Genomic DNA, 83812 nt, shown 5'->3' with positions numbered 1-83812 from the left:
ATATTAAAGTCGTTACCGAGAAAACGGTAGCGACTTTTTTTATATTCTTAGAAAAACAGCCATCATATATAGACTTACTTAGAAACGACATTTCCCAGGAAATAACGACACTTTTCATCAATAATATCAAGCAAAATTGAATTTTGATATCAAATTATGTTGTAAAATAAATTAACATTTGATTATATTATTAATATGTTTAATTTCTTAAAGAATAATCGATCGGATCAATAAAAAGTCTACTTATAAAACAAAAAATCCCCCATAAAAAAGGGGATCCTTAACTAGATATTTCACTCATTAAAGCATGGGTGTTGCCTTCAGTATCTTTGAAAAATACCATCCAAGTTTCGGTATCTCCCATTTTAGCAACCATATGTGGCTCGTCTAAGAATGTTGCTCCTGCATCTTTTATTCGAACTACTTCTGTTTGTATATTATCTACTTTAAAATACAATACAGAACTTGGATGATTAAATTCTTCAGATTCTGGTCTACTCAATAATAATCTAGTATCTTCACACTGGAAAAACGCCAATCCGTTCGTTTCAAATAGTAAAGGCAATCGCAATACATCTCGATAAAACTCGACAGCACGTTCCACGTTTTCTACATTAACTGCAATTTGTCCAATCTTCATTTACAAAACCTCACCTCTCTAATACAAATTCTCTATAAACTAGAAAAATCCTTTATACTAATTATATTAATACAGAGTTTCGCAAAAAATATCAAAATAACAATAAATAGAACTATTAAGATAAGTATAGAGGAGGTGCATGGGCCAGTGAATATCATTCAAGAGACAGTAAACTGGTTAGAAACAAAGATAGACGAGTCCATAAAAAATGAAGAAATTGTTCAATTTACAGGATATTCATTTTATCATTTTCACCGTATGTTTCAAGAGCATGTTGGCATGTCACTTCATGAATATGTAAGACAAAGAAGGATAACGAGTGCAGCCACCAAACTTATTTACAGTGATACTCGAATATTGGACATTGCATTTAGTTATCAGTTTGAATCACAGGAAGCTTTTACAAGAGCATTTCGCAAGGTGTATGGATTACCGCCAGGAAAGTATCGAAGGCTAATGCGAACCTTATTACAAGAAGAAAATCAGCAGGAGGTAGAGAAGATGGAAGGTTGGTTTTTAAGTGGTACGAATAGTGAGCGTTATGAAATGAAAAGAGATTTGGAAAATGTTCTGAAAGGAAATGCATCTGGACAATTACGATCTAGAGGACAAGTTATGCAAGATGAGTTCGGTACAGTTATGCAGCAGTTCAATGCGAAAGAATGGCTTAGAAAGCGCGTGAAGTTGTCCTGTTTTATTCAAACGAAAGATGTGGAGAATTCAGCAGGATTGTGGATGAGAGTAGATGGAAAAGATGGGGATACTCTGCAATTTGATAATATGCAAAATCGTCCTATTAAAGGTACGACTGGTTGGAATCATTATTGTGTCGTATTAGACGTTCCAGTAAATGCAAGTGCTATTTATTTCGGTGTTATGCTTCAAGGTGCTGGAGAAGTATGGATGGATGAATTTACTTTGGTCGAAGTAGATGAAAAAACACCTTTAACGAATTTGATGATGCCTGAAAATATGCCTAATAAGCCAGTTAACTTGAACTTTGAGCTGGAGTTTGAAATGTAAATGAGTAGTAAAACAATAAGCATTGTTGGAGTATCTGTTACTGTAATGATTTTTGTGCTTATAATAGCATTGAAATTTTTCTTAGGAAATAGGATTTACCTTTGGATAAAAGATGTTTTAAACATGCTAAATGTGTAAGAACCCAAGACAGCTATATATTAATACAGAAAGCGCATTCTTAGGAATGTGGCTTTCTGTATTAATAGGATAGACTTTTTTGTGAAATTCATATATACTACATTACAACACTAATGTACTGATTATCATAGAAAGGAGGACAGCTAATTGGATTTGAATACAGATAGCACGAAACCCATCTATATGCAAATAGCGGAATGGATTGAAAATGAAATAATTGCCGACCGATTTCTTAGCGATGAAAAAGTATACTCGCAATATCAATTAGCAGAGCTCTTTAACATTAACCCCGCTACAGCAGCAAAGGGTTTAACGATACTTGTAGAAGAACAAATTTTATATAAGAAAAGAGGATTAGGCATGTTCGTAGCGCCAGAAGCGAAAAACATGATTCTTGAAAAGAGACGCAACGAAACTTTAACACGAATGGCAAGAGAGCTTGTTCATGAAGCAAGACGGCTTTCTGTGACTGAAGAGGAACTAATTCAGCTAATAAAGAAATGTGAGGAGGAACAAAAGTGACAATTATTGATTGCCAAAATCTAAAAAAGCGTTATAAGCGATTGAATGCACTTGAAGATATTACATTTCAGTTAGAAGAGAAAAAAATTACCGGTTTAATCGGACGTAATGGTGCTGGGAAGACCACATTGTTAAAAATCTTAGCAGGTTTTATTAGAAAAAGTTCTGGGGATATTCAAGTGTTTTCGAATAACCCATTTAATAATTTGCGTGTATCAGCCAACAGCATTTTAGTAGATGATCAAATGAGCTTTCCGGATTCATTAACATTGGCAGATATATTAGAGGTGGCACCGGATTTTTATAAAAGATGGGATACGGAGCTTGCGAATAATTTATTTAAATATTTTAGATTGAATCCAAAACAACTGCATTCCAGATTATCTAAAGGTAATAGGGCAACTTTTAATATGATTTTTGGGCTGGCAACACGTTGTGAGTTGACAATGTTTGATGAACCTACGAATGGGATGGATGAAGCGGTTCGATCAGATTTCTACCGAGCGTTACTGAAAGATTATATAGCGCATCCTCGCTCGATTCTAATTTCTAGCCATCATTTAGCTGAAATGGAGCATTTGTTGGAGGATATTTTACTTATTCATAAAGGGAAAGTTATTTTTCATCAATCACTAGAAGAAATAAAAGACTATGCAGTTGCGCTTCAAGGACCAACTGATGTAGTAGAAAAGATGACTGTCGGGAAGGAAATTCTTCATACGAAACAAATGGATAGTCAGCGGAAGTATGTAGTGATTAGAACGGAAGACGTGCCTGCAATAGAGGGAGTAAAGATTCATCCAGTGACTGCTAGTGATGTTTGTATGTATGTGACGAGTGATCGGAAGGGGGGAATCGATGATGTTTTTAAGTAATAGCACTTTAGGAGAAGTGGTTTGGACGCAAGTGAAGTTTAAGGTGAATGCGTATTTGGGTACGCTCGTATCGCTTATTGTAGTGCAGATACTTGGACTTATACTCTCAATGAATGGAACAAGTTCTATGAGTACGAATTTTAACAATACAGACTTTCAAATTGTGTGGATTACAGCAGATACTGTTATAATATTTGTTTCGATTTGGGCCTTATTTTTGGGAAATGTTATTACAACAAAAGGATATCGAAATACCAATTTTTCGTTTGTCACAAATGGTATCAGCAATAATTTATCCAATATTATTGTGCTTATTATAATGAGTGTATTTGCAGGTGTAACAACTTTTTTATCTCATTATATTTTACGCCTCGTGGTACCTCTTTTTAACGATGTAGGTTATGTGAAAAGTGGAAGTATTATAGATGATCCGCTTAGTTCGATTGCAAGTATGGGATTAATGGTAGGTCTAATACTAATGATTTCTGCAGGAGGATATTTATGGGGAACACTCGTTTATATTCATAGGGCGTATATGTTTTTGTTAATTGTTTTAATTATTACATTACCTACTACAAAGACAGGTCAAATGATTCTTCAATTCATATTCGCTGATAATGGCTCTTTATTCGTTTTGAATGTCAAGTTTGTTTGTGTAGCCATTATTTTCTTTGTACTAGCGATGCTCAGCTCTTATCGATTGGAGGTCAGACGATGAGTAACTTTGGTATTTTATCCATTTTGCCTATACTCGGTATACTTTTCATTATATGGCGGCTACTTCGGCTGGCAAAGAGCACATCGAATCGTATCAATTGGGCGCAGCGATCGAATAAGTGGATACTTTGTATTTATATAGTTGTTCTCTTATTGGCAGTTGTTGTGTATGAAGCCACTCAAACAAATGGGGAGGAAGCGTTGACTTCAAAAGAATATACAACCTTTATAAACAAAAATAATGTATTTCAGCAAGCTTTTGAAAACAATGAGGAAAGTAAACTTGATTCCAAATTTTTGATAGAAGAATGGACACAAGAATTAGAAGGAGATTCATTGGAAGTAATTTTAAACGGCTCTGATGTACTCATGAACATCGAATGGACGGATTCAAAAGAACAATTGGTGGAAGCTAAAATGTATAGGACATATTCATACATGGGTGGTATAAACATGGGAAAGGAAATTCCATTACCAACTCTTGAAGTAAAAGACAATCAAATAATATTGACAGCCATTCCTCAAAAAGAAAGAACATATTATCGTTTTACAAATGAACTAACGTTCTTTTCAACTGTTAATAATTTGGATGCCAGGGAGCAAAGACGTGTTATAGGTCACACATATATTTACTTAAAAGTCCCAAAACATATCAATGTGATAGATAAAGATGGATTACAATTTTATTGAATAAAAGTGCCTTCTGAAGCGAGGCACTTTTATTTTAACTTCACATCGAATAAAAACTTTAAACGGCGTAATAGCAATTTAGATGGGAGAAATGGGAACAAAAAATCACGAGTACTGGCAAGTGAGCGGGAACGAAACTGAGCTGCTGCGCCGATTTGCCGAGATAGATTAATCACTTTTGCAGTACGTGCTACCCGCTTTTCTTCGTAGAAGGCAAGTGCTTTCTCAATGTCAGTGAACTGCTGAAATGCGTTTCCGAGCACAATCGCATCCTCTATTGCTTGGCCTGCGCCTTGTCCCATATTTGGAGTGGTGGCATGAGCAGCGTCCCCGAGTAATACAATACGACCAAAGATAAAGTGGCGCAAAGGTTTGATGTCGTATATGTCATGGTGAAGAATATGTTCAGGTTGTGTTTCTCTGATTAGTTCGGGTACTACTTTTGGAAAACTATTAAATAGGTTGGCGATTTCATTTCTTTCGATATGTTGATAAAACAAATCTTTCTCTCGCGCATTAATACATGCAAACCAATAGACTCGTTCATCATTCATCGGAGCCATACCGAATCGACCGTTCGTTGACCAAATTTCAGTAGAGGTAAACTGATCTACTTTTCCTTTGTTTTCTGTGATCCCACGCCAGCATGTATAGCCGGAATAACGCGTCTCGGAATTTGGAACAAGTTTTTTACGAATAGGCGAGTTAATGCCATCTGCTGCGATAATTAAGTCTGCAGTTAATTCTGTTCCATCTTCAAAATAAGTACTTACTTGGTCTCCATAATCCGTCACATTCACGCATTTTTTATTGTAATGAACCGTATTTGGTTCGAGTGCTTCTAGAAATGTACGATGTAAGTCGGCTCGATGAATGGTAATATTCTCTTGGCCAAATCTTTCTTTAAATAAAGAAAAGTCGATGGAGTTTAGTTTCCGACCTTTGGCATTTAGAAAAACTTGCGTGTGTAAAACGTTTCCGTTTGTAAAAACTTTTTCACCGACACCAATATTCATAAGAGCCTGCATAGCATTCGATCCAATTCCTATACCTGCGCCAACGGGTTGAAATTTCGATGCTGCTTCGTATACATTTACGGAAAACCCTTGTTTTTGTAAAGTTACGGCAGCACAAAGCCCTCCGATTCCACCACCGATAATTGCAATTTTCATACCCCTCAGCTCCTTTTGTATCATTAGTTTATCAGATTATAAAGAAAACTTGTGTTATGCTAATATAAAACCAATAATTGGGGGAATTATGGTGATAAAACTTGTAGCATATGATGAAAACTTTCGAACTGCATTAGAAGATTATCCGCTAACAGAAGAACAATTAGGATTTACTGGTCATCCACTTGAACTATTAGAACGCTGCACTAACATCTCTACATACACGCCTATAATTATATTGGAAGAGGAACAAGTTGCAGGATTTTTTGTGCTAGATACGGGGGATGATAAATTCCATTACACCGATCAGCAAGATAGCATTTTACTAAGAGGATACTCGATTCATCCCGAATATCAAGGCCGAGGGATTGCTAAGTCATCAATGGCTCTCCTTTCACCCTATATAAAAGACCATTTTCCTCAAATAAAGCAAATCGTACTAGGTGTTAATGAAGCGAATAAAGCAGCACAGTCCCTATATATTAAAGCTGGGTTTATAGATGAAGGGAAACGATTTACCGGAAGATCGGGTATACAGATTGCTATGTGCCTGAAGCTAGATAAACTAATAATCCGACAAGCACGTCCTGGAGATGAACAAGGTATTGTGGATGTGTGCGTGGCGGCTCAGTGGAATACATATAAAGAGTTATACACCACAGAATACATAGAAAGAATTATTAAGAAATACTATACAGTAGCACGAATTCAAGATGAAATCATAGCTACAAGTCTAGAGTGGAATGGATATTACGTTGCTTTGCTGAACGATCAAATTGTAGGAACAATAGGCGGAGGAGTAGACGAAGAAGGTATAGCGGAGATATATGTACTTTATTTAGATCCTACAAAACGTGGACAAGGTATTGGTACAAAGTTACTTCATTATTTTACTTGTATTCAGCGTATACAATACAAAGCACAAGAACAATGGGTGTCTATAGCAAAAGGAAATAATCTCGCTATACCATTTTATGAAGCAAGAGGGTTCATTTTTCAACTGGAAAAACAGGCTTATGAAAGCAATGCTGAAGACAATGTTAGCTCATTGCGTTACAAACGAAAGATTGCCCCCTGTTAGAGGGGGGTATTCTTTCAATCTGTACAATACGTCGTCTTCCTTGCTAGGTTTCCCGCGACCATCTGTGTTATTCGTAATAAAATATAGTGACTCCCCATCAGAATAGACATCTCGAACTCTTTCAAATCCGTTAATAGTGCGTTCCACTTTTCCTGTAGATACATTCATTACTTTTATTGCTTCACCGCGTAGAGTTGCAACATACAGTTTTCCTTTATGAAATGTGATGCCAGAGGGAGCCCAGGTTTCATTATCCCCGGAAGTTATGATAGACATTTCTAGTCCTTCTTTTTTTCTGTTCCTTGTATGATCGGGTAACCATAGTTACTTCCATGTTCGATACGATTAATTTCGTCATTAGCAGATTGACCATGCTCTGCTTCAAAAAGGATTCTATCATCGTTCCATGCAAGTCCTTGTGAATTTCGATGTCCACTGGAGAAATTTTCGAAGGAACCATCTTCGTTCATTCGCAAAATTTTTCCGTTAAGAGAATTAGCATCTTGAGCATGATCAGGATTTCCCGCATCACCGATCGTTACATAATGCAGAACATCAGGCCCTATTTCTAGACTGCCGCTATGGTGGATATTGCCTGTAGATATCGCGTCTTGATGGATAGTCGTTTCATACCAGGCATCGTTTTCCCTTTTAATCGTTACCACTCTTTGAACGCTTCTTCATTTTGATCATATGTGTAATAAGCATATGCTTCGTGTGAATCCTTAAAATTATACTTCAAGACGAAACCTAATAGGCCAGCTTCTGATCCATGAGACAAGTCATCAGAGAGCTCGACGTGTTCATGTTCTACTTTTCCATAATGATAAGTATTTCAAATAGCAAACTATAATTACTATCGAATTTACTTATTACGCTTAGAGGAGTATGCTGAAGTTACACATAGTACGAAAAGAAAGAAGGCTTTTTGATGGAATTATTCCTCTTTTTTATTGTCGGGGTTGCTGGGAATGTTGTTGGTACATTAGTGGGGGGCGGAGGACTTATCAGCTTACCAACAATGTTACTCATGGGTTTGCCTGTGCATTCGGCAATTGGAGCAAACAAAGTCTCCAATACAGTTAGTTCTTTAACTAGTTTCCTTGTTATTTTTAAACGGAAAGAAGTTTCCGGGAAAGAAGCATTGGCGGTTATCACATTTTGCTTAGGTGGTGGTGTCTTAGGTGGGCTGATTGCCTCTTTGTTAAGTGGGCAAGTGCTGACAATAATTGCAATATTATTACTTAGCTTTGCATTCGTTACATCTTTTATGAGTAGCGGAAACTTTGATGGGACTGAATCATTGCATATCAATAAAAAAATTGGTCCGGCATTAATTGGAATTGGTATGTATGACGGGATGTTTGGACCGGGGAGCAGCACGCTTGCAATGTATATGTATGCTAGTCAAAAAATAGCGTATATCCGAGCGGTAGGCTTATCCAGAATTGGTGTTTTTGCAAGTTGCTTTGGAGCGTCCATTACGTATATATCAACTGGTAAAATCATTTGGCCGCTGACCATTGCATTAATGGCCGGAGCAATTGTGGGGGCACAGTTAGGGGTACGTTTAGCACGGAAATTAAAATCTCAGCATATTAAGCCGCTACTGAGAGTAGTAACAGTTCTATTGATCGTGCAAATAATGGTTGACTACCTGAAATAATGAGGAGGAGAATATTTGATGAAGCTTCGGTGTGCAATATTAGATGATTATCAAAATATAGCAGTAGAGTTAGCTGACTGGTCCAGTGTTTCAGATAAGATAGACGTGCATTCATTCAGCAATCATTTTGAAGGTGAAGAACATTTGGTGAAGGCTATTAGTGATTTTGAAATTGTCGTCATTATGCGTGAAAGAACGCCTTTTACTGCATCCTTGTTTGAAAAACTGCCAAATCTCAAATTACTTATCACATCTGGTATGAGAAATGCAGCAATAGATCTTGCCGCTGCAACAAAACACGGTGTAACGGTATGTGGTACCGCGAGCATGTCAGAACCACCAACTGAGCTAACTTGGGCTCTGCTATTGAATCTTGCACGACAAATTACAACAGAAAATAAAGCATTACGAAATAATGGACCTTGGCAAAGCACTGTTGGAGCAGATCTATATGGTAAACGTCTTGGTCTACTAGGACTAGGAAAAATAGGGAGCCGTATGGCAGTAATAGCCCAGGCATTTGGTATGGACGTTATTGCATGGAGTCAAAACTTAACGAAAGAACAAACAGAGAAACACGGGGTATTATTAGCCACATCTAAAGAGGAATTGCTAGAAACAAGTGATTTTGTTTCTATTCATCTTGTACTAAGTGATCGAACAAAAGGACTTGTAGATGCAAAGGAACTGCAGCTTATGAAAAATTCCGCTTATCTTATCAATACATCTCGTGCAGCTATTGTCGATCAAGAGGCATTAATAAAAGCACTAAGAGAGAACTGGATAGCAGGGGCAGGAATAGATGTTTTTGAAATTGAACCACTTCCACAAAGTCATCCATTCCGTAATCTACCAAACGTACTGGCTACACCACATCTGGGCTATGTTAGTAAGCGAAATTACAGTACGTATTACCGCGAAGCAGTGGAGGATATTCAAGCATTTCTAAATGAATCCGTGCTGCGACAATTAAACTAATCATGACAAGAGCTTCTAACTAAATGTTGGGTGCTTAATTTATGAGCATAGACGAAACAATGGAGATTAAAAATATAAAAATTGGTCAACGATCCCCCAAAAATAGAGCCCCTAATCAAATAGGGGCTCTATGTTTATTATTTTAACTCAGTTAACATCGAACCAAGCTCTTTCACGCTTGCAGTTTCATCGGCAACCGTAGTTTTCAGTAGCTCTTTTTGTCTTTCTAGAGCACCATTTAACTTCTCAAGCTCTGCAGTTACATCAGCATTAGCTTGTTCGCTTTTTTCTTGTAGAGAATTGATTGTGTCAAATAAATCTTCGTGACCAACAATTCTACCGTTACCCCACATTAGTTTTTCTTTTGGAGCTTCTAGTACGTAGTCTGTAAAGTAATCGAATACTTCCTTATCGAAATCATATGCGTACCAGTTGTTATCGATTGCCCATAGATATTCATCTAGAGCAGAAGAGATATCGCCTTCGTTTAATGCATCAATGGACAATGTTAAATTATCCAAATTATTTTGTGCATGTTTGTGAGGGAAAATCGGTTCATCTTCCCATGTTAAGCGGACAAATTGATCCTCGGCATATTTAAATGCAGCAAGCAATCCACTATTTAGATCACGACTTTCTTCATACAGTTTCTTCGCTGTATCAGAATCTCCTTTTGTTAGAGCAGCTAAATAGTCTTCATTCACTTTTGCAACGCGTGCATTTACCTCTTCTGCTGTTGCAATTACGCGATCGATTTCGGTTACAAGCTCCTCTGAAGATACTTCCGCTTTTTCAAAGACTTCAGCATTTACATCATCTTTCAAAGCCTTCAAGCGAGTTGTAAAATCAAGTGGAACGACTGCCGTTTCATCATAGTGCATGGCAAGTAATCCATATAAATTCAAGTGGAATTTTAATGCATCTTCATTGTACGTATCTTCATTATCAAATTGCGAGTGATAGTGAGAACGCATGAAATCACTATCTTGGAAGTCATTACGAAGTGCAGGAACACCAGCAATTGCAAATGAGAAGTCATCCGACCATGTACGAAGTGGAGATACAACAGAAATTCCGTCTTTATAAACGCCTTCTACAGTTGGCACTTTCTCAGCAAACTGAGTTAAATAGTTATTTAACTCATAAACAGAACGAATCTCATCCTGTGTCGTATGTTCATAAGCAGGAAGTTCAAAGTTCATATTAGCGAAAGCTTTTCCGACCCATTCCGGATGCACATTGAAAATCTGATTGTATGCACCAGTGGACCAGTCATAGCGGGTATCGGAAACTCCCCACTCTTCTGCTGCCAGCGCATTGAAAATAATTGTTTTCTCCGGTTTATAGCCACTATCGATTAATCCTTTGGCAACTCCCATCATTAATCCTATAGCTGCATGGTCATCTTGAAAACCTGTAAAATAAGAATCATAATGAGCAGATAAAATGATATAAGAATCTGGGTCTTTACCGATGATTTTTCCATAATAGTTATATGTTTTTCCGTCAAACTCTACAGTAGATTTTGCGTCAAACTTAACAGTCATTGTGCTATCTTCCGTTGCTTTCAGTGCTTCTTTTAAACTATTCGCATCTGTTTGTGACATGGAGAATGCTGGTGCATCTGCTGGACCAATTATATCCTGTGCATTCAAAGCATCTGGATCCACTTCCGAATATCCAGCTTCTTGTACAGCAATTACTGCAGCTGCACCTTTTAAGTGTGCTTGATAAGCAGGGTAGTTGATCCACCATTCTTCACGTTGATTGATATCAACTAAAACGAGCTTACCTTCAACATCGACACCTTCTAGATCTGCTTCTGTCCCTTTACCAGCATAAATTATTTCGAATTCCTTTTCGCCATCCGTATCGAAATTCGTTTGATATCCTCCTAATACTGCAAGATATTCTTTTCCTTCCGCATCAGTAAAAGTTAAATCGGCTTTTTCAAAGGTCCAAGTATCTAAAGTAAATTCATCCTTTGTTACTTCAGTAAGCCCAATCTTTTTCATTTCTTCCCCAATTTTTTCCCCAGTTTTCAGTTCTGCCTCAGATCCAGCAGTACGATAACCTAGTTTTTCATTGGTTTTAAATTCTTCCAAACTTTTAGTAAAATTATAAGCATAGTCTACATCTACAGCAGAAAGATAATTGCTATTTGCATCTTCTCGAGTAGTTATTTTACCCTCTTGAACTGTCTCTTCTTTTTCTTTTGATGTTTCATTTTTTGGTGTACACGCTACTAATAACATTGCGACTAACATCGACAAAGTTACATAGCTAATAAGCTTTTTCATTTATCACATTCCTTTACGTTTTTTTATAACTAGATAATTAAACGATATTTATACAATATTAGCAATAGTTATATGGAAAATATATTGCACACTGTAATTTATAGTACCCGTATGAAAAAACATTAAACGGTCGGAATTTGACAATTACTTATAAGTATAAAGTGATCTTTATACAACACTTATCCGCGTGTTGTGAATGTTCAGAATAAATGGTAAAATATAAAGGGAACACTTATTTATTAGAAAAATAAAAGGAAATCCTTCAAGGAAGGAGAACAAATTTATGTATGAATATGAAACAAGAATTAAAGATAATTTTAATGCCCTATCTAATAGCTTAAAGAAAGTTGCAGAACTACTAAAAGAACATCCTTTTGTTTTTGCATCCAATTCGGCAGAAAAAATTGGAAAGATAATAGGAGTAAGTGAAACAAGTGTAATTCGTCTTGCATACTCACTTGGTTACAAAAGTTTTTTGGAATTACAAAAAGAGGTGAGGGCTTCTGTATTTGAAATGAAATCAACCATATTAGATTATGATTCAAATGCGGAGCCTTTACGGCAAGAATCTTCAGTATTTGAGCAAGTAATGCTTAGAGATCAAGTAAATATTAGAAGGACAACTCAATCCTTAAATGAATCAAATTTTAACGAAGCAGTAAATAAAATTTCTAATGCAAATCAAGTGGTAGTTGTTGGAAATGGGGCTTCTTTTGGACTAGCTCATTGGTTTTGTTTTACCTTGAATACAATAAGGGGAAATAGCAAATTAATTAATTTAAATATGGATGACTACTTCTCCCTACAACAATTAGATGAGGAATGTGTACTTATCGCTTTTTCGTTTAGTCGATACATGGTACAAACTTTACATGTTGCAGAAGAGTTAAAAAGAAAAAAAGTTTTTGTTATAGGAATTACAGATTCTGAAATCTCTCCAATTGCAGAGCATGCAAATTTATTGTTTTCAACAAAGCTTACATATATGTCTACGCTAGATTCTGCACCAGTCGTTACTTCTTTATTAAATGCTCTACTGGCAGGGATTATCTTAAAAGATGCAGACAAGTATAAAAAACAAAAGGCGACTTATGAAAAAACATATAGTAAACTATTTTTCAATTAAATAGAGGAGTGAATATATATTGGTTAGCATATTGGAAGTAGAGAGAGAGATTAAGGAAATTTTTTCTTATTTACATGAACATCCTGAAACGAGTTGGAATGAAGTACATACTACAATGTACATTAAAGAATTACTTGAAAAAGAAGGATGTAGAGTGACGTGTTTTAATGACTGCACTGGCTTGATAGCGGAAATTGGAACTGGTCATCCTGTAGTTGCTATTCGGGCTGATATGGATGCACTTTGGCAAGAAGTGGATGGTGTTTTTAGAGCCAATCATTCTTGTGGTCATGATGCACATATGACAATGGTTATTGGAGCAATTCGTCTACTTTTGACTACTAAATTTGAAGGTACAGTACGTTTTATATTTCAACCTGCTGAAGAAAAAGGAAATGGCGCTTTAAAAATGGTTGAAAAAGGTGCTGTTGATAATGTGAATTATCTTTTTGGTATACACTTAAGACCAATTCAAGAGTTACCAACAGGAAAAGCCTCTCCAACAATAGTCCATGGAGCAGGATGTTTTATGCATGTAGTTATTAATGGAGATGATAGTCATGGTGCTAGACCCCATCTAACATCGAATTCGATTGATGTTATAACTTCTATCAATCATCTTATTAAATTTATCAATGTAGATCCACAAGTACCTTCATCTGTAAAAATTACTTCAGTGCAGGCTGGCGGGGGTAATAAAAATATTATACCTGGGAATGGTAGTTTTAGTTTAGATATGCGTGCGCAAGACAATGAAACAATGGCTCTTTTGAAAGAAAAAGTGCTTAAAGTATTTCAAGATGTCCAACACCTATACAATACGGAGATTGAATATTATATTGAATCGGAGTTGCCTGCTGCTATTGTTAATGAAGAAGCGCAAGAAATAATGGGATTAGCTATTAGCCAAGTATTAGGAGAGGAAAAATGCGCACAACCACTTGTCACTTCAGGAGGAGATGATTTTCATTTCTATACGATTAAGAAGCCTGAGCTGAAAGCCACTATGGTTGGACTAGGATGCGATTTAAAGCCTGGCCTTCATCATCCTAAAATGACATTTGACCACGAAATGCTCTTGACAGGTTCAGAAATTTTAAAGGAAGCTGCACTTATTGCATTAAGTAAATAATGAATCATCCCTGAAGAATATACTAAAAACTTAATAAAGTAATTATCTTACACCCAAAAAACTACCTAAAACAATTTAGGTAGTTTTTTGTAATTTAGTTTGAAAGAAGTATAGTATCAATCGTATACTCGTTTGTTTCGATGGTGAACTTATCTAATGTCTCTAGGTCGATTTCATAACCTATTCCAGGAGTAACAGGGACTTGAATATGTCCTGTTTCGTTCATCGTAATTTCGGGTTTAATAATATCTTTTACCCAATAACGTGCGGAAGGAGCAGTATCTCCCGGGATAGTGAAATTTGGAAGGGAAGTAATAGCTAGATTATGCGCTCTTCCTATTCCAGATTCTAACATACCTCCACACCACACTGGTATATTATTTTGAAGACAAAGGTTATGAATTTTAATGGACTCTGAAATGCCACCTACACGACCAATTTTAATGTTAATAATTTTACAGCTACCGAGTTCAATTGCTTTTCGTGCATCTTCTACAGAATGAATACTTTCATCCAAACAAATAGGAGTTTGGATAGCATTTTGTAAAACTGCATGATCTATAATATCGTCGTGTGCTAATGGCTGTTCAATCATGATTAAATTCAAACTATCCATTTCTTTAAATAATTCTAGATCATTTAATGTGTAAGCCGAGTTTGCATCAGCCATTACAGGGATATCACCAAATTTTTCACGTACACTTCGCAAGTATTCTATGTCTTTTCCAGGCATAATCTTAATTTTAATTTTGTTAAAACCTTGTTCTAATGACTCTTCTACTTTATTTAGAAGTTCTTCTTTTGTTTCTTGAATTCCGATACTTACTCCAACCGTGATTTCTGATTTTTTACCGCCAATAACTTCTGCAAGTGGCTTGTTTAGTGTTTTTGCGTAAAGATCCCAAAGTGCTCCCTCAATTGCCGATTTAGCCATATTATTTCTACGGATACGACTGAATAATTTATTTGCATCATCGGGATGTTGAACATCTTTTCCAAGGATAAGTGGTAATAGAAATTCTTGTATAATAGAAAAAGCAGTGGAAACTGTTTCTTCGCTGTAATAAGGATTGGAGCTAACTACACATTCACCGTATCCAACATGGTTTCCGCTGTGTATTTCAGTGATCAGAAATAACCGTTCTTGCTGTGTTCCGAAACTAGTTTGGAAAGGGAATTTTAAATCCATTTTCATTTTTCGAATAACTACTTTTTCAATTAGCATTTAATTACCTCCACATTTTTAATAAAGGTGGCAAGCCACTTTGTGTTCATGAACTATTGTTTTTAATGCTGGTTCTTCTTGTTTACAAACATCCATCGCAAAAGGGCATCTAGTGTGGAATACACAACCACTAGGTGGGTTCACTGGAGAAGGTATCTCACCAATTAATTTGATCTTTTCTCTTTTTACAAATGGATTTGGAACAGGGATTGCAGATAGTAAAGCTTTGGTATAAGGATGTAATGGATTAGAATATAATTCATCGGTTGGGGACTCTTCTACCAATTTTCCAAGATACATAACTCCGATTCGGTCAGATATATGTCGGACAACCCCAAGGTCATGGGAAATAAACAAATAAGTTAGATTAAACTCTTGTTGAACATCTTCCAACAAATTTAGTACTTGAGATTGGATAGACACATCAAGTGCGGATACCGGTTCATCGCATATGATGATGCTTGGATTTATGATTAATGCTCTTGCTAGTCCTATACGTTGTCGTTGTCCTCCTGAAAATTCATGAGGAAAACGGTAATAATGTTCTCTTTGAAAACCAACTTTATTTAAGATATTCATCACTTGTTCTGTTCGTTCTTTTTTGTTTCCTATTTTATGGATTTTTAATGTTTCTTCTAATATAGTTCCAATACGTTTTCGGGGGTTTAATGATGAATAAGGATCTTGGAAAACCATTTGTAATTCTCGACGAATATTTCTCAAATCGTTTCCTTTTAACTTGTTGATATTTTGTCCATCATAAATTACTTCCCCTTCAGTAGGTTCTAAGAGTCTCAGAATTGTACGTCCAGTTGTACTTTTTCCACAGCCAGACTCGCCAACTAGGCCGTAAGTTTCTCCTTTAATAAGACTAAAAGAGACATCATTTACTGCTTTAACTTGGGAAACTGTATTATTTAGAGATCCAGTAATAGGAAAATATTTTTTGAGATTTTTCACTTCTAAAATAACATCATTCGATGCTTCTGTTTTAGGAGTTGACTGTTTGAGACTCATTTCTACTACCATTCATCCCACCCCTTTTTTCTTGAATATCTTTGAAATGCCAACAACGTACTTTTAGGTCATTTTCATAAGACTCTAATTGAGGCATTTTGTCTCTACATATCTCTGTAGCAAATTCACAACGAGGTGCAAAACGACAACCTTTTGGGATTTGCGTTAACGTTGGAACTTTTCCTTCTATGACATATAGTTTTTCGTCCCGAGGTCCTTCAATCTGCGGGATAGATTTTAAAAGTCCTTGGGTGTAAGGATGAAGGGGAGAGGAAAAAATAGACTCCACAGAGGCTTCTTCAATAACTTGACCCAAATACATAACTACCACTTTTGTACAAACTTCAGCAACAACACCTAAATCATGTGTAATCATAATGGTACCCATATTAAATTCATCTTTTAGCTCATTAATTAAATCTAATATTTGAGACTGTGTTGTCACGTCTAGTGCAGTTGTCGGTTCGTCCGCGATTAACAACTTTGGCTTACATGAAAGAGCCATTGCAATCATGACACGTTGCCTCATCCCACCGGAAAGTTCATGCGGGTATTCATTCACTCTTTTTTCAGGTAGTGGAATACCTGTTAACTTAAGCATTTCAACAGCTTTTGATTCAGCTTCTTTCTTCGTTAAGTTTTGGTGAAGTAGTAATGCTTCAACTATTTGATTTCCTACTGTGTAGACCGGATTTAAGGAACTCATGGGATCTTGGAAAATCATAGATATATCATTACCGCGAACTTTTTGTAATTCGCTATAACTTAACTTAAGTATGTCTTTTTCTTCAAAAAGAATATTCCCTTCGTAATTTGTATGCTTTTCATTTAAGAGTCGAAGGATGGACTCTGCAGTTACACTTTTCCCGCACCCGGATTCTCCTACAACTCCCACAGTTTCCCCTCGCTTCACGGAAAAAGAAACATCGTCAACGGCTGTGACAGTCCCATTTTCCGTCTCAAAATGGACTTTTAAATTTTTTACTTCTAAAAGTAATTCGGTCATTGTATCACCACGCATTTTTTATTTTTTTGCCTTATTATTATGTGGGTCTAATAAATCTCTAAGTCCATCACCAAATAGATTGAGTCCAAAAACGGTAAGCATAATTGCGATACCAGGGAAAAGAGTCATCCACCAAGCATTAAATATTACGGTTTTTCCGTCATATAATAAGTTCCCCCAGCTTGGATCAGGTGCTGGAATCCCTGCTCCTAAGAAACTTAATGCAGCTTCAATGATAATTGAATCTGCAAAAATAAAAGTTGCTTGGACGATAAGGGGAGATAAAACGTTTGGTGCAATGTTTAACCAAATAATACGAGAGGAACTCGCTCCTTGTGCTCTTAAAGCCTCCACATAAGTTTGTTCCTTTACTACTAATGCAGCAGAACGAACTGTTCTAGCTACAGAAGGAGTGAAAACAATGGTAAGTGCAATTATTACATTTTCCACTCTAGGTCCCAGTGAAGCCATAATTGCAATTGCCAATAAAATTGCTGGAAAAGCCATTAGGCCGTCTGAAATTCGCATCAATACTCCATCCAATTTTTTGAAATATGCAGAGTAAAGACCAATAATCATTCCGAAGATAGAGGTAATAATAGCAACTGCAAAGCCAATCATTAAGGAAACTCTTGCCCCATGTACTACTCTGCTAAATAGATCTCTACCATAATTGTCTGTTCCAAAGAAATGCTCTCCACCTGGTGCGTTAAGTCTTTTCATTGCATCTAATTCATATGGCGTAAAAGAAGTAAAGAAAGGAGCAATAATCGCTAGTAATATAATGACAATCATTATGATTGAGCCAGATAGTGCCAGTTTATTAGAAAGAAATCGTTTCACTAAAAGATTTCTATGCTTTCTTTTCATGTCACTTTTCAATACATTAAGTTGTTCTTCAGTCATTATGTTTTGCACTTTATATCAACCCCTTTCTATTTTCTACCTAATCGAACACGTGGATCAATCACGCCGTATAATAAATCGATAACTAAGTTTATTAGTACATAACTCACAGCTATTAACAAAACAGAACCTTGTATGACAGCAAAGTCACGTCGTTCCACGGAGTTTATAATTAGTTGTCCAATACCTGGAATGTTGAAAACTGTTTCAACAACAGCAGCACCGGCAACAAGTGTTCCAAATGTTTGACCAATAATTGTAAGAATAGGAATAAAAGCATTTCTTAACGTATGTTTAATCACAATAATAGTTTCTTTTACTCCTTTAGAACGTGCTGTTTTAATATAGTTTGCATTTAATACATCTAGCATAGAAGAACGTGTCATTCTTGCGATCAGTGCAGCTTGCATGGAGCCAAGTGCAATTGCAGGAAGAATTAGGTATTTTATATGATTGAGTAGCCCAGCATCAATTGACTTATAACCAGCAACTGGAAGCCATTTAAGCTCAACACCAACCAATAAAATTAAGAATAAACCTAGTAAAAAACTTGGAACTGAAATACCTAGTAAAGAGATTCCCATAAAAGTTTGATCTAATATTGACCCTCGAAACTTTGCAGCAAGAACCCCGAGTGGTATAGCTACAACGATTGCAAGTACTTGAGCCATGATGGCTAGGGAAAGGGTAGGTCCTAGATGTTCAAAAAAAGCTTGTGAAACTGGCTGTTTCATAAAAATGGAAGTGCCGAAATCTCCTTGAAGTACATTGCCAAACCAAGAAACAAATTGTTCGATTGGTGGTTTGTTTAAGCCGAGCTCTTCTCTAAGCTCGGCAACTTCCGCAGGGGATGCTTCGGGTCCTAAAATTACAGCAGCAGGATCACCTGGTGTTATATGCATTAATAGAAACACAACCACAGCTACCACTAGTAAAACTGGGATTAAAGATAATAGACGTTTTAAAATATAGCCTTTCAAGTGATCATCTCCCCGATGATTTATTTCTCGATTTACTTTTTATCAACATTCCATAAGATAATTCCTTGTAAGAAATCCATTCCTTCCACGTTAGAACGTAGAGTTGTAATCGTTGTTTTGTTACCGAATTTAATCATTGGTAAATACTCGTAGAATTCTTCTTGTAAAGCATCAAAATGTTGTTTTGCTTCCTCTTGAGTAGTTGCGGTATTAATTTTGTTTAACAAATCGTCCATTATAGGATCGTTAGTCCAACCTGGCCATTCATTAGAAGAGGCTAGGAATACATATTTGGTAGGAATTGGCTCTGTAGGGAAACCAGTTACGAAAATATCGTAAGCAGTTTCATCTGCACGTTTTTGTAATACAGTAGCCCAGTCATAAATATCTAGCTTTACTTTCATTCCAATACTTTCTAGTTGTTGTTGTACTACTACTGCCGCGTTATAGTGATCCTCGTAATCCCGAGTTGAAAGTATTACAATTTCTTCCCCGTTATATCCAGCTTCTTTTAGTAACTCTTTTGCTTTCTCTGGGTTATTTTGATTGTATTGATCTTTACCAGCCTCGCTATACCATTCTGTTTGCTCTTTAATCATTAATCCATGTTCTAATTCATAGAAGTCGGGGCTTGTAAAAGCCGCTGTTAATATTGCTTCTTCATTTAATGCTGCATTTACAGCTTGTCTTGCAATAACATTTTCGAATAAACCAGCTTTCTTGTTAAATACAACTCCATTAAATCCATTATGATCTATGGAATTTTTGACATCACTATTGGATGCAAGTTGTTCTGCATTATCAAAAGAAATTGCGTTTGCGATATCATATTCACCAGATTGAATACCCGCTAACCTTGTAGATGCATCTGTTACGAATTGGAAGTAAATGTCATCAATGAAAGCTTCTTTTTTGCCTGCTAAACCACTTGCTGGTCCATCGATTGATTGGTAATCATCAAATTTTGCTAAATGTACATATTGATCAGCTTTCCATTCAACAAGTTTATAAGGACCAGTACCAATAAATTCAGTTAATCCTTCTGCAGTTGCAGTCTCAATAGTAGATTTAGGAGCAATAACAGCTGCTTGTCCAGGATCGGCAAGCATGTGCAATACCGTAAATTGCGGTTCTTTCATTTCTAGTGTTACTGTCTCTTCATCTACTTTAGAAAAAGTAGCATCAGCAAAAGATGCTTTACCTAGTGAAGTTGTTTCAGCCCAACGCGTCATAGAAGCTACAACATCGTCTGCCGTCATAACATCTCCATTGTGAAATTTAATATCTTTTCGTAATTTAAAGGTAATTATTTTTCCATCTTCACTTTGCTCATATGATTCTGCAAGTAGTGGTGTAACTTCGAAGTTCTCGTTTAAAGTTAATAATGATTCATAAACATTTCTCGTTACATCACGTGTAGCTACTGCTGTTGTAATTAGTGGATCCAAAGTTGGAGGCTGAGCGTTGTAAGCTACCTGTAATTCTTTCTTTTCGTCCGAATTACTGCCTCCAGATTCATCATCTGAAGAACATGCCGCTAAAATTAATACAAATGCAATTAATAAGACAAAAAAACTAAGTTTGTTCCTTTTCATAAATTTGGCCCCCATTTTTCAATAATAAAAAAGTATAAACTTCATAAAAAATATTTTTGAAGGAAATACTTTAATTTAATATAATTTAACACCGAATTCTAATAATTTCAATAGATTAGAAAATTAAATTTTATTTGATAGTTTTACTAAGAAATATAGAAATAAGGGATTTGCTGGCAGTAAACAAGCAGGTTGCAATAAAGTGAAAGGGATATTCGCATAATTTGTAGAATATAAAATAGGGGGGAGATGCATTTTTGAAAAAGTCACTTGTGGAACTAATTTTATATGCGATATTTGTTCTAGTAGGAATATGTTTTTTAACCTTAGTTATTTTATTTATGGTATTGATAAGCGGTAAGGTTTATTTTATTGCGCTAATAATTGCGATTGCGATTATTTTATATGTGTTTTACGTGCTTCTTCTTTTTCATTTTTTCAAAACAAAGAAACGGAAAGTTGTATTCGGAAGTATTGCGGGAGTAGCTATTATAGTAAGTAGCGTTTCTCCTATTCAACATATTTATACAAATTCCATTCCTTCAGTGGATGCAGAAGTGAATGTGTATGATTATAAGCCTTTTTCAGAATCCAGCAAGATTGCAACTTTAGATGATGACTCTACGTTAAAGTTGACAGGAGACGCCTAAATTGGACGGTGCAACTGCTCTTTACCCACTTTACTCTGCATTTGTTCAAGCGACCTATCCTAAAAAAGAGTATGATCCCTATGAAAAGGAAGTTATGGTCAATACGACACCAGATGCATATAACAATTTAATCTTCGGAAGAGTGGATATGATTTTTGCCGCAGCTCCTTCTAAATCACAAGTGGAAAAGGCAAAGGAACACGGAAAAGAACTTAAAATGATACCAATTGGTCGTGAAGCATTTGTCTTTTTTGTTCACCAGAAAAATCCTGTTTCAGGTCTAACAATGGAGCAAATAAAAAATATATATGCAGGAAAAGTAACGAATTGGGAAGAAGTGGGTGGAGCAATGGAGGATATTCGAGCATTCCAACGTCCAGCGGATAGTGGGAGCCAGTCAGCCTTGGAGCACTTAATGGGAGACATTCCAATTATGGAGGCGCCAACAGAGGATATTGCAACAGGAATGGGTGGTATTATTAATGAGGTTTCTCAATATAAAAACTACAAAAATGCCATTGGATACACATTCCGTTTTTATTCTACTGAAATGGTACAAAATAAGAAAATTAAACTGTTAGAAATAGACGGTGTCGCTCCTACGAAGGAAACTATACGATCGGGAGAATATCCCATTGCTTCGGAGTTTTACATTGTAACAGCAGGTACAGATAACCCAAATGTAGAGAAACTCATTGCATGGATCTTATCTCCAGAAGGACAGGAACTAATTGAAAAAACAGGATATGTATCGTTAGACTAATAGAAAGAAGAGCTCTTAATAGGGCTCTTCTTTTCCGATTAGAGCATCTCTAGCTCTTCATTCAATTTCTTCATTTGTCTTTTAAAATAAAGATAGAAGGACGTCCAAAAAATTACATAGAAGCCGAGGAATGAAGCAATGGCAATGGAAAAACTAGCCATATTAAATGGAACCCATCCAATACCAAAAGCTAAAAGGAAATACAATAGGATAACCGTGACAAAATGTAATGCCGTTTGCTGATAAAGCCGTAAATTAGGATTTTCAAAATAGAGGGAGCTGACCGTGAAAAACCCACCGCAAAAGATAGAGCCAAGCGAGTCTTTAGAAACAAAGTTCCATCTAGCATAATACGATCATTCGAAATTACATATAAATTTGTAAATACAACTGCAAGAAATGCACCGAAGAAAATACCAATCATGCTTCGAAATAAAAAGGTTTTCATTCGCTTTTCCTCCTATTCATTTTTAAAGCTTCCTTTATCGCATTCACATATGTCCGAGAAACGTATTCCTTCATTCCCGATTTAAAATACACACATAATGTGCCATTAAACGATGCTTCAAATCGGCTTAACTCATGTAGATTTGCAATAACCGATTTGGAGAGCCGGATAAACTTATTAGATGGAAGTATTCCTTCCAATTCATATAACTTCTCTTTTAGTTTGTAAGAACCAGAAGAGGTTACCGCGATAACCGCCTCTTTTTCGGTATGAAAGTAGTGAATATCAGTCGGTTTTAAAATATGCTGCATTTCTCCATCTTTTCCTACGAGGAATTCTGTTTCGCGCGCCTTTATAAAATCAAGAATGTCCTGCACGGAATCATCTAATTCTGGTGTTTCAATCATCACTTTTGTTTCTTTAAAATCACTATCTATATTCAATGATACTTTCAACTTTTTACACCCCTCTCGACTTAAGTGTAAACGTTTAGAAGTGAGCGGGCTATCCTATTTTACGTTTATTTTGAATACGAAGAATGACGAGTGCAACTGCAACTAGTGCAACAATGTAGCCAATTGAAAGAAACATATTTTGATCAAAAGTTAGTTGTCCATTCCAAACGGCAATAAATAAATTATTCATATGATACATTGGATTGAAATCTGCAATTACTTGGATGAATTTTGGCATCATGCTAATTGGCATTGCGAAACCACCAGTGAAGATTACAGCTTGAAAAACAACAATAGAGAATACTAATGCACTATTCATATGCTGAAAAAAGGAGTAAATGGCAGATGCAATAATCAATAATACAGCATTTAGAAAGATGAAAAATCCATAGGAAGTTAAAAAGCTTAGTAGCCCAAACTCCAAGTCAAACATGAACAACCCGATGATTAAAATGAATCCATATCCTAAACTCGTAATAATAGTGGAGCGGATAATACTTGAAAGTAATAGTGTATTTTTAGAAACAGGAGAAAGAGAGATTCGTTTCTCCACACCTGTTGTACGGTGGACGACTTGATCGAAACCGAAAGCAAAAAATACAACAGTAAACGTAATGAGTAAAATAAAGGATGGTGTATATGTTTGAGCGTAGCTTAAGTTACCTGCATACGATTGCTCTCCATATAATTGCCCCATGAAAATATACGTTGCAGGTGGCACGAAAATCGTAAAAACTAAGTAAAATAATTCTCTGGAAAACATTAATAAATCATATTTTAACTGTGTCGCTAACATTATTTTTCCCCCTTAAATAGATACTCTCTTCAGATAAAACTCATGGATGGATTTGTAGCCGGTTGCCAAAATACTTTCCGTTGTATCGAATACTTCATTCACACCATTATTGATGAGCATTACTTTGTCGCAATATAGCTCAATCTCATCCATATTATGAGTGGTTAATATGACCGTTCCACCCGTCCGTTTATTGTAATCTGTAATATAGGACCAAAGCATATTCCGCATATGGGGATCTAGTCCAGTTGTCGGTTCATCTAAAATGAGCAGTTTTGGTGCAGATAAAAAAGCAATAGCTAAGCTCACAATTTGTTTCCAACCACCTGAAAGCTTATCAAAATACTTCTTCCGGTGAGGTTCCAGCTTGAAATCGACGATAATTTTTTTAATGTCTAGATCCGATTTGTAATATGCTTTGAACAGTTTTAGTAATTCTTCTACTTTCAATGTTTTATAAAATTGAGTCGGTTGCAGGACAACAGAAATCTGCTTCCGCACTTGTTCAAGTCGATTCATAGGTAGTGATGCAATATTCTCATCTAACACAATAACTGTTCCTGCATCGTATTGTTTAATCGTCATTAATATTTCCAAAAACGTCGATTTCCCGGCTCCATTTTTTCCAATGACTCCTATGATTTCTCCAGACTGAGCATGAAAGTTTACACCTTGTAACACATGGTTCGTTCCGTATGATTTTGTTAGATTGTTCACTTCAATTATCTTCACTTGCTATCCCTCCGCTATATTTCTTTGTAATGCCAGTGTATGGTGAATTCTTTACTGTGTAACCCGTTTTTCGGTGACTGGGGGAAATAGGAGAGTGACTTGCATAAAAGAAAGGGTCACTTACAAAGGGGAAATATATGGCGTAGGGTAACCAGGTTGGCGGTAAGAGTAACCAATCTAATTAATGATGTAGCAGAAAATTGCAAACAGTGGGATAATATTTTAGTAAAATGTATTTTGATGAGGAAGAGGTAATATGTATGGTTTATTTAAGTATGGTGTTTTTTCAAGTAGTTGCCCCGATTCTAATCATGCTAGGAATTGGAGCGTCACTGCAGCTAAAGTTTCAATTTAATCTAAAGGCGTTATCGAATTTAATCACTTATTGTTTAATGCCAGCAGCTGTTTTTATTAATATATATGAAACGAAAGTGAATGCGGGGGTATTGGGACATATAATTCTATACTTATTGATTTTTAGTGTTAGTTTAATGCTGTTAGGAGCAATTGTTAGTAAACTCTTAAAGCTTAATAGAAACCAAGCGGCTATTTATAAAAATAGTGTCGTGCTCATCAACTCCGGAAACTACGGTATTCCTGTAAGTCAGATGTTGTTTGCGGCGAATCCTCTTGGAACGTCTATTCAGATTATTATTGTCATTTTCCAAAATGTAATTACGTATACATATGGTCTTTATAATTTAATCTCTTCTACAAAGTCTGGCTTAGATATTTTACGCAGCTTGCTTCGTTTGCCAATTGTGCATGCGCTTATAGTTGGTGCGCTGATGAATATATTCAATATTGGCATTCCAATATTTTTGCGTATTCCACTTGATTACTTAGCGAATGCGTTTATTTCGATTGCGTTGATTACTTTAGGAGCGCAATTAGCACAGTTAGATATTAAAACGATTTTAAATAAAGTGATATTAACAAGTACAATAGGTAGGTTAGTTATAGGTCCTGTTCTAGCTTTCGGATTAATTCTATTAATGGGATTTGATGGGGTCGTAGCACAGTCATTATTTATCGCAAGTGCTTTTCCAACATCTCGAAATAGCTCGACACTTGCATTAGAGTATGATGTAGAAGCAAATTTAGCCGCACAAATTGTATTATTTTCGACAGTCGTTAGTTGTATTACGGTAACAATCGTTATTTATCTTTCGAATATTTTGTGGGGATAGTGAGTGGATAGGATGGAAAAGAGGTCATTACAAGCAAGAATTTTTGGATTTGGAGCAGTCTTTGTATCTGTTGTAGCAATTATGACAGGTATTTCTTTTTATTTTATCATTTCGCATGCGATTGAAGGGCAAGTTGGAGAACGTGCGCTTAGCATCGCTGTTACTACAGCAGAACGACCAGATATTATAGCAGGCTTCGAGTCAGACAATCCAACAGATGTGTTACAACCCATCGCAATGACCATTCAGGCAAGTACAGGGGCAGAATATGTCGTTATTGGGGATAAAGACGGTATCCGCTATGCGCATCCAGTAGTCGAAAGAATCGGAAAAAAAATGGTCGGGGATGACAATGAACAAGCCCTATTATACGGGAAATCCTATATTTCGGAAGCTACTGGTACACTTGGCACAGCCCTTAGAGGAAAAGCTCCTGTAATGGATGAGAATGGTGATATTATCGGAATTATATCGGTTGGATTTTTAAAAGAGGATATGACAACGTTATTCATTCGCTATGTAGATAATATTGCCTATATCGTTGTAATTGCAATATTACTAGGAATTCTAGGTTCTAGTATATTAGCAAGGAATATTAAGAAAGAGTTGTTTGATCTGGAGCCAGTAGAAATTGCGAATCTGTTCACAGAGCGTAATGCATTGATAGAATCCGTTCGTGAAGGGATTGTAATGGTAGATGCAAAAGGCATGATTACAATGGCCAATTCAGCTGCACTTGAAATATTATCATTACCGTCTCATACCAAATTAGTCGGGCGAAATATTTGGGAGGTTATACCAAATACGTATCTTCCGCAAGTATTAGAATCTGGTGAAGAGCATTTAGATCGATCGATGGAGTTAAGAGGAAAAAAGGCAATCGTTAATCGTATACCCATTCGTGACGGCGAGAAAATTATCGGAGCTGTATCAAGTTTTCGCTCCCAATCTGATATTGATCGTTTAGCAGAAGAACTATCACAAGTGAAGCAATATACAGAGGCTTTACGTGCTCAAACCCACGAATACAATAATTTTTTATATACCATTTCTGGTCTTATTCAACTGAACTCTTATGATGAAGCTATTAACTTAATCCATGTGGAAACAGCAGAGCATCAATCCCTTATTCAATTTATGACGAAGCGTTTACAGGACCCGTTTCTTGGTGGGATTGTCATTGGGTTTCTTAATCGCGCAAAGGAATTAAAAGTGCGGTTTATATTGGATGAAGATAGTTATTTAGAAAAGCTACCGAAGCATCTGCAGAAGCATCTCTTTGTTTCTATAATTGGTAACTTAGTGACGAATGCCTTTGAAGCAGTAGAGAAATTACCAGAAGAGCTACGCAATGTCCGCATATTGATCGTGGACAATGGAGAGGAAATCATAATAGAAGTGGAAGACTCCGGGGCAGGGGTACCTGCGGAAGTGCTAGATATAGTTTGGAAAGAGAAAGTATCTACGAAAAGTGATACGAATCGGGGATTTGGTTTGGTAAAAGTAAAGGAAAACGTGAATGATTTAGGTGGTTCTATCGCGCTTGAAAAGGGAGATTTGGGCGGAGCATTGTTTATCGTTTCTATTCCAAAAGGGGGTTATTTACATGACAAAGCAAATAGAGATTTTAATCGTGGAGGATGATAAACGAATTTCGGATATTCATCGACGATTTATCGAAAAGTTGGAAGAATTTAAAGTTATCGGCTCAGCGTATACAGGAGAAGAAGCAAAGGATTGGATTATTTCATATATGCCAGATTTAATCTTACTGGACGTTTATCTGCCAGATACACTTGGAACGGATTTATTGACAATTATCCAAGAACATAGTCCAGACACGGATATCATTTTTATCACTGCAGCAGCAGAGTCGGAAATAGTAAAAAAAGCGTTCCGAGGCGGTGTGGCGGATTATATTTTAAAGCCATTAACATTCGAGAAGTTTAAAGAAAGTTTACTATCCTATAAAACGAAAAGAGACATTCTTACAGGCAGCGGGAGGGTACAGGAGGAATTGATCAAGTCACTTTGGAATAACACTTCTTCCATTCCTCATTCGGAAGATACTCCGCCAAAAGGAATTGATCCCATTACAAAAGAAAAAGTGGTCAATCATATTAAGAAAGTAAATGACGGCATTACAGCAGAAGCACTTGGGTTAGAGGTTGGAGTAAGTCGTTCAACTGCAAGACGTTACTTAGAGTATCTTGCATCTGAAAAGCTTGTCTATGCTGAGCTTATTTACGGGACAGTTGGTAGACCAGAACGAAGATACTTCATTCATTCGTCGTGAACAATATGAACAAAATGATTTCAATTTTCATTATCCAACTTATCATCAGAAACATTGTATTAGTCAAATGTTCTGATAAATTAATAACAAGCGAATGAAAACGCTGTCATTACTTTGGGGATGAGGGGGATTTTATGAAAACTTGGAAGAAGGTCACGTCAATCGCTTTTACAGCTGTTTTAGCAGTGGGGTTAGCGGCTTGTTCGTCAAGTGAAAAAGGAAGCGAAAGTAAAGTTGAAGGAGCTAGTACATCGGATTATCCGAAAAATAATATTACGATTGTAGCTCCATCAGGTGCTGGAGGCGGATGGGATTTAACTGCTCGATCAATCGCTAAAACGATGAATGATACAAAGTTAATCGAAAAACCAATCGTCGTTGAAAATAAACCAGGGGGCGGCGGAGCGGTTTACATGGCAGAGTTTGCAACGAAAGAAGCGAAAAATGACTATGTACTCATGGTAAAGTCTCCACCAATTCTTATTAACAATGATAAAGCAGAAGGGAACAGCCCTTACGGTTACAAAGATACAACACCACTTGCGCAACTAACTCGTGACTACGGAGCGATTGTTGTGAAAAGTGACTCATCTTTCGAAACATTGCAAGATGTGCTAGATGCGATTAAAGCTGAGCCAACAGCAGTAACACTTGCAGGTGGTTCTGCACCTGGTTCAATGGATCATCTTGTAGGAATCTTGCCTGCATTTGAAGCGGGAATTGATCCGAAAGCAGTGAAGTATGTGTCATATGATGGTGGTGGAGAAGCGGTTGCTGCATTATTAGGCGGTAATGCAGACGTTATCGCAACAGATGCATCTACGATCGCAACATATGCAAAATCTGGAGATGTACGCGTATTGGCAGTTAGCTCTTCTGAACGTTTAGAAGGAGAACTAGCAGATGTACCTACTTATAAAGAATCAGGTATCGATGCAGAGTTTACTATCTGGAGAGGTATTTTTGGACCGAAAGAAATGTCTGAAGGTGCAAAAAACTATTGGTCTGACAAACTAGCAGAAATGGTTGAAACAGACGAGTGGAAAGCAGAGTTAGAAAAGAATGGCTGGGCAAGCGAATACCGTAACTCAGCAGACTTTACTACTTATTTAGAAGAACAAGATAAAGTGATTGTAGAACTTTTAACAGCACTTGGTATGCAAAAATAATAGTATATAGGCGGCTGCAAAGTCGCCTTTTTAAGTTAGGAGCGATTAAAAATATGAATAAAAAATTCGATCGGTTTGCCGGTGTTGCCTTTTTGTTAGTCGGGATTTTGTTTCTTGTAGAGAGTCAAAAAATTTCTGACAGTGCATACGGCTCATCCGTCGGTCCAAAAATATTTCCGATGTGGCTTGGTATTATATTAATTGCTTTAAGTGCTCGTCTTTTATATGAAACATTTAAATACAAATCGGAAGAATGGAAGAAAGAGCGACTGCAATATAAAAAGTTCCTGATCATTTTTGTAAGTGCAGTGCTTTATGCCTTTTTCTTAGAGAAGATTGGATATGTCGTATCTACTTTTCTATTTTTACTAATTGCTTTTCAAACGGTGGAGCGTGGAAAAATGGTTTATTCCATTCTAATTTCAGCTGCTTTTTCATTTGGTGTCTATTATATGTTTTCGGAGCTTCTCGGCGGTTCATTGCCAGGATTTCCGTTGTTGTAGAGAGGAAGGAGTTAAGCTATGGATACATTACAATTTTTAGCAGACGGTTTTAGTGTCGCTTTTCAGTGGCAAAATTTATTGTTTGCTTTGGTCGGCGTTATCATTGGGACGGCAGTAGGAGTGTTACCGGGTATAGGTCCGATGAGCGGTGTTGCTCTCCTAATTCCTGTAACAGCAACGATTACTTCAGGTATGCCAACTAGTGCAGCTGCGGCGAGTTCAATTATTTTATTAGCAGGGGTTTATTATGGAGCGATGTACGGAGGATCAACTACTTCTATTTTATTGAACACACCAGGGGAATCCTCTTCCGTTGTGACGACATTAGATGGTTATCAAATGGCACAACAAGGTCGTGCAGGAGCGGCTTTGGCAATTTCGGCAATTGGATCATTTTGTGCTGGGATTGTAGCACTGATCGGCCTTGTTCTTTTAGCAGAACCGTTATCGAACGTTGCCGTAAAGTTTGGACCAGCGGAATACTTTTCTCTAATGTTATTAGGATTAGCAGCAGTTAGTGGGCTTGCAGGAAAGTCGATGACTAAAGCGTTGATCATGACTGTTTTAGGGCTAATGCTTGGAACAATTGGAATCGATGCTGTTTCTGGTATTGCTCGATTTACATACGATCAGCCTATTTTGTATTCCGGACTTGAATTTTTAACAGTTGCTGTAGGGTTATTTGCACTTGGAGAAGTATTTAAAACGATTTTAGAGAAAGATGAAGAGACGGGTGCAATTGCCAAAATTCATCGTATAATGCCAACTAAACAAGACCTGAAAGACAGTGCAATACCAATTACGCGTGGCTCTCTTCTTGGATTCTTTATCGGAGTTTTACCAGGAGCAGGTGCGACACTTGCCTCTTTCTTCTCGTATATGACAGAGAAAAAATTTAGTAAAAACCCAGAAACGTTTGGTAAAGGAAATATTGCAGGTGTAGCTGGTCCCGAGTCAGCAAATAATGCAGCTTCTGGTGGGGCAATGATTCCACTTTTAACTTTAGGAATTCCTGGATCAGGTACAACTGCAATATTAATGGGTGCACTAATCATGTACAATATTCAACCAGGTCCATTACTGTTTGACGAGCACCCAGAAGTTGCATGGGGACTAATCGCAAGTATGTTCATCGGAAACTTAATGTTACTTGTGTTGAATATGCCATTAGTTCGCGTCTTTGCAAAAATTATTGAAACACCTAAAAAGTATTTACTACCGATGATAGTCGCAATTTCCTTCTTTGGTGTGTACGCAGTCCAATACACAACATTTGATTTGTTTTTACTTTTAGGCTGCGGTGTTTTAGGTTATTTATTGTCTAAGAATGATTACCCAGTGGCTCCTTTAGTTCTTGCCCTTGTATTAGGACCGATGATCGAAAATAATATGCGACGCGCTTTAACCATTTCAAATGGAGACTTCAGCATTTTCTTTACGAAACCATTATCATTGGTGTTCATCGTAGCGGCAGCAGCGTGGTTGTTAGTTCCTTTACTGCTCAAGCTTAGAGGACGAAAAGTTATTATAAATGAAGAAGGTTAATAGAAATGCAGACTCCATTTGAGAGTCTGCATTTTTTGTTAAACCTATGAAATAGTGTAACGTACCGCTTCTTTTCTCAAACACTAATTTTCATGATACGATTGGAGTATATAAAGTTTTGTAAGGGGGTAGATTCTGTGTTCATAGATAAGCTGAAAAATAGGTTAAATGAAAATCAACCTCTGTTTATCGGAGAGGAGACGGCATTACGTTCAGCTGTTATGATACCACTTATTCAAGTAGATAATGAATGGCATGTTCTTTTTGAAGTACGTTCACTAACGATGAGAAAACAACCAGGGGATATAAGTTTTCCGGGTGGTCGAATTGATGCAACAGATGCATCGCCAATGGAAGCAGCCATACGAGAAACCCATGAAGAACTAGGAATACATCCAGCATCCATCAACGTATTGGGACAAATGAGTGCATATGTTTCATCTCCCTCTTTCGTTGTGTATCCGTTTGTAGCGACGGTTGACCAGCATCCAATACATTCCTTTAATAAGCAAGAGGTCGAAGAGGTATTCACGATACCGGTCGACTGGTTGTTGAACTATCAACCTTATATGCATACAGTATCCGTTCAACCGATGCCCTTGACCGATTTTCCCTTTGAAAAGATTATGAATGGCGATAAATATCAATGGAGACCACGTGCGATCGAGGAATGGTTCTATGATTTTGGAAAATATACAATATGGGGTTTGACCGCGAGAATATTAAAGCATTTTGTAGAGACGATCAAATAAGTAATGTTGGAATTTTTATCAAAGTATCCGAATAGGCTGATATAACGAAGAGTGTACAAGAATTCAATTATTGCTGCTCTTACGATAAGGAGGCTAGTTGATGACAGTGTCGGAAGGAAAGTATGTGGAAGTAGACCCTGGTGTAGAATTATATGTCCAAGATGTAGGAAGGGGGGAACCAATTGTTTTTATCCCTGGCTTTACGTTTACAACGGAAGTATTTACTCATCAAGTGGAGCATTTCTCGAAAACAAATCGAGTCATTGTTATCGATCCAAGAAGTCATGGGCGCTCATCGATTACGTTACAGGGAAATGATTATGTAACGCATGGTACCGATTTGGCAAAGGTACTCGATATATTACAACTAAAGAACGTAACACTGGCAGGCTGGTCATTCGGTTGCTTAACTATTTGGGAGTATTTAAAACAACACGGCTATGACAATGTAAAGTCTCTTATTTTCATTGATATGTCACCAAAGGCATTGTCGACAAACGGTGTAGAAGATTGGGTGGAAGGTCCTCTAGATGACATTGGAGCAATTTATAACACGTACTTACGCGATCCGGCTGGTCAACGAGAATTTATCAAGGCATATACAACAAGTGTCATGGTGCAGCGTGATGTAACGGAGGAGGAGTTAAATTGGCTAGTGGAGCAATCTTTAAAAACTCCTCATTATATTGCTGCGAATTTATTTGCATCTGGTATGTTCTCTGATTATCGGGAACAAGCGAGAATAGCTAGTGAAACAGTACCGACATTAACGATTGTGGCGGACCATTGGGCAGATAAAGCAATTGCATTTACACAAAAGATCTCTCCAAAGTCCAGCATAGAAGTACTTGGCGGACACCTAATGTTCTGGGAGCATAGCAAGGAATTTAACAAGTTAGTAGATCAGTTCTTAGAAGGCTGACTTTTGACGGAAATAATTAAAGAAATGCAGACTCTCTATTAGATGAGGGGCTGTATTTTTATGCTTTAGGAAATTATTAAAAACTAGAAAAATAAGTGGTACCTCTTAAAGCTCTATATAAGAATGCTGCGTAGTAAGTCCGAAATAGACAGAAGCATGAGTTCTTTTGTTCTGGAAGTATTATGTATAACCGCTCATTGTGTTGACTTAAGGGTAAAAGAAACACAAAATAAGGTTAAAGACTGAACAAGGAGGCAATATGATGAAGAAGCTATTATTAACAGGATTTGAACCGTTTTTATCTTTTACCGTAAATCCTACCATGCGTATAGTGGAGGAACTAAATGGACTGGAAATTGGAGACTATCAAGTGTTAAGTCGAGTGCTGCCAGTCGATTTTGCGTTATCTGGAGCAAAAATTTTAGCACATATCGAAGATGTTAAGCCGGATGCGGTCATTTCATTAGGATTAGCAGGGGGCAGATATAAGATCACTCCAGAACGAATCGCCATTAATGTGAAAGATGGAGCAGCCGACAATGAGGGGCATATCCCGGTCGATGAAACTATTAATATAGAAGGAGAGCCCGGTTACTTTTCCACATTACCTATTCGTCAAATGGTTAATAAACTATTAGAAGAAGGGTTTCCTGCAGAAATATCCAACACGGCGGGAACTTATCTATGCAACAACGTTATGTATGAAGCATTGCAATATGCAAAAACAGTGAATCCCAATATGAAAGCAGGATTTATCCATATTCCAGCATCTCATGAATTAGCGATCCAACATGGGAAAATTCCTAGTTGGTCACATGCAGATTTGAAGAAGAGTGTAGAGATTTGTATTGGGGAATTAGTGTAAGCTTTAAAAGAAAATTAAGAATAGGTATTCTATTTAATGAGACAGGCATACCTGTTTTCTGACTTTATAAATGGCCAAGGGGGTAGGAAAGATGTACCGTAAAGAATTATTTGTATTCCAAGAAGGAAGGCCCATTCGAGCAATTGTAAGAAACTATAAAAAAGAAGATTTTAAAGACTTGATCGCCATTCAGCAAGAATGTTTTCCACCACCCTTTCCGTCTGAATTGTGGTGGAGTGAGGAGCAGCTTGCAAACCATGTAAAGCTTTATCCGGAAGGTGCTTTATGCGTGGAAATAAATGGTGAGCTTGTTGGTTCTATCACTGGATTATTGGTTCCTTTTGATTCAGAAAACCCAATACATACTTGGGATGAAGTAACAGATCATGGGTACATCAGAAATCACGATCCTAAAGAGAAAACATTGTATATTGTTGATATTTCAGTCAAACCTGCATTTCGCAAGCTCGACTTAGGCAAGCTATTGATGCAAGCTGTATATGAGCGGGTAGTTCATGATGATTTGGATCGCGTACTCGGAGGAGGAAGGATGCCAGGGTATCACCATTATGCGAGGGAACTAACACCTGAACAGTATGTGGAAAATGTTCTATATGGTAATTTGAAAGACCCAGTAATTTCGTTTTTGCTCAGATGTGGGCGCACTCCAGTTTGTGTTGTTCCAAATTATTTGGAGGATGAGGAGTCACATAATAATGCTTTGTTGATGGAATGGAAAAATCCTTTCAAATAAATGAATACAAGTTTTTCATGAAAGGTATAAGGGGATTGAAACTCTTTACTACATTGAACAGTAAAGTAATTATCACTTGTTCGCCAGATAGATAGTAAAAAGGAGATGATTTAGTATACTTTTATTTAAAGCAATCATGTTAATTTTAGTTGTTGTTGCCGTCATGACTGTCATGGAAATGGTTTTACGAAAAGTTTTTAATATAGGTAAAAGAGAAAAGAATCGACCGAGATATGTGAATAATATGCATAAATGGGGCGAGATTGCTCTAATAGTTTTATTCGTAATAAGCTATATTATGGTAATAAATTTAGACCTTGAATGGAGTTATTTATGGATTGCGTTCTTTTTTGCAATCCTTCAATTATTTCGTGCTTTTATGGAATGGAAATATCCAATTCAACGTGGCGAATATATCATCCATCTTTTTGGAGCGGTTGTTCTTGTTATTTTTATTCTCCTTGTATCATACACTGATTGGCTGAATCGTTTCCTAGGGTTTTAATAGATTCATTGTTTAACGCTTATTGTTTCATTCATAGGTTATATTTCTTTCGCCGTTGTTTTTATTTGATACTCTTTCGGTGAGACTCCGTATTTCTTCTTGAACTGTTGCAAAAAAGCAGACATGCTTTGATACCCGACCTGAAGTGCCACATTGGTTACACTTTGCGATGGATTACGTAGCAATTGTGCTGCTTGTTCCATGCGAATAGTTGCGACACGTTCCATTGGGGTTAATTGGAAGGCTCTTTGGTACATTCGGTTTAACTGTGACTCACTGACATTCGTGACTTCTGTTAACTGCTTCATACGAATCGGTTGGTGATAATTTTGTAATATATAGCTTTCTGCATTTCGAATTGGATCGGGTAACAAATAGTGATCCAGTACATACGTGATTTTGGACAGCATATGTTCGTTTGGAAAGATGTAAGCCATAATTTCTAGTAAGGCAAGATGAACAAAATAAGGTTGATTTTTGGAAAGGTGAACAAGGATCTTTTGGAGTAGGCTATTGATCTCCACGGTCCACGGTTCCTGTAAAATACACACTCGATTCGGATTTTCGAGTAGCGACGGCGAAAATTGATGATGCTGCTGTAAAAGGTGAACAAATTGCTCTGTTATAGAGATGGATAGGGGAAAAAGAAGCGTACTGCTCATCTTTCCAATCTCAAAACGGACATTTACACCTTGCGGATAAAATACATATTCTCCGACTTTGAGTGGGCGAGATTCGTCTTCACCGATTTGATAAGTCAAACTTCCTTCTAGGACAAAAAGGATTTCGGGTTCTGATGACTTGAACTCAGAGCTTGTTTTGTTTTGGTAATGAGAAAATGAAATGCTATCAAGCATTACATGATTCTCTTTTTTTAACACTTCAAGTATATGTTTCAATTTGCCACCCCACTTTAACTTTATTCAGCAGGGCTTGTGGTCCCCTACTAAATTGTATACATCCTTTGCGTTCAGCTCACCACTAATAGAAGTGGGGGAATTCTGCTGAATCAAGTTAAAATAAATATAACGGAAAACGCCCCTCTATATCAATAGAGAGGCGTATATCAAAAGATAAATTATAAAGGATATAGTTCGATTTCGTCTTTTGTTTCCAAATCTGCAATCATCGTGTGCCATGCTTCCGGTTTATGTGACAGAATCGCATAATATGATTTCAAAAAATCTGCGATAAAGCGTGCATCTAATGTGTGTATATCTTGATATGGTAAGAAGCAGAAATCTAAATCTGTTACGGCATCGCCTTCATTTGTCCAAGAAGGATGTACATAGGAGAAATTCAAGCGTTTGAAGCCGAGATGAGCCAATACTTCACGACGTACAAATGGGTTCATGGCCTTAATCCCACCAAACGCATGATCTCCGATTCGGTAAGGGTCATAAATCTCGGCAAACACTCCAATCAACTCGACATTATGCTCTTTAGAAAGCTGCAACAAATCCTCATGTCGTTTCTTTGCAAGGAACGGTCCGACACCAATGCCTTCCTTTCCAATCATTGTAAAGTCCGTCATGGATAATTTCTTGTCTGCATAGAAGCGATATTCCGTCGCACCTACAACTTTACCATCTTCCACTGCCACAAACATACGAATAGTAGGGTCCAGTAAAGGTCCTCTCCATAATTCATATTCCAGTACTTCTTCAGCAGGAAATACTTCTTGCATCAACCTTTGCATTTTCGGAAACAATGGATCTTCTATATTTTTTATTTGAACGTATTCCATTACACTCACTCCCCTTGATTATTTATCTAAAGTCTTTTGCAAGACCATTTCCTTTGTCATGGATGTTTCAACTGTCATTGTGCCAAGGTCAGGATATAAATCGAATCGACGGTCTCTCCAAGTTGTGACAGAGCCGTGTTCACGCACCTCATACAATAGGGACAAGTCAAGATCGGCTGAAATAACCATATCGTTATTAATTTCCCCTTTTACCAAAATACCATCTTGCGGGAAAGGTACATCATTTGGTGTGATTATAGCTGCCTGCCCAAAGTTTCCGCGCATAAAGTCTACTGTTGGAAGCGATCCAACAGTTCCAGTTGTCACTACATATACTTGGTTTTCAATAGTGCGTGCGTGGCTTGTGTAACGAACACGGTTAAAGCCGTGGCGGTCGTCGGTACAAGAAGGCGAGAAAATCACGTCAGCGCCCATACCGCGAACCATTCGAACTACTTCCGGGAATTCAATATCGTAACATGTTAAGAGTGCTATTTTTCCTTTTGGTGTTTCGAAAATTCGGAGAGACTCACCTGGCGAGATTCCCCATTCAGAGACCTCAGTCGGCGTTAAATGAAGCTTTGCTTGTTCACCAATATGACCATCGGGTGAAAATAAGTGTGCAACATTGTATAATCGCTCCTCTTTGCGAATGACGTGAGTCCCGCCAATAATATAAACCCCATGCTCCACAGCTAGGGATGAAAAAAGTCGATAATAGCTTTCCGTGTAATTCGGCAGGTTTTGGATTGGTTGACCTTGACCATTATCCGAAATGGAAAGTAATTGTGTCGTTATAAATTCTGGAAACAAAATAAAATCTGTATTGAATTCAGCAGCTGTTTTCACATAATGTGTCACCTGTGCCTCGAATTCCTCAAAACTATTAATTGTATGAAGATGATATTGTACAGCAGATACACGTAATTTCATCTGTATCCCCCCTTGAAAATAGTATCTATTTTTAAAATAATAGATGAATCATATCATACAAAATGAAATAATCCATACGAAAATCATTCAAAAAATGATGTGATTCTTGCAACTTCAGATTACATACGATTTCTAGTGATCTGCCAGTGACTGTTACCATCCATGTACATGTTCTCGTGCCACTGTTGTGGAGTTTTTTGGCGGGGAAGAGGGGCAGAGAAATTCCCTGCTCCTTTTTATGGCTACTACATTAGACCGGAGGATTTCAATACATTCTTTTTATACATTTCTTTGACGGCTTCAGGCATTTCTTTCGTAGATTTCCATTCCGCCTGTTCGTTTTCAAAAGTCATTTCGAAGTCCTCGGGGAATTGCATTTCATATAGATCGTCTATACTCTTCACTCTTAGGGCCGCCATTAGAGCGAAGAGCTGAACTTTATTTATACTAATCCCTTTGCCATTAACAAGCTCTGAGATTGTTCCGACTCGCATGCCAGTCATTTGCGCCAAATCTTTTTGCGTGATTCCTCTTTCTTTTAATAGATCATCTATCTTAATAGTAAAGTAAGCCTCACCTAGTAATCCCGCCGTATCCATTACTATATTGTTCATCAGACTATGTCCAGACTGTAACAACTCTTGAACTTTCATTTTTTTCATGATAACGATCTCCTTTGAATTTTTTCCGCAAATGTAATACATAGTAAAAGTATGGACTACAATGTGCCAATTAACTCAAAAAGCATCAAAAAGGTAAGGAATCACAGTAAAATATTCGAAACAGGCTAGAAGATGGCGTATGATAAAAGAAAAGAGAAATAAGAAGTGAATGTAGGTACGCATGTTCAATAAAACATGGGTGCCAATTTTCATCATGAATGAAAATTTTATGTGGAGGAATATAAATGTATGATCCAACCATTTTTGAAAATTTAAAAGTAGCATTTGAAAATCATGTATATGATTTAGATAATATCGAGCACCAGATACATATTACGAATCGGTCAGATCGGATGGATTTTTCAGTTCTTGCTAGGGAATTTGCCATTCAATTTACACTCGTCTCCAAACAAGAAGTTACTGCGGAAATTGTATTAAAGGCTTCCTTAGAGGATTTAGCAGGGGAGATACTAGAAACGCCTGGAAAGCAACTAGGCTGTTCCTTAGTATTACGATTTTATAAGCAAGTGCAACATGTAGAGATACAATGTAGTAAAATCGAACAAGCATTAAACGAGATTTGGGAAGATGAAATTGAGTTAACACAAACACTCAGCTACGTATATAAAGAGGAAGCTTCTGATTATCTAAACAAGATAGAAATAGAGTTTCTCCACAAAATAAATGAAGAGAATATGGGAGAAATTGAGAACTTTCTTGATCATGTGTTAGATACGTTGGAAGCATTGCATCGTATTTAGTGGGGAAGCAAGAATCGGAAAAAAACTACTCGTTATGAGAGAACTTGCCATCTTTCAAGCAGATTATGTTATGGTAAATTATCTACAAAAACTATTTTAGAAGGTGAACACCATGCTTGAAGTAAGCGATAGTAAATTAGCACAGTATGTCGTGCATTATATGGGCGATCAGTTAGTGCTCGGGCAAGAGGCATTCCCGCAGCCAGAGGTTATGCTAGAAGCGGCTTTTACGCAGCTTTCGTTCCATAAACTCGACCTAGACCAACAATACGCATTTTTTCATGAAACGAATATTGGTTTAAATGAAGTATATACATATGTGAAGAGTATTTTTGATAATCCAACTAGTTTCCTAGAACAATCACAGTATATTGCGAAACACTTACACAGCGTATCGCAGCATCCAAATATCAAAAATGGTGAATTATTCACCGGCTTCTTTGAAAATTGCTTGTTTCAAGATGAAGTTAGACAAGTGATTGCTATTGTAAAAATAGAAGAAAAAGAAATGTTTCTTGATGTGAAAAGTGACCAAAACAATGTAATTGTGAATGGAATCGACGGCATTAATGTAAAGAAAGCAAATAATATGTGCGTCATTATCGATATGGGCCAAGACGAAGAACCGGCCGTATTTTTGAAGACCAAAAGAAAAGAAGATGTCGTCTACTGGCAGGAGCGCTTCTTAAAGCTTAAAGTAGCGGATGAAAGCTACCATAAAACGAATCTAGCATTAACTGAATGTAAAAAGTATATTTTAAAAGAAGAGACATTTACAAATACCGATAAACTAGGATTTTTGAACAAAACGCTGGAATATTTTCGAAATGAAGAAGAATTTCAAGTGGAAGACTATATTGAAACAGTATTCGAACAAGCAAATGAAGTTCAAAAAGACGTCTTGATCAATACAGTAAAGCCATACGAAACAGAAATTTCGGAGAGCGCCATTGTAAAGGCAGAGAAAAATTATAAACGAAAAATAAAACTAGATGACAATATCGAAATTCAAGTAAACGTACGTGATATAGAAAAAGTAAATGAACTGATCGAAGTCGGTTATGACGAAGTGACGAACCGTAAGTTTTATAAAATTTATTTCGAGGAAGAAGTGTAATAATACGAAGAAATTCTGCTTAAGTAATAGCGGAAAATTGATAATAATGATATAGCTAGCTTTTATTGAGCTAATCATAAGTTGCCCTGGTTCAGATGGATGTGGAATTGGGGCAACTCAAGAGTTTTCCTTATAATTTCACATCCGGTATCTCTCGTTATTAACTTCATCGATTACAAGAGTTTAACAGTACCTCGTTGAATGCCAATTGCCTCTCCAATAGTTAACTGCACCCTCACTCAAAAAACTCTAATAATTCTAATTAAATATTCGTTTTACTAATCTACATATAGATGTTAATATAAGTTCTCTTAAATACCTATTAGATTAAGATTTATAATTCTTGAATGAACGGCGGTAAGAAATGTATATTGATTATAGATATAAGCGAATTATTTTTGCTTTTTTAATGGCGTTTAGTATGTCCTGTTTTATTACATTTATATTAATCTCCATCAGTAATGGGTACAATAGTTTGTTTTTATCTACGTGGTTAAAAACTTGGATTCAAGCTTTTATTTGTGCTCTTTTTGGTGCTTACTATTTTCCCGTATTAATTCAAAAAATAATGCAAAAAATTAATTTTGTAAAAAGCGAGTAACTCTATTTTTTATTCCCAAACGCTTCTGCAGACTGTTTAATAAGAAAAGGACAAGACAAGTGAATTGCTTCGCTGTCTTGTCCTTTTTGTTATCTTTTCACTTCATAACGTAGCTCAGCAAATTGATTAAAACGACGGACACTCTTTAAGGTAAGCTCTGTTTCAAAATCGATTTCTTTGAACAAAGGAATTCCTTTTCCAATTATTACTGGAGATACGGTTATAATCAGCTCATCTACTAATTCTTCTTTCATAAACGAGTGAATGAGGTCTCCGCCGCCCATTACCCAAATATTTTTACCTTCTTTGTTTTTCAATTGATTTGTAAATCCGACTACATCCCCATTAAAGAATTGGACGTTTTCATTATCCTGACTTTCTGTTCTAGAGAAAACATAGCATTCCTTACCCTCATAGGGAAAGCTTTCTAATTCCTGTTCTAAAAGCCAGTCGTACGTGCGTCTACCCATAATTACCGTATCTACTGTGTCGTAGAAGTCTGAATATCCATTATCGCCCTCTCCTTCAACCTTAAACAACCACTCCAAAGAATCATCCTTTGTCGCGATATATCCATCTAAGCTTGTCGCAATGAACATTACGGCTTTTCTTTGATTCGTCATATGTACCTCCTATTGTTTAGTATCCAAAGGTTTCAGCATCAAACTGATCGTACATAAGATAAGAGAATATCTTTTAATACACGTTGCTGAATATGTGGTTCTATATCTTCCTCTAAAAATGAAATAGGTGCTTTCAACACCACATTACTTACGAAAGTACCGAACGTATTGATAATTGTTATGAGCGTTTCTTTAGTAACTATATCCGTTCGAATGGATCCATCTGTTTTCCCATCTTCCATAATCGGGTTAAGGCTATTACTTATTTGTTTCTGAATCTCGATATAGTCATCAATGTCTGGTAATGGCTCTTTTGTAAAAGAAGCATAGCTTTCAAAAGCTTCCCGAAATTTGGAGGAATTACCTTGAGGAGAGTGTTGATCTTCCTCAAGCAAGAAACTTAACACATCTTCTAATCGTTCATACGCCGTTTTAGGCGAAGCTGCAATCTGTTCAAATGCCGGAAGTATTCTTTCCAGGTTTTGAATTGCAACTGCAACAATAAGTTTATCTTTTTTAGGAAAGTAGCGAAAAACGGTGGCGATTCCGACTTTTGCCTCATTGGCTACATCTTGCATTTGGACGCTATCTAATCCATGTTGTAGAAATAAGCGCTCAGCTACGGAAACAATATGTTGATAACGCGTGGATTTATTTTGTTCGCGAACACTTAGTGGCATAGAATAACCTCCTTTATTTTTATTATACATCGTTTAAGTTTGCATCTGCTCATTTTCAGGAGTAAAATAAATGATAGTTAGACTATCAAAATTTAACCACGAGGTGAAGGAAATGAGATTAGCAGGCAAAGTAGCTGTAATTACAGGAGCAGGAAGTGGAATGGGAGAAGCCGAAGCCCTATTATTTGCAAGAGAAGGTGCCAAGGTTGTAGTAACAGACATCAACTTTGAAGCAACAGAAGCAGTAGTCGCACAAATAAAAGAAAATGGTGGAGAAGCAATTGCCATCAAACATAATGTTGCGTCAAAAGAAGATTGGGAAAACGTTTATAACAAAACAATTGAAGCTTTCGGTAAACTCGACATCTTAGTAAACAATGCAGGAATATCATTGGCTAAGGGATTCTTGGAGCAAACAGAAGAGGACTGGGCACGAACATATGCCATCAACATCAATGGGACGATGTTCGGAATGCAGCTAGCAATCCCACTTATGGAGAAAAATGAAGGTGGTTCGATCGTAAATATTGCTTCAATCTCTGCCTTAACTGGGATGGCCGGAGCAGGAGCTTACACAGCTTCAAAAGGTGCTGTGCGTTCCATTACAAAAGCAGCAGCTGTTGACTACGGTAAGAAGAACATCCGTGTGAACGCAGTATACCCTGGCTATATTGTCACACCAATGAGCGCACCACATATGGAAAGTCCGCAATACAAAGACTACTTCTTGTCTCAAATTGCTCTACCGAACCTCGGGAAAGCAGAAGAAGTGGCAACAGCAGTATTGTTCTTAGCATCAGACGAAGCAAGCCATATTACAGGTATTGAGTTGCCAGTTGATGGTGGGGTTACGGCGAAATAATAGGGAAGAGCTTGTGGAAGCAGAAGTTAATAGATTCATAATTAGGAGCTTGTGGAAGTGATCATGTCACTTTTGCAGGCTCTTACAATTTATGTATATTTCTGAGCCAGTGTTATATTGATACTTTTCTCGAACGTTAACTAAAAATTATACTGTTAGTATTGCTGAGGAGGAAAAGTCTTATAGACGTAATAAGACGTAACTTATTCATCCTTAACCTCTATCAAATAAATCCCTTCCTCAAATCCACCACGTTTTTCTTTCTTAGCAATGCGGATTCTCTCTAAATCTTCATAGGTAGCCTCATGAATAGGAAGGGCAGCATGAATTAGCTCCAAAATGTCGGCTAGTTCCTCTAGTGCATCTTGGTTATTCGTCGTTTCTTGGAATTCCTGTACTTCTTCATAAAGCTTTCTCTTTATTTCCGTTAAGTGTTCGGAAGGATCGAGTGTGCGGGTAGTGAATTTGCTACCTGATTTTTCGATGACTTGTGGTATTAGATCGCGTACTAGTTTATTGTAAACTGGCATTGGACATCCTCCTTTTTCTATTATTATAGAGAAAATTAGGATTATTTGAAAGGAGAGCTCTGCCCACGCTATTCGTTATATTTAATACAGAAAATATTGCGTATCTTGTATAATGTAGGTACTAATCCAAAGGGGTGTTTTCATGCAAATCCAACGTGGGCAAAAGGTTAAATTGGACAATATAACGCAACTTGAATGTTTTGTACGATGGTCGACACCGAAAAAGCAAATGGAGCTCGATATTTCTTCTTTCTTATTGCAGGCAGGCAATCGCTGTGAGAAAGATGAACACTTTATCTTTTATGGTCAACCAAATAGTCCAGATAAATCAGTTAGTTATGCAAAACAAACGCCTTTAGATGGTTCGATTTTTGTTCAATTGAATGTAGTGCCAGAAGCAATTGAAAAAATAGCTATTTCCTTATCTATTCATGAAGGGGACGCACAAAATTTACGTTTTCAGGAAGTAGACAAATTAGAGCTTCTTATAAGAGACGCTGCAGGGGCTACTCTATACACTTATGCTTTTGGTGATGATTTACAACAAGAGACGGCAATCGTTGTTGGGGAGCTGTATAGACATCAAGGACAGTGGAAGTTTAGTGTAATCGGTAGTGGATTTAACGGGGGATTGGAGGCATTATGCTTAAACTATGGTTTAGAGATAGAACAAGGGGCAAGCGATATAAAAAGTGATCCTACTCCTCCTGTAAAAGCATCGGCCGAAGAAAAGCCAAAGCCAAACCTTCAGAAAATGAATATAAATCTGAAGAAAAAAGAATCCGTGTCGATCGCTAAGTCCAATAAAATTGTGGCGACTTTAGAGTGGGCGAATCCTAAAAAAGATTTAGACTTGTATTGCTTTTACGTATTGAAGAATGGGGAGAGTGGGAAAGTTTACTATCGTTCATTGGGTCATGCTAATCGGGCACCATTTATTACGCTAGATGGGGATAGTCGAGTGGCAGGGAAAGAAACCATTGTGATACATGATCCTTCCAAGTTAAAATATGTATTGTTTGCGTCTTATAGTGCAGTTAGTAATGGTTTTGGCAGTTTTAAGAGTATGAAGGCGCAGGCTGTTGTGGACAATCAAATGGGTCAACGGATAACTAGTCCATTATATGAGAAAAATCATTTTGCCTACTGGGTGGCGATTGCACATATTGATTTTACAGATGCTAATAATATTAGCGTCAGTCACGTAGAGAGGTATTCAAAATCTGGTTCCGAACGTTCGCCGGAGCTATATGCAGATGGCTTATTTGAGATGGATCGAGGAGTAATTGAGTTCAAATAATATTTTAATAACCTAATAGAATGATAAAAGCTGGTAGAATGTATGCTCCTTGAGCACTTGTTCTATCAGCTTTTTTAACTGGTTTAGGTAAAAAACAGCTTTGTTTTATTTATAAATGCATGGATGGCCGGTGAAACATAGCGGTTTTTTAAATAAGTCAAATAGACAGTTCTATCTAGGGAAGGTGAATCGATGCACTTTTTTACAAGTGTATGATCTGGTAGAGCCTGTAGATAGTTTTCTGGAATTAGCGAGATACCGATCCCTTCTCGGACTAAGCTTAATGCTGTTTCAAAACGCTCAATCTCATATTTTATCGTAGGAATTACGCCTTCCATTTCAAAGGCACTCAACACATCTTCTCTTGTTTGAAACCCCTCACTGCTTATAATAAAAGGCTCTCCTATAAGGTCTTTAAATGTAATGGTTGTTTTATTCGTTAACGGATTGCTCTGATGAAGTACTAATACTAGTTTTTCATTATATAAGGGAATTGTTTCGATATCATCTTCTTGTATAAATTGGTTAGTGATGATGGCATGTGTCTTGTAATTTCGTAACGAATTTTTTACATCATTTCCACTTAGTACTTCGGTTAGTTTGATGCGCATATTCGGAAAATCATCATTGTATTGAAGAATTACTTTGGGAATCCAATGCTTTACCGATTCAATCATGCCGAGCTGTATCTCTCCGCTTCCTATGTTCTTAACATCCTCCATCTCTTTTTTAACGCTCTCCATCTCCAATAAAAGACGAGATGCCTTTTTATATAAAATAGTTCCAGCTTCCGTTAACTCAATATTCCTCGTATTCCGGTCAAGAATTTGAAAACCTAATTCACTCTCTAAGCTTTTTACCGCATTACTTAGTGACGGCTGCGAAATATGCAGTTTTTCCGCCGCTTTAGAAAAGCTCCTATGATCCACTATTGAGACAAAATAGTTAAGTTGTTTTAAATCCATCTAGAACACCTCCATTATTTATAGTTACAAGCTATATATTTATAGTAATTATATATTAGAATTTATAAATAAGTTAATTTATAATTGATAAAAATGTAAATTCTTCAGTTTAAGAAAGGATGGATAGACTTGCTAAAAAAAGTGAAGAAGGATATTTGGTCGGGACGTACGGATCATCTGGAAGATAGAACAAGTTTCCGGTATCACCAAGTTATTGAGCTTGAAAAAATGGAAGCGCTTCAATCTATGGTGGAGACTTGTATAATTATAGGTTTTGAAAGTGAAGAAGGAGTTCGTAGAAACAAAGGACAGCTAGGAGCGGCAAAAGCACCTGATGCATTACGATCCGAATTGGCAAAGCTACCATGGAGGTTAGCTGCCGATAAACATTTAGCGGATATAGGGACAATTGAGTGTGTTGGAAATGACCTAGAAAAAGCTCAACAACAGTTAGGGGAAGCTGTAAATAGTGTGCTGAGTAAAAAAATGATTCCAATTATTCTTGGGGGCGGACATGAAACCGCTTACGGACATTATCTAGGGGTTCGAGAAAATATTGGGAAAGAAGCGAAGCTAGGAATTATCAATATTGACGCACACTTCGATTTACGACCATATGATGAACAGACTTCTTCGGGTACGATGTTCAGACAGATACTGGAACAGGATGAGAACAGTAGTTATTTCGTGCTTGGTATTCAGCGCTACGGAAATACGCAAGAATTATTCAACAGAGCAGATGAACTAAACGTCCAATATATCTTAGAAGAGAATATGCACGATGGTCAGATGGACCAGGTGAAAACAGAGATAGAGAAGTTTATCCAAGCGCATGATTGGATCATGCTTACATTATGTACGGATGTGCTAAATGCTGCATTTGCACCTGGTGTAAGTGCTCCATCACCATTTGGCTTGGATCCCTCCATTGTTCGTGCCATTATCAAAACGGTAACTTCCCATGAAAAAGTGTTGTCTTTTGATATTTCGGAAGTAAATCCAATTTTGGATGAAAATAATCGAACCGTAAAGCTTGGAGCATATTTGACAAATGAAGCAATTACATCATTTTTAGGAGGAAGAAAGTATGACACTAGCACTTGATCAAACAACCACAATCTTTCTTTCCATCGCATTATTGGTTTTAGGTACATACCTAGTGAAGAAGGTTGGATTCTTAAATAAGTTCTGTATTCCCGCTCCAGTAGTAGGAGGATTATTATTTGCATTGCTCGCTACAATAGCCAAATCTCTTGATTTGTTTGAAATTACATTAGATACATCGTTACAGGGATTGTTCATGCTTACCTTTTTTACTACAGTTGGCCTGGGCGCAAGTTTTAAGCTTGTAAAATTGGGTGGTAAGCTACTCGTTATTTACTGGCTGGCTTGTGGATTTTTAGCGCTTGCACAAAACACGATCGGTGTGTCTATGGCATATTTATTTGATCTTCATCCTTTAATAGGGATGATGGCTGGAGCTGTTTCCATGGAAGGTGGGCACGGTGCAGCAACTGCCTTCGGACAAACAGTTGAAGATTTGGGTATCAATTCGGCACTGTCTATTGGTGTAGCAGCTGCTACGTTTGGGCTTGTTGCAGGGGGACTTGTTGGAGGACCGGTTGTTAAATATTTAATAACAAAGTATGATTTGAAATCAACGGAAACAGAAGAAGTTACAGAGTTCGAGCTGGAAGAGGAAGGGAAAGCAATTACAACGAATAGCTTTTTCACTCAACTACTCCTCATAACTTTCTGTATGGCTCTTGGTACTTACTTAGGAGGTTTGTTCTCCTCTGCAACAGGATTTGTTCTTCCTGGGTACGTTGGAGCTATGTTCGTAGCGGTTATCGTGAGAAATATTGTAGATAAATTTAACCCTAAAACAGTAGATATGAAAAGTATTGGCTTAGTAAGTGATATTTCTTTAGGTATCTTCTTATCCATGGCATTAATGAGCATTAAGCTTTGGGAAATAGCGGATTTGGCGCTTCCATTAATCGCAATTGTTGTGGTCCAAGTTATTTTTATCGTTCTTTTTGGCATCTTTGTACTGTTCCGTCTATTAGGAAAAAATTACGATGCTGCTGTAATGGTAGCTGGTTTCACGGGCCATGGCTTAGGTGCAACGCCTAATGCAATGGCAAATATGGCTGCTGTAACAGAAAGATTCGGACCATCGAAAAAAGCATATCTAGTAGTACCAATTGTTGGTGCATTCCTTATCGATGTGTTTGCAATGCCTATTATTATTACGACAATTAACTTATTCCAATAAATGATACAAAATCCCTTGTTTCGATTGTTGGACAAGGGATTTATTGTCGTCTTTTTTTAAAAAGTTCCGTGTAAGCATTGCACTCAGAACAAGTAGTAGTTAGGCAAATAAATCATCTTTCGAATAGTCATTAGTATAGTTAATAGACCTTATCTCAAACTCGAATGTTCCCTTATTCTTAACTTGCAAATTGTGCAGGTTGAATAAAATGGTGGACAAATATAAAAAGCTGTTGTATACTTAGGACAATAATTAAATTGCTTACAGAAACAATGAATTCACATATTACAAAAAGTAATCGTGTTTGTTCGGTACTTTTTGTAATATGTGAATTTTTTTATTCAATTCAATATTTGGAGGTCATCTAAATGACACAAGGTACAGTAAAATGGTTTAACGCAGAAAAAGGTTTTGGATTTATCGAAGTTGAAGGCGGAAACGACGTATTCGCTCACTTCTCAGCTATCCAAGGCGAAGGTTTCAAATCACTTGACGAAGGTCAAAAAGTGGAATTTGATATCGAAGACGGTCAACGTGGACCACAAGCAGTTAACATCGTAAAACTTTAATTCTTAGGAATTAAATCAAAGAAGAGACACTCTTAATGGGTGTCTCTTTTTTATATTAAATATGGATGGACAAAGTTTCACCTATGTAAGCAAAGTGATACCATAAGGATAAATAGATCTATCAGATTGGAAGGATTCCATATGAGCAATACACATATATTTTCTAAGCGGGAAGAGATTGCGAATGCAATTATTCATGGAATTGGAGCACTATTAAGTATTGCGGCTCTTGTCATTTTAATTGTATCTTCTGTTACACGAGGGACGGCATGGCATGTGGTCAGTTTTACGTTATTTGGAGCGACGATGGTTCTGTTATATGCTTCATCCACACTCGTGCATGGATTTCCGGCGGGGCGAGCGAAAGATTTCTTTGAGATCATGGATCATTCTGCTATTTACTTTTTTATAGCAGGGACCTATACTCCTTTTTTATTTATTGCGGTGAAAGGGACACTTGGCTGGACTTTGTTTGGGATTGTATGGGGGCTTGCGATTGCAGGTACGGTGTTTAAAGCCTTTTTTGTGAAGCGCTTTTTGCATACATCGACGTTATTGTATGTGGTCATGGGCTGGCTGATGGTATTTGCATGGAAACCACTTTTAGCAAACGTCTCGACTGAAGGGCTTATTTATCTCGCTATAGGTGGTGTACTTTACACAGTAGGGGCCGTTTTTTATGTGTGGCGCGGATTTACTTATCATCACGCAGTATGGCATGTTTTTGTACTAGCAGCATCCATATTGCATTTCTTTGCAGTGATGACTTTATTGGCGTAAACTAGTAATACAATGAGTGTGTGGAAGGAGATTTTATTAATATGATAAAAACAACTGTATTTGAACAATTAAAACGTGCGATGAAAGAGAAGGATGTATTAGCAAAAGGAGTATTAACACTTTTAAAATCAGCACTGGATAGCGCCGAAAAAGAAAAAGGTTCGAGCCTTTCACCGGAAGAAGAAATTGCTATTGTGAATCGCGAAGTGAAACAAACGAACCAAGCTTTAGAAGGAGCTCAAAATGCAAATCGAGAAGACTTAATAGAAAAAGAGGAAGCCAAACTAGTACTACTAAAAAGCTTCTTACCAAAACAATTAAGTGAAGAAGAAGTTGCGGCGTTATTAACTGAGGCTGGAATTGTAAAAGGTATGAATATGGGAGACGCGATGAAAATTGCAAAACCATTACTTACTGGAAAAGCAGATGGGTCAACTATGTCTAAAGTGGTGAAAAGTTTAATCTAACTAGAAGAGTATCGAAGTGAAGGCACTGAAAACTAGCATTTTAGAATTGGTAATGATTATTCAAACAGGCAACTTCTTGTTCATTTTTGAACAGGAAAGTTGCCTATTTTTTGATCACTTTTTACAAAACAAGATGAGTATTTGCTTTAGATTAATCGCAAACATCCCGGGTCATCTTAAGTTTCTGTCCTTGTGTAAAATAGAAACATTCATGTTTGTTTGCTACAAGGGGCAATGGAATGTTATTTTCCTATCTCCATTTCATACATTTTCGTTATAGCCTCATAGCGCTCCACATCAAAATCCTTTTGTCCGCGCACAAATTTTTCTTTTAGATTAAAATAACAAATTTCGAAATACTCCTCGTTATGATGATGAACGAATGGATGTGTCACCTTCTCAAAAGGTCCGTTAGCGAAATAACGCTCCATTTTGTCTAGGGTACGAATATTAATATCGCGTGCACACATTTCATGCAGAACAAGTTGTGTATAGGCAAGTAAATCATCTTTCGGATAGTCATAAATATAGTTAATGAGAATATGACGGTCTTCCTTTACGAAAATACTATTCAACTCACGCCACTGCGCCAATAGCTGTGATTTCGGCAAAATGCTGAGTAAACTTTGGTGCCATAAACGCAAAAATAATCATCTCCTGTTCAGACTATTCTTCCAGTCTTGATTTAAGTTATGGATCAACTTAATCTTCCTATTACAATAAAATTATATCAAAAATGGAGTGTTACTTTAATAGTATCTCAAAAAGGATTTATCAAACTTACTTAGAATCGCTTTTCTTATACATAATGAACATCTCACTTCTACGCTTCTATAATAAGCACTAACACCAAACGATAATTTTATAAGGGGTGGTTTGAGCAGGGATACTTCTGGTGGTAGGTCCATAGCTAACTATTAAATTCCGATTCGCAGGATTTTTTGTAAAAGCTTGCCCATTTATTAATAATATTTGTGTGGACGGTGAAATATTTAATCTTAATTGTCCATCACTACTTTCCAGCTGGTTATTAAAATAGCCTACTTTTACATTTTGATAGGCACTATCTTTTACCATAACTAGTGCCCGATATTGTGGTGGGAAAATAAAAGGAACAGGTGCATCTGCATCATAATATCCAGTTACCCAATCGCCAACTGCTACCATGGCATGGTCTACAAAATAAGTAGTTGGGGCCACCACGAAATTTACTAAATCTCCGTTTCCGTTAGCTACAGACATTAATGTATAGCAACCTTCTCCTTCTCCATTTTGTTCAATCGTAAAATCACTAATCATGGTGACAATCCCATGAAAAGGTTGAAAATTTACCATTTAACTATCTTCCTTTCCATTTCATTAGATAGATCAGCAACTGTATCCATTTCAATTAATTTATGTGAAAGGATCTATTATGGTGTATCTTTATGCATAAGGTCCTAAGATTTAGACGTTGCAAACGCTCTTTTATTTTGCGGCAAGCTTTGCGCAGGAGCAACACGATGTTGCGTACTTAGTCTGGGATCATTTCATCGGGCGCGTGCCAGCAGTTGATCTCCCACTTATCTTTTCGCTTTTCTTCAATCTTGAAGTGGGAGTCTTACTGCCCGTTAATGCGGGATAAATAAAACCCTATGTTGCATACTATCGTTGAATAGTGTGTAGCATAGGGATTTTTTGTGGCAGATTGTTGGAAGATTCTAGCCAACTTCTGTAGTATTAAATAGAGAAAACATATTGGCCTTCTCAGGATTGGCTAAAAAGGAGTTAAAATAATGAAGCAAAAATACGAAAAGATCTTCGAAAAATTTACTTTCCCATCAGGAGTAGAAGTAAAAAATCGAATAATGATTGCTCCGATGACGAACTATTCCTCCGAAGAAAGTGGGGAAGTTTCAGAAAGGGAACTAGCCTATTATAAAGAGCGATCTGGTGGGGTCGGAACATTCATCACTGCCTGTGCGTATGTAAGTAAAGACGGTAAAGGGTTTCCGGGACAATTTAGTATAGATGATGATCAATTCCTTCCAGGATTGAAAAAATTAGCACAGACTATTCAGTCCAACGGCACAAAAGCGATTATACAGATATATCATGGAGGCAGACAGTCGCCACCACAATTACTGCCAGACCGGCAACCTGTTTCAGCGAGTGCTATTGCTGCGGAAAATAAAGGAGCAATCACACCGAGAGAAATGACAGTGGATGAAATAAATCATACAATCGAAGCTTTTGGTGAGGCAACAAGAAGAGCTATTGAAGCGGGTTTTGATGGAGTTGAAATCCATGGGGCAAATACTTATTTATTGCAGCAATTCTTCTCACCACATTCCAATAGAAGAGAAGATGAGTGGGGAGGATCTCTTGAGAAAAGGATGAATTTTCCTTTAGCTATTGTAAATTCTGTACAAAAAGCAGTTAAGGAACACGCAAGTGCACCATTTGTCGTTGGTTACCGAATATCTCCAGAAGAAGGCAGCAACCCAGGGATTCAATTGGATGACACCCTTCAATTTATAGATAAGCTGGCAGATCAAGGACTAGACTATTTACATGTGTCTGTTAATCATTTCTGGAATGGCTCCTTCCGAGAAAAAGATAAAATCCAGTCAAGAATTATTAAGATACATGAAAAAATAGGAGACCGTGTTCCTGTAGTTGGAGTAGGTTCTTTGCATACACCGGATGAAGTGGTAGAAGCACTTGAAACTGGTGTCCCATTCATTGCGTTAGGTCGAGAGTTACTAATGGAGCCGAAGTGGATCGAGAAAGTCCAGGCAGGTGAGGAAGATCAAATACGTACAACGCTTTCTAGAAAAGCTCAAGAAGAATTAGTCATTCCAGATCCATTGTGGGACAGACTGATGAATGTAAAAGGCTGGTTGCCGGTAGAAGATTAAAAAACGCAAGGGATTCGTAATTTAGCGCTATCTAATTTATCATGGTAAAATCGAGGCAACGGATTATCAGGATGATTTGAAGAAAGAGGCTAAAATCTATGGAGTGTAGAGTGATTGGTATGTGGGGAGGATTTCCTAAAAAGAATGGTCCTTGTTCAGGATACTTAATTCAGCATGAGGACTTTTCATTGTTAATTGACTGTGGAAGCGGTGTTTTAACGGAATTACAAAATTATGCTGATTTAAATAATATTAATCATGTCATACTAACCCATTATCATTATGATCATTTCAGTGATATTGGAGCCTATTTATTTTCTAGATTGGTGAATACACATTTAGGTCGAGCAGATGAAGAATTATGTGTTTATGGGCCCAAGGACGAAGGCATGAAAAAGCAGGTAGAGGATGTTGCATATTCTAGATTTACTTCATTCAACGAGAAGAGTAGATTTGAAATCGGGCCATTCATCTGTACATTTATGAAAAACATTCACCCAGTAGAAACGTATAGTATAAAAATTGAATGTGACAGTAAAAGTATTATCTTTACATCTGATACTAGCTTTACGCCTGACTTAATTTCATTTGCAGCTAATAGCGATCTTCTTATCACAGAATGTAGCTTGTATGGAGGTATGGACGGAACAGCATCCGGTCATATGACGTCCGAGCATGCAGGAATACTGGCATATCAATCAAATGCAAAAAAGGTGTTATTAACCCATCTTCCACACTATGGCGATTTAAACGATTTAGTAGTTAGTGCAAAAAAACAAGGCAACGAAAATATTGTTTTGGCAGAGTCAGGGATGTTAATACAATTATAAAAGCTGATAGAATGAATGCTCTTTGGGGCATTTATTTTATCAGCTTTTTTACGAATTAAAGGGGCCTAACTAGCTGTTCATAACTTTCAGATCGGTCATACTTAATTCTTTAATATAGCTAGATAATTCATCTCGAAGATCCTTTTGCTGAAGTGCAAATGCGGTAAGATTATATTGAGCGCTCATATGGTTTCTAATCGTATAAGAATAAGTAACTATTTATATGAACTCTTGGATTGATAACTTTTTTCTTAATTTATGGAAAGTATATCCTTCGTCAGAATTTCTTTGATAGCCTGACAAGAGTTTTAAATAAATATGTTAGAAACGAATATTTTGGGGAAAAGAAATAGTGAATAGAACATTAGGAAGGTGAATGTGATGAAAAAAGAGTCGAATCATGAAAACGAATCCTCCAATCCAAAAGATCAAACAGTGGAACAAGGAAAGCCTAATGAGTTAAGTGACCAACAGAAAGAAGAACTCCAGGTGAAAGAAGGACAAAATAACCTTCACGTAGATGAACGTGGTGGGAATTAAGTTTACAAAGTTAATAGGATGAAATCCGTGACTCCGAGTAGGGTTACGGATTTTTTAAGAAGATAGGAAATATACATTTTTACTCATTATTGATCTAGCTTCAGCGCTTTACCTCTCGGTATCAAATGTAAAAAAGCTGCTTCTGCGTAAGCTCGTCGCAAACAAAATCGCTTGTGGTAGCTAAGGAGCTGCCTCCTTTGCTTGTAGGATGAAAGTCACGCAGTTGCTGCGACACCATGTCACAATCTTAGAATGTATTCCTCTAACATAGAAGCTCGCGCCAGTCTAAAAGAGTGCTCATGGACAGCTTCCATTAACCTTTACATAATATGGAGAAAAGAATGGATACTATATTTGTAAGCAAAAAGGAGTGATACGTATGGCGATATGTCCTTTATGTAATTCATTAAAAAAACTAGAAGTTTCTTGTCCAAATTGTGATAACCAGTTAGATGACTCGGGGAAGGTATCTGATTTTTTAGATCCATATGGACATTATAACGATGAAGAGACGGTGAAAATGGGGTATGGTTATCCAAATACAGCAAAAGATCAGATTTGTCCTCATTTAATGGTTTGTAATAATTGTGGATATGATGAAGTGAAGTTCATACAGGAAGAATAGATTATTGAAAGGCAACACCTGCTTGAATGGAAGTTGCCTTTTCCACTACTTTTTATTGGGACGTTCTTCTCTTTTATCTAGATTCCCGAACTCAGTATATAGGATGATTCCCTTGCTTAAGGCCTTATCAAAAAATCAAATACTCCTATTTTTATTGTAACGTGTCCTTTTGACTGGTATAATTTTTTTACTATTAACAACGAAGGGCCTATCTTTAATATGTATTTTATTACTAATTAACTAAAGGTGAGGTGATGTAATGGAAATTTACTATAATGAAAGTTCAACTTTAAATTCAAAGTTTAATAAAAATGATTTTGTTCGTTTTATTGAAAACTTTCCTGAACCGATATGTATATTGACTTTGAGAGAGAGACAATATCCAGATCGTTTTATATATGCTAACGAGGCTGCTGTTAAATTGACGGGTATGGAAATGCAAGATATCTGTTCATATAGTTGGGAAGATATGTTTGAGTTTCCTAGTGATTCAGCCTTGGAAGCTTTAGATGATGAGGATCAATCCGAGGTGCATAAGGCGGATACCACCACGCCATTAAAAAGAAATCTAGAAGGCAAAGCATTAAAAGTGGATGGACACGCAATTGAACTTGAAGATGGAGCACGCTATTTAATATTAACTATTATCGATGTAACTGAACATCAGGATACTCGAAATAAGCTAAAAAAATCAAAGAAAGAGTTTGAATCATTATTCTATTATAATCCTAATTTAGTTTTTACGATTAGTCCCGAGGGAAATATCACTAACTTCAATGAAGCGGGATTAAAGATCCTAAAATATTCGTTAGAGGAAAGTGTGGGAATGAGCTTTCGGGAATTGATTGTTCCTGAAGATCTCCCGCTTACAAGGGATTATTTTTTCGAAGTTCTAAAAGGAAAGACAGCAGAGTTTCAAATTTCGATTTTCGACAGTGAAGGTACAGTTTTACAGATCGATGTTACGGCAGTCCCTACAATATTAGATGGTGAAGTGGTGGAGGTTATAGTAATTGCTCGTGATATTACTGAACAGATTCGTATAGAGTCCCTTTTGAAGGAAAGTGAGCAAAGATATAGGGCATTATTTGATCACAACATCGATCCTGTTATCACCTTTGATTTGGAAGGGAAGTTTCTGGTCGTAAACAAGGCTACAGAGAAAATTCTTGGTGTTCCTGCTGAAGAATTGATTGGAAAACCTTTTCTTCCCTTTATAGAAAAACATAAACAACAAGAAACAATAGCTAACTTTCAAAAGGTTAAGAGTGGCCTTCCACATCAGTATGAGACTTCCTTGCATAACCCAAATGGTGAACAGGTTTTGCTACATATTACAGTCATCCCTTTATTCACCGAAAGAAAACTTACTGCAGTTCATTGTATAGGGAAAGACATTACGGACATTAAGCGTAATGAAGAAAAAGCAAATTATATGGCATATCATGATATGTTGACTGGAATAGGGAATCAGCGCTTGTTCCGAGAGGACCTGCGAAGAATAATAGGAAGTCAAACCTCAGAAAAGCTCACCTCAGCTGTTATACTAATAGACCTTGATCGCTTTAAGTTTATCAATGATTATCTTGGACATGAAATGGGTGATGCCCTATTACGACAGGTTTCGGAGCGTTTAGTAAAAATAATGGGGACAGATGGTACGGTTTACAGATATGCTGGAGATGAATTTACTATTATCATGCAACACATTGATGAAAATAAAGTCCATCAAAAAGCTCAAGCATTAGTTTCAGAAATAGGAGCACCTTTCGATATAGACGGTTTTGAAGCAATTTTAACTGCAAGTATGGGAATAAGTTTGTTCCCAAAACATGCAACAGATATAAAAGGCCTAATGAGGGCTTCTGACCATGCAATGTATTACGCCAAGCGACAGGGGCGCAACAATTATCAAATTTACAATACCCAAATAGAAGGACTCTCAAAGACAGATCTTCGCATGGAGACCCTACTTCATAAAGCAATTGATAAAAAGGAATTTGTTCTCTACTACCAGCCTCAATACGATGCAATTACACATGAAATTTCAGGGCTTGAAGCATTATTGCGTTGGAATAGCAAAGATTTAGGGATGGTTTCACCTATCGACTTTATCCCACTTGCAGAGGAAACTGGTATGATTGTACCGATTGGTGAATGGGTCATTCGAGAAGCTTGCAACCAAAACAAAGAATGGCAAAGACAAGGCTTGCCGCCAGTACCTGTATCGGTAAACCTTTCTTTACGGCAGTTTTATCAAACGGATCTAGTAGAAAAGATAGAGTTAATTTTAAAAGAAACAAAACTTCATCCCAAGTATTTGGAACTAGAAATTACGGAAACGATTGCGTTGCAACCCGATATCGCTATTCGGGTGTTAAATGAGCTCAAATCAATCGGTGTATTGATAGCAATGGATGACTTTGGCACAGGATATAGTTCCTTGAACTATATTCGGCGTTTTCCGATCGATCATCTCAAAATTGATAAAGCCTTTGTACAAGGAATACAACAGGATGAGGAAGACCGTAGTATTATTGCAACGATTATCGCACTTGGACATAACTTAAGTATGACAGTTATAGCTGAGGGAGTAGAAACAGAAGAGCAAGCAGATTTATTAAAAAAATATAATTGTGACATGTTCCAAGGATATTTGTTTAGTCGACCACTTTCTGCGGAAGAGATTCCAGTTATGTTTAAATAGGTTTAACCCGTTAATACATCGTCACAGTGGCCAGCAATGGCAGTGAACAAAATTATAATCATATATTTTCGAATCGAGAAGAAAATGTGAATGCAATTATTTTACCCTAAAAGCCGTTTAAGAAAGTAATAGTAAAAGAAGTGGGAAAATTAGATTGAATTTTCACCACTTCTTTTTATATCCATTTATACACTTTTTAAAAGTAAATAAATAAAATAAGGTGCTCCTAAAATGGAAACGACAATCCCTACAGGTAATTCCATTGGGGCAAAAATTATGCGACCTAATGTATCTGCTAACAGTAATAACAACGCACCAAGTAAAGCAGTTAATGGTAATACCTTCGCATGTCTGGCACCAACTAAGCGTCTAGCGATATGAGGGGCGATCAATCCTAAAAAAGTGATGCCGCCTCCTACTGATACACAGGCACCAGCCAATGCCACAGAAATAAATAAAAGAAACCGTCTCTCTCTTTCAATATTTGCACCAACTGCTATAGCAATAGAATCTCCTAATTTCAATACGTCTAACACGCGAGATTTATAAATAGCTATTGGTATAAGTACGACGAGCCATAATAGTAAAGTCCACACAAAAGTCCAGTTCGTACCCCAAATAGTTCCGGAAAGCCAGATGATCGCTTTCATAAAATTGATAGGCTCCATCTTCATTTGGAATATGATTAGACCAGCTCCAAATGCCGCATTAATACCAATACCAACAAGCAGTAACCGTGTTGGTGTTACTCGTCCATTTTTCCAAGACAAAGTATAAATAAGAAAAGCGGCTAAAAATGCACCACATAATGCGGCAATAGGCATTATGAATATAGACAACCAACCAGTAAAAAATGCTGTTCCTTGAAAGAAAAACATATACAGGACAATGGCAAATCCTGCACCAGCATTAATACCCAATATTCCCGGATCCGCTAAAGGATTTTGTGAAATACCTTGTAAAATGGCTCCTGATATAGCAATTCCCATTCCTACTAATAAAGCCATGAAAATTCTTGGTAAACGAAAATCAAATATTGTTAGTTCATTTGAAGGCGTTCCATTTCCTAATAATGTTGAGACAACCTCACTTAAAGGGATCTTAATATAACCTGCATTTATACTTATAAGAATAGAGAATATAATTAAGATGAATAGCGTAATAAGGAGTGTTTTATATTTTTTCTCATTTGTTGATAAAAAGTTCTGCATTATAATCCTCTCCCTTCTTTACGTGCTAGGTAGAGGAAGAATGGGACCCCGATGATCGCAGTTATAGCCCCAACTGGTGTTTCAAAAGGAGCATTGATCATCCGACCAATCATATCCGCTACGATCAGCAATAGGCCTCCTAAAACTGCAGAACAAGGAATAATCCATCTATAATCGACGCCCACAATGAACCTCGTAATATGAGGTATTACCAACCCAACAAACCCGATCATGCCCGCTATAGACACGGCGGCACCTGTTAATAGTAAAACAACAACCGTTCCTAAAAAACGAATAACTCCGGTACGTTGACCAAGGCCTTTTGCAATTTCCTCCCCTAAACTTAGAACGGAAATAGATCGAGAAAGAACTAAAGCCAATATAATCCCAGCAATGATAAAGGGTAATGCAAACTTAATATGCTGGGGCTGAACACTTGATACCCCGCCTGCATACCAATAACTTATATCTTTTGACACATTAAATTTAATCCCAATTGCAGTGGACAATGAACTAAGCAGTGATGTAATAGCAGAACCCGCTAGCGCCAGTTTTACTGTCGTCATTCCACCTTTAGCCATTGCAGTAATCCCGAATACTAAAGCAGCCCCTAAACCTGCACCGACAAATGAAAACATCATTAATCCCAAATAAGTAACACTCGGTACAACTGCCAAAGCAATCGCGATTAAGAAAGAAGACCCCGCTGTTACTCCCATGATAGAAGGGGAGGCAAGTGGGTTTCTTGTCATTCCTTGCATAATAGCACCTGAAATAGCGAGCGCTGCACCTACAAAAATTGCAGCAATTGCACGAGGTATTCTTAATTCCCGAATAATGATATGAGATGAATTTTCTTTATCAAAATGAAAAAGTGCATCCCAAATAATGTGAGCACTTTGATTCGTAGCGCCAAGATTGATCGACAAGAAAACAATTAGTATCAATAAAGCAATACCAATAATAATGATGGTCATGCTTATATAAGGATGTTTATTGTTCTGAAAGGGTTCCTTCTCTACCTTTGTATTCATATGTACGTTAATCTCCAGTTTTATAAATAGTAGTTGACAAATTATATTTTATGTATTCTAATTGAAACCGAGAATCATTATCAACGAAAATAGTATAGCATACTTTTAGGAGGATTTATATGTTCAGTATATTAAATAAAAAGAAATCATTACAATTAGTGGGAGTAGGAATGTTAGCGCTAACACTTGCTGCTTGTGGGGAAGAAAAAGCAAGTGAAAAACCGACTTCAACAGAGCAAAATGAACAACAGTCAACTGACACAGGGGAAGCAGAAGTATCTACTCGTACAGTAACAGATGCAATGGGTAACGAAGTAGTTATACCAGCTCATCCTGAACGTGTACTTGCTACATATTTGGAAGATAACCTAGTTGCACTTGGTATTAAACCAGTGGCACAGTGGAGTGTAAAAGATGGAGCTAACATACAAGAATATTTACAAGGGGAATTAAATGGTATTCCTACAATTCCACATGATTTACCATTCGAAGCTGTTCAAGAAGTAGCACCAGATTTGATCATTATGGATTCTGCAAGCATGGTGGAAGGTGGAAAATACGAGCAATATAGTAAAATCGCACCGACCTATGTAATCGGGACAGAAGTGAATAATGATTGGCGAGACGAATTACTACGTGTTGGAGAAGTGTTTGATAAAAAAGAGGAAGCACAAAAAGCGCTCGATAACTACGATGCAAAAGCTGCAGAAGCAAAAGAAACGATTGAAAAGGAGGTTGGTAATCCTTCCGTAGCTGCCATTTGGTTAGTAGGTGGCAAGTTCTTTATCGTAAGTGAAACACTTTCTAGTGGAGCGGTAATGTATGGTGATTTAGGGCTAAAAGTACCTGATGTAGTGAAGGAAATATCAGCAAGTGCTACTGGAAACTGGAGCGAGATTTCTTTAGAGAAACTGGTAGAGTTGGATGCAGAATATTTATTCCTCATCGATAGTGATAAGGAAAGTGGTTCGGCAGCTTTGAGCGAGGCTTTATGGAATAGTGTCCCTGCTGTAAAAGCTGGCAATGTATATGAGTTTTCACGAGATGAAAGTTGGTTATACACTGGTGAAATCGCAAATAGTCAAATGATCGATAACATTTTAAAAAGCCTAGTGAAATAAGAAAAAAAGCTTGTCCTAAAAATTGGTATTCGCCGATTTTTAAGACAAGCTTTATTTGTTTTAATAACCAACCCAGCCAATTGAGGCGATAAAGTATAAAATGATGGAACCAAGCACTATCCAAAGTGCAAATAGAGGTATCATAAACTTTATCCAAGAACCAAAGTTTGCTTTAGCTAATGCAATCGCACCCATCGTAGCACCTAATGTTGGAATGATTAGATTTCCTAAACCACCGCCAAATTGGATAGCTGTGACCAGTACTTGGTCCGTCATACCTAACATACCTGCAACAGGTTGTAAAATCGGCATCATAACACCGCTCATACCGGATCCAGATGGAACGAGGAAGTTAAAGATTGTCGCCACAATGAAAATAATAATAGCTGTCATACCACTTGAAAAGTCATTCAATGAACCTGTCAAACCATTCACGATTGTACCAAGTATATTTCCCTTCTCAAGAATGATACTTACTGTTCGAGCAAGTACAATAACAATTGCGACAATCGTTATATCCTGCACTCCTTTCGAGAATGCGAGAATCATATCTTCTGTCTTCTTTCTTTTTAAGAGAAAGCAAGTGACAAATGCTATACCAAATACAGTAATAACAGCGCCATTCCCGTACTTTGCTGGCCATCCGAGAACAGTATTTCCATATGCTAGAATAATGGGTGCTATAATAATTATAGCCACTACTAGAAAGTCTTTCCATTCAACTTTCCCATTTTTCTCTATAGAAACATTTTGATCCTCATCTAATTCTGTCAGCCATTTTGTATCAGACATCGCGCTCTTTAGTGGATTATTTTTTACGCGGTTTGTATAAAATACCACATACACCGCAGTGACAATGACGAAAAATATGAACATAATTGTTCTTTCTAGATAACCTGAGTAAAGCGGAATGCCGGCAAACAATTGAGCAATCTGTGCTTCCCCAGATGGAGCAATAGAAAAAGCTAGAAATAACGGCAAAAAGGTTACTGCTAATGCTGAGATAGGATCTAATCGTAATTTACGAGTTAAAATGACTCCTAGTGTAACAAAGACAATCATCATATCCCCGCCGATGAAGAACCCGATAAAGGACATTAATAAGAACAAACCTAAAACCAAAATATTGGAACCGGCTTTTTCAAACTTGTTAATGAGCATGGAAATAACGTTATTAACCGAATCCAACATGAAAATCCCGCCTAAAAAACCACCGATAAATAAAAGTAATATAGCGACAGGGCTTGCTGCAATACCACCTTCTAAAATGAGTGTAATTGCTAAAATTGGATTGACAGGTGTTTGTTCTACGGCATGATAGGATCCTGCGATTAGTTTCTTATCTTCGGTGTATTCAAACCCTCCAGCAGGTATAATATACGTCAATAAACAAGCGAACATCATAATTAACAGCATCATTACTAATACATTTGGCAATTTAAACTGCAATTTCCTTAAGTAACTTTTCTTCGCTTTTTCTTCTCGTATTTCCACAGCGTTCATCCAAATCACCCTTTCAAGTTTTTACACTCATCTTTTTAATTAAAATCCGAATTGCGCTAGCAATTCATGTACGTCTTTTTCTGCAACTGTATAAGTAATAGTTCCTTTATAATCAAGGAAATCTAGCGCATATTGTACAGTCGATGTGACGCCAACTGTTAAAGCAGATTCATCGATATCAAAATGCTCATTGTGATGTTCGGCACCCATTCCTTGTTCTTCGTTTTGCACACCTAGAAAAGCAAAAACTCCAGGGAAATACTTTAAGTAAAAACTAAATGATTCCGATGCCATCCAGGCGGGTATAGTCGCTAATGCCTCTTTGCCGAGCGTTTGTTCTATTGCCGCAGTTGCAATTCCAGCGCATGTTGCTTCATTCATAACAACTAGATCAGAGACGACTGGCTCCATTTTGTATTCAAAAGTGCAGCTATGCATGTCACTAACATGTGTTAATAAATCCTTAAAAACATCAATAGCTTGCTCTCCTTGCTCTGTATTCAAATAACGAAATGATCCTGCAAACTCTAGTGTATCTGGAATGATATTGAGTGCAGATCCTGCCTGAACAATTCCAAGGGAATACGTAATCGTTTCAAACGGACTTAATCGACTATGACGCATATTGCGTAATGCCTGGTAAAAATCAACAAAACAATCCACTGGTGACACAGCTAAATCGGGGCGTGAACCGTGGCCGGCTTTACCTTTCAGTACAACTCTAAATCCTGAGGCAGCTGCCATACGTGGGCCAGCATCAACGGAAATTTTTCCTGCTTGTAAATCTGATTTCAAGTGAATTCCCCAAATACCATCTGCACCAATTTGATGGAGCCTGTTTAATAGATTTTTAATACCGCCACCCATTTCTTCACCTTGTTCGAAGGCAAGAATAATCGCCCCCGCGATTTGTTCTCTCTTCGACGACAGTATTTTTGCGGCACCAAGTAACATCGCGGTATGTGCATCATGTCCACATGTATGTGCAGCATTTGGTATGGTAGATGTAATCGCTTTCTTTTGTTTTAAGTTAAAGAGACTTTCTTTCATTGGCAAAGCATCTAAATCAGCACGCAAAATAAGTGTCCTACCTGGCTGTGCTCCGTGTATAAAACCAATGATGCCACCATCTGGTACTATTTCATAAGGAATCCCCATATTGGATAGTTCCTCTGTTACAACATTCATTGTCCGCACCTCTTGTAAGCCAATCTCAGGGTGTCTATGCAAATCACGTCGGATATCTATCACATATTGTTCGATGGATGCAACCGTCTCACTCAATTTCATCATAAGCCCTCCCTTATTTAAAGTTTAGTAATTGTGTTGGTACTTCTTATTTCATTTCAACACCTCCAAAGCAAACAGCACCCCTGTTATTTAAAAATAGTTTACCACCTAAACTATAGATGCACAATATTATTTTTAGATAATTCTGACTTTATTTATTGAAATATTATAACGAAAAGGTGCTTTAGATTATTAAGCTTGTAAACAAAAATATTGGAAAATTTTTTTAAAACTAAAGTATGGGTAGGAAATACTTTATTTTTTATTGATTATTATAGATTCTGTTTATCAAATGTAAGATTTTTATATAATATAGTTAAATAAATTTCGAAGGATGATGAAATCATGGATATAATCGATGCGAAAATTCTAGAAGTGTTAAAGCAAAACGGAAGATCCACAGCTTCTGACATTAGCAAAAAAGTGAACCTCTCCATTCCTGCTGTATCGGAGCGAATCAGAAAATTAGAAGAAGCAAACGTAATTGAACAATATACAGTGAAAATAAACCGTGAAAAAATGGGCTATAAATTGTTAGCGATTATTTTTGTGAATATCGATCATACAGCGAATATCCGACAATTCAGAGAAGCGATTGTTCAGTTTTCCGAAGTGATGGAATGCCATCATATGGCGGGAGAATATGATTATATGTTAAAGGTGCTAGTAGAAGATACAGCCCAATTAGAATTTTTCCTAAGTGAAAAACTAAAATCGATTCGAGGAGTTCAAACTTCGAACACTTTAATAGTGCTATCTACATTAACTGAGAAATTAAATAGGTAGGAGAATAGCAGATGATTTGGAAAGGTTTTCGATTTGGAATGTTTTTGCAAGTTGCTGTTGGACCAATCTGTTTGTTTATTTTTCAAACTTCAGCCACTTCTGGATTTGTTGCAGCAGAAACAGGTGTATTGGGGGTAGCTATAATTGATGGTTTCTATATACTTGCAGCAATTTTCGGAATAGGAAAGATGCTAAATAAATACCCGAATGTGAAAGAGGTCATTCGTTATTTTGGAGCAGCAGTCCTTGTTCTGTTCGGTTTAAGTAATATTTTAGGAGTTTTTGGGTTTTCGATTATCCCAAGTTTAAATTTTCACGCTGAACAAAGTGTAGAAGTAATATTTGTTCAAACACTTGTTTTAACACTTTCCAATCCACTAACGATTCTATTTTGGGCAGGTGTTTTGTCTACGAAACTAGTAGAAGAAGATTTTAAGCGAAAGGATACGTATTCCTTTGGTCTTGGTGCGGTGTTAGCCACTTTCTTTTTTCTAACGATCATTTCTATTTTAGGGACTTTTCTATTAATTTTTTTAGAGCCAGTTGTTCTGAAAGGATTAAATGTGATCGTAGGGATTGTGTTGGTAGCGTTTGGAATACGAACAACAGTCAAATAGAAATCCAGGCAGAAACAATTTAGTTTGCCTGGATTTTATTTTGAGTAATTGCTTAAAGCCTACACATATCTCGAATCATTCGTAATTGCCATAGCTTGCTCGATTTTCTGTGCTGTTTCTTTTAGTAATGGCAAGAATTCATCACGCAGTATTTCTCTAGAAATACGCCCTGCGTGAACAGAACAGTTAAAGGCAGCGAAGACTTTGCCAGTTCCATCACGTAGAGGGACGGCAATAGAACGTAGCCCCTCTTCTAGTTGTTGGTCGACACCACCCCAACTTTGCTTCCGCACATCCTCTAATATAGAGAGTAATTGTTCTTTATCCACAATTGTTTTGTCCGTAAACTTCTCGAAGTCCATTGCATCTAAGTACTTTTCTAGCTTCTCCTTTGGTAAATATGCTAAAAGAACATGCCCCATAGATGTTGCGTAAGCTGGTAGGCGCGAGCCAACGTCTAAATTGATAGACATAATTCGTTTAGTAGAAACGCGTGCCACGTAAATAATATCTGTCCCATCCAAGATTGAAATGGAGCATGATTCTCCTGTTTGATTGACAAAGTCACGCATAAATGAGTGCGCGATACTCCAGCTATTATTGGATGATAAGTAAGCATAACCCAAAGAAAGTGTACGAGCTGTCAATGTAAACACACTGTTGTTGGATTCTGCAAAACCAAGATGCTCAAGCGTCAATAATATCCTGCGAGCGGTAGGTCTGCTAAGTCCAGTTAGTTTAGAAACATCACTTATTGTAAGTGCTTGGTTCTCCTGTGAGAAAGCCTGTATTACTTGTAGACCACGTTCTAATGATTGTATGTAGTCTCCTGACTGTTTGAAATTATCTAATTTTTCTATTGACAAGTATATTACCCCTTATGATAAAATGAATTTGTACGAATAAGATATTTATGTACGTATATCGTACATAATTCAAACGTTTTTTGCAAGTATTATTTTCATAATTTTTAATTTTTTAATAAAAATGAATGCGCTTACAAACGAGATGGGGAAAGTAATCAAATTTGAGGGGGAAATTATAATGGCAGAAGTAGCGGTAAAAAATGCAAGAGTATTAGAGGCTTATGAAGGATTCGTAAAACATATGAAAGCGTTTTTAGATGAGCAACAGTTTAATCATGAGGAATATACAAACTTCGTAAAATGGGCGGATCGTTTAGGTAGAAGTGGTGAAATTCCATTGTTCTTAGATGTTTTTGTAGAGACATATGTATTGGAAGCAAAATATAAAAATTCTCCAGGAACAGAGCCATCTTTACTTGGACCTTACTATGAAGAAAACTCACCTGTACTAGAAGGATCTAAAGTAGTTATTCCGCAGCGTCCTAATGAGCCAGGGGACAAATTGAAATTTTTCGGAAACGTTAGCTCTGTAAATGGACCGATTGGAAAAACGAAAGTTGAATGGTGGCAAGACGATGCAGATGGATTATATTCTAACTATGATTCTACTGCACCAGAGTTCAATTTAAGAGGACAGTTCTTCACAGATGAGAATGGAGATTTTGAAGTAGAGTCGATTGTTCCAATTCCATATCAAATTCCAACAAATGGTCCTACTGGTGAATTTACATTTGCTGCAGGATACCATGCATACCGTCCTGCGCATATTCATATCAAGTTCGAGCATGGAGGACATGAAACGTTAATAACACAAGTGTTCTTTGAGGGAGACCAATGGTTAGAAACAGATGTTGCTGGTGGTGTTCGTTCATCCCTTACAACTAAGCTGATTGATAAAGGTGACCATAAAGAAGCTAGCTTAAACTTTGTTATGCGAACTGAATAAACCAATAATTCTATAGCTATCGAGTATATCTTGATAGCTATTTTTATTAGACTTTTTAAAATACTTTGGTATGATAAAAATATAAATGTACGTATAAGGTAAATTTGTACGCATTACGTACCGAATGAGGTGGGAAAATGGAACTTTACAAAGTAAATGTTCATGGAAATTCTATTCAAGTCGCTGATTATCCAGGGGAAAAGGGACCGATTATTGCAATCCATGGGCTAACTGGCACGCATAGGAGCATGCATTACTATGCAGAAAAGTTAAAAGGAGAGTATCGTTTTATTACTGTTGATTTGCGTGGTCGTGGAAATAGTGATGAGACAGATGCAGAACCTTCTATTTTCAAACATGCAGAAGATATGATCGGTTTAATAAATGAGTTAAAAATTGAAAATCCAATTCTATTAGGATATTCAATGGGTGCTTTTATATCGGCAATTGTTGCGAGTCGATTGCATTCAGTACAAGGTCTAATATTACTAGATGGTGCTGCAAAAGCCACAGAACATCAACGAGCGATTGTACAACCATCCTTAGGAAGAATTAGCAGAGAGTTTACGTCAAAGGAACATTACGTAGAAGAAATAAAAAAAATATATACGAACTTAGGCGTCCAGTGGAATGAAGTATTACAAGAAACAGTCGAATACGAGGTAGGACCAGTAGATGATCACTGGGAAAATAAATCGACAGAAGCAAGAATAGTTGCTGATTTTAATAGCTTCTATACCTTTAGTCCAAAAGTGATTTGTTCACAAATTGAATGTCCAGTATTGCTCGTTTATGCAAAAGGCAATATCGGTCCGATGCCACCGCTTTTTTACATAACAGATTATGAAGAAACTAGGGAGTATACAAAGCAAATCGAAACAGTTGTCTCGGAATGTAACCATTACACAATGGTGTTTGAAAAACGGGAGGATATAAATAGCTATATAGAAACATTCTTAGCGAAAATTAAATAGGGGTGGAAATGATGAGAAAAGGGTTGGCCTATTTTAAAGAGGTATACGATGAAGTTCCAGGATGGGTGCAGAAAATGCATGATTATAGCCCGGTTGTACTGGATCATTATACGGGCTTACGTGGAGAAATCATGCAAGACGGTGCATTATCTCGCAAAGAAAAGGATGTTCTCTTAGCGAGTATGAACGCAGCTAGATTGTATGCACGTAGCATGGGATATCACACGAAAGGCGCGATCGATTTTGGTTCGACGATACCTGAGTTAGTGGAATACTTTTTAGTTTCCTACCTATATGGAGGAACAGCTGCATTGAAAGTGTCACTTGAGGGACTGGCCTATGCTCTGGAGTTAAAAGGAGTAAAGGTAACAAAACCGCAGGAGAATCCTGATTCACTTGAAGAAATATTTGAGACGATTATTAAGTGGTTAGGTCGTGAGGATACTAGCTTTGTAGTAGATTCCCTTGCAATCATTCAAAGTGGTGACAATGAAAAAATAGAAGAAAAGCTTCTTGGAGAAGGCCATGTGTCTACGCGTATGAAGCATTTGAATATGGTTGGAAATTATATTACACAATTACGTGGAGCGGATGCGATTCCTTGGATAGAAAAAGCAAGAGCAGTAGGTGTAACGGAAGCAGAGCTTGCAGATGTTGGTTATATTTGTGTGTTAACGGCAGGTATTCCAGCATGGTTTGAAATAAGTGATTCATTAAAGTTGGCTACTAAGTAAGGAGAGTTCAATATGTCAAAGGTTATCAGTGATGTTCAGGATGCTTTAGCTTGCGTAGAAAGCGGTCATACAATTTTAGTAGGCGGTTTTGGTTTAGTGGGGGCACCTCTTTCATTAATAGAAGGACTAACAGAAAAAGATGTAACGGATTTAACGATTGTTAGTAATAACTTGGGTGAATCAGGGAAGGGTCTTGGTATTTTACTAAATCAAAATAAGATAAAAAAAGGAATTGGCTCTTATTTTACGAGTAACAGAGATGTCGGCGATAAGTATCAAAAAGGAGAAATCGAGTTAGAATTGCTGCCTCAAGGGACATTAGCCGAATCTTTACGTGCAGGTGGCGCTGGTCTAGGTGGTTACTACACAACAACTGGTGTTGGAACGGATCTCGCAAAGGGAAAAGAAGAACGAGAGATTGATGGAGTGAATTATATTTTCGAAAAGGCTATACGTGCAGATGTTGCACTTATTCGTGCACATAAAGCAGATACGCTTGGCAATCTCGTTTATTACAAAACAGCGCGAAACTTTAACCCGCTAATGGCAACTGCTGCGAAGAAAGTAATTGTGGAAGTGGATGAAATTGTAGAACCTGGGGCGTTAAATCCAGAAGAAATCGTCACACCATTTTTGTATGTCGATACAATCATTCAAGCGCAGCAAGTATTGACGAAGGAAGGGGTTGTGAACAGATGACTACATTGAGTAAAACAGATATGCAGCATTTAATCGCAAAGCGTGTAGCGGCCGAACTCGAAGGACCTTGCGTTGTGAATTTAGGAATTGGTATTCCTACGCTCGTTGCGGAATATATGGATGCAGGGGATATTTATATGCACACGGAAAACGGATTGCTCGGAGTAACAGACGTGGAAGAAGCTGATATCGATCCAAACCTTGTAAATGCAGGAAAGTTACCGGTTGGAGAAGCAATTGGTTCTTCTTTCTTTAATAGCTCTGATTCCTTTGCGATGATTCGCGGGGGTCATGTGGATGTAGCAATTTTAGGTGCACTTCAAGTCGATCAGACAGGTGTTATTGCAAACTGGGCGGTTCCGGGAAAGAATATTATGGGCGTTGGCGGGGCAATGGATTTATTGGTCGGTGCAAAGAAAGTGTTTGTAACGATGAGCCATACATCTAAGGATGGTAGCAGCAAATTGTTAAAAGAGTGTACATATCCAATTACCTCGACAAGAAGCGTTGATATGATTTTTACGGAACTTGCGGTATTTGAAGTAGTGAATAAGCAATTGAAGCTAGTTGAGCTAATGCCAGGTGTCACAATCGAAGAAGTACGAGCAAAAACGGAAGCTGATTTTATACATTAAATCGAAGAGGATTGTTTGTAAATGAAAATACGTTCTTTTGATGTTTATATAGTAGATTTACCAACTATTCGCCCGCACCAATTGGCCATGCATACGATTGTTTCTCAATCGATTGTTGTAGGTCATGTTACAGATGAGGAAGGCCGTGAAGGATGGTCTGAAGTGGCGACTATTGGAGGAGCTTCTTATGGAGAGTCGACACCTGAAGCGATTAAAGCAAATATTGATACGTATATTGCACCACTAGTAATTGGGAAGAATCCAGTTCATTTGACAAGATCATGTATGAAGTTTCGCAGCAAGTAAGAGGCAATAATTTTGCCAAAACGGTTGTAGAAACAGCAATTATCGACTTAGCAGCGCGTAGTAAAGATGTGGCAGCTTTTGAATTATTCGGAGGCCAAATCCATACTTCACTGCCAATTGCTTGGACGCTAGCAAGTGGAGAAACAGCAAAAGATATTGAAGAAGCGAAAGAATTTTTACATCAAAAACGCCACAATATTTTCAAATTGAAAATAGGAAAGGGCGATCCATTTAAAAACGTCGAGCATGTTCGAAAGATTAAACAAGCGGTAGGAGACGAGGCACGAATTACGGTCGACGTCAATCAAGCGTGGGATGAGGATACAGCAAATTATTGTATCGCCGCTTTAGAAGATGGTGGTGTTTCGATGGTGGAACAGCCGCTACCAACGTGGAATTATGAAGGAATGGCAAGATTAACAGCTCGTTTCAAAGTACCGATTATGGCAGATGAAGCCGCAAATAGCATACAGGATGTATTTCAAATTTCCAAGCACCGTGCAGGAAATTGCATTGCTTTGAAGCCTTGTAAAGCAGGGGGGCTAACGCAAACGAAGAAAGTAGCTGGCATAGCGGAAGCAGCAGGAATTGGATTATATGGTGGCACAATGATCGAGTCTAGTTTAGGAACAGCGATTTGTGCGCAACTTTATGCGACAATTCCAGAGATGAAATTCGGAACAGAAATATTCGGTCCTTTATTATTTCAAGATGACCTTACGTTAGAGCCTATTAAGTTTGAAAACTTTGAAGTCATTATACCGAATGGACCCGGTTTCGGAGTAGAAATTGATCACGAAAAAGTAAAACATTTTGCGAGAAGTCTTTAAGGTGGAGAGGATTATATGAAGAATGTTGTAATCGTAGATGCAGTTCGTACGGCAATAGGAAAACTTGGTGGTAGTATTGGCAATGAAACAGTAGATTTCTTAGGATCAAACGTAATAGAGGAATTAATTCGTCGCACAGAATTAGATAAGACTGCCGTAGAAGAAGTGATTTTAGGCCAAGCAAAACAAAGTGCAGATGTATCCAACTTAGCAAGAGTAGCGATGCTTCGAGCTGGGCTTCCTGTAGAAATTCCTGGATATACAATTCATCGTCAATGTGGTTCAGGCGTGCAAGCAGTAAACTCTGCGGCACAACAAATTCAAACAGGACTAAGCGATATTATCATTGCTGGTGGAGCGGAATCAATGAGTACTGCACCGTATTATGTGAACAGTGTACGCTTTGGTACTAAGTCCGGTGACGTCTCCTTGAAAGATCCGAATACCGCAAGTCAACCAGGCTCTCAGCCAAGAGAAACTTATGGCGATTTAAATATGGGAATCACAGCAGAAAATGTTGCAGAGAAATATGGTATTTCCCGAGAAGCACAAGATGAATTTGCATTAAGCAGTCAAGAAAAAACAAAAAACGCGATTGAAAAAGGCTATTTTGAAAAAGAGATAGCACCTTACCCAGTGAAAACACGTAAAGGAATTGTAGAGTTTAAAGTCGATGAGCATCCAAGGGAAACAACCTTAGAGAAATTGGCAACACTTAAACCGGTGTTTAAAGAAGGCGGCACGGTAACTGCAGGTAATGCCAGTGGTCGTAATGACGGAGCGGCAGCATTGCTAGTAATGTCGGAAGAGGAAGCGTTGAAACGCGGATATAAACCAAAAGCACGTATAATTGCCCAAGCTTCTGTAGGATGTGCACCGGAGTTAATGGGGATGGGACCTGTATATGCGATGCAAAAAGCATTGAAGCAAACTAATTTATCGATGGCAGATCTAGATGTAGTAGAGTTGAATGAAGCTTTCGCTGCCCAAGCCGTTGCATGCGTGAATGAGCTAGGACTAGATTACGATAAAGTGAATCCAAATGGTGGAGCCATCGCAATGGGTCATCCAATTGGAGCAACTGGTGCAATATTATTGACGAAGTTAGTGCACGAACTAGAACGTACTGGTAAGAAATATGGTGCGGTGACGCTCTGTATCGCTGGCGGTATGGGCATTGCAACTATTATCGAGAATATGCAAGTTTAATTGGGCTGCTTAGGCAGCTCTTTTATTTTTGGTTAGGAAAATATAGAAGGTTTAGACATGTGGATCACTTTTTCAAGTAGCGTAAGGAACGGCATGTTTTTATTTTAATCGTGATATAGGGAAACTGCGAGCCCTGTAGCGGAAATCCCAGCAGACACTTCATTCAACTCACTACCGCGCAGTTTCCCTATTATGCTCGTTATTAATTTTATCGTTCCCATGAGCTTAATTGGGCAGGCGACAGTCGCTTTAGCGCTTTAGTTCTGAAAGAGAATTGGTTTCCCTTAGCCATTAAATTCTATTAAATTTATACATTCTTATACTGGAATTTTTCGAAAAATGAAGCCATTTTTCAAAACAGATTTTAATTGTTTTGAAAGGTGGCTTCTTTTTATTTAATTAGAATGTTTGTTTTTCGAAGTTTTTGGGCAAGACTGTGACGAATTAAAATGTTTAACAGTTTACTTGCAAAGGAGGAGTTTTATTTTGATGTTTAGAACATTTTTGTTCATTGTGCTTATAACTTTTTCAACGAACACAGTAGCACAAGCAGCGGAACTTATGCCTATGGGCGCAGGTGGAGACAATATGGAAGTTTCCTATAATTTTCCGATAGAAAATGATGTACCATTTCAATATGCTTTAGATCTTGGATTAGTTAATTATCCACCAGTGGATCTGCAAGTAGAGCCTAAAGTATATCAGGTGATGCAAGGTGATAATTTGTTTCGAATTGCACTGAAGCATAATATTCCATTAGAGTCTCTAGTTGAGTGGAATAACTTGGCGGGAAATACAATACATCCTGGTGATGAATTGATTGTGAGCGGGGGTGGCGTGGAAGTGGAAACTGTTCATGAGAAGCCTGATAGGAAGGTGGCGGCTGTATCCACTCCAATTGTGACACCCCCACCAGTTGAAAAAACGGAAGTAGTGGAAGTGAAGGAAGAAAAAGTAGAAGCTGCAGAGGAACAAGTAGTAGATGAAATGACCGTTACAGCTACTGCTTACACTGCATACTGTCCAGGCTGTTCCGGAACGACTGCATATGGAATTGACTTGCGTTCCAATCCAAATCAGAAAGTGATTGCCGTAGACCCGAGAATTATTCCACTTGGGACAAAGGTTTGGGTGGAAGGTTACGGAGAGGCCATTGCCGGTGATACAGGTGGAGCTATTAAAGGTCATAAAATTGATGTATTCATTCCATCTTATGATAGTGCGATGGAATGGGGAGTCAAAAAAGTAAAACTTAAAGTACTCAATTAATAAGTAAAACCTATGCGGTGTGCATAGGTTTTTTTATATGGTAATTGTATTGAGAATATTATAATTATAGTGCATAATGAGAAAATTAATGAGTTAGCGAGGAGATGTGCTTATATGTCTATTAATACGGAAGTTAAAGTGAGATTGAACCAACAACATAAACAACTTGAAAACAGAGGTTGTTTGTTAGTGAAATGTCCAGATAAACCAGGGATTGTATCTATACTATCTACATTTTTACATAATCATGAATCTAATATTATTGAGTCAAGCCAATACTCAAGTGATCCGGAGAATGGAATCTTTTTTATACGGATCGAGTACCATCGTGATAATTTGCAAAAAGAGAAGAAAAGAATGGAATCGGAATTCCGAGATATTGCGGCAGCTCATAATATGGATTATAACTTTTCCTATCGTATTGAGCGAAAACGATCTGCGATATTTGTTTCCAAAGAAATACACTGCTTGATGGAGCTTTTATGGGAATGGCAAAATGGAGATTTAGATACTGATATCGTCGTGGTTATTAGTAATCATGAAGACGCACGTCCTATCGTAGAGTCGTTAGGAATCCCGTTTCATTACATACCGGCAAATAAAGATATTAGGAAACAGGTGGAAGAAGAACAAATACGCTTGATGGACAAGTATGAAGTCGAATTGTTAATCTTGGCGCGGTATATGCAAATTTTAACTCCAGACTTCGTTCGCCACTTTGAGAGCCGAATCATTAATATTCACCATTCCTTTTTGCCAGCATTTATTGGAGCGGGGCCATATGAGCGAGCGTACGAGCGTGGTGTAAAGTTAATCGGTGCGACTTCGCATTATGTAACGAATAATCTTGACGAAGGTCCGATTATCGAGCAGGATGTTGAACGAGTTGATCATCGGGATGATGTCACCAATCTAAAGAAAATTGGACGCCAAATTGAGCGACGGGTACTTGCTAAAGCGGTGAAATGGCATTTAGAGAATCGCATCATTGTACAGGGAAATAAAACGATTGTGTTTCATTAAAAAATAGATCCAGGTTGGGACGTTATTACTCGTTTCAAACCTGGATTTTTTGTCTAAAGAGAAGGAAGATTTGGTTAGTTGGAAAATTCACTAGTTTAGTTGGAATTTTGGTGAATTTAGTTGGAATAATCGTGATGTTAGTTAGAAAAGGATAATTTTACCACGAAAAGCCGATAATCTTTTCATTTTGCTCATCGTTCACCCTCGACACCGTATTCCACGCATATTCCCTCTAAGGCAGAAACTATCCTTAACAAAAGCTCAACAATTTTTACTTAACATTATTAACTCCTCCATACCGGCTTAATGTTTGTTTCGTAACATAAGCCTTGTAAGCAAATTAAAACAAACATAAACAAACGGAGGTTTTCAACTATGTCTTTTAAGCGTATTTGGAAGAAAAGTTTAATTGGTGTATTAGCAGTATCTATTTTGGCGGCTTGTTCAGATAGTTCAGCTAAAACAACAGTTAATGGCAACGATTTATCAGTAGATGAAATTATAGCAAAAGCAAAAGAAGAAGGTACAGTAAACTCGGTAGGTATGCCCGATACTTGGGCGAACTGGGTGGAAACTTGGGAAGAGCTTGGAACGGAGTATAGCTTAAACCATGCAGACACAGATATGTCGAGTGCAGAGGAGCTTGCAAAGTTTGAGGCAGAGAAGGAAGATGCAACGGCTGATATCGGGGATGTTGGTATTGCATTTGGACCGATTGCAAAAGACAAGGGTTTAACATTACCTTATAAAACTTCTTACTGGGATGATATTCCGGAGTGGGCTAAAGATAAAGAAGGTCACTGGGTTGTTGGATATACAGGAACTATGTCGTTTTTAACAGATACAAACAATGTGAAAAACCCACCTAAATCCTGGGATGATATTAAAAACGGTGATTTTAATGTAAGTATTGGTGATGCATTAACTGCAAACCAAGCACAGTTTGCTATTTTAGCAGCGGCGATGGCTTATGGTGGCGACGAGAAAAATTTACAACCAGGAATTGATTTCTTCGCAGAGCTTGCAAAACAAGGTCGTCTACAAGGGGATGCAACAGTTGCGAACTTAGAAAAAGGAGAAATCGATGTAGCAATTATGTGGGATTTCAACTCGTTAGGCTATCGCAACCAAATTGATGAGTCACGCTTTGAAGTAGTAATTCCAGAAGAAGGTTCTGTTATTTCTGGATATGCAACTGTTATTAATAAATACGCAAAAAATCCACATGCTGCAATGTTAACACGTGAGTATATATTATCGGACGCTGGACAAGAGAATCTGGCAAAAGGATATGCTCGACCAATTCGTGAGAACGTAGAACTTTCTGCAGAAGTAGAAGATTTATTATTACCAGAGGAAATGTATGAAAATGCAAAACCAGTTGGCGATCAAAAAGCATGGGAAGAAACAACGAAACAAATTCCACAAATGTACCAAGAACAGGTGTTAATCCATGTCAAATAATCGTGTGGTTCTTGTAGTCATAGACGCACTTAGATACGATACTGCCTGTACACATATGGGCTACATGCAACATTTAGTGGAAAGAGGTGCTGCTGCGCGCTATGAAGTACGCTCAGAAGTACCCTCATTATCACGCCCATTATATGAGACGATTTTAACCGGGACACCTCCAATTATCCATGGAGTCACAAGCAATGCCACGGTACGTTTATCCGATCAAACAAGCTTATTCCATTTAGTACAAGAGAGTGGGAAAACAACCGCTGCTACTGCTTACTACTGGGTAAGTGAACTCTATAATAGCGCTCCTTTTAATCATTTTTCGGATCGTATTCAATTGGATACCAATCATCCGATTGAAAATGGCTTATTCTATTTTGAAGATCATTATCCAGATAGTCATTTATTCGCAGAAGCTGCTTGGTTAATGGATGAAAAGCAACCAGACTTTTTATATATTCACCCAATGAATGTGGATGATGATGGGCATAAGTTTACGGCAGATTCGAAGGAATATCGTAATCGAGTATTAGCAGTAGATGCGATTCTTTCGTTGTTCATCCCTAAATGTTTAGAGCTAGGATACGATGTAGTAGTGACTGCGGATCATGGCATGACGAGTGATGGAAACCACGGTGGTAATACAATAGAAGATCGTCATGTTCCGATGTTTGTATTATCGAAGCAATTAAAGCCAGGTATTAAAGAAGGCATTGTTTCACAGTTACAGGTGGCGCCTTTAGTTTGTCAGTTACTAGAAATAGAGCCTTCAGAAGAAATGGTTCCTCTTCTTCTGAACGGTGTACGTACAAAAAAAGAGGCCTAGTGCCTCTTTTCTATTTAACTTCATTCATCAAAAGTTTGTGAACTACTGATGAATGAAGTTAAAGCCTCCGGCGGATGTCACAGATTTTTTAAAGGAAATTCTCGAGTTAGCTCGAGAAAAACTGGACGCAAAATCGCCGAGTCGAATTTGATAAAGGAAGTAGTGATTTTGTTTTGACTTCTAAAAAGCAATTGTTCGTTTGGATATTGCCGTTTTTAGTCTTAATTTTATTATTTTTCATCGTACCATTGCTATATATGGTCATTTCAAGTTTTAGTAATGGCGATGGCTTTACGCTCGGTCATTATCAAGAGGTATTGACGAGTAGTTATATATTACAAGGTTTTAAAAATAGTATTACTTTGTCTGCAGTTTCTGCCGTTATTGCACTCATTATAACGTTGTTTGCGGTATATGCGATGATGCGATTTTCAGAGCCGGTGCGTGAGCGTATTTTAATGATTTCGAATTTGACTTCGAACTTCTCGGGTATACCACTGGCATTTGCTTTTATTGTTTTGTTAGGGAATAGTGGTTTGTTTACACTGTTATTCGAAAAATGGGGAATCGAGTCGTTAACCTCGTTCTCTTTATATAGCTGGGGTGGATTACTGCTCGTCTATATTTACTTCCAGTTACCACTTTCACTAATGCTTTTATATCCTATCTACTATGGAATTCAGCAGCAATGGAAGGATGCAGCAGCATTACTTGGGGCATCTACATTTCAGTTTTGGCGTAAAATTGGTGTTCCAATTATGCTTCCGGGAATTGTTGGTACGTTTAGTGTGCTTTTTGCGAATGCGATGGGAGCATATGCATCGGCCTACGCTCTGACAGGAAGTAATTATAATTTAGTCGCAATTCGAATTGGAGCATTATTAAGTGGTGATATTTTTGCACAGCCAGAGCTAGCAAGTGCCATTGCGGTGTTACTCGGTGTAACGATGATTATTGCGATGCTATTAAGCGAGTGGAGTATTAAGAAAACAAGGAGGAATTTAAAGTGAAAAAGAAAGGTTTCGCGGATTTATTCTTTGTCTTCCTTCTTTTATATTTATTCCTCCCAATTTTAGCAACGATGTTTTATGCATTTGCAACTAATTGGAACAAAACAGTGTTACCAGAAGGACTTACGTTTAAGTGGATTGCCATGTTATTTCAGGATAGTAGTTTTATCGAGGCATTTGGACGATCCGTATTACTTTCTGGAGGAGCGGTAATGCTTGCTTTGCTTTTCATCGTTCCAGCTATTTTTGTTATCGTGCTTTATTTTCCAAAGTATGAGAAATGGATTCAAGCTGCAGTTGTGATGGTATATGCATTTCCAGGGGTAATACTAGCAGTTGGATTGATCCGCGCGTATGCGCATATTGGAGTACCGATGATTGTAGCTGTTTTAGGGGCATATGTAATCAGTATTTTACCTTATATTTATCAAGGAACGCGCAATAGTCTGCGTAACGTGAATGCAAGACAGTTATTGGATGCTGCTGAGCTATTGGGTGCATCGAAAGCTCAGGCTTTTTTAAAAGTATTATTGCCTGCTGTGTATCCAGGACTGTTTGCTGGTGCGTTATTATCATTTTCTGTGTTATTCGGTGAATTTGTTTTGATAAATCTAGTAGTTGGTTCTCGATTTGAAACAGTTCAAATCTACTTGATGAAAAAGCTAAGTACGAGCGGCCATATTGCGAGCAGCGTTGTGTTTGTTTACTTAGTATTGATGGGTATTTTAACGTTTATCATATCCATGTTAACCAAACGATCAAAAGGGGCTGCCAAAGTATGAGTTACGTTGTAATAGAAGGTCTTCATAAAATGTATGGCAATAATGCGGTGTTATCCAATATTGATATGACGATTGAAAAAGGTGAATTTGTTACATTACTCGGTCCGAGTGGGTGCGGAAAAAGTACCATTTTACGTATAGTTGCTGGATTGACAGACGCAACTTCTGGTGCGGTGAAAATTGAAGGAAAAAATATGAACAACATCCAACCGAAAAATCGTGAAGTAGGAATGGTGTTTCAGTCCTATGCATTATTTCCAAATATGACGGTAAAAGAAAACGTCGCATTCGGCCTGAAAATGAAAAAAATGAACGAGAGTGAAATAGAGCAAAAAGCAAAAGAAGCTTTAGCAATAGTACATCTATCTGACAAAGAGCATGCATTTCCACATGAATTATCCGGAGGTCAGCAACAACGAGTAGCACTTGCAAGAGCGCTGATCGTACGACCGAAAGTATTGCTTCTAGATGAACCACTTAGTGCATTAGATGCGCAAATTCGTAAAAAACTGCAAGCAGATCTACGCTCGATTCAGACAGAGCTTGGTATGACGATGGTTTTAGTTACGCATGACCAAGAAGAGGCAATGGCAGTGTCGGATAAAATATTCGTCATGAATAAAGGAAAAATCGCTCAAGAAGGAACTCCAACAGAGATTTATACGAAGCCAGAAAGTGAATTCGTAGCCAATTTCATCGGTCATTATAATGTATTTACACGCAAAGAATTGGAGCAAATGATTGGTAATAAATTACCCGGGGAACGGCAAAAGTTCGCCATTCGTCCAGAAGCGATTCATTTAACGGCAAAAGAAGGAGACTACCGTTTCAAGGGTACTGCAAAAGAAGCTGTGATGAGTGGAAATGTCATTCGTACTGTTTTCCAAGCAGGAGACCGATCTTTTTCTGTGGAGCAATTACATGAAAGACAAGCTTCGTTAGTGCTTGGCAATACCTATGAATGCTATGTGTCACAAGAAGATGTGGTTGCGTTATTATGACCTTTTCCAAATTAGAACGTTTTGAACATATTTTAAGTAAGCTAGAGTTTGAACGAAAAATTGTTGTCTCTGTCATTGCTGAAGAATTGAATGTGGCACCAGAAACGATTCGTCGTGATTTTGATGAGCTAGAGGAACAACATTTGTTAACAAGAGTACATGGTGGTGCTGTGAAGTTCATTAATTTAAGAAAAGAGCCAGAGTATTTACGAAAGATAAATATGCAAAAAGAAGCAAAAAGAGAAATTGCTCGTGTTGCGGCCACCCGGATTAAAGACGGGGATACCATTGCGGTAGACGTTGGAACGACTACTGTACATATTGCGGATTTTCTTATGGAAGTGAATAATGTAACGGTCGTGACAAATTCCATTTCTGCTGCGGTGAGATTCAATATGGCGTTAGAAGAAAAAAGAATGACAGGAAAAGTAATTTTGCTTGGAGGAACAACAAATCCGGAACAATCTTCTGTTTCGGGAGCGATGACATTAGAATGGCTAAATCGTATGAATTTGGATAAAGCATTTTTGTCATGTGGAGGAATTGACGACGGAATCGTGTATGACTACGATTTGGATGAATCGCTTGTTTCTGCAAAAATGCTGGAAAATAGCTACTGCCGCATATTATTGGCGGATGACTCAAAAATCAACCAAAAATCTTTTTATATGATATGCAATCTAAATGATATTTCGGAAGTGATCTGCGAAGAAGTACGTCCGTCTACTTGGACGACTTTTGAAGGAAAATGGACAGTGGCCAATGGGGGTAAGTGTAAATGAAAATAGATTATCACGTACATTTAGAGGAAGGTCCATACTCATTTCGTTGGTTGGATCGAACTTCTCAGGCAATTAATACTTTTCACTTGCCACATGGATTGGATAAAGGCTCAAAGGAATATATAACTTGGCAAATAAATGCGTTGAAAAATAGATTGGATAAAGGCTGTTACAGTGAAGAGTGGTTGGATTATTATTTGATCCAAGCAAAGCAGCTTGGATTAAAGGAAGTTGGCATTGTAGACCATTTATATCGCTTCAAAGAGACAAGGGCTTACTTTGAAAAAAATATGGTACTAGATGAGACCGATTTAGGGGAAAAGCAACGATATTGGCTGGATAGTGTGATGACAGAAACTATGAATGTTTTCGTAGATGCTATCTTGCAAGCAAAAGAGAAATGGCGAAGTGAGGGAGTAGATTTAAAGCTAGGCATTGAAGCGGATTATTTTGTTGGATGTGAAAGGGAACTTGAGGAACTGCTTCACGGATATCCATGGGATTATGTCATTGGTTCTGTTCACTTTGTAGATGGTTGGGGATTCGATAATCCACAAACCGTTCATAAATTTGAAGGTATAGACATGAAAGAACTTTATGAACGATTTTTTACGACAGTGGAAAAAGCAATTCGCTCAGAATTATTTGATTTTGTAGCGCATTTAGATAATTTAAAGGTGTTCAATTTTCAAGTAGATGATATAGACTTTAGGATGAATTGGTATAAACGCATTGCACAAGCACTTGCGGAAACGGGAACTGCTACAGAAGTGAATGCTGGTCTCTATTATCGTTATCCCGTCAAGGAAATGTGCCCCGGACCTGATTTTGTAAAGATTTTAGTAGAACATGGTGTAGAGTTTACTGTGTCTTCCGATTCTCATTATCCAGATGATTTAGGAAAATTTACGGAAATGAATGCAGATATGCTAAAGGATTTAGGTGTACAAAAGCTTGTTGGATTTGATAAGCGGGTAAAGAAATATCATTCATTATAAAGATGACCTCTTCCAGTGAAAGGAAGAGGTCATTTTTTTATAGGTGTATTGGTTTTTTAGCTCGTATATCTCCAAGAAAGAACTTTCCGTATGGAATTATTTTTTGAATCACAATGGATATGAGAATAGGAACGGCCAAACCTAATGTTGTAAATCCTATTAATCCATAGTGGAAATAGTCGTTCATAATAATATCTGTGAAAATATGCAAATACATAATAGCGATCGAATGTTTTTCCACTTTAGCCAACCATTCTAGTGGTAGAATCGTTGTAAGTCTTTGGAAAATACCGAGCATGACAATAATAAAAGCCATTGGGATTACTAAATCGAGTACCAAATGGTCATAGCGTAAAAACTTCATACTCAGATGATAATCGATTATTCCTACATAATCTGTTACAACTGCACCAAGCACAACTAAAAGAGCACCAAGTAACCAGTGAATCTTGATATTCATCCAAATAGATTTGGCATAATAGCCAAGGGAAAAATAGACGATTGCCATTAACACTACATCTAGATTCCATAGCATCGGAATCGTTTGAGCTGCTTCAGCTGGACCTCCACTAATAACATGCATTGCAAAAATACTTTCTAAGTGGGCTACTAAATAGAAGATTACAAGTAGCATGACTTGTTTTATACGACTTAAGTATTTGGTCATCCACATGAATAGCAAGTATGTAAAAAATAATGTTGTTATAAACCAAAAGACTCCGTAGGCGCCGCGTGCAAAACGTCCTGCGATAACTAATTTCCATAAATCTTGCAAGTACCATGATAATTCAAAGTTTCCTAATGCTAGTTCCATGCTATAGCGAACAGCTGTAATGACAAATAGGAAGAATAGATAAGGTACCATTAGCTGCATAAATCTTTTTTTGATCGTTCCTTTAGTATTTTGATCATCTTTTATTTCTTTAAAAAATATGCCACTCAATAAGAAAAAAGCTGGCATGTGAAACCAATAAATATATTTGATGAATGGAAAATTTAGTTCTCCAGGATAATGACCGATTACTACAAGAATCATCAAAAATCCTTTCGTTACATCCACCCATGTTAATCTTTTTTGCGTCATAAAACTTCCTCCAGAGCATTATTCTAAGTTGTATTTAACCTATATTAAGTGAATATAAACCCAGAGTATGTTTCAATTCAATTACATTTTGATTAAATTGTCCTTTTAAGAGAAAAAGAATACTAAAAAAATGGTTAAATATAATAAATGAGAGTTAATTAGGAAAAAATATATAAAAAACTGACTGAAAAGTTAGAGCAAACAGTAGAAATGGAAAGATTAAGAAGTTAAATTGCTTTTTGTTAATACCTAATTAAAATTAGGCGAAACTTTCGAATTAAATAAAGTTCGAATCTTAATAACTACGAAACTTTTTGTGAAAACCTGGCAATTTAATTGGGGAAATTAGCTGATAAAATATTATAAGGAGGATTTGATAATTAAAAAGAGGGTATAATTAAAATAAGTAATTTAGGAAAATGGCGAAAGGAGGGGTTTTTTATGATAGAAAATTTTCAATATGAAAAAGAAATTTTTGGAGGCTTGCCTCATAATATAATCCAATTCAGTTTCTCTTTTCAAGACAACACATTCAAGGGACATTATAAAGATGGAGAAATTAATTGGTTTCATCCAAAACCGGAGCGACTTGTAGAGGATGTGCTTCCTCATGAGATAGAGGAAGCAGTACTGAAGAAAATAGAACAAGAGCTAGGAATTTTTATTATGATGGACAATTTTCAAATTGAAAGAATTTTCGAGGGCTTGCCCCATGAAGTCATTCAATTTAGTTTCAATATGAATGATAGTATATACAAAGGTCACTTTAAAGATGGAGAAATTAGTTGGTTTCATCCAAAACCAGGCGATCTTAAAGAAGAAATTCTTTCTGATGAAGTAGAAGCTGCAGTATTAAAAAAACTAGGTCCATATATTTCGTAAAGACAGCCGATGTGCTGTCTTTATTTTTGATTGGGAAACTATAGAAGATTTAGACAGTGAACAACTATTTCCAAGTAGTATAAGGAACGGCATGATATAGGGAAACTGCGACGTAAAGAGTTGAATTAAGTATCCGTTGGGATTTCCGCTACAGGGTGGACGCTTTCCGCGGGCACGGCTTCAATCTCCTCGGAGCTCTCGCTCCTGCGGGGCTTTCAGCTCGTACTGTTCCCGCCGGAGTCGCCACCCTTTCGCTACAATCCAGTAGAGTTTGCTATTTACTCTGTATAGATGCACTAAATCTAGTACTATGTTGCAA

General features: G+C 37.3%; 92 protein-coding genes. 59 read left to right on the top strand and 33 right to left on the bottom strand.

The genetic code is table 11. The annotated features are described in order from the left end of the window. Positions 1–280: 280 nt before the first annotated feature. On the bottom strand, positions 281–640 hold the full coding sequence (locus OR571_RS00445; RefSeq protein WP_282240929.1) for a VOC family protein: 360 nt from the start codon (positions 638–640) through the stop codon (positions 281–283). Between the two features lie 147 nt (positions 641–787). Between OR571_RS00445 and OR571_RS00440 the strand changes: the two genes are divergently transcribed. The 5 genes from OR571_RS00440 (at position 788) to OR571_RS00420 (ending at position 4605) form a co-directional block, all read left to right on the top strand. Continuing rightward, on the top strand, positions 788–1663 hold the full coding sequence (locus tag OR571_RS00440; protein WP_282240928.1) for a helix-turn-helix transcriptional regulator: 876 nt from the start codon (positions 788–790) through the stop codon (positions 1661–1663). A 285-nt stretch (positions 1664–1948) separates the two neighbouring features. Then, positions 1949–2323, top strand: a complete 375-nt coding sequence (locus OR571_RS00435) for a GntR family transcriptional regulator (RefSeq protein ID WP_282240927.1) — start codon at positions 1949–1951, stop codon at positions 2321–2323. Continuing rightward, positions 2320–3198: an ATP-binding cassette domain-containing protein gene (locus OR571_RS00430; RefSeq protein WP_282240926.1), complete on the top strand. Its 879-nt coding sequence runs from the start codon at positions 2320–2322 to the stop codon at positions 3196–3198. The genes OR571_RS00435 and OR571_RS00430 overlap by 4 nt, the downstream gene beginning before the upstream one ends. Next, positions 3182–3916, top strand: a complete 735-nt coding sequence (locus OR571_RS00425; protein ID WP_282240925.1) for a hypothetical protein — start codon at positions 3182–3184, stop codon at positions 3914–3916. The genes OR571_RS00430 and OR571_RS00425 overlap by 17 nt, the downstream gene beginning before the upstream one ends. Further along, positions 3913–4605, top strand: a complete 693-nt coding sequence (locus OR571_RS00420; protein ID WP_282240924.1) for a hypothetical protein — start codon at positions 3913–3915, stop codon at positions 4603–4605. The genes OR571_RS00425 and OR571_RS00420 overlap by 4 nt, the downstream gene beginning before the upstream one ends. Positions 4606–4634: 29 nt before the next feature. On the opposite strand, the gene OR571_RS00415 is transcribed toward OR571_RS00420, so the two are convergent. Then, positions 4635–5777, bottom strand: coding sequence for an FAD-dependent monooxygenase (locus OR571_RS00415; RefSeq protein WP_282240923.1), 1143 nt, complete (start codon positions 5775–5777; stop codon positions 4635–4637). Between the two features lie 91 nt (positions 5778–5868). Between OR571_RS00415 and OR571_RS00410 the strand changes: the two genes are divergently transcribed. Continuing rightward, the gene (locus tag OR571_RS00410; protein WP_282240922.1) at positions 5869–6858 is read left to right on the top strand and encodes a GNAT family N-acetyltransferase; all 990 of its coding nucleotides are present in this window, start codon (positions 5869–5871) and stop codon (positions 6856–6858) included. On the opposite strand, the gene OR571_RS22700 is transcribed toward OR571_RS00410, so the two are convergent. Genes OR571_RS22700 through OR571_RS00400 form a run of 3 tightly spaced genes read right to left on the bottom strand, consistent with a single transcriptional unit; the run spans position 6823 to position 7639 of the window. After that, positions 6823–7134: a hypothetical protein gene (locus tag OR571_RS22700; protein ID WP_348774998.1), complete on the bottom strand. Its 312-nt coding sequence runs from the start codon at positions 7132–7134 to the stop codon at positions 6823–6825. The two genes, OR571_RS00410 and OR571_RS22700, sit on opposite strands and share 36 nt — an antisense overlap. 2 nt (positions 7135–7136) lie before the next feature. Next, positions 7137–7523, bottom strand: a complete 387-nt coding sequence (locus OR571_RS22695; RefSeq protein WP_348774997.1) for a PQQ-dependent sugar dehydrogenase — start codon at positions 7521–7523, stop codon at positions 7137–7139. After that, positions 7517–7639, bottom strand: a complete 123-nt coding sequence (locus OR571_RS00400) for a hypothetical protein (protein ID WP_282240921.1) — start codon at positions 7637–7639, stop codon at positions 7517–7519. The genes OR571_RS22695 and OR571_RS00400 overlap by 7 nt, the downstream gene beginning before the upstream one ends. Before the next feature lie 150 nt (positions 7640–7789). Between OR571_RS00400 and OR571_RS00395 the strand changes: the two genes are divergently transcribed. Both OR571_RS00395 and OR571_RS00390 read left to right on the top strand, forming a co-directional pair. Then, positions 7790–8524 (top strand): sulfite exporter TauE/SafE family protein, encoded by a 735-nt coding sequence (locus OR571_RS00395; RefSeq protein WP_282240920.1) that lies wholly within the window; start codon positions 7790–7792, stop codon positions 8522–8524. An 18-nt stretch (positions 8525–8542) separates the two neighbouring features. Further along, positions 8543–9502 carry a D-2-hydroxyacid dehydrogenase family protein gene (locus OR571_RS00390; RefSeq protein ID WP_282240935.1) on the top strand — a complete coding sequence of 320 codons (960 nt, stop codon included), beginning with the start codon at positions 8543–8545 and terminating at the stop codon, positions 9500–9502. Between the two features lie 137 nt (positions 9503–9639). Here OR571_RS00390 and OR571_RS00385 read toward each other — a convergent pair whose 3' ends face one another. After that, entirely contained in the window at positions 9640–11802 is a 2163-nt protein-coding gene (locus tag OR571_RS00385) for a M28 family peptidase (RefSeq protein WP_282240919.1), read from the bottom strand. A 283-nt stretch (positions 11803–12085) separates the two neighbouring features. On the opposite strand from OR571_RS00385, the gene OR571_RS00380 reads away from it, so the two are divergent. Together OR571_RS00380 and OR571_RS00375 are read left to right on the top strand one after the other, a co-directional pair. Continuing rightward, positions 12086–12928 carry a MurR/RpiR family transcriptional regulator gene (locus OR571_RS00380; RefSeq protein ID WP_282240918.1) on the top strand — a complete coding sequence of 281 codons (843 nt, stop codon included), beginning with the start codon at positions 12086–12088 and terminating at the stop codon, positions 12926–12928. Between the two features lie 16 nt (positions 12929–12944). Beyond that, on the top strand, positions 12945–14060 hold the full coding sequence (locus OR571_RS00375; RefSeq protein ID WP_282240934.1) for a M20 peptidase aminoacylase family protein: 1116 nt from the start codon (positions 12945–12947) through the stop codon (positions 14058–14060). Between the two features lie 94 nt (positions 14061–14154). On the opposite strand, the gene menC is transcribed toward OR571_RS00375, so the two are convergent. Genes menC through OR571_RS00345 form a run of 6 tightly spaced genes read right to left on the bottom strand, consistent with a single transcriptional unit; the run spans position 14155 to position 20789 of the window. Then, positions 14155–15285, bottom strand: coding sequence for an o-succinylbenzoate synthase (gene menC / locus OR571_RS00370; protein WP_282240917.1), 1131 nt, complete (start codon positions 15283–15285; stop codon positions 14155–14157). 18 nt (positions 15286–15303) lie between these two features. After that, positions 15304–16314: an ABC transporter ATP-binding protein gene (locus OR571_RS00365; RefSeq protein WP_282240916.1), complete on the bottom strand. Its 1011-nt coding sequence runs from the start codon at positions 16312–16314 to the stop codon at positions 15304–15306. After that, positions 16277–17308, bottom strand: a complete 1032-nt coding sequence (locus OR571_RS00360) for an ABC transporter ATP-binding protein (RefSeq protein ID WP_282240915.1) — start codon at positions 17306–17308, stop codon at positions 16277–16279. The genes OR571_RS00365 and OR571_RS00360 overlap by 38 nt, the downstream gene beginning before the upstream one ends. Before the next feature lie 18 nt (positions 17309–17326). Continuing rightward, positions 17327–18214, bottom strand: coding sequence for an ABC transporter permease (locus OR571_RS00355; RefSeq protein ID WP_282240933.1), 888 nt, complete (start codon positions 18212–18214; stop codon positions 17327–17329). Between the two features lie 29 nt (positions 18215–18243). Next, positions 18244–19194, bottom strand: coding sequence for an ABC transporter permease (locus OR571_RS00350; protein ID WP_282240914.1), 951 nt, complete (start codon positions 19192–19194; stop codon positions 18244–18246). A gap of 32 nt (positions 19195–19226) precedes the next feature. After that, complete coding sequence (locus tag OR571_RS00345) at positions 19227–20789, bottom strand: ABC transporter substrate-binding protein (RefSeq protein ID WP_282240913.1); 1563 nt, start codon at positions 20787–20789, stop codon at positions 19227–19229. A 257-nt stretch (positions 20790–21046) separates the two neighbouring features. Here OR571_RS00345 and OR571_RS22885 point away from each other — a divergent pair, with 257 nt between their 5' ends. Both OR571_RS22885 and OR571_RS00340 read left to right on the top strand, forming a co-directional pair. Further along, entirely contained in the window at positions 21047–21439 is a 393-nt protein-coding gene (locus OR571_RS22885) for a hypothetical protein (protein WP_481900349.1), read from the top strand. 1 nt (position 21440) lies between these two features. Next, positions 21441–22202 carry a PstS family phosphate ABC transporter substrate-binding protein gene (locus OR571_RS00340; protein ID WP_481900348.1) on the top strand — a complete coding sequence of 254 codons (762 nt, stop codon included), beginning with the start codon at positions 21441–21443 and terminating at the stop codon, positions 22200–22202. A gap of 38 nt (positions 22203–22240) precedes the next feature. Here OR571_RS00340 and OR571_RS00335 read toward each other — a convergent pair whose 3' ends face one another. Genes OR571_RS00335 through OR571_RS00320 form a run of 5 tightly spaced genes read right to left on the bottom strand, consistent with a single transcriptional unit; the run spans position 22241 to position 24633 of the window. Continuing rightward, positions 22241–22510, bottom strand: coding sequence for a DUF3021 domain-containing protein (locus tag OR571_RS00335; protein WP_348774999.1), 270 nt, complete (start codon positions 22508–22510; stop codon positions 22241–22243). Further along, the gene (locus OR571_RS22690) at positions 22393–22650 is read right to left on the bottom strand and encodes a hypothetical protein (RefSeq protein WP_348774996.1); all 258 of its coding nucleotides are present in this window, start codon (positions 22648–22650) and stop codon (positions 22393–22395) included. Before OR571_RS22690 ends, OR571_RS00335 begins: the two co-directional genes overlap by 118 nt. Continuing rightward, positions 22647–23105 carry a LytTR family DNA-binding domain-containing protein gene (locus OR571_RS00330; protein WP_282240912.1) on the bottom strand — a complete coding sequence of 153 codons (459 nt, stop codon included), beginning with the start codon at positions 23103–23105 and terminating at the stop codon, positions 22647–22649. Before OR571_RS00330 ends, OR571_RS22690 begins: the two co-directional genes overlap by 4 nt. A 49-nt stretch (positions 23106–23154) precedes the next feature. Further along, positions 23155–23901: an ABC transporter permease gene (locus OR571_RS00325; protein ID WP_282240911.1), complete on the bottom strand. Its 747-nt coding sequence runs from the start codon at positions 23899–23901 to the stop codon at positions 23155–23157. A 12-nt stretch (positions 23902–23913) separates the two neighbouring features. Then, on the bottom strand, positions 23914–24633 hold the full coding sequence (locus OR571_RS00320; protein WP_282240910.1) for an ABC transporter ATP-binding protein: 720 nt from the start codon (positions 24631–24633) through the stop codon (positions 23914–23916). A 260-nt stretch (positions 24634–24893) separates the two neighbouring features. On the opposite strand from OR571_RS00320, the gene OR571_RS00315 reads away from it, so the two are divergent. From OR571_RS00315 to OR571_RS00265, 11 genes are all read left to right on the top strand, one after another. Next, the gene (locus OR571_RS00315; RefSeq protein ID WP_282240909.1) at positions 24894–25823 is read left to right on the top strand and encodes an AEC family transporter; all 930 of its coding nucleotides are present in this window, start codon (positions 24894–24896) and stop codon (positions 25821–25823) included. Between the two features lie 12 nt (positions 25824–25835). After that, complete coding sequence (locus OR571_RS00310) at positions 25836–27467, top strand: ATP-binding protein (protein ID WP_282240908.1); 1632 nt, start codon at positions 25836–25838, stop codon at positions 27465–27467. After that, the gene (locus tag OR571_RS00305) at positions 27430–28119 is read left to right on the top strand and encodes a response regulator (RefSeq protein WP_282240907.1); all 690 of its coding nucleotides are present in this window, start codon (positions 27430–27432) and stop codon (positions 28117–28119) included. Before OR571_RS00310 ends, OR571_RS00305 begins: the two co-directional genes overlap by 38 nt. A 134-nt stretch (positions 28120–28253) precedes the next feature. Next, positions 28254–29288, top strand: a complete 1035-nt coding sequence (locus tag OR571_RS00300; protein WP_282240906.1) for a Bug family tripartite tricarboxylate transporter substrate binding protein — start codon at positions 28254–28256, stop codon at positions 29286–29288. A gap of 53 nt (positions 29289–29341) precedes the next feature. Next, positions 29342–29791, top strand: a complete 450-nt coding sequence (locus OR571_RS00295; protein WP_282240905.1) for a tripartite tricarboxylate transporter TctB family protein — start codon at positions 29342–29344, stop codon at positions 29789–29791. An 18-nt stretch (positions 29792–29809) separates the two neighbouring features. Next, entirely contained in the window at positions 29810–31336 is a 1527-nt protein-coding gene (locus tag OR571_RS00290; protein WP_282240904.1) for a tripartite tricarboxylate transporter permease, read from the top strand. Positions 31337–31473: 137 nt separating this feature from the next. Next, entirely contained in the window at positions 31474–32088 is a 615-nt protein-coding gene (locus tag OR571_RS00285) for an NUDIX hydrolase (protein ID WP_282240903.1), read from the top strand. A gap of 100 nt (positions 32089–32188) precedes the next feature. Further along, positions 32189–33010, top strand: a complete 822-nt coding sequence (locus OR571_RS00280; RefSeq protein ID WP_282240902.1) for an alpha/beta fold hydrolase — start codon at positions 32189–32191, stop codon at positions 33008–33010. 262 nt (positions 33011–33272) lie between these two features. Beyond that, on the top strand, positions 33273–33875 hold the full coding sequence (pcp, locus tag OR571_RS00275) for a pyroglutamyl-peptidase I (protein ID WP_282240901.1): 603 nt from the start codon (positions 33273–33275) through the stop codon (positions 33873–33875). A gap of 91 nt (positions 33876–33966) precedes the next feature. After that, positions 33967–34629, top strand: coding sequence for a GNAT family N-acetyltransferase (locus OR571_RS00270; protein ID WP_282240900.1), 663 nt, complete (start codon positions 33967–33969; stop codon positions 34627–34629). A 136-nt stretch (positions 34630–34765) separates the two neighbouring features. After that, positions 34766–35134, top strand: a complete 369-nt coding sequence (locus OR571_RS00265; protein WP_282240899.1) for a DUF4181 domain-containing protein — start codon at positions 34766–34768, stop codon at positions 35132–35134. A gap of 38 nt (positions 35135–35172) precedes the next feature. Here the strand turns inward: OR571_RS00265 and OR571_RS00260 are convergent, their stop codons facing one another. The 4 genes from OR571_RS00260 to OR571_RS00245 form a co-directional block, all read right to left on the bottom strand. Then, entirely contained in the window at positions 35173–36033 is an 861-nt protein-coding gene (locus OR571_RS00260; RefSeq protein WP_282240898.1) for an AraC family transcriptional regulator, read from the bottom strand. 179 nt (positions 36034–36212) lie between these two features. Further along, positions 36213–36881 (bottom strand): GNAT family N-acetyltransferase, encoded by a 669-nt coding sequence (locus OR571_RS00255; protein WP_282240897.1) that lies wholly within the window; start codon positions 36879–36881, stop codon positions 36213–36215. Positions 36882–36899: 18 nt separating this feature from the next. Then, entirely contained in the window at positions 36900–37814 is a 915-nt protein-coding gene (locus OR571_RS00250; RefSeq protein ID WP_282240896.1) for a carbon-nitrogen hydrolase family protein, read from the bottom strand. A gap of 245 nt (positions 37815–38059) precedes the next feature. Then, positions 38060–38476: a helix-turn-helix domain-containing protein gene (locus tag OR571_RS00245; protein ID WP_282240895.1), complete on the bottom strand. Its 417-nt coding sequence runs from the start codon at positions 38474–38476 to the stop codon at positions 38060–38062. A 245-nt stretch (positions 38477–38721) separates the two neighbouring features. On the opposite strand from OR571_RS00245, the gene OR571_RS00240 reads away from it, so the two are divergent. The 3 genes from OR571_RS00240 (at position 38722) to OR571_RS00230 (ending at position 40955) form a co-directional block, all read left to right on the top strand. Continuing rightward, entirely contained in the window at positions 38722–39237 is a 516-nt protein-coding gene (locus tag OR571_RS00240; protein ID WP_282240894.1) for a hypothetical protein, read from the top strand. A 112-nt stretch (positions 39238–39349) separates the two neighbouring features. Continuing rightward, on the top strand, positions 39350–40354 hold the full coding sequence (locus tag OR571_RS00235; RefSeq protein ID WP_282240893.1) for a nucleoid-associated protein: 1005 nt from the start codon (positions 39350–39352) through the stop codon (positions 40352–40354). 364 nt (positions 40355–40718) lie between these two features. Continuing rightward, complete coding sequence (locus tag OR571_RS00230) at positions 40719–40955, top strand: DUF2798 domain-containing protein (protein ID WP_348774995.1); 237 nt, start codon at positions 40719–40721, stop codon at positions 40953–40955. 89 nt (positions 40956–41044) lie between these two features. On the opposite strand, the gene OR571_RS00225 is transcribed toward OR571_RS00230, so the two are convergent. Continuing rightward, positions 41045–41578, bottom strand: a complete 534-nt coding sequence (locus OR571_RS00225) for a dihydrofolate reductase family protein (protein WP_282240892.1) — start codon at positions 41576–41578, stop codon at positions 41045–41047. Between the two features lie 38 nt (positions 41579–41616). Continuing rightward, complete coding sequence (locus tag OR571_RS00220; RefSeq protein WP_282240891.1) at positions 41617–42258, bottom strand: TetR/AcrR family transcriptional regulator; 642 nt, start codon at positions 42256–42258, stop codon at positions 41617–41619. A gap of 112 nt (positions 42259–42370) precedes the next feature. Here OR571_RS00220 and OR571_RS00215 point away from each other — a divergent pair, with 112 nt between their 5' ends. Further along, positions 42371–43120, top strand: a complete 750-nt coding sequence (locus tag OR571_RS00215; RefSeq protein WP_282240931.1) for an SDR family NAD(P)-dependent oxidoreductase — start codon at positions 42371–42373, stop codon at positions 43118–43120. A 203-nt stretch (positions 43121–43323) separates the two neighbouring features. On the opposite strand, the gene OR571_RS00210 is transcribed toward OR571_RS00215, so the two are convergent. Then, complete coding sequence (locus OR571_RS00210) at positions 43324–43650, bottom strand: nucleoside triphosphate pyrophosphohydrolase (RefSeq protein ID WP_282240890.1); 327 nt, start codon at positions 43648–43650, stop codon at positions 43324–43326. Between the two features lie 142 nt (positions 43651–43792). Between OR571_RS00210 and OR571_RS00205 the strand changes: the two genes are divergently transcribed. Beyond that, positions 43793–44950, top strand: coding sequence for a TerD family protein (locus OR571_RS00205; protein WP_282240889.1), 1158 nt, complete (start codon positions 43793–43795; stop codon positions 44948–44950). 83 nt (positions 44951–45033) lie between these two features. Here the strand turns inward: OR571_RS00205 and OR571_RS00200 are convergent, their stop codons facing one another. Then, positions 45034–45915, bottom strand: a complete 882-nt coding sequence (locus tag OR571_RS00200; RefSeq protein ID WP_282240888.1) for a LysR family transcriptional regulator — start codon at positions 45913–45915, stop codon at positions 45034–45036. A gap of 129 nt (positions 45916–46044) precedes the next feature. Between OR571_RS00200 and hutG the strand changes: the two genes are divergently transcribed. The 5 genes from hutG (at position 46045) to OR571_RS00175 (ending at position 50009) form a co-directional block, all read left to right on the top strand. Then, the gene (hutG, locus tag OR571_RS00195) at positions 46045–47019 is read left to right on the top strand and encodes a formimidoylglutamase (RefSeq protein WP_282240887.1); all 975 of its coding nucleotides are present in this window, start codon (positions 46045–46047) and stop codon (positions 47017–47019) included. Beyond that, a complete protein-coding gene (gltS, locus tag OR571_RS00190; RefSeq protein WP_282240886.1) occupies positions 47003–48193 on the top strand; it encodes a sodium/glutamate symporter in 1191 nt (396 codons plus the stop codon). The genes hutG and gltS overlap by 17 nt, the downstream gene beginning before the upstream one ends. Positions 48194–48561: 368 nt before the next feature. After that, entirely contained in the window at positions 48562–48762 is a 201-nt protein-coding gene (locus tag OR571_RS00185; protein WP_142539751.1) for a cold-shock protein, read from the top strand. Between the two features lie 141 nt (positions 48763–48903). Beyond that, positions 48904–49542, top strand: coding sequence for a PAQR family membrane homeostasis protein TrhA (trhA, locus tag OR571_RS00180; protein ID WP_282240885.1), 639 nt, complete (start codon positions 48904–48906; stop codon positions 49540–49542). Between the two features lie 41 nt (positions 49543–49583). Then, complete coding sequence (locus tag OR571_RS00175) at positions 49584–50009, top strand: GatB/YqeY domain-containing protein (RefSeq protein WP_142539753.1); 426 nt, start codon at positions 49584–49586, stop codon at positions 50007–50009. Positions 50010–50251: 242 nt separating this feature from the next. On the opposite strand, the gene OR571_RS00170 is transcribed toward OR571_RS00175, so the two are convergent. Both OR571_RS00170 and OR571_RS00165 read right to left on the bottom strand, forming a co-directional pair. Beyond that, complete coding sequence (locus tag OR571_RS00170; protein WP_282240884.1) at positions 50252–50653, bottom strand: pyrimidine dimer DNA glycosylase/endonuclease V; 402 nt, start codon at positions 50651–50653, stop codon at positions 50252–50254. 199 nt (positions 50654–50852) lie between these two features. Beyond that, the gene (locus OR571_RS00165; RefSeq protein WP_282240883.1) at positions 50853–51344 is read right to left on the bottom strand and encodes a hypothetical protein; all 492 of its coding nucleotides are present in this window, start codon (positions 51342–51344) and stop codon (positions 50853–50855) included. Between the two features lie 440 nt (positions 51345–51784). On the opposite strand from OR571_RS00165, the gene OR571_RS00160 reads away from it, so the two are divergent. From OR571_RS00160 to OR571_RS00140, 5 genes are all read left to right on the top strand, one after another. Then, the gene (locus OR571_RS00160; protein WP_282240882.1) at positions 51785–52909 is read left to right on the top strand and encodes an NADH-dependent flavin oxidoreductase; all 1125 of its coding nucleotides are present in this window, start codon (positions 51785–51787) and stop codon (positions 52907–52909) included. A 98-nt stretch (positions 52910–53007) separates the two neighbouring features. Beyond that, entirely contained in the window at positions 53008–53739 is a 732-nt protein-coding gene (locus OR571_RS00155) for an MBL fold metallo-hydrolase (protein ID WP_282240881.1), read from the top strand. Between the two features lie 381 nt (positions 53740–54120). Further along, entirely contained in the window at positions 54121–54279 is a 159-nt protein-coding gene (locus tag OR571_RS00150; protein ID WP_282240880.1) for a hypothetical protein, read from the top strand. 379 nt (positions 54280–54658) lie between these two features. After that, on the top strand, positions 54659–54904 hold the full coding sequence (locus OR571_RS00145) for a hypothetical protein (RefSeq protein WP_282240879.1): 246 nt from the start codon (positions 54659–54661) through the stop codon (positions 54902–54904). 259 nt (positions 54905–55163) lie between these two features. Continuing rightward, positions 55164–57611: a sensor domain-containing protein gene (locus OR571_RS00140; RefSeq protein ID WP_282240878.1), complete on the top strand. Its 2448-nt coding sequence runs from the start codon at positions 55164–55166 to the stop codon at positions 57609–57611. A 185-nt stretch (positions 57612–57796) separates the two neighbouring features. Here the strand turns inward: OR571_RS00140 and OR571_RS00135 are convergent, their stop codons facing one another. Together OR571_RS00135 and OR571_RS00130 are read right to left on the bottom strand one after the other, a co-directional pair. Further along, positions 57797–58822: a FecCD family ABC transporter permease gene (locus OR571_RS00135; RefSeq protein ID WP_282240877.1), complete on the bottom strand. Its 1026-nt coding sequence runs from the start codon at positions 58820–58822 to the stop codon at positions 57797–57799. Beyond that, positions 58822–59856 carry a FecCD family ABC transporter permease gene (locus OR571_RS00130; protein WP_282240876.1) on the bottom strand — a complete coding sequence of 345 codons (1035 nt, stop codon included), beginning with the start codon at positions 59854–59856 and terminating at the stop codon, positions 58822–58824. Before OR571_RS00130 ends, OR571_RS00135 begins: the two co-directional genes overlap by 1 nt. 119 nt (positions 59857–59975) lie before the next feature. Between OR571_RS00130 and OR571_RS00125 the strand changes: the two genes are divergently transcribed. Then, positions 59976–60977: an ABC transporter substrate-binding protein gene (locus tag OR571_RS00125; protein WP_282240875.1), complete on the top strand. Its 1002-nt coding sequence runs from the start codon at positions 59976–59978 to the stop codon at positions 60975–60977. A gap of 60 nt (positions 60978–61037) precedes the next feature. Here the strand turns inward: OR571_RS00125 and OR571_RS00120 are convergent, their stop codons facing one another. After that, complete coding sequence (locus tag OR571_RS00120) at positions 61038–62480, bottom strand: Na+/H+ antiporter NhaC family protein (protein WP_282240874.1); 1443 nt, start codon at positions 62478–62480, stop codon at positions 61038–61040. A gap of 39 nt (positions 62481–62519) precedes the next feature. Beyond that, positions 62520–63770, bottom strand: coding sequence for an amidohydrolase (locus OR571_RS00115; protein ID WP_282240873.1), 1251 nt, complete (start codon positions 63768–63770; stop codon positions 62520–62522). Between the two features lie 345 nt (positions 63771–64115). On the opposite strand from OR571_RS00115, the gene OR571_RS00110 reads away from it, so the two are divergent. Both OR571_RS00110 and OR571_RS00105 read left to right on the top strand, forming a co-directional pair. Continuing rightward, a complete protein-coding gene (locus OR571_RS00110) occupies positions 64116–64556 on the top strand; it encodes an Lrp/AsnC family transcriptional regulator (protein ID WP_282240872.1) in 441 nt (146 codons plus the stop codon). Between the two features lie 11 nt (positions 64557–64567). Next, the gene (locus tag OR571_RS00105; protein ID WP_282240871.1) at positions 64568–65173 is read left to right on the top strand and encodes a LysE/ArgO family amino acid transporter; all 606 of its coding nucleotides are present in this window, start codon (positions 64568–64570) and stop codon (positions 65171–65173) included. 59 nt (positions 65174–65232) lie between these two features. Here the strand turns inward: OR571_RS00105 and OR571_RS00100 are convergent, their stop codons facing one another. Then, positions 65233–66039: an IclR family transcriptional regulator gene (locus tag OR571_RS00100; protein ID WP_282240870.1), complete on the bottom strand. Its 807-nt coding sequence runs from the start codon at positions 66037–66039 to the stop codon at positions 65233–65235. Between the two features lie 178 nt (positions 66040–66217). On the opposite strand from OR571_RS00100, the gene OR571_RS00095 reads away from it, so the two are divergent. From OR571_RS00095 to OR571_RS00015, 17 genes are all read left to right on the top strand, one after another. Further along, positions 66218–66985, top strand: coding sequence for a dioxygenase family protein (locus tag OR571_RS00095; RefSeq protein WP_282240869.1), 768 nt, complete (start codon positions 66218–66220; stop codon positions 66983–66985). A 137-nt stretch (positions 66986–67122) separates the two neighbouring features. Beyond that, the gene (locus OR571_RS00090; protein ID WP_282240868.1) at positions 67123–67959 is read left to right on the top strand and encodes an alpha/beta fold hydrolase; all 837 of its coding nucleotides are present in this window, start codon (positions 67123–67125) and stop codon (positions 67957–67959) included. A gap of 11 nt (positions 67960–67970) precedes the next feature. Continuing rightward, positions 67971–68693, top strand: a complete 723-nt coding sequence (locus tag OR571_RS00085) for a carboxymuconolactone decarboxylase family protein (protein WP_282240867.1) — start codon at positions 67971–67973, stop codon at positions 68691–68693. Between the two features lie 12 nt (positions 68694–68705). After that, the gene (locus OR571_RS00080) at positions 68706–69392 is read left to right on the top strand and encodes a CoA transferase subunit A (protein WP_282240866.1); all 687 of its coding nucleotides are present in this window, start codon (positions 68706–68708) and stop codon (positions 69390–69392) included. Further along, on the top strand, positions 69389–70027 hold the full coding sequence (locus tag OR571_RS00075; protein ID WP_282240865.1) for a 3-oxoacid CoA-transferase subunit B: 639 nt from the start codon (positions 69389–69391) through the stop codon (positions 70025–70027). Before OR571_RS00080 ends, OR571_RS00075 begins: the two co-directional genes overlap by 4 nt. A gap of 21 nt (positions 70028–70048) precedes the next feature. Continuing rightward, the gene (locus tag OR571_RS00070) at positions 70049–70333 is read left to right on the top strand and encodes an enolase-like domain-containing protein (protein ID WP_282240864.1); all 285 of its coding nucleotides are present in this window, start codon (positions 70049–70051) and stop codon (positions 70331–70333) included. Continuing rightward, entirely contained in the window at positions 70309–71163 is an 855-nt protein-coding gene (locus OR571_RS00065) for a muconate/chloromuconate family cycloisomerase (protein ID WP_282240862.1), read from the top strand. The genes OR571_RS00070 and OR571_RS00065 overlap by 25 nt, the downstream gene beginning before the upstream one ends. Positions 71164–71178: 15 nt before the next feature. Beyond that, positions 71179–72372, top strand: a complete 1194-nt coding sequence (locus tag OR571_RS00060; protein ID WP_282240861.1) for a thiolase family protein — start codon at positions 71179–71181, stop codon at positions 72370–72372. A gap of 489 nt (positions 72373–72861) precedes the next feature. Continuing rightward, entirely contained in the window at positions 72862–73641 is a 780-nt protein-coding gene (locus OR571_RS00055) for a LysM peptidoglycan-binding and 3D domain-containing protein (protein ID WP_282240930.1), read from the top strand. A 114-nt stretch (positions 73642–73755) separates the two neighbouring features. After that, positions 73756–74664 (top strand): formyltetrahydrofolate deformylase, encoded by a 909-nt coding sequence (gene purU, locus OR571_RS00050; protein WP_282240860.1) that lies wholly within the window; start codon positions 73756–73758, stop codon positions 74662–74664. 375 nt (positions 74665–75039) lie between these two features. Continuing rightward, positions 75040–76128, top strand: a complete 1089-nt coding sequence (locus OR571_RS00045; RefSeq protein ID WP_282240859.1) for an ABC transporter substrate-binding protein — start codon at positions 75040–75042, stop codon at positions 76126–76128. Then, on the top strand, positions 76118–76954 hold the full coding sequence (locus OR571_RS00040; RefSeq protein ID WP_282240858.1) for an alkaline phosphatase family protein: 837 nt from the start codon (positions 76118–76120) through the stop codon (positions 76952–76954). Before OR571_RS00045 ends, OR571_RS00040 begins: the two co-directional genes overlap by 11 nt. 173 nt (positions 76955–77127) lie before the next feature. Beyond that, positions 77128–77964 (top strand): ABC transporter permease, encoded by an 837-nt coding sequence (locus OR571_RS00035; RefSeq protein ID WP_282240857.1) that lies wholly within the window; start codon positions 77128–77130, stop codon positions 77962–77964. Continuing rightward, the gene (locus tag OR571_RS00030) at positions 77961–78746 is read left to right on the top strand and encodes an ABC transporter permease (protein ID WP_282240856.1); all 786 of its coding nucleotides are present in this window, start codon (positions 77961–77963) and stop codon (positions 78744–78746) included. Before OR571_RS00035 ends, OR571_RS00030 begins: the two co-directional genes overlap by 4 nt. Further along, the gene (locus OR571_RS00025) at positions 78743–79747 is read left to right on the top strand and encodes an ABC transporter ATP-binding protein (RefSeq protein WP_282240855.1); all 1005 of its coding nucleotides are present in this window, start codon (positions 78743–78745) and stop codon (positions 79745–79747) included. Before OR571_RS00030 ends, OR571_RS00025 begins: the two co-directional genes overlap by 4 nt. Then, entirely contained in the window at positions 79744–80529 is a 786-nt protein-coding gene (locus OR571_RS00020; RefSeq protein ID WP_282240854.1) for a DeoR/GlpR family DNA-binding transcription regulator, read from the top strand. Before OR571_RS00025 ends, OR571_RS00020 begins: the two co-directional genes overlap by 4 nt. Further along, positions 80526–81527, top strand: a complete 1002-nt coding sequence (locus OR571_RS00015) for a histidinol phosphate phosphatase domain-containing protein (RefSeq protein WP_282240853.1) — start codon at positions 80526–80528, stop codon at positions 81525–81527. The genes OR571_RS00020 and OR571_RS00015 overlap by 4 nt, the downstream gene beginning before the upstream one ends. A gap of 37 nt (positions 81528–81564) precedes the next feature. Here the strand turns inward: OR571_RS00015 and OR571_RS00010 are convergent, their stop codons facing one another. Further along, entirely contained in the window at positions 81565–82611 is a 1047-nt protein-coding gene (locus OR571_RS00010; RefSeq protein ID WP_282240852.1) for an acyltransferase family protein, read from the bottom strand. Positions 82612–83052: 441 nt separating this feature from the next. On the opposite strand from OR571_RS00010, the gene OR571_RS00005 reads away from it, so the two are divergent. After that, positions 83053–83493, top strand: coding sequence for a hypothetical protein (locus OR571_RS00005; protein WP_282240851.1), 441 nt, complete (start codon positions 83053–83055; stop codon positions 83491–83493). The last annotated feature ends 319 nt before the right edge of the window (positions 83494–83812 follow it).

Origin of the sequence: Psychrobacillus sp. NEAU-3TGS (assembly GCF_029955155.1) — a bacterium.
Taxonomy (GTDB): Bacteria; Bacillota; Bacilli; order Bacillales_A; family Planococcaceae; genus Psychrobacillus.
The sequence above is the reverse complement of the archived record's forward strand: the minus strand, read 5'-3'. Positions and strand labels throughout refer to the sequence as shown.

Coding starts and splice junctions, on each gene's coding strand:
- OR571_RS00445 (WP_282240929.1), bottom strand. CDS start 640: ATGAAGATTGGACAAATTGCAGTTAATGTAGAAAACGTGGAACGTGCT.
- OR571_RS00425 (WP_282240925.1), top strand. CDS start 3,182: ATGATGTTTTTAAGTAATAGCACTTTAGGAGAAGTGGTTTGGACGCAA.
- OR571_RS00420 (WP_282240924.1), top strand. CDS start 3,913: ATGAGTAACTTTGGTATTTTATCCATTTTGCCTATACTCGGTATACTT.
- OR571_RS00415 (WP_282240923.1), bottom strand. CDS start 5,777: ATGAAAATTGCAATTATCGGTGGTGGAATCGGAGGGCTTTGTGCTGCC.
- OR571_RS22700 (WP_348774998.1), bottom strand. CDS start 7,134: ATGTCTATCATAACTTCCGGGGATAATGAAACCTGGGCTCCCTCTGGC.
- OR571_RS00395 (WP_282240920.1), top strand. CDS start 7,790: ATGGAATTATTCCTCTTTTTTATTGTCGGGGTTGCTGGGAATGTTGTT.
- OR571_RS00390 (WP_282240935.1), top strand. CDS start 8,543: ATGAAGCTTCGGTGTGCAATATTAGATGATTATCAAAATATAGCAGTA.
- OR571_RS00385 (WP_282240919.1), bottom strand. CDS start 11,802: ATGAAAAAGCTTATTAGCTATGTAACTTTGTCGATGTTAGTCGCAATG.
- OR571_RS00380 (WP_282240918.1), top strand. CDS start 12,086: ATGTATGAATATGAAACAAGAATTAAAGATAATTTTAATGCCCTATCT.
- menC (WP_282240917.1), bottom strand. CDS start 15,285: ATGCTAATTGAAAAAGTAGTTATTCGAAAAATGAAAATGGATTTAAAA.
- OR571_RS00365 (WP_282240916.1), bottom strand. CDS start 16,314: ATGGTAGTAGAAATGAGTCTCAAACAGTCAACTCCTAAAACAGAAGCA.
- OR571_RS00360 (WP_282240915.1), bottom strand. CDS start 17,308: ATGACCGAATTACTTTTAGAAGTAAAAAATTTAAAAGTCCATTTTGAG.
- OR571_RS00355 (WP_282240933.1), bottom strand. CDS start 18,214: ATGACTGAAGAACAACTTAATGTATTGAAAAGTGACATGAAAAGAAAG.
- OR571_RS00345 (WP_282240913.1), bottom strand. CDS start 20,789: ATGAAAAGGAACAAACTTAGTTTTTTTGTCTTATTAATTGCATTTGTA.
- OR571_RS22690 (WP_348774996.1), bottom strand. CDS start 22,650: ATGAAAACCTTTTTATTTCGAAGCATGATTGGTATTTTCTTCGGTGCA.
- OR571_RS00325 (WP_282240911.1), bottom strand. CDS start 23,901: ATGTTAGCGACACAGTTAAAATATGATTTATTAATGTTTTCCAGAGAA.
- OR571_RS00315 (WP_282240909.1), top strand. CDS start 24,894: ATGGTTTATTTAAGTATGGTGTTTTTTCAAGTAGTTGCCCCGATTCTA.
- OR571_RS00310 (WP_282240908.1), top strand. CDS start 25,836: ATGGAAAAGAGGTCATTACAAGCAAGAATTTTTGGATTTGGAGCAGTC.
- OR571_RS00305 (WP_282240907.1), top strand. CDS start 27,430: ATGACAAAGCAAATAGAGATTTTAATCGTGGAGGATGATAAACGAATT.
- OR571_RS00300 (WP_282240906.1), top strand. CDS start 28,254: ATGAAAACTTGGAAGAAGGTCACGTCAATCGCTTTTACAGCTGTTTTA.
- OR571_RS00295 (WP_282240905.1), top strand. CDS start 29,342: ATGAATAAAAAATTCGATCGGTTTGCCGGTGTTGCCTTTTTGTTAGTC.
- OR571_RS00290 (WP_282240904.1), top strand. CDS start 29,810: ATGGATACATTACAATTTTTAGCAGACGGTTTTAGTGTCGCTTTTCAG.
- OR571_RS00280 (WP_282240902.1), top strand. CDS start 32,189: ATGACAGTGTCGGAAGGAAAGTATGTGGAAGTAGACCCTGGTGTAGAA.
- pcp (WP_282240901.1), top strand. CDS start 33,273: ATGAAGAAGCTATTATTAACAGGATTTGAACCGTTTTTATCTTTTACC.
- OR571_RS00270 (WP_282240900.1), top strand. CDS start 33,967: ATGTACCGTAAAGAATTATTTGTATTCCAAGAAGGAAGGCCCATTCGA.
- OR571_RS00265 (WP_282240899.1), top strand. CDS start 34,766: ATGTTAATTTTAGTTGTTGTTGCCGTCATGACTGTCATGGAAATGGTT.
- OR571_RS00255 (WP_282240897.1), bottom strand. CDS start 36,881: ATGGAATACGTTCAAATAAAAAATATAGAAGATCCATTGTTTCCGAAA.
- OR571_RS00250 (WP_282240896.1), bottom strand. CDS start 37,814: ATGAAATTACGTGTATCTGCTGTACAATATCATCTTCATACAATTAAT.
- OR571_RS00245 (WP_282240895.1), bottom strand. CDS start 38,476: ATGAAAAAAATGAAAGTTCAAGAGTTGTTACAGTCTGGACATAGTCTG.
- OR571_RS00240 (WP_282240894.1), top strand. CDS start 38,722: ATGTATGATCCAACCATTTTTGAAAATTTAAAAGTAGCATTTGAAAAT.
- OR571_RS00235 (WP_282240893.1), top strand. CDS start 39,350: ATGCTTGAAGTAAGCGATAGTAAATTAGCACAGTATGTCGTGCATTAT.
- OR571_RS00230 (WP_348774995.1), top strand. CDS start 40,719: ATGTATATTGATTATAGATATAAGCGAATTATTTTTGCTTTTTTAATG.
- OR571_RS00225 (WP_282240892.1), bottom strand. CDS start 41,578: ATGACGAATCAAAGAAAAGCCGTAATGTTCATTGCGACAAGCTTAGAT.
- OR571_RS00220 (WP_282240891.1), bottom strand. CDS start 42,258: ATGCCACTAAGTGTTCGCGAACAAAATAAATCCACGCGTTATCAACAT.
- OR571_RS00215 (WP_282240931.1), top strand. CDS start 42,371: ATGAGATTAGCAGGCAAAGTAGCTGTAATTACAGGAGCAGGAAGTGGA.
- OR571_RS00210 (WP_282240890.1), bottom strand. CDS start 43,650: ATGCCAGTTTACAATAAACTAGTACGCGATCTAATACCACAAGTCATC.
- OR571_RS00205 (WP_282240889.1), top strand. CDS start 43,793: ATGCAAATCCAACGTGGGCAAAAGGTTAAATTGGACAATATAACGCAA.
- OR571_RS00200 (WP_282240888.1), bottom strand. CDS start 45,915: ATGGATTTAAAACAACTTAACTATTTTGTCTCAATAGTGGATCATAGG.
- gltS (WP_282240886.1), top strand. CDS start 47,003: ATGACACTAGCACTTGATCAAACAACCACAATCTTTCTTTCCATCGCA.
- OR571_RS00185 (WP_142539751.1), top strand. CDS start 48,562: ATGACACAAGGTACAGTAAAATGGTTTAACGCAGAAAAAGGTTTTGGA.
- trhA (WP_282240885.1), top strand. CDS start 48,904: ATGAGCAATACACATATATTTTCTAAGCGGGAAGAGATTGCGAATGCA.
- OR571_RS00175 (WP_142539753.1), top strand. CDS start 49,584: ATGATAAAAACAACTGTATTTGAACAATTAAAACGTGCGATGAAAGAG.
- OR571_RS00165 (WP_282240883.1), bottom strand. CDS start 51,344: ATGGTAAATTTTCAACCTTTTCATGGGATTGTCACCATGATTAGTGAT.
- OR571_RS00160 (WP_282240882.1), top strand. CDS start 51,785: ATGAAGCAAAAATACGAAAAGATCTTCGAAAAATTTACTTTCCCATCA.
- OR571_RS00155 (WP_282240881.1), top strand. CDS start 53,008: ATGGAGTGTAGAGTGATTGGTATGTGGGGAGGATTTCCTAAAAAGAAT.
- OR571_RS00150 (WP_282240880.1), top strand. CDS start 54,121: ATGAAAAAAGAGTCGAATCATGAAAACGAATCCTCCAATCCAAAAGAT.
- OR571_RS00145 (WP_282240879.1), top strand. CDS start 54,659: ATGGCGATATGTCCTTTATGTAATTCATTAAAAAAACTAGAAGTTTCT.
- OR571_RS00140 (WP_282240878.1), top strand. CDS start 55,164: ATGGAAATTTACTATAATGAAAGTTCAACTTTAAATTCAAAGTTTAAT.
- OR571_RS00135 (WP_282240877.1), bottom strand. CDS start 58,822: ATGCAGAACTTTTTATCAACAAATGAGAAAAAATATAAAACACTCCTT.
- OR571_RS00130 (WP_282240876.1), bottom strand. CDS start 59,856: ATGAATACAAAGGTAGAGAAGGAACCCTTTCAGAACAATAAACATCCT.
- OR571_RS00125 (WP_282240875.1), top strand. CDS start 59,976: ATGTTCAGTATATTAAATAAAAAGAAATCATTACAATTAGTGGGAGTA.
- OR571_RS00120 (WP_282240874.1), bottom strand. CDS start 62,480: ATGAACGCTGTGGAAATACGAGAAGAAAAAGCGAAGAAAAGTTACTTA.
- OR571_RS00115 (WP_282240873.1), bottom strand. CDS start 63,770: ATGAAATTGAGTGAGACGGTTGCATCCATCGAACAATATGTGATAGAT.
- OR571_RS00110 (WP_282240872.1), top strand. CDS start 64,116: ATGGATATAATCGATGCGAAAATTCTAGAAGTGTTAAAGCAAAACGGA.
- OR571_RS00105 (WP_282240871.1), top strand. CDS start 64,568: ATGATTTGGAAAGGTTTTCGATTTGGAATGTTTTTGCAAGTTGCTGTT.
- OR571_RS00095 (WP_282240869.1), top strand. CDS start 66,218: ATGGCAGAAGTAGCGGTAAAAAATGCAAGAGTATTAGAGGCTTATGAA.
- OR571_RS00090 (WP_282240868.1), top strand. CDS start 67,123: ATGGAACTTTACAAAGTAAATGTTCATGGAAATTCTATTCAAGTCGCT.
- OR571_RS00085 (WP_282240867.1), top strand. CDS start 67,971: ATGAGAAAAGGGTTGGCCTATTTTAAAGAGGTATACGATGAAGTTCCA.
- OR571_RS00080 (WP_282240866.1), top strand. CDS start 68,706: ATGTCAAAGGTTATCAGTGATGTTCAGGATGCTTTAGCTTGCGTAGAA.
- OR571_RS00075 (WP_282240865.1), top strand. CDS start 69,389: ATGACTACATTGAGTAAAACAGATATGCAGCATTTAATCGCAAAGCGT.
- OR571_RS00070 (WP_282240864.1), top strand. CDS start 70,049: ATGAAAATACGTTCTTTTGATGTTTATATAGTAGATTTACCAACTATT.
- OR571_RS00065 (WP_282240862.1), top strand. CDS start 70,309: ATGTATGAAGTTTCGCAGCAAGTAAGAGGCAATAATTTTGCCAAAACG.
- OR571_RS00060 (WP_282240861.1), top strand. CDS start 71,179: ATGAAGAATGTTGTAATCGTAGATGCAGTTCGTACGGCAATAGGAAAA.
- OR571_RS00055 (WP_282240930.1), top strand. CDS start 72,862: ATGTTTAGAACATTTTTGTTCATTGTGCTTATAACTTTTTCAACGAAC.
- purU (WP_282240860.1), top strand. CDS start 73,756: ATGTCTATTAATACGGAAGTTAAAGTGAGATTGAACCAACAACATAAA.
- OR571_RS00045 (WP_282240859.1), top strand. CDS start 75,040: ATGTCTTTTAAGCGTATTTGGAAGAAAAGTTTAATTGGTGTATTAGCA.
- OR571_RS00040 (WP_282240858.1), top strand. CDS start 76,118: ATGTCAAATAATCGTGTGGTTCTTGTAGTCATAGACGCACTTAGATAC.
- OR571_RS00025 (WP_282240855.1), top strand. CDS start 78,743: ATGAGTTACGTTGTAATAGAAGGTCTTCATAAAATGTATGGCAATAAT.
- OR571_RS00020 (WP_282240854.1), top strand. CDS start 79,744: ATGACCTTTTCCAAATTAGAACGTTTTGAACATATTTTAAGTAAGCTA.
- OR571_RS00015 (WP_282240853.1), top strand. CDS start 80,526: ATGAAAATAGATTATCACGTACATTTAGAGGAAGGTCCATACTCATTT.
- OR571_RS00010 (WP_282240852.1), bottom strand. CDS start 82,611: ATGACGCAAAAAAGATTAACATGGGTGGATGTAACGAAAGGATTTTTG.
- OR571_RS00005 (WP_282240851.1), top strand. CDS start 83,053: ATGATAGAAAATTTTCAATATGAAAAAGAAATTTTTGGAGGCTTGCCT.